Below are 115343 nucleotides of genomic sequence, written 5' to 3'. Positions count from 1 at the left end.
GCGTGTGCCGGTTGCCGTGGAGTAGAACGCGATCTCCGAAACCTGTGGCGTCACGCCGGTGAAAGCCGTATCCAGTTCGGCGCGAAGCGCTTCCACCTGCGGTGAGTGCCCGGCGAAATCGACGCCGGGCAGCTCCCAGGACATGATTCCGGCGTCGGCGAGCCGCTCGCTCAGCTCCCGCAGCGAGGTGGGATCCCCCGATACCGTCACCGAGCCGGGACCGTTCACCGCGGCCACCGATACCCGATCTGCCCACGGCTCCAGGTATTCGGTGATCGCGTCCGCCGGGACGGCCGCGAACAGCATCCCGCCCTGACCGATGAGGGGCAGCAGTGCCTTGCTGCGCAGGGCGACGATGCGCGCGCCGTCTGCCAGCGACAGCCCTCCGGCCACCACCGCGGCGGCGATCTCACCCTGCGAATGTCCTACCACCGCAGCAGGTTCCACGCCGAAGGACCGCCAGACCGCGGCGAGCGAGACCATCACCGAGAACAGCACCGGCTGAACGACATCCACCCGATCCAACGGATCCGACGAACGCAGCAGATCGATCAGAGACCACTCCACGAACGGCGCCAACGCCGCTGCGCACTCGGCCATCCGCTGGGCGAACACCGGAGACTCGTCCAGCAGTTCCCGGGCCATACCGGCCCATTGCGAGCCCTGTCCCGGGAACACGAAGACAGTCCGGCCCACGGGGGCGGCCGTGCCCTCGACGAGCAGATCGTCAGCGCGCCCTCCGGCCAACGCGGTCAGGCTCGCGAGCATGGCATCGCGATCGCTGCCGCCGATGACGGCCCGATATTCGAACGGTGTCCGATCGCGGATCAGCGAGTACCCGACATCCTCAGGAGAAAGTGTGGGCCGGGCCGAGAGGTGCGCGGCCAGTCGAGCCGCCTGAGCCCGCAAGGCCGGCTCGGTGCGACCCGAAAGGGGCCACAGCACAGGGCGATCCACCTGCGGCCCGCTGCCGTCCCGTATCAGCCGATCGGGCTGCGGGGCATCGATTTCCGACTCCGCTTCGGGCGCCTGCTCGATGATCACGTGCGCATTGGTGCCACTGAGACCGAAGGAGGAGACCCCCGCGCGGCGCGGTCGTCCGTTCCGCACCCACGGTTCGGACTCCACCAGCAACGAGACCGCGCCCGCGGTCCAGTCGACGTTCGGCGTGGGGTCGGCGGCGTACAGCGACTTCGGCAGCAGGTCGTGGCGCAACGCCTGCACCACTTTGATGATGCCCGCGGCGCCCGAAGCCGCCTGGGTGTGACCGATATTCGATTTCACCGAGCCCAGGCGCAGCGGCCGGTCCGCGGGCCGGTTGCGGCCGTAGGTGGCCAATAGTGCGTCGGCTTCGATCGGGTCGCCCAGTTTCGTGCCAGTGCCGTGCCCTTCGACCACGTCGACGTCGGCTGCCGTGAGCCCGGCGCCGGCGAGTGCCTCGCGGATGACCCGCTGCTGGGCGAGGCCGTTCGGGGCGGTGAGTCCGTTGCTGGCGCCGTCCTGGTTCATCGCGGAGCCACGGACCGTGGCCAGTACCGGATGGCCGTTGCGGCGGGCGTCCGAAAGTCGTTCCAGCAGTAGTACACCGACGCCTTCGGCGATGCCGAAGCCGTCCGCGGCGGCGGCGTAGGACTTGCAGCGCCCGTCGGCGGCCAGGCCGCGCTGGCGGCTGAAACCGGTGAGCGACAGCGTCGATCCGAGGACGGTGACGCCGCCGGCCAGGGCGAGCGTGCATTCGCCGCTACGCAGGGCCTGTGCGGCCAGATGCACGGCGACCAGCGAGGAGGAGCATGCGGTATCCACGGTGATGGCGGGGCCCTCGAGCCCGAGGCTGTAGGCGATCCGACCGGACAGCACGCTGGTGGATACGCCCGCGATGAGATGGCCTTCCACTTCCGCGGGCACATCGTGGTTGCCGTACCCCTGGTAGGCGGCGCCGGCGAAGACGCCGGTCCGGCTGCCACGCGCGGTGGCCGGATCGATGCCCGCGCGCTCGAGCGCCTCCCAGCAGGTCTCCAGCAGCAGTCGCTGCTGGGGATCCATGGCGAGCGCCTCGCGCGGCGAGATGCCGAAGAAGGCGTTGTCGAATTCCGCTGCGTCGCTGAGGAATCCGCCTTCGACCGCATAGGTCGAGCCGGGCCGGTCCGGGTCGGCGTCGTAGATCGCCTCCACGTTCCAGCCGCGGTCCGCCGGCAGTTCGGCGACGGCGTCACGGCCCTCGATCAGCAGGTCCCACAATCCGTCCGGATCCTGCACGCCACCCGGATAGCGGCAGGCCATGCCGACGATCACGATGGGGTCCTGGTCGTCGACGGCGACGACCGGCAGCGGCTCGGGCGCATCGGTTCCGGTACCGAGCGCCAGTTCACCGAGATGCCGGGCGAGCGCGGTGGCCGACGAGTAGTCGAAGATGACCGTCACGGGCAGCCGCAGCCCGGTGGCGGTATTGAGCCGATTACGCATCTCGACGGCGGTCAGCGAGTCGAAACCCAGGTCGCGGAAGGCTCTTTCGGATTCGACCGCGGAGGCGGAGTCGTGGCCGAGAACCCGTGCCGCATGAGTGCGCACCAGGTCGATCAAGAGGCGGTCGCGATCGGCCGGGGCGGCCTCGCGTAGTCGGCGGCGCAGGGCCGCGCCCGCACCGTCGTCAGCGGCGGGCTCCTCGTCGGCGGCCAGGACGCGGCTCACCTCCGGCAGGCTTCCGATGAGCGGGCTCGGCCGCACCGAGGTGAACACCGGCGCGAAGCGGTCCCAATCGACGGCGGCCACCAGGACGACGGTGTCGTCGTTGTCCAGCACCCGCCCGAAGGCGTCGAGCGCGACGGCCGGCGGCATGAAAGGGATACCGCGGCCACGCAATTGCGCCTCGGCGAGGTTGGCCGCCATCCCGCCGCCCTCGGCCGGATCCCAGATGCCCCAGACGATCGAGGTGGCGGTCAGGCCACGGGATCGGCGGTTCTCGGCCAGGCCGTCGAGGTAGGCGTTGGCGGCGGCGTACGCGCCGTGCTCATCGCTGCCCCAGACCGCGGAGATGGAGGAGAACAGGACGAACGCGTCCAACGTGTCCGCACCGAAGACGGCGTCGAGATTCTCGGCACCGCGGACCTTGGCATCCAGCGTTTCGGCAAAGTGATCGGGATCGGTATCGGCGAGCGGGATCAGCACACCCGCGCCGGCCGCGTGGACCACAGTGCCGATATCGGCTCCGCCGCTGCGCAATCCGTCGACGAGCTCCGCCAGCGCCGCCCGGTCCGCGACATCACAGGCGGCAATGGTCAACCGCGTGCCACGCGCGAGCAGCTGCTCGGTCAGCTCGGTCAATCCCGCCACACCGACCGGGCCACGGCGACCGATCAGCACGATGTGCTCCGCGCCGCGGTCAGCGAACCAGCGAGCCAAGTGCTTGCCGACGCCGCCGGTACCGCCGGTGATCAGAACCGTGCCGCGCGGCTGCCAGGGACGTGCCGCCACAGCGTCACCGAGCTCGGCGCGAACCAATCGCCTGCCGTGCATCCCCGCTGCACGAATCGCCACCTGGTCCTCGTCATCCAGGCGGGCGAACACCTGACGCAGTCGCGTCGTGGCCTGCTCGTCGAGGGTCGCGGGGAGGTCGACGAGGCCACCCCAGCGAGCCGAATGCTCCAGCGCCGCAACGCGACCGAGGCCCCACAGCAGAGTCTGCGCCGGGCTCGTGAGCACGTCGGCGTCATCGACGGCCACAGCGCCGCGAGTGGCCCACCACATCGGGGCCGCGCAGCCGCTGTCGCCGAGCGCCTGCAGCAGCACCAGACTCAGTGCGGCGCCGTCGGTCATCTGAGGATTGCGCCGGTGCGGGGATTCGTCGAGGCCGAGCAGGGACAGCACACCGGCCACCGGCTCCGGCAGTCCGGCAAGCACATCGGTCAGCAAGGCGGACAACGCTTCCCGATCGTCGGCGGACGAATCCAGCACGATCGGCACCACAGTCGCGCCACCGGCCGCGAGTACCCGCGCACACGCAGCGGCCGGCGGATCGGTGTGTTCGGAGTCCGCGCTGGTGGTTGCGGAGGTGACGAGCAGCCAAGTGCCGGTGAGTGATGCGCTCGGGCGGTCGGTGAGTGGCTCCCAGTCGACGCGGTAGCGCCAGGAGTCGGCGGTGGCGCGATCCTCGAGGCCGCGTCGCCAGGTCGCGAGGGCGGGTAGTACGTCGCTCACCGTATCGGTGGAGTCGATGCCGAGGGTGGCGGTGAAGGCGGCGAGGTTCTTGTCGTCGACCGTCTGCCAGAAGGCGGTTTCCGCGGGGTGGGCGGCCGGCGGCGCGATGACGGCGTCCTCCGGGGTCTGCAGCCAGAACCAGCGGTGCTGGAAGGCGTAGGTCGGCAGTGGCACTGCGGTGCCGGGTGTTTCGGCGAAGAAAGCGGACCAGTCCGGGGACAGTCCGCGGACCTGCGCCGCGGCGAAGGAGCGCAGCGCGGTGTCGAGACCGCCCTGGTCGCGGCGTAGCGTGCCGACGGCTGTGGCCTCGAGACCGGCTGCCTCGGCGGTCTGGTTCACGCCGACCGTGAGGACGGGGTGGGTGCTCGGTTCGAGGAAGAAGGCGTAACCGTCGTCGAGCAGGGTGCGGGTGGCGTCGGCGAAGCGCACGGGTTGACGCAGGTTGCGATACCAGTACTCCGAGTCGAGGGTCCCGGTGTCGCGCCAGTCGGCGTCCACGGTGGAGAAGAACGGAATCTCCCCGCTGGTGGGCGCGATATCGGAGAGCGCTGCCAGCAGTTCGGCCCGGATCTCCTCGACCTGCGGCGAGTGCGAGGCGTAGTCGACGGGGATGACCCGGGCGCGGATCTCGCCGGCGACGAGGTCGGCGACGAATCGCTCGATGGCTTCGGAATCACCTGCGACCACGGTCGATGACGGACCGTTGACGGCCGCGATCGAGATCCGGTCCGTCCGGTCGCGCAGGCGATCTGTCACGTCCGCGACGGGCAGCGGTACCGAGGCCATGCCCCCGCGACCCGCGAGCGCCGCAATGGACTTGCTGCGCAATGCGACAACCTTCGCGCCGTCCGCCAGTGCCAGTCCACCCGCCACCACCGCGGCGGCGATCTCACCCTGCGAATGCCCCACCACCGCTGCGGGTTCCACCCCGAACGACCGCCACAGCGCGGCCAGCGACACCATCACCGAGAACAGCACCGGCTGAACGACATCCACCCGATCCCAGGCGTCGCCCTCGAAGATCCGCTCGCGCAGTGACCAGTCCACGAACGGGTCGAGGGCCGCCTCGCACTCGGCCATCCGCGCCGCGAACACCGGTGACTGCTCCCACAGCTCGCGGGCCATGCCCACCCACTGTGAGCCTTGGCCGGGGAACATGAAAACCACTCGGCCGGTGTGTGTTCCACCGCCGCGAATCAAGGCGGCCGTATCGTCGCCCGACTCGAGTGCACGCAACCCCGCCAGCAGGTCGTCGCGGCCGTCGGCGATCACGACCGCGCGATGCTCGAATGCGGTACGCGTGGTGGCCAATGCCCGCGCAATGGAGGCTGTGCCGGTCTCGCGGTCGCGCTCGACGACGGTAGACAGACCGCGGGCCTGCGCGGCGAGTGCCTCCTCGGTGCGCGCCGAGACGACGAACGGCAGCAGCCGCGCTCCTTCGCCTGGAGATGTTGCGGTGGTGCCGTCCGAACCGTTCCCGGCTGCGGGCGCTTGTTCCAGCACCACATGCGCATTGGTCCCGCTCACCCCGAACGAGGACACCGCCGAGCGTCGCGGTCGATCGACGTCCGGCCACGCCCGCTGCTCGGACAGCAGCCGCACCGCACCCGAGGTCCAATCCACCTGTGAGGACGGCTCATCCGCATGCAATGTCCGCGGCAGTACGCCGTGCCGCAGCGCCTGCACCATCTTGATGATCCCGCCCACGCCGGCGGCCGCGGAGGTGTGCCCGATGTTCGATTTCAGCGATCCCAGCCACAGTGGCGCGTCGGCGGGCCGGGCGCGGCCGTAGGTCGCCAGCAGGGCTTGGGCTTCGATCGGGTCGCCCAGCCGGGTGCCGGTGCCGTGCGCTTCCACGACATCGACATCGGCCGTGGACAATCGGGCGTCGGCCAGGGCGGCGCGGATGACCCGCTGTTGTGCGGGGCCGTTGGGTGCGGTGAGGCCGTTCGACGCACCGTCCTGGTTCACCGCCGAACCGGCCACGACCGCCAGCACCTGGTGCCCGTTGGCTACCGCGTCGGAAAGGCGTTCCAGCAGCAGCACTCCCACGCCTTCGGACCAGGCGGTGCCGTCGGCGGTCTCGGAGAATGCCTTGCAGCGGCCGTCGGGGGCGAGGGCGCGTTGCCGGCTGAAGGAGACGAAGGCGTCGAGTTCGGCGCCGACGGTCACGCCGCCGGCCAGTGCCATACCGCACTCCCCCGAACGCAGCGACCGCACGGCCAGATGCAGCGCGACCAGCGAGGACGAGCAGGCGGTGTCCACGGTGAAGGACGGTCCGGTCAGGCCGAGCACGTAGGACACTCGCCCGGAGACGACGCTGCCGGTGGTGCCGGTGTGCAGCAGGCCCTCGACCTCCGGGACGGTGGCGCAGCCCGCGCCGTACCCGTTGACCATCGCGCCGATGAAGACGCCGGTGGCCGTATTGCGCAGGGCGGCGGGCACGATGCCGGCGCGTTCCAGGGTCTCCCAGGCCACTTCCAGCAGCAGCCGCTGTTGCGGGTCCATGGCGAGCGCTTCGCGTGGTGAGATGCCGAAGAATCCCGGGTCGAATTCGCCTGCGTCGTTGAGGAATCCGCCGTTGCGGGTGTAGGAGGTGCCGGGGTTGTCCGGGTCCGGGTCGTAGCGGCCGTCGACGTCCCAGCCACGATTGCGTGGCCATTCGGTGATGGCGTCGGTGCCGGCGGTGACCAGGTCCCACAGTTGTTCCGGTGAATTCGCGCCGCCCGGATACCGGCAGCCCATCCCGACGATCGCGATCGGCTCGTGCCGGGCGTCCTCCGTCTCCCGCAGTTTGCGCCGTGCGTCACCCAGGTCGGCGGTGGCGCGCCGCAGGTATTCCAGGAGTTTCTCGTCGTTCGGCATCTTTGTGTCCGTCCTCAGGCCATGCCGTAGTTGTTGTCGGGTTCGGTGGAAAGCGGCGGGCGTCAGCCGCTTTCGGTCACCTTGACGCGGCGCGCGGTCGCGCGGATCTCGTCGACCAGCTCGGCGGTGCGCAGGGTGGCTGCGGCGTCCGGGGCCGCGGCGGGGGCACCGGTGCGGGCCGCGCGGATCGCCGCGGCGAATGCTGTTGCCGTGCGGGCATATTGATCGGCCGCGGGCAGCACCAGCTCTTCGGCGTGGTCCTGCTCGTCGATGCGCAGTACGGGCCGATGCTCGGGCGGTGGCGTGAAGGCACGCTCGACCGCGAGCCGGGCTTCGGCGCCCCACAGCTGATAGCGCGACGCATAGCTGTGTTCGAAACCGAATTCGGCGGTCACGATCACTCCGCCACCGGAGACCAGCAGAGCGCTGCCGGAGATATCGACGCCGGAGTCCGGATCGATGCGCAGCACAGCGCCGCTCAGCTCCAGCCGGTCCTCGTCGCCGAGCAGGAATTGGGCCAGACGCAGCGGATACACCCCCGCGTCCAGTAGTGCGCCCCCGCCCAGGTCCGCCTGGTAGCGCACATCGCCGCCGGGGAGTGGAGGGAAGCAGAACGAGCCGGTGAAGTGCCGCAAGGCGCCGAGCCGGCCGTCGGTGAGCAGGTCACGCACGACACCGTGCATGGGATGGTGTGCGGGCGTGAAGTTTTCGCGCAACACCAGGTTGCGCTGTGCGGCCAGCCTGATCAGATCGGCGGTGGCGGCCGCGTCGATGGTCAGCGGTTTCTCGCCGAGTACGTGCTTGCCGGCCCGCAGTGCGGCGCAAGCCCATTCGTGGTGCAGACCGTTGGGCAGGGCCAGGTAGATCGCGTCCACGTCCGGGCGCGCCAGCAGTTCGGCGTATCCGCCGACCGGGACGCCGCCGAAGCGGTCGGTGAATCGGGTCGCCTTGGCCGGATCCCGGCTCGCGACGGCCGTGATCTCGACACCGGCGGCCGTGGAGAAGGCCGGTAGCATCCGTCGCCACGCGACCGAGGCCGCGCCGAGTACGCCGATGCGCACGGGGTTTGTCGCCAGGTCTGCGTCGCTCACCGGCTCGACCTCGCCTCGATGCGGTCGTCCTCCGCGGCGATCAGGCTGTGCAGGCAGGCGATCAGGCTGCGGGCCTGCACGTTGACGTAGTGGCTGTAGCGCGTCAGTCCGACGAGCTGGCCGATGGTCATCCAGCGGTATCGCGACGGCCCGTTGCCGGGATCGGTGTCTTCGGGCAGCGGGTCGACCTCGATCACCAGGTATCGGTTGCGGGCGTGGAAGAACCGGCCGCCTTCCTCGGACAGGATGGTGTCGAACCGGATTCGGTCCGGCGCCGCGCCGAGCACATCGTCCAGGAACGGTGGCCGGGTCAACCGCGGCAGCTGATCGTAGGTTTCCGGGGTGCACTGCACGGTCGGCGCGAGTTCCACGAAATCCAGGAAGCCGGGCTCCGATCGGGCATTGACCAGTACGTGCAGGACGCCGCGCAATCTGGTGGCCAGGAAGGCGATGACGCCGAGACCGTGCGGGGCGATCATCGGCTGAGTCCAGCTGTTCACCTCGCGATTGCCACCATCGACCGCGACCGCCCGGATGTCGAAGAACGCACCGGAGTCGTGTTCGATCCGGTCGGCTCGCCGCGTCCAGTCACGGACCTCGGGCAGCGCGATCGGGGTCGCCACGACTTCGCGGCGGGCGCGCAGATCCGTTACCCAGCTGAGGATTTCCGCGCTGGTGTGCAGCGCGCCCTGGTCGGTGTCGAGCGAACGCACCAGGGCCGCACGGAAACTGCCTTGCACGCTGGGTAGTTCCTCGACGAGTCGCCCGCCGGAGAACGGCAGGCACGACAGCACCGTGCGGGTGTTCATGTTCAGCAGGTCGTCGTAGGCGAACAGTTCGTAGAGCTGGCCGAGCGACAGCCAGCGGAAGCCGTCGCGCACCTCGACCGGCCCGTCGGTCTCGACGACCATGTTGCGGTTGCGCTTGCAGTAGAACCAGGACCCTTGCTCGGACTGCAGCACATCGGCCAGCACCACCTCCGGGCGTGCGCCGGAGAAGTATTCCAGGTAGGGCACGGGCCGCCCGTGATGGACCGCCGTGTAGTTGCTGATGGTGGCCTGCACCGTCGGTGAGAGTTGGAGCGCATTGTGGTTGCCCGGCTCCATCTTCGCCTGCATCAGGCAGTGCAGTACGCCGTCGAACTGTTTGACGAGAATGCCGAGCACACCGGTTTCGGGCTGATCGATGATCGGCTGCGACCACTGCGTCACCGCGCCGAAGCTGGTGTGCACCCGCAGTCCCTCCACGGCGAAGAACTTGCCGCTGTCGTGTACGAGATTGCCGGTGTCCGGATGGAAGCGCCAGCTGATCAGGTCGGCGAAGTCGATGCCGGTGACGACGGTCGGATCGGCGGCGATCCGCGCGGTGAACCAGCGGTGGAAGTCGGCGCTCGAATCGATCGCGCCCGTGGTGGCTACTGCCGAGCGGGCCAGCTGGATCGGTCGGGTGCGGTCCTGGTGGCCTAGTGGTCCGGTCATCGGCTCACGCTGTCGGCGTAGGCCTCGACGACATCGGCGGCCGCCTCTACGCCCGGATCGCCGCGCACGGCATCCGCTAATTTCATTGCGCGCGCCGCGATTTCGGGGTCGGTGGTGGCGATCCGGACCGCAGCCGCCAGCTTCTCACCGGTCAGCCCGGCGTACGGCACCGGCGCGGGTGCGACGCCGAGGGTGTGCATCCGGCGTGCCCACAGCGGCTGATCGGCGTAGCAGGGCACGACGACCTGTGGGACGCCCGCGGACACCACCGCCGCGGTGGTGCCCTGGCCGGCGTGGTGCAGCACCGCCGCGGCCCGCGGGAGCAGCCAGGTGAAATCCGCTGTCTCACTGCGGAACACATCCAGGTCGTCCGGGATATCGGCCGCGGGGCCGCCGATGATCACCATCCGGTGCCCGGTCGCGCGGACCGCGTCCAGGGTCGCGCGCAGCAGGTCCGTCCCGCACGGGAGCCACGAGCTACCGAAGGTGGTAACCAACGGCGGCGCACCATGTTCCACGAACTCGGTCAATTCCGCCGACTGCTCCCAGCGGGTGTTGTCCGACCAATAGCCGGTGACATGACACTGCTCGGGCCAGTCCCGCGGCGGCGCGAAGATCTGCGGACTGAATTGGTAGAGGATCGGCCGTGTGCGCCCATCGTCGCGGAACGGCGACCGGAAACCCGCGCGGGGCAGGCCCGAGGCGCGGCGCGCCTGATTCACGCCGGCGCGGTACACCAGCCATTCCAGCGTGCCCATCGCCCGATGAGTGAACCGGTTGTAGGCCCCGCCGAGCGGCCACTCGGGCGCACCGAGCGCCGGCCAGGCCGCGGTCTCGGTGACCGGCCACGCCGAGACCGAGCACCACGGCACTCCCGGCTGGGCCAGGGCACCGATCCTGGTCAAGTTGGAGTTGATGATCAGATCCGCGCCCTCGGCCGAGGCCACCATCGCTTCGGTGAACGCCAACTGCTCGGCGGCGCTCGGCCGCGGCGCGGCCATCGCCATGCGATACATCGACGGGCCGCGCCGCAACGCCTCCTGCACCCTCGGGTGCGACATGATCTCTTCGACATACCCGGCGCCGAAACTTCCGAGTTGCCGGAACTCGAGCCCTGCTCCCTGCACCAGATTCTCGAATTCCGGTGTGGTAGCGAGCCATACATCGTGACCACGTGCGCGCAGCGCACTGCCCAGGAGTACGAACGGCTGCACATCGCCACGCGAGCCGATGGTCGACAAGGCTATGCGCATCGACGTTCCTCTCTGCGAAAACTACTGGTGGAGAAGGGAAATCCAGATAATTCGACCGTAATCGGCCCGGTTATCATCTCGATAGCGCCGCGTGTGCACGCACACGTCAGGGCGGCGATACGTAGCCCCGGGTATCCGGGGAATCTGTGGTCGTTCGGCATCGGTGGATCCGCCTTCAGTCCAGGCCGTAGTTATTGTCGAGGAGTTCGAAGAGCTCGTCCGCGGACGCGTCGCCGAGCAGATCCCGGTCCGGAGCGGGCGCCTCGGACTCGGTCCACCGGCGTACGAGCTGCTGCAGGCGGACTCCGATCTCCTGCCCACCCGGAATATCGGGGCCGAGACCGGCCAACGCCGATTCCAGACGCTCGAGCTCGGTCAACGCGCGAGTTCCTGCCGCACTGCCGGAGCACAGTTCGGCGTAGAGCACCTCGACCAGTGCACTCGGCGTCGGATGATCGAAGACCACGGTCGCAGGCAGCTGAACCCCTGTGGCAGCGCGCAATTGGTTCCGGAACTGCACAGCGAGCATGGAATCGAAGCCGCTGTCGGCGAAGGCCTGCTCGGCCCGGACAGCCGAGCGATCACTGTGACCGAGCACCGTCGCCGCGTGACCGGTGACGATATCGAGCAACATCCGCCGGCGGGCCGGTTCATCGAGCGGTTCCAGCCGTCCGGCAAGCGCGGTGGGCGCGGCCTCGGTGTCGGCTCGACCGCTGAGCGCCTGCGCGATATCGGGCAAGTCCCGAATCAGGCCCAGCGCACGAGGACTGGGCACCGACGCGACAATCCGGTCCATATCGATATCGGCGACAAAGCCCTCGGCTTCGTCCTGATCGAGCATCCGCTGCAGCACCGCGGTGACGGTCCCGACGGGCAGCGCCCGGTCGGTCGCCACAGACCGGGAATCCTGTCCCCCGAGTGCGACCACCAGAGTGTGCGCACCGCGGTCGCGGCGTTGTCGCAGCCGCGCCTGGACGGCCGCGCCGGCAGCGGTGGCCGCGCCGTGCCTGGCCGCACCCCAAGTTCCGCTCAACGCGGTCAGCACGAGGAACGTCGCGTCCCCGGATGTGCTCAGCGCCTCCAGGTTTCGTATCGCCGCCGCAGCCGTGCCCACGGTCCCGCCGAGCTCCCGCGCGGTGAGGGTGGCGACAGTCGCACCGGGCTCGGGCAGAGCCGAGTGCACGACGATACGGATCGGCGGCATGTTCGCCAGCTCGGTCGCCAGGTCGGGATCGTCAGCGGCACAGCCGATTACAGTCAGTTCCGCGCCGAGCTCAGCCAACTGCGCGGGCAGCGTCTCCGCCTCGCGAAGTACGTCTTCAACAGCCGCGCCGTTGCCGAGCGCCTCCGGGTCGGGCTTGTCGTTCCGGCTGCCTCCGGCGATCACAATGTGCGTAGCGCCTTGCGTGGCGAGCCATCGCGCCAACTCGGCCGTCAGCTCGCTGATCCCCGCCGTGATCAGCGCTGTGCCGCCCGTAGGCGACCAGTCTCGACGCGCCGGACCGTCATGAATATCGGTGCGCCGCAAGCGTCTTCCGTAGGTACCGGCACTCCGAATCGCGATCTGGTCCTCGCCGTGGCCGCCGGTCAGTACTGCGGCGACCCGGTCGGCGAGCGTGTCCCTGCGCGCGGCGACCGCGTCCGGGTCCACGGCGGGTAGGTCGAGCAGACCGCCGAAGCGTGTTTCCTGTTCCAGCAGCAGAACCTGGCCCAGTCCCCACAGGCAGGACTGGTCCGCGTGCTCGAGTTGTTCGTCGTCGACGGCGACGGCACCGGTTGTCACGCACCACAGCGGTGCGGTGATCTCTCGTGCGTCGAGTGCGCGCAGCATTTCCACGGTCGCGATCAGTCCGGCGGGTGTCGCGCCACGGTCCGGTGCCGGGTCATCGTCGAGGCCGAGCAGTGAGACGATGCCGGCCGGTTGTCCCGGCAGGGTGGGATCGGCCAGCGCATCGTCGATGGATGCGCCGGTGGCCACGATGACGGTCACGGGTCGCGCGCCGCCCTGTCGCAGTGCCCGCGCGCAGACTTCGACGGCTGGGTGTGCCCGCCGATCAGCCGGCACGAACAGCAGCCAGTCGCCGGACAATCGCGCGGAGGACAATCCGGTGACGGGCTGCCAGCCGATCCGGTAGGTCAGCGCCGCGTCGGCGACGGTCGCGGGCCCGCCACTCGATGTGGGAGCGTGTCTCCCCGGTGACGGCAGCCAGAACCGCTCGCGTTGAAACGCATACGTGGGCAGGGGTACCGCCGGGACGCCACGCGCATTGCGGGCAGCGTGCTCGCCGTTCGGTGCGGCCACCCGGTCCCATGACACGGTCGCACCGGCGCACCAGGCTTCACCCAGTGAGGTGAGCAGGCGCTGTCGGCCCCCGTCATCGCGGCGCAGCGAGCCGATGGCGGCGATGGTGCGGCCGGTCTCCTCGGCGGTGCCGTCGATTGCGGCGGTCAGGACGGGATGCGGGCTCATTTCGAGGAATCTGGTGATGCCGGCGTCGAGCAGACTTCCTGTCCCAGAGTCGAATTCGACGGTCTCGCGCAGATTGCGAAACCAATAGGCGGCGTCCAGGGACGCGCCGTCGATGCGTTCGCCGGTGACCGTCGAGTAGAGCGGGATCTCGCCGTCCCGCGGCCGGATATCGGCGAGCAGGTGCAGCATGTCGTCGCGGAGTCGCTCCACGTGAGTGGAATGCGCGGCATAGTCGACAGGGATGATGCGGGCACGGACACCTCGGCCTTCGCAGTCGGCCACCAAGTCGGCCAATGCCTCGGGCATTCCCGCGACGACCACCGCGCCTGGACCGTTGACAGCTGCGACGCAGATACTCTCGCCGTACGGGGCGATCAGCTCTTCGGCCCGCCGATGTCCGACGGCCATGGAGACCATGCCGCCCGCACCCGACAGGCTGCGCAACATCCGGCTGCGCAGTGCCACCACCTTGGCCGCGTCGGCGAGTGACAGCGCACCGGCGACGCAGGCGGCCGCGATCTCACCTTGGCTGTGCCCGATGACCGCGTCGGGATGCACACCGGCGGAGCGCCATTGGGCAGCCAGCGCCACCATCACGGCGAAGAGCGCGGGCTGCACGACGTCGACTCGTTCGAGCGAGGCCGCACCGGGTCGGGCTCGCAACACGTCGGTCAGTGACCAGTCCACCCAAGGCGTCAGCGCCGCTTCACACTCGGCGATCGCCGCGGCGAATTCGGGTGCGGTGTCGAGCAATTCGGCGGCCATCCCCGGCCACTGCGCACCCTGTCCGGGGAACACGAACGCCGTCCGGCCTGTCGTGGCCTCGCCCCGGACGATCCCGGGCGCGGCCGGATCCTCGGCCAGATCAGTGAGCGACCGCAGTAGCGCCTCCCGATCCGCGCCCACGACGACAGCACGCACGGGGAAGGCCGACCGCGTCGCCAATGCTCCTGCCACCTGCGCGATTTCGAGGTCCGCATGGACGATCAGGTGATCGCGCAGCCGGACTGCCTGCCCGCGCAACGCCGCCTCGCTCCGCGCGGACAGCACCCAGGACACCGGCTCGCCGACCGTTTCGAACGCGGCGGCAGCCCGTTCGTCGAGCATTGCGGCAGACGGCCCATCGGGCACTGATTCTTCGAGCAGGACATGGGCGTTGGTGCCGCTCATGCCGAAGGCCGACACTCCGGCGCGGCGCGGGTGGCCGTCGGTCTCCCAGGGCCTGGCCTCGGTGAGCAGTTCGATCTCGCCCGTGGACCAGTCGACGCGGGAGGTGGGTTCATCGAGGTGCAGGGTCCGGGGCAGTAGTCCGTGCCGTAGTGCTTGGACCGTTTTGATGATGCCCGCGACTCCGGCGGCGGCCTGAGTGTGGCCGATATTGGATTTCAGCGAACCGAGTCGCAGTGGTCCCCGGCCGCGGCGGTCGGCGCCATAAGTGGCGAGGAGCGCTTGTGCCTCGACCACGTCGCCGAGCACCGTGCCCGTGCCGTGTGCTTCCACGAGGTCGATATCCGCGGCGTCGAGTCCGGCATTGGCGAGTGCCTGGCGGATCACCCGTTGCTGGGCAAGGCCATTGGGCGCCGTGAGGCCGTTGGAGGTGCCGTCCTGGTTGACGGCACTGCCGCGGATGACGGCGAGTACGGGGTGGCCGTGTCGCTGTGCGTCGGACAGTCGCTCGACGAGCAGCATGCCGACGCCCTCGCCCCAGCCGGTGCCGTCGGCGGTTTCGGCGAAGGAGCGGCAGCGGCCGTCCGCGGAAAGTCCGCGCTGCCTGCTGAATTCGACGAAGACGTCCGGTACCGCCATGACGGCCGCGCCGCCGACGAGGGCGAAGGAGCATTCGCCGGAACGCAGCGCCTGACCGGCAAGATGCAGGGCGACCAGTCCGGAGGAGCAGGCGGTGTCCAGGGTGACGGCCGGTCCTTCGAGTCCGAATTGGTAGGCGATGCGGCCGGAGGCCACGCTCGTCACGGTGCCTGCGAGCAGGTGTCCCTCGACGTCGGCGGAGGCCGGTCCGGAGCCGTAGCCTTGCCCGGCGACGCCGACGAAGACGCCGCCGCTGTTGTCCTCGAGCCGCAGCGGGTCCATCCCGGCGCGCTCGAGTGCCTCCCACGCGGTCTCCAGCAGCAGTCGCTGCTGAGGGTCCATTGCCAGCGCCTCGCGCGGTGAGATGCCGAAGAATGCGGCATCGAAATCGGCTGCGCCGGTCAGGAATCCGCCGCCGGTGGCATAGCACGTCCCGAGGTTGTCCGGGTCCGGATGGTAGAGGGAGCCGAGGTTCCAGCCGCGGTCGGCGGGCATCGGCGAGAGGGCGTCGACCTCGCCGGTAACAAGGTCCCACAACTCTTCCGGGGTTCGCACGCCGCCGGGGAAGCGGCAGGCCATGGCGACCACGGCGAGCGGTTCGGCGGGATCGGCGGTAGTTCCGGCGACCGGTGCCGGCGTGGCCGTGACACCTCCGGCCAGCAGCTCGTGCAGATGCGCACTCAGTGCGGCGATGCTCGGATGGTCGAAAAGCAGCGCGGCGGGCAAAGTCAGACCGGTGACCGCAGCGAGCCGGTTGCGTACTTCGACGGTGGTCAGGGAGTCGAAACCGAGTTCACGCAGCGGTCGTTCGGCATCGAATGCGTGCCCGGCTTCGTGCCCGAGCGCCTTGGCGACTTCGGTGCTCACCAATTCCCGTAGTAGGTGGTGCTGTTCGGGCTCGGCCACGCCGATGAGCCGCTGCCGCCACCCGTGAGCGGAATCGTGCGGGGCGTGTTCTCCGGTCTCTGTCGGGGTGGTCTCGGGGATTCCGCGCAGTAGTGGGCTGGGCCGGCCCGAGGTGAAGGTGGGGGTGAACCGCTCCCAATCCACGTCGGCCACGACCACGTACGTATCGCCCGCGTCGACGGCCTGTCGCAGCGCCGCGACGGCCACGGCCGGTTCCAGTCCGATCAGGCCGTGTCGCAATAGGATTGTGCCCGCGTCGCCCTGCGCCATTCCGGTGCCGGCCCACGGTCCCCAGGCCACCGAGGTGGCGGGCAGTCCGCGGGCGTGCCGGCGCGCGGCCAGTGCATCCAGGTGCGCGTTGGCGGCCGCATAGCCGCTCTGCCCACCGCTGCCCCACGTTCCGGCGATCGAGGAGAAGAGGACGAACGCCTCCAGCGTCTCCGCGTCGAGTAGTTCGTCGAGGTGCGTCGCGCCTGCCGCCTTGGCGGCCAGTTCGTCGGCCAGCTCGTCGGCGGTGCGGTCCTGGATCGGCACGACGGACACCGAGCCAGCCGCATGGAAGACGGCGCGCGGCGAATCACCCGCTGCGCGTAGCCGTTCCAGCAATCCCGCGACAGCGGTGCGATCGGCGATATCGCACGCTTCCAGGGTGACGCGGCTCCCCATATGTTCCAGCTCGGCCACGAGCTCCGCCGCATCCGGTGCGGCAGCGCCGCGACGGCTCACCAGGACGAGATGCCCGGCGCCGTCGGCCGCCAGGTTGCGCGCGACCGCTGCGCCGATCCCACCCGTGCCACCCGTGATCAGGATGGTGCCGGCCGGTTTCCAGCGTGGCCGATCTGCCGCCGCGCTCGGGACAGCCCGGACGAGACGCCGCCCGAACAGCCCGGACGGACGGATCGCGACCTGGTCCTCCTCCCCCAGCCCGCCGCTGACCACCGCGGCGAGCAGTCGCCGGGCGGTGTCGTCCAGGACCTCCGGCAGGTCGACCAGCCCGCCCCACGCTCGCGGATGCTCCAGTGCGGCTACGCGCCCGAAGCCCCAGATCTGTGCCTGTTCCGGTATCGGCGGCACGTCCTGCGCCACACCCGATGTGACGCACCACAGCTCGAGATCGGCGTCGATATCGCCCGCGGCCTGGACCAGCCGGAGGGTGTGCCCGAGCGGATCCGCTCCCAGCGCGAGCAGTGACACCACTCCCGCCGGCGCCGCCTCTCGCAGCTGCTGCGAGAGTTCGGCACGGGTCCGTGCAGCGTCCACCTCGAGGATGCTCACCTCAGCGCCATGCGCGGCGAGCGCCTCTGTCACCGCAAGCACGACTTCCGGTGCAACCCGGCCGGGTTCTTCCACCGCCGGCATTCGTTCCGCCGATGCAGTTGCGGCCGTGTCCTTCTCGGGCGCCGGGACCACCAGCAACCACCCACCGCTCAGGCGGGGGTGAGCCGGCGTGGGCAGTGACTGCCACGAGACGCGGTAGCGCAGAGTCGTGGCGAGGGATTCCCGTTCGGTCCGTGCGCGCCATGCGGACAGCGCGGGCAGCGCATCGGCGAGCGGGGTATCGACCGCGATGTTCAGCAGGGCGGCCAGCGCCGGTGCGTCGTTGTCGCGCAACAGATTCCAGTCGGCGCCGGCGGTCGGGGCCGGGGCGGCGTTCTCAGGCCAGAACCGCTGATGCTCGAACGGATACGTGGGAAGGTCGATCTGCCTGCCCACCGCGGGCCAGGTGACCGGAATGCCGCGCACGTACAGCCCGGCGAGGGCTGCGGTGACCGATCGGGACTCGTTGCGCCCCTTGGGAAGCAGGGGCAAGGCCGTTCCGGCGGGGTTCGGGGGCAGGCAGTCGGCCAGCAGCGCCGCGAGTATGCCACCGGGACCGACCTCGAGGAAGACGGTCGCCCCCTCGGCAGCCAGCGCGTCGATGCCGTCGCGGAAGCGCACCGTGCCTCGAATGTGCCGGACCCAGTAGTCGGCGGAGCACAACTCGTCCGCCGCCGCGGGTGCACCGGTCAGATTGGAGATCACCGTCAGTTGCGGTGGCGCATAGGTGATCGATTCCGCGATGCTCCGGAACTCCTCGAGCATGGGTTCCATTCGGGCGGAATGGAATGCGTGGCTGACGGTGAGCCGCCGGGTGCGTCGCCCGAGCGCGCGCAGTTGTCCGGCGATGACCTCCACGGCCTCGCTGTCACCGCTCAGCACAATGGATGTCGGCCCGTTGACGGCCGCGATCGCGACGGCGTCTCCGGTGAGGAGTTCGCGGACCTCGTCCTCGGTGGCTTCGACCGCCACCATCGCGCCGCCCTCGGGCAGTTCGTCCATGAGCCGTCCGCGCGCGGCGACCAGCGCGCATGCGTCGGGCAGGGTCAGCACGCCCGCGATATGAGCGGCGGCGAGCTCGCCGACCGAGTGCCCGATGAGCAGATCCGGCCGGACTCCCCGCCGTTCCAGCAAGCGCGACAGGGCCACCGAGACGGCGAAGAGCGCGGGCTGGGTGTACCGGGTCCGATCCAGCCGGCGGGCCGCATCGGTGTCCTCGGCCGCGAACAGGATCTCCCGCAAGGAACGATCGAGGTGCGGCGTGAAGTGCGTAAGCACCTCGTCGAGCGCCTCGGCGAACACGGGCTCGACGCGGTACAGCTCGGCGCCCGCGGCGGCGAATTGACTGCCCTGCCCGGGGACCAGGAACGCCAGGCGTTCATTTCCTTGCGCGCTACCGGTGATCACCTCGTCGGCAGGGATGCCGGCGCCGAAGGCGGTGAGCGCCTGCCGCGCGTCCCTGTCGTCGTGTGGCAGGATCGCCGCTCGGTGGCGCAGGCCCGCACGAGTGGTGGCGAGGGTGTGCGCGATATCCGCCACGGCGATGTCCGGAACGGCGGCGATATGCTCGCCGATCCGGGATGCCAAGAGACGCAAGGCTTCCTGGGTAGCCGCGGACAGCACCAGGGGCAACGCGAAGGACTCGGCCGAGACCCCTCCCCCGATCCCGGTCGTCTCGTGATCCAGGGCCACCGGCGTTTCCCGGTCCTCGGCCTGCGACGGTTCTTGGAGGATCACATGCGCGTTCGTGCCGCTGATGCCGAACGCGGACACACCGGCCCGCAGCGGGCCTGCCGCTCGTGACCACGAGGTCGGCTCGGTGAGCAGCCGCAGACCCGAAGTGTCCCAGTCGATGTGCGAGGTGGGGACCTGCGCGTGCAGGGTCGGTGGGAGTTCGGCGTGCTGCAGGGCCAGGACCATCTTGATCACGCCGGCCACCCCGGCCGCGGCCTGTGTGTGCCCGATATTGGATTTGACCGATCCGAGCCACAGCGGCCCGGTTTCGCGGTTGCCGTAAACGGATTGCAGCGCTTGCGCTTCGATCGGATCGCCGAGGTTGGTGCCGGTGCCGTGCGCTTCCACGGCGCCCACATCGGTGGCGGAGATGCCGGCGTCGGCGAGGGCGGCGCGGATAACGCGTTGCTGCGCGAGGCCGTTGGGGGCGGTAAGACCGTTGCTGGCGCCGTCCTGGTTGATGGCGGTGCCGGTGACGAGGGCCAGCACACGGTGGCCGTGGCGGCGGGCGTCGGAAAGTCGTTCGAGCATCAGGACTCCGGCGCCCTCCGACCAGGCGGTGCCGTCGGCGTCGGCCGAGAAGGCTTTGCAGCGGCCGTCGCGAGCAAGGGCGCCCTGCCTGCTGAATTCGAGGAACAGGGTCGGCGAGCTCATGATGGTGACGCCGCCGGTCAGGGCTCGTTCGCATTCGCCGCGGCGCAGGGACTGTACGGCGAGGTGCAGGGCAACCAGGGAGGCGGAGCAGGCGGTGTCGACGGTGAGCGCGGGCCCTTCCAGGCCGAAAGTGTAGGACAGGCGACCCGAGAGCACGCTGGCGGTATTGCCGGTCAGGAAGTGGCCTTCGGTGTCGTCGGCCGATCCGGCGATGCGCGCCGAGTAGTCGCCGCCGTTGGTGCCGATGAAGACGCCGACCGCGTCGCCGCGCAGCGAGCCCGGCTCGATGCCTGCGTGTTCGATTGCTTCCCAGCAGGTTTCGAGCAGGATGCGCTGTTGCGGGTCCATGGCCAGGGCCTCGCGCGGGGAGATGCCGAAGAAGGCCGCGTCGAAACCCGCCGCGTCGGAGAGGAAGCCGCCGACTCGGCTGTAGGTGGTGCCCGGCCGCCGGCGCTGTGGATCGTAGAGTCGCGCGAGGTCCCAGCCGCGGTCCTCGGGCCAGTCGGCCATGATGTCGCGGCCTTCGGCGAGCAACTGCCAGAACGCGTCGGGTCCGTGTGCGCCGCCGGGGAATCGACAGCCGATGCCGACGATGGCGATCGGCTCATCCGTCGCAGCGGTTACGGCGGTGACCGATGGCGTCTCGGTGTCCGGCTCGCCGAGTTCGGCGGCCAGATGGGCGGCGAGCGCTTGTGGTGTGGCGTGATCGAACAGGACCGTGGTGGGCAGGCGCAGTCCGGTGGCGCGGGCGAGCCGGTTGCGCATGTCGACCGCGCTGAGCGAGTCGAAACCGAGTTCTGCGAAGGCTTTTCGAGTATCGAGGGCGTCCGGGCCGTCGTGTCCCAGCACCTGCGAGGCGAGTTCACCGATAAGCCCGGCGAGCCGGCGGGTCCGCTCGGCGATCGGCAGTGCGGCCAGTCCGGTACGCGGCGAGTCGCTGGGCTCGGCGGGTGTCGTCGCGACGCCGGGCAGCTGCCCGAACAGTGCGCGGCCACGGGTGCGGCCGGCGGTGGCGAAGCGGGACCAATCCACGTCGGCGACAATCGTTTCGGCGCCCTCATCGGCCAGGATTCGGCCCAGCGCGCGCAGTGCGGCGGCCGGGTCCATGGCGCGGACACCGAGGCTGTCGAGGCGGTCGGCATTGCGCTGGTCGACCATGCCGTCACCGGCCCACATGCCCCATGCGACGCAGGTGGTCGGCAGGCCCGCTGCCCGGCGACCGGCGGCGAACGCGTCCAGGGCGGCGTTGGCGGCGGCGTAGTTCGCCTGGCCGAGACCGCCGATCGTGCCCATGAGCGAGGAGAACAGGACGAATGCCGACAGGTCGTGTCCGGCGGTGAGTTCATGCAGATGTGTTGCGGCGGTGAGCTTGATCCGGAGCTGGCTGTCGAGGCGGGCCGCGGTCATGGTGTCGGCCATGCCGTCGTCGAGGATTCCGGCCGTGTGGAACACGGCGGTGAGTGGCAGGCCGGCGGGGATTGCGGCCAGTGCGGCGGCGAGCTGCTCGCGGTCGGTGACATCGCACGCGGTGAGGGTGACGGATGCACCCGCGGCGACGAGTTCCGCTCGAAGCTCTTCCGCGCCAGGGGCTGCTGGGCCGCGTCGGCTCAGCAGTAGCAGATGCGGAACCCCGCTCGCGGCGAGCTGCCGGGCGACATGGGCGCCGAGGCCACCCGTTCCACCGGTGACGAGCACGGTGCCCGTCCCCGGCCACTGTTCCCTCGTGTCCGGGCCTTCCATGACCGGTTGCAGTCGGCGGCCGTACAAGCCGGTCGCGCGGACCGCGACATGGTCTTCGTCGCGCACGCCGGCAAGGGCGGTACGCAGCCGGCCCGCGAGCCGGGCGTCGAACTCCGGTGGCAGATCGATGAGGCCGCCCCAGCGGTCCGGATGTTCCAGTGCGAGAACGCGACCCAGCCCCGCGACGGCGCCGTGCGCGGGTGTGCAAGGCTGTTCGCCGGAGCCGATCGCGGCGAGGCCGCGAGTGACGCACCACAGCGGGGCGGCGATACCGGCGTCGCCCAGGCCTTGTGCCAGGGCCAGTGTCAGCGCCACGCCGCCGGGTAGCTCCGGGTGATCCGGATGGGGACGCGACTCGTCGGCCAGCAGTGAGAGCACGGCGGTGACAGGCCGGTCCCCGATCGCCGCACTGACGAGTACGGCCAGCCTCGCCCGGTCCTGATCGAGACCCGACACGGCGACCCGGATCGGTTCCAGCCCCGCGGCGATCAGCGCGCTGGCGACCTCGCCGCCATCGGTTTCCGGTTCGACCAGCAGCACGGGTCCGGCAGGCGGTGCCGGCGGCAGTGAAAGCGGTTGCCAGACAATGCGATAACGCCACGAAGTGCCGCGATGGGTCCGCCAGGCGGACAAGGCCGGAATGACCCGTGCGAGCGCCTCGGCATCGACGTCCAGCGCGTGCGCCAGTTCCGGCACCGACCGGCTCTCCAGCTCGCGCCAGAGATCATCGGATTCCACTGACGCGGTGCGCGCTTCCGGATCGGCCCAGTACCGCCGATGCTGGAACGGATAGGTAGGCAGGGCGACCGGGCGCGCGGCAGCACCGTCGAGCGCCACGGTCCAGTCGACCGGCAGCCCGCGCACCCACGCCTCGCCCAGCGCGCACAGCAGGCGATGCCTGCCGCCCTCGCCACGTTCGAGGCTGTGCAGTGCGGCCACGGAGGCTTCGGCGGCCGTGGCGCTGTCCTCGATGCTCGCGGCGAGTACCGGGTGCGAGCTGATCTCCACGAATACGGTGTGGCCGAGCTCGATCAGGGCCCGGACCGCCGGCGCGAAGGCGACCGGCTGCCGCAGATTGCGGTACCAGTAGCCGGCGTCGAGCTCGGCGGTGTCCACCCAATCGCTGTCCACCGTGGAGTAGAAGGGGATATCGCCGGTGCCCGGACGGATGCCGTCCAGCGCGGCGTGCAACTCGGCGCTGATCTCCTCGACCTGCGCCGAGTGCGAGGCGTAGTCGACGTCGATGCGTCGCGCCCGGATTCCCTCGGCCGCACAGCGGTCCAGGAGTTCGATCAGCGCGCCGGGGTCACCCGACACCACGGTCGCGGCGGGGCCGTTGATCGCGGCGATCGAGATCCGGCCGGACCAGGGGGCGAGGAGATTCGCGGTGTCCTCGGCAGCACGGGCGATCGACACCATGCCGCCACGGCCCGCGAGCGCGGCAATGGCCCGGCTCCGCAACGCGACTACCTTCGCGCCGTCCGCCAGCGACAATCCGCCCGCCACCACCGCGGCGGCGATCTCACCCTGCGAATGCCCCACCACCGCAGCAGGTTCCACACCGAAAGACCGCCACACCGCGGCAAGCGACACCATCACCGAGAACAGCACCGGCTGAACGACATCCACCCGATCCAACGGATCCGACGAACGCAGCAGATCGATCAGAGACCACTCCACGAACGGCGCCAACGCCGCTGCGCACTCGGCCATCCGCTCGGCGAACACCGGAGACTCGCCCAACAGCTCCCGGGCCATCCCCGCCCATTGCGAGCCCTGACCGGGAAAAACGAAGACCACCGGTCCGGCGTCGGCTGCCGATCCCACCGCGATGCCCGGACCGATCTGCCCGGCAGCGAAGGCGGGGAAGCGTTCCGAGAGCTCCGCCCGGTCTCCGACGACGACCGCGCGGTGTTCGAAGGCGGCACGGGTGGTGGCCAAGGCGTGGGCCAGATCGTGCGGCATCACCGTGTCATCGCAGGCCAGCGGAAGCACCAGCCGCGCCTGGTCACGCAGTGCCTGTGGCGTGCGTGCCGACAGTACGAGCGGCGCCGGCCCCGCAGGCGGGCCGGGCCGGTCGGCGGGTTCGGCTTCGGTGGCCGGTTCCTCCAGCAGCACATGCGCGTTCGTTCCGCTGATGCCGAACGACGACACACCTACCCGCCGCGGACGCTCTGCCCGCGGCCAATCGACTGCCTCGGTCAACAAGGAGACAGCCCCGGATGCCCAGTCCACGAACGGCGAGGGCTGATCCACATGCAAAGTCCGCGGCAACATCTCGTGCCGCATGGCCTGCACCATCTTGATCACACCGGCCGCGCCCGCGGCCGCCTGCGTATGGCCGATATTCGACTTCAACGATCCCAATCGCAGCGGCTGCTCGGCGGACCGCGTGCGGCCGTATGTCGCCAGCAAGGCCTGCGCTTCGATGGGATCGCCCAGTCTGGTGCCGGTGCCGTGCGCCTCGACGGCGTCGACATCGGCGGTGGTCAATCCGGCGTCGGCCAGTGCGGCCCGGATGACCCGTTGCTGGGCAGGTCCGTTCGGCGCGGTGAGCCCGTTGCTGGTCCCGTCCTGGTTGACGGCCGAACCGCGGACGACCGCCAGCACCCGGTGACCGTTGGCCATCGCGTCCGACAAACGCTCGACCAGCAGCAGTGCCGCGCCCTCGCCCCAGCTGGTTCCATCCGCAGCGGCCGCGAACGCCTTGCAGCGTGCGTCCGGTGCCAGGGCGCGCTGGCGGCTGAAGCCGATGAATTCGGCGGGGCTGGACATGACCGTGACTCCGCCCGCCAGCGCGAGATCGCATTCGCCGCGACGCAGTGCTTGCGCCGCGAGGTGCAAGGCCACCAGCGACGACGAGCACGCTGTATCCAGCGTCAGCGCCGGGCCTTCCAGCCCGAGCACGAACGACAGCCGCCCCGAGACGACGCTCCCCGAACTGCCCACCAGTCGCTGCCCGTCGATCGAGGACAAGCCGCCGGGCAGTGTGAGTCCCTGGTCGTAGAACATGGCGCCGGCATAAACGCCGGTCCGCGAACCGCGCAGCGAGTGCGGATCGATTCCCGCGTATTCCACTGCTTCCCAGGCTGTTTCGAGCAGGAGTCGCTGTTGTGGGTCCATCGCCAGCGCTTCACGCGGCGAAATGCCGAAGAACTCGGCATCGAATTCCGCCGCGTCGTGCAGAAATCCACCCTCCCGCACGTACGACCGGCCCGCCCGGTCCGGATCGGAATCGAACAGACTCTCCAGATCCCAGCCCCGATCAACCGGAAAGCCCGATATCCCGTCCCCGCCGGAAGCCACCAGATCCCACAGACCTTCGGGTGAGCTCACCCCGCCCGGCAGCCGGCACGCCATTCCCACGATCGCGATCGGCTCCCGTGCGGCGGCTTCCAGTTCACGGTTCTGCTTGCGCAGCCGCACGGTCTCTTTCACCGCGTCCCGGAGAGCGCCGATCAGTTCGGCGGACCCGGTCTCGGAATCCTTCACGATTCAGCCCCTTCACGCGCCAGAGAAATCAGATCCGCCAGTGCCAGTCCGTCGATCGCGTCCTCGTCCACCTCGGAGGTGCCGGGCCGCGAATCGAGCACGGCGAGCAGCCCTTCCAGCAGCCCGGCCGCGCGGAGTCTGCTGATCGGCACCGCGGCGAACTCCCGGCGGAAGCGGGCCTCGTCGAATCCGTCGTCTTCGTCTTCCGGAGCCGCGGCGAACAGGTCCTCGCGCAACTTGCGGGCGAGTTCGCCCGGTGTGGGGTGGTCGAACAGGACGGTCGGTGGCAGCCGTAGTCCGGTCACCCGGGTGAGTCGGTTGCGTAGTTCGAGCGCGGTGAGCGAGTCCGTGCCCAGCTCGGTGAAGGTCCGCCCGTCCGGTACCCGGCCGACGCCGGAATAGTCCAGTACTGCAACCACTTCCGCGCGAATCACATCCAGCAGTGCCTGTTCCTGTCTCGCCGGAGTCAATGTGGTCAGGCGCCGCAGGAAATCGGGGTCACCGGATGTCTCACCGCGCCGCTGTGCACGACGAGTGCGAATCAGCCCGCGCAGCAACGGCGGTGTCTCGCCGGCGATCGAGCCGCGATCCAGCAGCATCGGTGCGAGGTACGCGACATCTTGTCGCAGCGCGATATCGAACAACCGCAACCCGTCGGCGTCGGTCAAGCCGCCGATCCCGGCCCGCGCGGTGCGAGCACGCTCGGCCTTGCCCAGCTCCGCCGCCATGCCACGTTCCGCCCAGGCACCCCAGCCGAGCGCGATACCGGCCAATCCCATTTCGCGCCGCTGCCTGGCGAGCGCGTCCAGAAATGCGTTGGCCGCCGCATAGTTCCCTTGCCCGGCTGTACCGAAAACGCCTGCGACTGAAGAGAACAACACAAACGCCGCAAGGTCGGCGTATCGCGTCAGCTCGTGCAGATTCCACGCGGCATCCACCTTCGGCCGCAGCACGCCGGCTATCCGCTCGGCGGTCAGCGCGCCGATAACGCCATCATCAATGACTCCGGCCGCATGGATCACAGCCGTCAGCGGGTGCTCGGCTGGAATGCTGTTCAGCGTCTGAGCGAGCGCCTCGCGATCCGCGACGTCGCAGGCCGCCACAACAACTTCGGCCCCCAGCCCAGCCAGCTCGGCACACATCTCCGCCATACCACCGGCCTGTTCTCCGCGCCGGCTGACGAGCAGCAGCCGTCTCACACCGTGTTCGAGCACGAGGTGACGAGTGATAAGTCGCCCCAACGCACCGGTCGCACCGGTGACCAGCACTGTGCCCGCCGCGGACCACTCCCCCCGCGGCAGCGCCGAATTGGTCACTTCCGCCGATGACGGAACCGAATCGGGCCGTGACGCGGGTGCCTCCCCTCCCGGAACAGCCGAATCAAGTTTCGGTGTAGGCGATTTCGACTCCGGCGGGATCGCCGTCCCGGCTGCTGCGAGGCGCGGCGCCAACAATTCGCCGGCCCGCAGCACGCTGTGGGGTTCATCGGCTTCCAGTACTGCGGCCAGCGCCCGGTGCGATGCCGGATCGGAGTCGAGGTCGACCGAGAGGAAACGGTGCGGATTCTCGGTGTGGGCGGACAGCATCAGTCCTCGCGCGCTCGCCGCCGCGAGGTCGGTGATGTTCTCGGCCGGGCGGGCCGCGACCGCCCCGCGCGTCATGAAGACCAGGCGTGCGGCTCCGAACCGGTTGTCGGACAGCCATGTCCGGGCCAGTCCCGCCGCGCGGTGGCACGCGGTGTGGACAGCAGCCGCCACGTCGACGGAGTCGTCCGCTCCACCGTGGAACGGGATCAGCACGACGTCCGGGGTAGCCGTACCCCCGTCGATGGCGGTGGCGAGAGCCTCGAGATCGGTGAAGACGTCGACAGCGTGCCCGGCGGCGATCAACTGCTCGGTCGATCCGAGGCCGTCACCGACCACGGTCCATGCTACGGGCGGCGCGACCGGCACTGCCGCAATGGGAATCCACCGCAGGTCGAACAACGAGTCGGAGACCGGGCCGAGCTGATCGGCCGTCACCGGTCGCACGGTCAGCGAGGCCACCGAGGCGACCAGCCGCCCGGCGGGGTCGGTCACGGTGAGGGCGACGGCCGCCGGACCGACCGGCGTGATGTGCACGCGCAGCGCCGACGGCCCGGTGGACCAGCGGCGTACGCCGGTCCAGGCGAACGGCACCTGAGCCTGTTCGGTGCGCGGCAGCGCGCCCAGTCCGAGGGCGTGCAATGTCGCGTCGAGCAGTATCGGGTGCAGACCGAACGAGTCCGCCTGCTTCGATTCCTCCTCGGCGAGAACGACTTCGGCGAAGACCTCCGCACCCTTGCGCCACGCCGCGCGCAGACCTTGGAATGCGGGACCGTATTCCAGTCCGCTCGCACCGAGGGTGTCGTACCAGCCGGTCAAGTCGACTGCCTCGGCATCCGCAGGAGGCCACCCGACCGGGAAGTCGGCAGTGACCTCCGCACCGCCCGTACTGCTTGCGACCGTGCCGCTGGCGAGCAGAGTCCAGTCCTCGGTCGCCTCGTCCTGTGCGGGCCGGGAGTGCACGGTCACCGACCGTCGCTCCTCGTCATCAGCCTCGGCGATGAAGACCTGGATATCGACCGCGCTCTCCTCCGGCAGTGCGAGTGCGGTGGTCGAGGTCAGGTCTTCGATGGTGTCCGCACCCACCCGTTCGGCTGCGGCCAGCGCCAGTTCGACCAGGCCGGCTCCGGGGAATACGACCCGGTCCCAGACCTTGTGGTCGTTCAGCCACGGGTGCGTGCCCAGCGCGAGCCGCCCGGTCAGCAATACCGAGTCGGTACCGGCCGGGTGGAGCGCGGCAGTGAGCAGTGGGTGATCGGTGGCATCGAGTCCCAGCCCGCGCGCGCCGTCGCCGGTCCCGGAGGTGGCGCTCGGCCAGTAGCGCTTGTGCTCGAAGGCGTAGGTGGGCAGGTCGACTCGGCGCGCTCCGGTATACAGGGCGGTCCAGTCCGGCTCGAAGCCGCGGACCTGCAGCCGGGCCACGGCGGTCCGGAACGAGAGTTCCTCGGGCTGGTTCCTGCGCAGTGCCGCAATGAATTCGGATGTCTGTGCTTCGTCGTCGGTGAGGCATTCCGGTGCCATGGCGGTGAGTACCGCGTCGGGTCCGATTTCGAGATAGGTGGTGACGCCGCGGTCGTGCAGGTGGCGGATGCCGTCCCCGAACCGCACTGCCTCGCGGACGTGGCGGACCCAGTAGGCGGGCGTGCAGATGTCTTGTCCCGCCGCCGTGCCGGTCAGATTGGACACCACCGGGATGGTGGGCGTTCGGTAGGTCAGAGTGCGTGCCACAGCGGCGAATTCGTCGAGCATGGGAGTCATGCGCGGGGAGTGGAAGGCGTGGGCGACCCGCAGTCTGTTCGTCTTGTGCCCGCGGGCGGCGAGCCGGTCCGCGATCGCAGTCACGACGTCGTCGCCGCCGGAGATCACCAGTGCGTGTGGCCCGTTCACAGCCGCGATTCCGGCGTGCGGCTCTTGCCCGGCCAGTAGTTCGGCCACATCGTCCTCGGTGGCGCGGACGGCGATCATCGCGCCGCCGGCGGGCAGGTCCTGCATGAGCCGGCCGCGCGCCGCGACGAGGGTGACCGCATCCTCGAGGGAGAAGACGCCGGCCGCGTGAGCCGCGGCGATCTCGCCGATCGAGTGCCCGGCCACGCGATTGGGCCGGATTCCGATGTGCTGCAGCAGCCGATACAGCGCGACCTCGACGGTGAACAGGGCTGCCTGTGTGAAGACCGTGCGGTCCAGCAACTCCGGTTCATCGGTGTCGAGTACCTCGCGCAGCGGACGGCCGAGGCGGTCGCCGAAGGCGGCGCAGATCTCGTCCACCGCGTGCGCGAAGACCGGGAACCGGGCGGCGAGACCGCGGCCCATCCCGGGTCGCTGCGCGCCCTGCCCGGTGAACAGGAAGGCGAGATCACCACCGGCGGGCGTACCGCGCACGACGCGCGTAGAAGCGACTGCCCCGGTCAGTCCGGCCAGCGCTGTGAGCAGGGATTCGCGGTCGTCACCGAGTACGACGGCACGATGCCGCAAGGGCGCTCGCGTAGTCGCGAGCGAGAAGGCGACATCGGCGGGCCGCCAGCCCGGCCGGTCCACCAGGCGCGCGTGCAGACGCTGCGCTTGATTGCGCAGGGCCGCTTCGGTGTTCGCAGAGATCGGCCACAATACGCCGCCGGTGAGCTCGGTTCCGGTGCGCCGAGTGGAGGTCTCGGCGTCGTCCTCGATGCCGGTGTCCGCGGTCGCCGGTTCCTCCAGCACCACATGCGCATTCGTCCCGCTGATCCCGAACGATGACACACCTACCCGTCGCGGACGCTCACCCCGCGGCCACGCGACCGCCTCCGTCAGCAATGTGACAGCGCCGGAATCCCAGTCGACGAACGGCGAGGGCTCATCGACATGCAAAGTCCGCGGCAATGTTTCGTGCTGCATGGCCTGCACCATCTTGATCACGCCGGCCACGCCTGCCGCTGCCTGCGCGTGGCCGATGTTCGACTTCAGCGAACCCAGCAGCAGCGGCCGATCGGCGGGCCGGTCCTGACCGTAGGTGGCCAGCAGGGCATGCGCTTCGATCGGATCGCCGAGCTTGGTGCCGGTGCCGTGCGCCTCGATGGCGTCCACATCGGCGGCGTTCAATCCCGCGTCGGCCAGTGCGGCCCGGATGACTCGTTGCTGCGCGGGCCCGTTCGGCGCGGTCAGGCCGTTCGATGCACCGTCCTGATTGACCGCCGAACCGCGCAGCACCGCCAGGACCCGATGACCATCGGCCAGCGCATCCGACAACCGCTCGACCAGCAGCACGCCGACGCCCTCGGACCAGCCGGTGCCGTCCGCGGCGGCGGCGAACGCTTTACAGCGGCCATCGGCAGCCAGCGCGCGCTGGCGACTGAAATCGACGAAGACCGCCGGCCGGGCCATGACGGTGGCGCCACCCGCCAGCGCGAGATCGCATTCGCCGCGGCGCAGGGCCTGCGCAGCCAGATGCAATGCCACCAGCGACGACGAGCACGCCGTATCCACCGTCACCGCGGGCCCTTCCAGCCCGAGCACGAACGACACCCGCCCCGACAGCACGCTCGTGGCGGCGGCTATGCGCTGGCCCTCGACGGCGGGTAGCCGTTCCAGCAGGGCCGGCTCGTAATCGTGGTACATGGCGCCGGCGTAGACACCGGTGCGGGTGCCTCGGAGCGAGGATGGATCGATCCCGGCGTATTCCACTGCTTCCCAGGCTGTTTCGAGCAGCTGGCGCTGTTGTGGGTCCATCGCCAATGCCTCGCGCGGCGAGATACCGAAGAACTCGGCATCGAATTCCGCCGCCTGGTGCAGAAACCCGCCCTCCCGCACATACGACCGGCCCGCCCGATCCGGATCCGAATCGAACAAGCCCTCCAGATCCCACCCGCGGTCGGTCGGAAATCCCGATACCCCGTCACCACCCGAGGCGACCAGATCCCACAGCCCCTCCGGCGAACTCACCCCACCGGGCAGTCGGCACGCCATTCCCACGATGGCGATCGGCTCCCGCGCCGCGGCGACTTGCTTGCGTAGTCGCACAGTCTCTTTCACCGCATCGCGCAGTGCGCCCACCAACTCTTCGACGGACCCACCCGGCACGCCACTTCCCATTTCGGAACCCTTCACTACTCAGCCCCTTCACGCGCCAGAGAAATCAGATCCGCTATCCCCAACCCATCGATCACGTCGTCGTCCGGAGCGGAGGGAGCCGAATATCGTTCCGCTGCAGTGGTTTCTGTGGCAGCGACGGCGTCTTCGGTGTCGATCAGCGCACCCAGCAGATACGAGACGATCGCGGTCGGGCGCGGATGGTCGAACACGAGCGTCGAGGGCAGTCTCGAACCGGTCGCCTGGATCAGGCGATTGCGCAGATCGAGGGCGATCAGCGAATCGAACCCGAGTTCCTTGAACGCCCGACGCAGGTCGATGGATTCGGGATCCGGCTGCCCGAGCACGGCCGCAACCTCTCCGCGCACGATGTCGGCCACCAGCCGTTCCCGGTCCTCGGCCACCGGCAGCGCGGCGAGCCGTCGACCCAGATCCAGCGGCGCAGCAGGCACGGCCACGACTCGGCGGGCAGGGCCGATCACGCCCCGCCACATCGGGGCCGGCTCCGCCGCGCCGCGACGCAGCGCGGTCAGGTCCACGCCCATCGGTACGACCGTCGCCCGTCCCGCACCGAGAGCGGCATCGAACAGGGCCAGCGCCCGATCATCCGGTATCGGGACCAGCCCGCTGCGCGCCATCCGCTGCCGGTCGGCCGCCGACAACCCGCCCGTCATGCCGCTCGCCGCGTCCCACAACCCCCATGCCATCGACACCGCGGGTAATCCCGAGGCGCGCCGCAACTCCGCCACCCCGTCGAGGAAGGCGTTCGCGGCCGCGTAATTGCCTTGTCCGGCACCGCCGAGCACACCCATCACCGACGAGAACAGCACGAACGCCGAGAGCCCGGCGCCAGCGGTCAACTCGTGTAAATGCCAGGCCGACAACGCCTTCGCCCGGAACACCTCGTCGACATCGTGCGCCGACATGCCGGTGAGCGTTACGTCCCGCAGCACACCCGCCGCATGCACCACCGCCGACAACGACGGCATCCCGGCCAATGCGCCCGCGAGCGCTTCGCGGTCGGACACGTCGCACGCCACCACCTCGACGCGCGCTCCCAGACCCTCCAACTCGGCCACCAGCTCGGGCACGCCCGGCGCCGCGGGTCCGCGCCGGGACATCAGCACCAGATGCCGGACACCGTTGTGCCGCACCATATGCCGCGCCAGCAGCCCACCCAGCGTCCCGGTGCCACCGGTGATCAGCACCGCACCGTCGCCCGGTCCGGCTTCGCTCGAATTCGCCGCTGTCGCAACGCGACCCAACCGCGGAATCGACACCTGGCCCGGACGCACCAGCAGTTGATCCTCGGAATCCGGCAACCGCAGCAACCCCTGCCCGTCCAGCAGAGCCGCCACTCCGGAGGACTCGGGGGCGCCGTCCACGTCGACCAGCACGAATCGCCCGGGAAACTCCACCTGCGCCGTACGCACCAGGCCCCACACGGCCGCGCCGACAACGTCCGTCGCCTCCGGCCCCATCGCACCGGCGGTCACCACGACGAGCCGGGAACGGTCGAAGCCGTCGGCATTCACCCACCGCTGCAAGGCATTCAGCACCTGCCCGACCGCGGCCTGCGCGACGTCAGCGGGCGTGCCGGCGGTCGCGACACCGGCGGGCCCCGCGGCGCGTTCACGCCCGAACCTGCGGGTGTCGAGCAGCACCGCGCCACTGGTCACCTTCGTCAGGGCGGTGTCACCGGCCCATTCCGTCCAGGCGACAGACGTGCTGGTGCCTGATTCCATTGGGATCCAGTGCACTTCGTACAGTTCATGCTCACCCTCGGCCGCCAACTGCCCGCGCGCGAGGGCGCGCATGGTCAAGGTGTCGATCGAAAGGACCGGTGCGCCGCGCTCGTCGGTGACGGTCACCGTCACGGCATCGGCGGCCACCGGCTTGATCCGGACCCGCAACACGGATCCGCCGACGGCGCATCGGCGGACCCCGGCCCAGGCGAAGGGCAGCATGGTGCCTTCGTCCGCGATGGGAGACAGCAGCACCGCTTGTACAGCGGCATCCAGCAGCGCCGGATGTACCCCGGTGTACTCCCCGGCCGCGGCGGCAGCGGGTAGCTGAACTTCGGCGAACAGTTCGTCCTCGTGCTGCCAGGCGGCTCGTAGTCCCTGGAATGCCGGACCGTAGTCGTAGCCGCGTTCGGCGAATGCCGCGTAGACATCGTCCATTACGACCACCGCGCCGCCGGCGGGTGGCCAGGGCGTCGAATCGGTGTCCGGGCGAGCCCGGTCCTCGGCGCTGAGGGTCCCGCTCGCGTGCCGAGTCCATTCGCTACCGGATCGATCCTCCACCGTACGGGAGAAGATGCTGAGCTCTCGCCGGTCTCCGGCGGCCTCACCGATCAAAACCTGCACGTCGACCGCACTCTCGGTGGGCAGGATCAGTGGTGCCCGCAGCACGAGTTCTTCGACTGCGCCCCAACCGATCTCCTGTCCGGCGCGCAGGGCGAGCTCGATCAGTGCGGCGCCCGGGATCAGTACGGTGCCGTCGATCGTGTGGTCGGCAAGCCACGGATGTGTCTGCTGCGACAGCCGCCCGGTCAGGACGACCGCAGTGCCACCGTCCGCGACCTCTACCGCTGTGGTCAGCAGCGGATGCGCCGCCGAGCGCAGTCCCGCATGCGGATCGACCGCGCGAGAGGCTGCTCCTGCGCCGGCATCGAGCCAATAGCGCTGCCGCTGAAAGGGATACGTGGGCAGACCGACGATGCGCGCTCCCGACCCGGCGAATGCGCCGGTCCAATCGACCGGTGCGCCATGCGCGTACGCGATCGCCAGGCTGGTGAGCAGGCGCTCGCGATCGTCGGCGCCGCGGGTCAGTGTCGGGACGGTCGCGATCGGCACGCGTAGTTCCTCGGCGGTCTCCTCGATCGCGGTGATCAATACCGGGTGCGGGCTGACTTCGATGAAGAGCTGATGTCCGCCGGCGAGCAGTGCGTGGACGGCGTCGTCGAATCGCACGGTATCGCGCAGATTTCGCCGCCAATAGTCCGCGTCCATGCCGTCGGCGTCGAGCACGGTGCCGGTCACGGTGGAGAACAAGGGCACGGCCGCCGCTGTGGGATGGACGGAGGCGACGGCCTCGGCGAGGTCGTCGGCCACGGTCTTCATCTGCGCGGAGTGGAAGGCGAAGTCCGAGGCGGTCTTCCGGGTACGGATGCCGTCGGCCTCGCAGGCGCGCGCGAATTCGGCGAGTTCGTCCGGATTACCCGCGACGACGACCGAGGCGGGTGCGTTCACCGCGGCGATGTCGAGCCCGTCGGTGAGCCGGTCGCTCACTTCTGCGGAACTCAGGGCTACCCAAACCATTGCACCCTGACCGGCCAGCCCGGACGCCGCCAGCAGGCGCCCGCGGGCGGCGATCAGGTGAGCCGCGTCGTGCAGTGAGAGCAGCCCCGCCACGCAGGCCGCGGCGATCTCGCCACGGGAGTGCCCGATCACGGCGGCAGGCTGGACGCCGTAGGACTGCCACATCGCTGCGAGCGACACGCTCACGGCGAAGAGTACGGGCTGACCGACGTCCACCCGATCCGGTGCGGGCGCACCGTCCTCGCCACGGATCACCGCGAGGAGCGACCAGTCCACGTGCGGTGCGAGCGCTTTCGCGCATTCCGACATCTTGTCGGCGAAGGCGGGTGCGATGTCGAGCAGTCGCGCGGCCATACCGGCCCATTGCGAGCCTTCACCGGAGAAGACGAACACCGCACCGTCGGACACGGCTCGCCCGTGGACCACACCGGCGCTCGATCGGCCTTCGGCTACCGCGCGCAGACCGTCGAGGAGTTCGTCCCGATCATGCCCGAGCACCACGCTGCGGTGGCTCAACGCGGCTCGCGTCGTCGCCAGCGACCAGCCGACGTCCATCGGATGCAATTCGGTGGCGGCCTCGGTCAGGTCCGCGGCCAGCACGGGCAGTGCCGACTCGGTGCCGGCCGACAGCACCCAGGGCATCGGCTCGTCGCCGATGGGCCGAGCCTCCGGCGGCGTTGTCTCGGTGTCGTTTCCGGGATGTTCGAGGATGACGTGCGCATTGGTCCCGCTGATGCCGAACGACGACACGCCCGCTCGCCGCGGGCGCCCGGAATCCGGCCACGCCCGCGACTCCGACAACAGCTGGACTGCCCCCGACGACCAGTCCACCTGCCGCGAGGGAACATCCGCGTGCAGCGTCCGCGGCAATACTCCGTGTCGCATGGCCTGCACCATCTTGATCACGCCCGCCACACCCGCGGCCGCCTGTGCGTGCCCGATATTCGATTTCAGCGACCCCAGCCACAGAGGTCGCTCGGCACGCCGGTCCTGGCCGTAGGTCGCCAGCAAGGCCTGCGCCTCGATCGGGTCACCGAGTCTGGTGCCTGTCCCGTGCGCCTCGACGGCATCGACGTCCGCCGCGGTCAATCGGGCATCGGCCAACGCCGCCTGGATGACTCGCTGTTGCGCCGCACCGTTCGGCGCGGTCAGTCCGTTCGACGCGCCGTCCTGGTTGATCGCCGAACCGCGCACCACCGCCAGCACCGGCCGACCCGCGCGGCGCGCCTCCGACAATCGTTGCAGTACAAGCAATCCCACTCCCTCCGACCAGCCTGTCCCGTCGGCGTCCTCGGAGAAGGATTTGCACCGCCCGTCCGGGGCCAGACCCCGCTGGCGCGCGAATTCGACGAACATGCCGGGGGTCGACATCACCGTGACGCCACCGGCCAGTGCCAGCGAGCACTCCCCGCCGCGCAGCGACCGCGCAGCCAGATGCAAGGCCACCAGCGACGACGAGCACGCCGTATCCACCGTCACCGCAGGACCTTCCAGCCCCAGCGCATACGAGATCCGGCCGGACATGACGCTGGCGGTCGTACCGGTCAATCGCAGACCCTCGGTGTTCCCGATCGGCTCGTGTAACCGCGGCCCGTACTCCATGGCGGTGCCGCCGACATACACGCCGACGCGGTCGCCGCGTAGCCCGTCGGGTCGAATTCCGGCGTGTTCCAATGCCTCCCAGGCTGTTTCGAGCAGAATCCGCTGCTGCGGGTCCATGGCGGTGGCTTCGCGCGGGCTGATGCCGAAGAATTCCGCGTCGAAATCCGCCGCACTGTCGAGGAATCCGCCACGGTTGACCGCATCGAGCCGGTCGGCCGCGTCCGGCGTCCCCAACTCCCAGCCACGGTCGGTGGGAAATGCGGAGATGGCGTCCGCACCCTCGGTGACCGCCTGCCACAACCGATCCGGTGAGGTGATCCCGGAGGGAAGCCGGCACGCCATACCGACGATGACTATCGGATCGTCCTCCTCGACCGCCGGGGACCCCGGCGCGGTGCCGGTCTGCGGAGCGGTCGCGCCGAGGACCCCGGCGGTCGAGGATTGTGGCGCGGTCACCGGCCGCGCCGCGGTGGCCCGGCGCAGTTTGCGGCGCAGGTGAGCGATCAGGGCCGCAGGCGTCGGATAGTCGAAAATCACGGTGCCCGAGAGGCGTACGCCCGTTCTGTGGAAGAGAATCTCGCTCAGCTCGGTGCCCATCCGGGAGTCGAGGCCGAGTTCCTTGAAGGTGCTTGCGGTCGAGACGGCGCCGACCTCATCGTGGCCGAGCACCTCCGCGACATGCGACCTGACCAGCGCCGCGACATCTCCGATCGGCTCCCGCGCCAGCTTCTCCGCCGGCGGTTCGGCCGTGGTCTCGGCCGCCACAGGCATCGACTCACCGACTCCGGCCGCTGCCGGGGTGAGCCAGTAGCGGCGGCGTTGGAAGGCATAGGTCGGCAGATCGACCGGGCGCGCGCCCGCGAAAACCGCCCGGGCGTCGATCGCGATGCCGTTCGTGTGCGCCGCCGCGAGCGCCATCAGGAATCCGTCGAGCCCGTCGCGATCATCGCCCGGAATGCCGGCCACACCACCGCTTCCACCTGCTCGCTGTACGGCCTCGCGTAGCCGTTCGGCCAGCACGGGTTCCAGGCCGATCTCGACGAATTCCGCGTGACCGTTGTGCAGCACGGTCGACACCGCGGCCGCGAACTCCACCGGCTCACGGACATTCCGGAACCAGTACTCGCCGTCCAGCACCGAGGCTTCGACGCGGCCGCCGGTGACCGTCGAATAGAACGGGGTCCGCGAACGCAGCGGTGTGATCCCGGCGAAGGCGTCCCGCAACTCGGCGCGCGCCTCTTCCACCTGTACGGAGTTGGCCGCGAACCCGACACCGGGCACCCGCCACGAGAGCACCCCGTCGCCGGTCAGCTCGGCGCCGAACTGATCCAGCGCTTCCGGATCACCCGAAACGATCAGCGCCCCTGGCGAATTGACCTCCGCGACCGAGAGCCGTCCCGCCCAGGACACGAGTCGCCGCGACGTCTCGCCGAGCGGTGCGGCCACACCCAGCATCGCGCCACGGCCGGTCAGCTGCCGCAAGGCCCGGCTGCCCAGCGCGACAATGCGCGCGCCGTCCGCGAGCGATATCGCGCCCGCCACCACCGCCGCGGCGATCTCGCCTTGACCGTGGCCGACGACAGCGCCGGGCTCGACACCGAAGGAGCGCCAGAGCGCGGCCAGCGACACCGTGACGGCGAACAGTACGGGCTGCGAGACATCGACTCGATCCGGCTGCGGCGCATCGGCATCACCACGGAGGACCGCGGTCAGTGACCAGTCGACGTAGGGGCTTATCGCGTTCTCGCACTCCGCTATTCGCGCTGCGAACGCGGGCGCCTGCTCGAGCAATCGCGCCGTTGCCCCGGTCCATCGCGGCAACCGGCCGGGGAAGGCGAAGACCGGTCGCGCAGCCGGTCCCGCGACACCTTCGACGAGACAGGTGTGGGTACGGCCCTCGGCCAAGGCCGCCAAGCCCTCGAGCAGCGTGTCACGGTCACACCCGGCGACTGCGGCGCGATATTCGAAGGCGGTACGTGCGGTGAGTAGTGACCAGCCGATATCGGCCGGTGTCAGCTCCGGATGTTCGGTCAGATACGCGTAAAGCCGTGCACCTTGGGCCCGCACCGCCTCGTCACTGCGCCCGGACAAGGCCCACAGCACCGGCTCGGCGGGTTCGCCGGAAACCGGTTTCGATTGTGCCGCAGTGGTTCCGGTCTCACGCGGTGCTTCCTCGATGATCAGGTGTGCATTGGTCCCGCCGAGCCCGAAGGCGCTGACTCCGGCCCGGCGGATGTCGCCGTGCGCCGGCCAGGGTTCCAGTGCCTGCTGCACGCGCAGGTTGAGCCGCTCCAATGGGATGCGCGGATTCGGCGTGCGGTAGTTGAGGCTGGCAGGCAGTGCCTGGTTCTCCAGCGAGAGCACGACTTTCAGTAGTCCGGCCACTCCGGCGGCACTTTCGAGGTGACCGATATTGGTCTTGACCGACCCGACCCGCAGCGGCCGATCCGCAGGGCGGAACACGCCGATCGCCGCACCGAGCCCGGCCGCCTCGACCGGGTCACCGACCGCGGTGCCGGTCCCGTGCAGTTCGACGTAGTGCACATCCGATGCGGTGATGCCGGCGCGCCGGTGTGCGAGTTCGATGACTTCGCACTGGATTTCGGCCTCCGGGATGGTAAGCGCGGCCGCGGCCGCGCCGTTGTTGACCGCCGAGCCCGAGATCACGCAGCGCACGCGATCCCCGTCGGCGCGCGCCTGATCGAGGGTCTTCAGCAGCACCACGGCCCCGCCCTCACCGCGCACGTACCCGTTGGCCCGTTCGTCGAAGGTGTAGCTGCGCCCGTCCGGGGACAGCGCACCCGCGGCGTCGAGGGCCAGCGTGGTCTCCCCCGCAAGATTGAGGTTGACGCCACCGGCAAGTGCCGCAACGCATTCGCCCGCGCGCAGGCTCTCGCAGGCCTGGTGGATCGCGACGAGCGCAGACGACTGCCCGGAGTCGACGATCTGGCTGGGCCCGCGCACACCGAGCAGGTAGGACAGCCGGTTCGCGATCATGCCGCGCAGGGTGCCGGTGGTGGTGTGGGTGGTGATGCCGGCCACACCCAGGCGCCCGCGCAGCACGGCGTAGTCGTCGAGTGCGGCACCGATGAACACTCCGGTCCGGCTGCCGGACACGGCGGCCGGGATGATCCCGGCGTGTTCCATTGCCTCCCAGCCCAATTCGAGGATGAGGCGTTGTTGCGGGTCCATGGCCGCGGCCTCGCGCGGTGAGATTCCGAAGAACCCGGCGTCGAACATGGCCGGGTCGTCGAGGAAGGCTCCCCAGCGCGTCGCCGCGGTGGCGACGGGGTCCCAGCGGTCGGCCGGGACCTCGGTGATCGCGTCGCGGCCGGCGGCCAGCAGCCGCCAGAACTCGGCCGGGCCATCGGCTCCCGGGAACCGGCACGAGTAGCCGACGACGGCGATGGGAACGATGGAATTCATGAAACCGGTGCCTCGAATTCCTCGGCAATGCCGAGATCGACTTCCTTTTACCTCTGACTAAGACAATCGACGCTTCAACTCCGCTGAAACATGATCATTCCTCATGGCGATATCGTCCCGATAGCGTCCACCGAGACCGCATGTCGCGGACTTGTAAACCAATCCGTCGCTAGGTACAAAGAGAAAATAGGACGGCCCCCTCGCCGACGTCCATTGCGGACGATGAATTCCACCAACAAATATGCAGCGGGAGAAATACAATGAGCCTCGGTTATCTATTCGGCGGCGGAGTCGGAAGCGAACCACGCGGCGTCGAGCTGTACCGCGCCTATCCCGGCGTGCAGGCGCTCTACCGTCAGGTCGCGGAGTGGACCGGCCTGACGGTCGGCCAGATCCTCGACGAGGACCTGCCCACCCCGCCCGAGTCACGACAGAGCGTGGGCACCATCCGAGAGTCGGTCCACGCCATCGCCGTACACGACACACTCGCCGAAAAGGGGCTACGGCCGGCAGTTTCGGGTGGCCTGAGCCTCGGCGGCATGTCGGCCGCCGCCCTGGCCGGCGCGATCGATCGCCGGGCACTGTTCGAGATGCTCGCCCACGCCCGCAACACCCCGGACCGGCCCGCCGACAGCCCCGAACAGGGACTCGCCCTAGCCTTCGAACCGATCGGCGACACCACCGGCCGCTACCGCGGCGCGGACCACCCCGGCGTGTATCTCGCCGGGCAGTTCGGTCCGACCACCGACGGCGCGACCCGCATCCTTATGCTCTCCGGCGAGCGTGCGGCCCTCGAACGGCTCGGCGCGGACCTCCCGCAAGACGCCGTGATCCAGCTCCCGGGCCGCTCGATGGCCATCCACTCCCCCTTGCGCGGCCACTTCCGCACCTTCATGGCGCCCTACATCGACGCCATGCCCTTCACCGATCCGGCCTTGCCGCTGATCTCCTGTCTGGACCGCAAGATCCTGGTGACCGCCGCCGATGTCCGAGACGCCTTCCAGCGCAACCCAACTGCCCCGATCAGCCTGCCCTACCTCTACGACGCCATGAAGGACGAAGGCGTGCGCCTGGCCCTGATCATGGGCGGATCCATCCCCGACGGCGTGCTGCGCTTCCCGTTCCCGGTCGTGCACGTCGACCGGCCCGAACACGTCGAGCAGGCCCTGACCACCGTCTTCGACCTCGGCATCGACATCTCCGCCCCGGGGGTGACGCGATGACCACCGCCTACGCGCCGCGCGCCGCCGAATGTGACGCCCTGATCCAGGGCTGGCTCGATACCGACCTCGACGACTGGACCCGCCGCATCATCCGCCGGACCTTCGACCCGCTGTCCGGCGCACCTTACTGGCTGCGCCGCGCGACCGAGCTGGATTTCGAACCCCGCGACATCACCCGCTACGAGCAGCTCACCGCGTTCGGCCCATTTCCCCTGGACACCCTGCGAACCCACGACCCGGCCGAACTCGTGCCGCTGGCGGTATCGCGCCCGCTCACCGGCCGGATGTGGGACACCGGTGGCACGACGGGCACTCCCTGCCGCGTCTACTACACCCCCGAGATGCTCGTGCATCGCGGCGCCTGGCGTCGATGGTCGTTCGTCACCGAGGGTTTCGAGGCGCATCGCACCTGGTTGCAGGCCACCCCCACCGGGCCGCACCTGATCGGCAACGGCTCCTGGGAGGCAGGTGAACTGCACTCCGGCCTGGTCTACGGCATCGATATGGACCCGCGCTGGGTGAAACGACTCATCCGCGAAGGTCGCCTGGTCGAGGCCAATGAATACAGCACCCACCTCGCCGAGCAGATCGCCGATGTCCTGCGGCACGGCCGCGTCGATTACATCAACACCACCCCCGCCCTGCTGCAGGTACTCGCACGCCGCTACCCGGATCTGGTGGCGGGCTTGAGCGGTGCCCGCCTCAGCGGCACCCAGGTCACCCCCGATCTCTACCGCGACCTCGTCACCGCGCTCGACGGTGGAATCTGTGGGCGCAGCTACGGCAATACCTTCGGCAACGGCGCCGGTCTGCCCGCCGAACGCGACGGCGAACTGCTCCCCTACGCCCCGAACTACCCCCAGGTCACCATGAACGTGGTCGAACGCGACAACTGGTCGGCGACAGTCCCTTACGGCGCGTCCGGGCAGGTCCGCCTGACGGTTCTGCACGAGGACCTGTTCCTGCCCAACGTCCTCGAGCGTGACCAGGCGCTGCGCTTCGACACCGGCCCGGATTGGCCCGCCGACGGTGTCGCCAATGTCCGGCCGCTGCAGATCACCAGCACCGCACCCGAAGGCCTTTACTGAAACGCAACATTCCGGCGCCCGGCAATTGCCGGGCCGCATATCGAAAGTGCCTGCGGCATAACGACCGCCGTCGATATCTGTAATCGACGGTAGTACATACCCCCTGGTACCGTCGGCCGCGCCGAGGACAACAGATTGAAGGAGATTTATCAGCAGTTGCCGCACGGTTGCACAGATTCAACCTATTCACTGATATTGCAACTGCAATGTCTCGGCAATGGCTCGGGACCGCAGAAATAAATTGTTCGTGTAAGGCGGTCCGGAACAGCGGGTGACTGTTCCACGCTGTCCTCGAAGGAGAGTTGTGGAGTTCCTGATGCTCGGCCCGTTGGTTGTTCGCTCGGGGGATCGTGAGGTGGCCGTCTCGGCCCCACGCCAACGGATCGTATTGACAACGCTTTTGCTCAACCCCAACAAGGTCGTATCCGTCGACCGCATCGCACAATTCGTCTGGGATGAACCCTTGCCGCCCAGCGCGGCGGCCACCGTCCGCACCTATGTCATGCGTTTGCGGCGCGTGCTCGGCGCATTCGGCGCCGAACGAATCCAGACGGTCGCGCCCGGTTATCGCATCCGGATCGAGGAGAGCGATACCGATCTGGGTAGGTTCCTCGCCCATCGGATCGAGGCCAAGCGACTCGCCGAATCCGGCGATACCGCCGCCGCGGTGCGCGAACTCGACCGCGGGCTCATGCTGTGGCGCAGTGATCCTTTCGTCGATGTGCCCTGCACACGGCTGCACGATTCCGAGGGAATGCACCTGGCCGAACTGCGATTACAGACCCTGGGCTGGCGCATGGACATGCAGCTCGCGCTGCATCGGCACGCGGAGATCCTGCCGGAACTACGCAGGGTCGTGCGCGAACAGCCGCTGCACGAGGCCTTCGTCGGGCGGCTCATGCTCGCACTCTCGCGCGTCGGCCGACAGCCCGAAGCGCTGGGCCTGTACCAGCGTGTCCGTGCCGATCTGATCGGTCAGTTCGGCATGGAACCCGGCCCGGAATTGCGTGAAGTGCAGCGACGCATCCTGCGCGGCGAGGACGAACCGGCCGCCATCGCGGCGCCCCCGCACATCGAGGTTCCGGCGATCGCCGACACCGTCGAGATACCGATGCCGGCCCAATTGCCGCCCGCGGTGCGGGATTTCACCGGCCGCAGCGCCGAAACCCGCGAGGTGCGTGACCTGCTCATCGACGGCGCCCGTGCCGAACGCCCGGTGTCGGCGGTCATCGTCACCGGTGCCGCCGGGGTCGGCAAGACCAGCCTGCTGCTGCGAGTGGCACACGCGGCCAGCGCCGATTTCCCCGATGGTCAGCTCTACGCCGGCCTCGAAGGCGCACCCGGCTCGCCGGTCGACCCCGCCTGCGTGGCGCTGCACTGCCTGATCGGGCTGGGGCTGTCGCGATCGGCCATTCCCGATGACGATGCCGACCGGCTGGCACTCTATCGTTCGGTCGTCGCGCGGCGGCGGATTCTGATCGTGCTCGATGACGTCTGCGACGCCGCGCAGGTGCGGCCCTTGCTGCCCGGCAGCGGCGAGAGCCGGATACTGGTCGGCAGCCGCAGACGCCTCGCCGGTCTCGAGGGGTCCAGCACGGTCGTGTTGCGCTCACTCGACGAGCACACCGCGGTGGACCTGCTGGCCGGCATCCTCGGCCGCGAACGGATCGAGGCCGAACCCGAGGCCGCCCGCGCGATCGTGCAGGCCTGCGCGGGCCTGCCGCTGGCGTTGCGGATCGCCGGTCTGCGGGCTTCGAGCCGCCCGAATCGCAGCCTGTGCGAGACCGCGCAGCGGCTTTCGAATCCGGCGCAGGTCCTCGACGAACTGCTGATCGGTGATCTCGCGGTCCGCGCGGCACTCGCGCGGGTGTACGACGCGCTCGGTCGCTGCTCGCGCAAGGGCAGCGATCTGTGCAAGGCCTTCCGCTGCCTCAGCATGATCCCCGACCACAACATCCAGGCACAGACCGTGGCCGTGCTGCTGGAGTGCTCGGTAGGCCACGCCGAGGAACTGCTGGACGATCTGGCCGATGCTCACCTGCTGCAAGCCGCAGGTGGGGGCCACTACACGATGGATCGTCTGACCGCGGCCTTCGCCTGTGAACGCATGTACCAGGAGGAGTTGTCCGGGTCCTATGTCGCGGCATTGCGCCGGCTCGGCCGCAGCGGCTACCCGGCCGACCTGCCCGTCGCGCCGCCGGGACCCCTGCCCATCTGACAGCAGTCCCGGCGACGCGGTGGGATCAGCGACCGGCCAACTGCGGGGTGCGGCGAGCTGCGGCGCCGCGATGAGTAGCGAGATTGCGTTCCAGCAGTGCCAGCGACGTACCGACGCCTACCTGGGAGGGGTCACTCTCGGGTAGGCGGCCATCGTTGGCGCGCAGCTCGGTCAGTGCGTCGGTGATTGCCGTGTGCGCCGCGAACAGGCACGGCGTGGAGTAGATCGCCACATTCACACCCAGATCCTCCAGCTCGGTCAGCGACAGTCGCGGCGACAGCCCACCGGCAATCTGGTTGAACAGCAACGGCTTATCCCCGATCACCGAGCGGATCCTGCGGATCCATTCCACACTGCGCACCCCGTCCACGAGCAGCACATCCGCGTCGGTATCCGACAGGGCAGCCGCGCGATAGAGGATCTCGGATTCCTCGGTGGCATCGGTACGTGCCACGACCACCATGTCGGTTCTGGTGTCCAACACCCGGTTCAACTTGTCGAGGTATTCATCGAAAGGCAGGATCTGCTTTCCGCTGACATGGCCGCATCGCCGCGGCCGCTGCTGATCCTCGAGAATGACTCCGGAGGCGCCGATTCGTTCCAGATGCGTCACGACATGGCAGGCGACTTCGGTATCGACATAGCCGTCGTCGATGTCGACCAGCAGATGCTGATCGGGGAATGCCACACGCAGCCGCTGCACGAAGTCCACCATGTCCGGCCAGGCGATGAATCCGATATCCGGCAGCCCGTAGTGCGAGGCGGCGAATCCGAACCCCGAAACGAACATTCCATCGTACTGCTGCGCCGCCAGCGAAGCGGAGTACATATCGAAAATACCTATGAGGGCGGTTATTTCATCACTCTGAATCTCGGTGCGAAGCGCTGTGCCGTGGTGCATGTGCTCTCCTGAGTTCGTTGGTAAAGATGCCCGACATCTGACACGAGATTACGGTCGAGAAAGTCAGGGCCAGGACAGCGCAAGGTAAAAACAACATTCACATTTCCCGGCCGCAGCGTTCGAAGCGGTAACCGCGACCGCGCACGGCGGTGATGTCGAACGGATCCTCGGCGTATTCGGCGAGCTTGCGGCGCAAGGCCGAGACGTGCACATCGAGTGTTCTGGTCGACCCGTACCAGTGTTCGTCCCAGACGCTGGCCATCAGCACGTCCCGGCTGATCACATCACCCGCGTGCTCGATGAGCAGCTGCAGTAGATCGAATTCCTTGGGCCGCAAAGACAATTCCGCATCGCCGACCCAGACGCGCCGAGCCGACGGGTCGATCCGGAGATTGCCCTCGGTGAGCATCTTCGGTCCGTCGTCGGCGAACCGGCGGCGGAAATGCGCGCGCAGCCGGGCCAGAAGTTCGGTGAGCCGGAACGGCTTCGTGAGGTAGTCGTCGGCGCCGGCGTCGAGCGCGACGACGACCTCGATTTCCTGTGTGCGGGCGGTCAATACGACGATGACCGTGGTGGGCAGTGCCTGCCGCAGTGACCGGCACAGCGCCACGCCATCGCGATCGGGCAGACCGAGGTCGAGCAGGATCAGATCCGGATGTTGTTGCGCCACTGCCACTTCGGCCGCAGCGGCGGTGCGGACCCAGTCGACGGCATAGCCGTGTCCGGCCAGTGCGTCACGGAGTTCGCCTCCGATATCCGGGTCATCCTCGACGACAAGCAATTGTGCTGATCCCATGATCCGATGATAGGCAGGAGGCCCGGGTGCGGAGCGCACTACCGTTGGGGCAACTGCGATTTCGCATGAAGGAGACAGTGATGATCGCGCAGGCGCAGGCTCGGGTACGGGTGCTGTCGTTGCGGGCGCGGGTCCGAGCGTCCATCATCGTGGTTGCGGCACTGTCCGTCCTGTTGTTCGCCGTTCCGCTGGCGGTCGTCATTCAGCGCATGAACCACACCGAGGCCGTCACCGAATTACAGCGTGACGCAGTCGGAGTCGCCGCCATGATCCCGGACGCCGAATCGCTCGACACGAGTCCGCTGCAGCTGCCGCTGGATCTGCCCGACGATCGCAGTGTCGGCGTGTACACCACGGAAGGGCGCCTGATCGACAACAGCGGCCCGGCGGACTCACCGCTGGCGGCGGCCGCTGCCGACGGTCGCACCCATATCGGGGCGGAGCACTCGGATTTGGCCGTCGCGGCGCCGGTTGTGGTGGGCGGCACGGTCGTTGCCATCGTGCGGGTGTCCACCCCGGCCGAGCTGGTCGCATATCGGACCCGCAAGGCCTGGGTCGCCATGGCGCTGCTCGGTGCGGTCGCGATGGCGACCGCCGCGCTGCTGGCCCGCTACGAAGGGCAGCGGATCGCCGAACCCCTGGAACGCCTGACGAATTCGGCTCGTGCCCTGGGTGACGGCGATTTCACCATCCACCCCGATCGTTCTCGCATCGCCGAGGTCGACACGCTCGGCGACGCACTCGAGGCGACGGCGAAACGGTTGGGGGCGCTCATCGAACGCGAACGTGCGTTCACCACGCAGGTCTCGCATCAGCTGCGTACACCGCTGACCGCGCTGCTGCTGGGCCTCGAGTCCGCGCTCGCCCGGCGCGGCGCCGACCTGCGGAAGGCCGCGGTGACCGCCCTGCGCCGGGGTGAGCAATTGGGTTCCACCATCGAGGATCTGCTGCGACTGGCACGCGATACCGAGACCCGGGACCGGCCGCCGCTGGCCGTGCCGCACCTCTTCGATGCTGTTCGCAATCAATGGCAGGCGGCGTTCGCCGAGCGCGACCGGCCGTTCCAGGTGCGGTGCGCCACTGATCTTCCCGAGGTGGATGCCTCGGCGACGGCGATCCGCCATGTCATCGAAGTCCTCGTCGACAACGCGTTCGTGCACGGCGCCGGCCGCACGCTCGTCGAGGCCCAGGCCGTTGCCGAAGGCCTATTGATTCAGGTCTCCGACCGGGGGCCCGGGCTCAGCGACCCCGACCGGGCCTTCGCTCCCCGCGATTCGCGCACCGACGGCACTCACCGTATCGGCTTGGCGCTCGCCCGCGCGCTCGCCGAAGCCGAAGGCGGACGGCTGGTAGTGCGGCAAGCAGCACCACATCCGACCTTCGGCCTGCTCCTGCCGAGCGTTCCCCGCTCCTACACGCCCGACGGCGCCAGGGCGAGCGTGCGGGTATGGAAGTGACCGACCGCTGCGACAATTCCCGTCAGACCGGCGGCGAGCGTGAGGCCCATCCATGTCCCGATGTGCAGGTGCAGGAGCGCTCCGACGCCGGCGCCCAGCAGGATCGCGACGATAGCCGCCACCCGGCGGTTGCCCAGTGCGGCCGCCACAGGTTTCGTAGGCAGATCGGCGGCGAAGAGCGTGAGGGTGGACGTCACGACCACCGTCGTCACGTCTTTGACGTCGACCTTGCGGGCAACGGTGGCCTGCCCGCCCATCACGCCCGCGACCGCCGCGGCGGCGAGCAGTTCGAACAGCTCCTTGCCCAGCGGCCGGTCGGCTGATGCCAGGACCGCGCAGATGGCGAGAACCGCCGCACCACAACCCAAGCAGTAGGTGATCCGCTGGTTCCAGCCGGGCTCCTGCCCGCGCAGCGCGGCCCCGGCGATCACCGCGCCGAGGATGAAAGCGAGGAGCGCTACCAGCGGGCCGGTCACCGGGAGTTCATCTGCCCCTGCCACACCCATACCGAGGATCACGATGTTCCCGGTCATGTTGCCGACGAACACCCTGCCCAGCCCCAGGAATCCGGCCGCGTCGACGACCCCCGTGCTGAATGTCAGCACGATCAGTAGCCATAGGTGGACTTTCCCCGCATGAACTTTCGCGAATGATCGGACCATGCCTGCGGATCGTACCGAAAGTCTCGGCCGCGGGCCGCGAACCCCGTTGCCGTGCTGGAGTTCTCGCAATCTCACTCACATCTCGGGCAGTGGCGGCGCGGGTGTGAAGGTGACGGGGAGTGCGTTCAGGGCGCGGTGGAATGGTCCTGGGCGCCAGGACAATTGGGCGGCCGGGACCGCCAGGCGGATTTCGGGTAGCGCGTCGAGCAGTTGGTCGACGGCTTCCTGGGCGATCAGGTAGGCCAGGGGGCTGGCGGGGCAGGCGTGCGGGCCCACGCCCCACGCGAGATGGGAGCGGTTGCCCGCGAACCCGCCGGCGCGGATCGCGGGATCGGTATTGCAGGCCGCCATGCTGATGACGACGGGTTGGTGTGCGGGCAGCCAGTAGTCGTCCATCAGTACGGGCTGGGGTGGAAAGCTGATGCAGAAGTTCGCCATGGGCGGATCGTCGAAGAGCACTTCGTCGAGCGCGTCGCGGGTGGACAGGCTCCCGCCGAGTGCACTGCCGCCGAACCGGTCGTCCACCAGGAGCAGCAGCAGTGTATTGACGATCAGGTTCTGCTGCGGCTCGATGCCCGCGCCGTAGAGGGTGGCCAATTGGTGCACCATCTCGGTATCGCTCAGCCCGGCGGGGTGGCCGAGTATGCGGGTGGTGACGTCGTCGCCGGGTTGTGTTCGTTTGTGCAGCGTCAGCCGGTGCAGGGCGTCCGCGAGCAGTTTATTGCCTTGTTCGGCGCCGACGCCTTCGAAGATGGCGCGGAATCCCTCCGCCGCTTGCCCCGCGATCTCGACCGGGCAGCCGAGCATCTGGTTGAGCACCTGGAAGGCCAGCGGAAAGGCGTAGTCGCGCACCAGATCTGCCGTCCCGTCGGCGCAGAACGAATTGATCAGCGTCACCGCGACCCGTTCCACCGCGGTCTGCAGACCGTACTGATCGACGCCCGCCAGCCCGGCGGTATTGGCCTGCCGGTAGCGCGCATGCTCGATCCCCGCACTGCGCAAGGCATTCGGCCGCCATTGCATCATCGGCAATACCGGGCAGTCGGTGGGCACTCCGGCCTGCCACTTCCGCGGATCGGCCGGGAAATGTTCCGGATCGTTGAGAATCCTTACCGCCGTGCGGTATCCGAGCACCAGCGTGGCCGGCACGCCCGGCGCCAATTCCACCGGGGCCATGGCCCCGTACTGCTCTCGCATCTCTCGATACGCCCGATGCGGATCGGCGGCGAACGCCGGGGTGTAGATGGGCACCCCGGGCACTGACTCTGACATCGACCCCACTCCACGCGGTGCGTAATACTCCACCGCCGCCGAAGACCGCACATCCCGAACGAGGTCACCCTACCGACGTCAATGCTCCCACCGGCGCGAATCCGGCCGATTTCGCGAAAACGTTGACAGCGATGAGCCCGAGTCGGCAGGCTTTACGAGGCGCAACTGCCGCCCCCCGGCAGATTGCCGCGAAATTCCGGCTGTCAGCGATCCCAGTGACGCAATGGTGACCGCCCGGCAGCGCTCGGAGATTCGAAGGACGCGTATACGGCGTCCCATTCTTGTAGTTCGGACTGGAACCTACCGACTCGGAGGTTTGGAATGTCTGATCGCAATAAGGGCCGAAAACCCGGCCAGATGGCAAACAAGGCCAAGCAGGGCATGAAGGACCAAGGCCAGCGCGTGGAACAGAACATGGACCGGATGGCCGAGGACGCCAAGCGCGAGATGGACCGTCTCGGCGGCGGCATGAGGCGTGAAGCGCAGCAGGCGCGGTCGGATATCAAGGACATGAACGACGAGATGAAGCAGAAACTGCAGCACCACTAAACCTGGAGGTGCGCGGATATGAAATCGGCCGGTCCATCGAAGGCCTTCGATGGACCGGCCGTTTCAGTGGCCGCCGGAGAGGGCTTCGGTATAGACCGCGAGAATTCGGTCGATGTGATTCGACTGGCGGGGTTCGTCGGCGTGTGCGGCGAGGGATTTGCGCATCAGGGGCAGGCGGGTGCGGTCACCGACCAGGGAGTTCAGTTCGGTGGCGAAGGATTGCACCGAAGGAGTGGCGGTGCGGACGCCGCCGTCCTCGGGAACGGTTTCGGAGAGTTCGGGGTCGCAATAGAGGACCGGCAGGCCCATGGCGACGGCTTCCAGCAGGACCATGCCCTGGGTGTCGCAGTCGGAGGTGAGGAGTAGGACATCGTGGGTGCGCATGGCGGTGAGGCACTCGGACTGCTCGACTTCGCCGTGCAGGTGCACCCGGTGGGAGAGGTTCGCCTCGGCGATCGCCGTGCGGGCGTTGCCGGCGAGTGGGCCGCTGCCGTAGATGTCCAGGGTGCAGTCCTCGACCAGGCGTGCCACGTCGATCGCTTCGAGTGGGCGCTTTTCCTGCGATAGGCGGCCGCACCACAAGGCGCGCAACGGCTCGCCCGGGTTCGGTGCGGGATCGCCTGCGCTACGGATGCGATCGAGCAGGGCGTCGTCGATTCCATTGGACACCACGTGAATCGGCCGATCGACGCCGCGGGCCGCGAGGCGGCGGGCGAAGTGATGGGTCGGCACGATCACGTGGTCGGTGGCCTGCGCGTGGGCGATCATCGGACGCCAGGCGAGGCGGGTCGTGCGATTGTCGCCGGCGAAGGGCGGTTGGTTGCGCAGGGGTACAAACCAGCCGTGCAGCAATCTCATGGTCAAAGCAGCCATGAACGGTGCGGGAGAATACTTTTCGATGACCGTGTCATCGCGGCTCTGCATGGTCTGGACGATCGGTATGCCGTGACGGCGGGCGGCGCGGATGCCGGAGATGCCGCAGCCGTAAGTGGTGAGGGAATGCACGAGATCGATCGGCCCGCGTTCGGTGAAGGCGGCGTCGATCAGCCGCTGATTGGCGCGCGTCGGCAACACCACCGGCAGGCCGTTCGACATCGAGAACGGCACCGAACGGAGAATCACCGTGTCGGAATCGGCGGGCACGGATCCCGGTGCGGGAGCACAGAAAACGGTGACGCGGTGACCTCGCTCGCGGAGAGCGTCGCACAGGGATCGCATCGCGGTCTGGACGCCGCCCAGGGTGGCCGGGTGGAAGTCGGTGAACAGTGCGATGTGCAGGGATTCGGTCATCGATCAGGCCGCGGTGGTGACGGAGAGCTTCTCCACCGCGTCCGCGGCGGCCCGGATGCCGTTCTCGGCGGACACCAGGCGGCCGAGTTCCGCTGCGCGACTGCGCGCTTCGGCTGTCAAGGTCCGGACGAGCGCGTCGTGCAGTCGTTCCTCGGTCAGTTTGGGATACGGGAAGTCGGCGCCGACGCCGAGCGCCGATATCCGCCAGCCGTAGAAGAATTGGTCGCTGTGCACGCCGATCACCACCGCGGGCAGACCGGCGCGCAGCACGTCGTGGGTGTTGCCGCTGCCGCCGTGATGGACGACCGCCCGGCATCGCGGCAGGATGCGGTCGTAGTCGAAGGAGTCCAGGACGAACAGCCGGCGGTCGTAGCCGATGCCGCGCGGGTAGCCCTCGCCCTTGACGGTCACCAGGGCGCGAGCGCCCAGCCTGCGGCAGACGGCGGCGATGAGATCGCAGGACGCGGTGGGGTCGAGGATCGGCATGCCGGTCAGGCAGAAGTAGATCGGCGGTTCGCCCTCGTCGAGCCAGTCGGTCAGTGCCGGATCGACCGCCGCTTCACCCCACGCCCCGCGCAGGTGCGCGGGCAGGATCGGCGCGCCGACGACGGTCGAGCGGTCCGGCCAGTCGGCGGGTTTCGGCAGCAGCACCGGACTCACCATGTGCACCAGCGGAATACCTTCCGCGCGGATCCGGCGGAACGGGTTCTGGGGTTTGCCGGGCAATCCCATCAGCTCGCGGACTCGCCGATCCATCTTGTGATATGCCACGCCGTAGGTGATTTCGAACGCGGTGTAGCTGGCCAGCCGCAGTCGCCGCGACGACACCATCTTCTTGACGGTGAACGAGGACGGGAACTCCGCGGTGCGCTCGAGCGGATACGGCAGCCCGCCGATCACTTGCTGTCCGGTCTTCTCCCGCCGCTCCATCGCCCACGGCAGCGTCGAGGCGCACGAGACGATCACATCCGCGGATTCGCACGCGCCGCTGAGTACTTCGTGCATCCGTTCACCGCGTTCACCCGCGATGATCTTCACCGTATCCAGCATGATCTGCAGGAACGGCAGCGGATTGCCGGACGACAGGCCGCGTTTGGCCGCCGGCGACTCCAGCAGTTCCGCGGAGTTGAACGGAATGACGTGTGGTTCGAAGCCCGAGCGCCGCACCACGTCCGCGTAGTTCTCGGTGGCGGTCATCTCGACATGGTGCCCGCGCGAGCGCAATTCATCGGCCAGGGCGAGATACGGTTGATGATCGCCCCGGGTTCCCGCGGTCAGCAATGCGATACGCATACTCTCGAATCCATTCGTGATCTCGTCAGTGTCTGATGTGGACCGGCCCGGCCGATATCTCGTCGAGGAAGTCGACGATGTACCCGAATACGTCCAGTGCCGCGCCGCGGCCGATGAACGTATCGAGGTGGCCGTAGGACGGAATTTCGGTGTAGCGCACGCCGACGCCCGGATTGCGCGCCGACAGCACCTCGTAACAGAGTTTGTTGGAATCGACCCACGCCTCATTGCGACTGCCGGACAGCAGCAGTATCGGGCAGTCGATGCGATCGGCCGCGTCTAGCGCGTTCTCCGGGAGTGCCCGATAGCGGTCGTCGTCGACATTCCATCGGACGACAGCGTGCGCCAATTCCATCTGCCGCAGATGCGGCAGCACCGACAGCGGCACCGCACCGAACAACTGCGCCAGCCGATCGTGGGTGCGCGTATCGAGGTGGTCGTGCTCGAACAGTTTGGCGCCCATCCCCCAGCCGTAATGGACCAGGCGGCAGGTCGGGTCGGGGCAGTCGCCCTTGCGGGACAACGCGGCATAGAGAAGGGTGCGCCGCGACCACAGCCCGACCTTGCGGAAATCGGATTCCAGGTGGGTGAAGCGCGAGCCGAGCAGTTCACTGCCCAGCAGCACGCGCATGCGCGCCGACGTACTGACCTTCGGGGTCAGGAAAACGCCCTGCGCGACCACCCCCGCCAGCCCCGGGAGCAGCCCGGCCGTCATGCTCAACGCCAGCGACAGCGCGCCGATGCAGTGCGCGACCACGAACAGTGGCTGCTCCCCGATCCGTTCCTTGATCTGCGCGACCGCGGCGGGCAGGTCGTAGAGCGCGACATCGTCGAAGGTGTACGGGCGGCCGGATTCGTTGTAGGGCAGCGCGCAGCTGCCTCGCCAGTCCAGCAGCCAGGATTGATAGCCCGCATCGGCCAGCACGTCGGTGACATTGCGAATCTCGGGCAGCGCGAACATCTCCGACGACACGCCGTGGCCGTGCACCAGCAGCACCGCGGGCGCGTCCGGTGGGCCGACGCGACGCAGCCGCAGGTCGACGCCGTCGGCGGTGCGGAAGGAGATGACTTCTCCGGCAATGGGTTCGGTGGCTCGAATATCCGTCATCGGCGGTGCTCCTTACGCATCGCCCGGCGGAGATCCAGCAGGTCGGTGCCGACCCGCAGTACCGGTTCCATGAGGCTCTTGCCGAGCTGACCACCGAACCAGCTGAGCCACAACAGCTTCGCCAGACGCTGCTGCCGTTCGGGTAGCCGGGGATCGATCTCGATGCCGTCGATCTGATCGGGGAGATAGGTGTGCATCGGCACCGCCACCTCGCCGGCGTGGGAGGCGGGCTCGCCGGTGCGCCCGATCTCGATCACCTGTGTCCCGAGCTGGCGCACCAGGCGGCGGCGGGCGGCGGCGAACTTGTATCCGTCGAGCCACCAGCTGCCGCCGGACGAATCATGCAGTGTCAGTTGGTAATGCATGATCGGATGCCGCATTTCGTGGCGCAACGGCGTGCCGTCGTGCGGCCGGATTGTCGCCGTCCCCGCGACGGTCAGCGGCTCATCGTGCAGCGCTGCGCACAGCAACTCGCCGCTCACGTCGAGCGTTCGCGCGCTGAACGCCTGCGCGCTGCTCGCGACGGACAGGGACAGCCGCAACTCGCAGGGGATATCGGCGGTCGCACCGACCGGTCCGATGGTCCCGGAGAGCGTTTCATTGAATCGCAGGTAGGGTTCGTCGCCCGGACGCGGTCCCAGGCCCGCGATGGTCTCGAGCATCTTCCCGCGCGCCGCCGCCCCCGAGGCGGGTGCGGGCAGCCCGTGGGCCGCTACGAAGGCATCGGTGCGCGCGGCCGTCGCGGGCGGTGCGGTCACCATGGCCGCGAGTTGCCGCCGGGCCACCGGACTCTGCAGCACCTGCGCGAGCGATTCCAGTTCCGGGACCGGTTCTTCCCGGATCGCCCGCACCACGTCCGCACACCACTGCTCCCAATGCAGCACCCGGACACCCAAGCCGCCCAGGGTGGTTTCGGCCATCACCTGTTCGAGGGAAGTGGGCGCGCCGGTGAGATGATAGGTGTGTCCCCAGGCACTCGGCGTCGCGACGATCTGCGCCGCCACCCGGCTGACCCAGTCCACCGGCGCCGCATTCAGATACCGGAATCCCGGCACGGTGCGAAATCGCATGAGCGCCGCGGAGATTCCGGCATTGAGGTCGCGCGGATTGTGCGCGCCCGTCTCCGGATGACCGCCGATCCCGCCCGGACGCAGCACGGTCACCACGAGCCCATGCCGCCCCGTCCGCTCGAGCAGCGCCTCCGCCGCCCATTTCGACCGGTCATACCCGATAGGCAGTTCGGCAACATTGGCCGTCGGCTCATCCTCACCGAGCGTGGCGGCCTCCGACCCATTGAACACCGCCAGCGACGAAATGTGATGCAACGGCTTCGGCCGCCCGGTACACGCCAGCTCCGCCAGCGTCAGCGGCCCGAGCACATTTGTCCGCCGCAACGACGGATACCCACGCAGAAAATCGACCGCCGCCCCCGCATTGACGATCGAATCAACCTCCGCGCCGAGACGTCCCCACCGCTCCTCCGACAATCCCAACCGCGGCAGCCGCAGATCCCCTGCCAGCGCCGTCACCCGCCGCATCACCTCACGCGAGGCCGGCAACGCGAACCCCCGCAGCGCCTCCCGCAGCCGTTCGGCAGCGGCGCCATCATCCTCCGCACGAACCAGACACACGACGTGAGCTTGACTGTGCCGCAACAGATCCAACAGCAAGTGACTCCCGAGAAACCCGGTAGCCCCGGTCAACAGAATGCACTGCGGCGCAACCCGCTCCGCCGCCGCCACCAGCGGAAGCCGATCAGCGCCCGCCAGATCGGCGAACAGTTGGGCGAGGTCGTCGGTATCGGCCTCCCGCGCCACCTCCCGAGCGTCGGGGTGGTCGGCCAGCCAGCGGTGCGCCAGCCTGCGCGGGCGCGCGTCGAAGAACACCGTGTCGAGATCGGGATCGATGCCCAGCTCACGGCCGAGTGCCGCAAGCAATTCCACCGCCGCGAGAGAAGTGCCGCCCGCGTCGAAGAAGTCGGTGTCGGCATCCATCGGCGTCACGGCGAACCGATTCGCCACCGTCGTGATCGCCGCGGCCAGTGTGTCGGGGTCCCACTGCCGCCGATCGCGCGACACTTCCACGTGCGATGGACGCGGCACCCCGGCTGGCGGTGAATGTATGTCGGTCCAGGCCGTGCCCGGCGAATTCGCCAGCGGCAAACGCTGTACGTCTGCCGGACTTGTGCCCGGTGAGTTGGTTTGCGGTGGTCGCTGTACGTCCGTCCGCGGTGCGGGTGCGGCCGAGGGCGCAGTGCTGGTGCGGGCGAGGAGGGCGGTGATATCCATTGCGCCGCTGCCACGTTCGAGGCTTTCACCGCGCGTGCGGCGGTCCACGGCCGAGTTCCGTACGGAGGTATGGTCGGCTGGATCGATCACCGCTGCTCCTCTGCATTGTTGGGCTGCGACTCCCAGGATCGGAACTCCCGCAGGCGTTCCGGGGATACCGACACGTCCAGCCGTTGCCCGTCGGCGGTTCCGCCGGGCAGGCGCGCGGCCAGTCGGCGGGCGGGTTCGTTGCGGGCGGTGTGCTCGACCGATATCCGTACCGTTGTGCAGCCGAGGGTGTCGGCGCGATCGGCCGCCCAGTTCAGCAGGCGTTCTTCGACGCCGCGGCCGAGGGCGCGGCAGCTCAGTTGCCAGCCGCTCAACCACAGGTCGTCCGCGTCCTTGCGCAGGGCCAGGACCGAGATCAGTCCGTAGTCGCCGAAGCGGTCGCGTGCGGTCGCGGTCCACACCTCGCCCGCCGCGCGCCACCGGTCGAGATCCTCGGTGGTGACGGCGCCGAGGGTGAACTGGTTGGTTCGGCGCACGAGTTGGCGGGCGCGCTCGAGTGTGGCGTCGGTCAGTGGTTCGATATCGACCTCGAGGTCCAGTCGTTGCAGGAATTCCGCGAATTCGGTTGCGGCGCGGACGGTGTCGCGATCGTGCTCCTGGCGGTAGAAGTCGGCTCGCAGCCGATCCTCCGCGGTCGCGGCGATCGGCGTCATCGGCCACAGTCGCGTGAGGAATGATTCCAGTTCCCCGGCGGGCGGGCAGGTCACCGACAGCACCTCGGGCAGTTGCGCTCGCATGCGCGCCACTTCGACCGGGTTGTCGTCGAGGTAGCAGAAGCTGTCGAGGCCCAGCCGCAGCGTGCGCGCAACCTCCTCGAGCCGCTCGGGCTTACCGCCCCAGCCCGCGGAGACGGCCGCGAAATCGTCGCGGCGCAGCGGGCTTTCGGGCCGCGCCAGGATGGCCTCGACGATATCGGCGTCATTGTTCGTCACCAGCACCAGCAGGGTTCCCGCCGCGCGCCATTGCGCCAGCCGCCGGGCCAGCGCAAGCCGTGGCGCATCGAACACCACTGCGGCGGCACCGTTCTCGCCTGCGGTACCGGTCCACAGGGTGTCGTCGCCGTCGACGGCGATCACCTTCGGCGCGGGCTCGGTCACGGCGTCGACGGTCGCGACCAGAGTGAGCGCCACGGCCGCTTGGAATTCGGGCGAGTAGGGTACGTGCGCCAGGACCTCGGTGCGTTCGTCGAACGGGTTGTCCACCGCATGGTTCCGCGTCCACTCTCCCGGCTCCAGCACCGCCACGCCCGCAATGTCGCGCAGCCGCTCGGCGACGAGCCGCTCCCATGCGAGCAATCGTTCCTCCGTCCGCGCCGACGGCAGAATACCGATGACAACCGGCTTACGCGTGCGTACGGCCAGCTCGCGCACCGCCGCCGGATATTCGGCGGCGAGCTCGGTGAGCAGGTCATCGGAGATCGCACCGAACCGCTCCAGATCGGCCGCCCGCAGCAGCACGATACCGAGCGTGGTCGAGGGCTGCGCAAAGACGCCCGACGGGTCACGCAAGCTGGACAGCACATGGTGATAAGGCGCCTCCACGACACTCACCCCCGCAGCCGAGGATGCCGCCACCACCAGCTCGGGCAGCCTGCCCAGTGCGAAGGTCGCGCCCAGCGCCGCCCGAACCCCGGAAACCGGTTGCTGCGCAGCGGATTCGGGCCGCGCGGGCGCGCCCGGGTCGGTGATCACCGCCTCGACCGTTGCCAGATACTGCGCCCCGAACTCGGCGCAGCTCTGCGCGTCGATGATGTCGCTGTTGTAGGTGAACCACACCTGCCCGGTATCCGGCAGCACCGCCACCATGAGGTCGAGATCCGAGTAACCGGTGCTGACCGGCACCACCTCGGTCGCGGCGACCGCGGAGTTGGCGCGCAGGTAGTTGAAGTACACCTCGATCAGCGGTGCATTGTCGCGATGCAAGCCCTCGGCGGCCAACGCGGTGAGCACCTCCGCGAAGCCCGCCCCGGGCGTGAGCAGAGTCCGCAACCGCTCCCCGGTCCGCCGCAGCACGTCGACCACCAGGTCGTCGGCCGGCACAGCCGCCGGGAACGGCACGGGCACACCGAAATACCCGACGGCATCGGTCGCATCGGCATGCATGCGAGTGTCCACCGGCACCGCCAGCGCGAACCGATCGACCTGCTGCCGACGTGCCAGCAGCACGCTCAGCGCACCGAGGAAGACCGCCGCGGGAGTGAGGCCGAGCTCGCGAGCCCGCTCGGCAACCCGCTCATGCAGCCCACCGGGCATCTCCAGCGCGATCGCGCCCGCACCATAACTACGCCGCGCCGGACGCGGATTCGCGAGCGTCAATTCGAGCCGCCGCACTCCGGCGAAGGCTTCGCGCCACCGGCCGCTCGCGCCATCGCCGCGATCACGCCCGTTCGCCTGCGCGGCCAGCAACTGATGCATGTCACGATTGGTCACCACCTCGCCGAACCGCGCACCGGTCGACTCGGCGTGACCTTGCCGCGCACCGGTCAGCTCCACGGCAAGCTCACCTGCTACCAGCAGCATCGACTGGACGTCGCTCATGCTGTGATGCGCGCCGAAAAGCAGTACCGGATCGGCGGATTCGGCGTCGAGCAGTTCGAAGCGCCAGAGCGGACCGGTCTCCAGGTCGAAGGGGCGGGCCATCAGCTGTCGGAAATGCTCCTGCACGACAGCGTCATCGAGGTGGTCGAGTTCGCGCCATGCCGCGAGGTCGCCCGGCTCGCGATGGATTTCGAGCTGTCGCCCGTGCTCGGCGCTGGGCCGGATGGTGGTGCGCAGCGCGGCATGCCGGCGGGCCAGTCGGGTCAGCGCCTCCGACAGCTGGGTCCGGGTGATGCGGGCGGGCAGTCGCACGGCGACACCGCCGGTTTGCGCGGCGCTGGGGATGCCGAGTTGCTCGGTGCGCAGCAGGCGCATCATGTCCCGGGTCACCGGCAGCATCTCGATCTCGGGCACCTCGGCGGATTCCGCCTCGGAAGCGCCGGAATCGGCCTGCCGCAACACTTCTCCGAGGAGATGGCCGGCGAGATCGGTGAGGTTCTGCTCGGCCAGGATGGCGCCGAGCGGCACCGAGATCCCGGTGTGCTCGCGCACCTTGTTGCGCAGTTCGATGGCCATCAACGAGTCCAGACCCAGACTCTGGAAGGTCTCCTCCGGCGACACCGTCTCGGCGCCGGTGTGGCCGAGCACCTGCCCGGTCCACTCGGCAATCGCGGCGACCGCGAGGGCGGTGGCCTCCGCGCGCGGGAGCGACCGAAGCTGTTCAGCGAAGCGCGAATCCGCGGCGATGTCGGCGGTCGAGTGGTCGGCGACGGCCCGGCGCGCCGCCCGGCGGACCAGTCCGCGCAGCAGCGGCGGGACGGCGGGAGAGCGCCGCAGCACATCGGTGTCGAGCAGCAGCGGCACCAGCAGCGGATCGCCGGCCCGCAGCGCGGCATCGAAACACGCCATCCCCTGCGCCACCGAGAACGCACGCACACCCGCGCGCTCGATCCGCCGAATATCGGCCCGCGCGTAATGGTCATGCATATCGACCTCCCACGCACCCCAGGCCAGCGATTGCGCGGGCAGCCCGAGTGCCCGCCGCCGCAGCGCCAGCGCGTCGAGATACGCGTTGGCCGCCGCATAGTTCGCCTGCCCGGGCGTGCCGAAAAGCCCGCCCGCCGCGGAGAACAGCACGAACATCGACAGTTCCCGATCCGCCGTCAACTCGTGCAGGTGGTGTGCCGCATCGACTTTCGGGCGCAGTACGCGGTCCAGCCGCTCGGGTGTCAGCGAGCCGAGCACGCCATCGTCAAGTACACATGCCGCGTGCACCACACCCGCGAGCGGCAGGCCGTCGAGCAATTCGGCCAGCGCCGATCGATCGCTGATATCGCAGGCCGCGAACCGCACCCGCGCCCCACGATTCTCCAGATCCTCCCGCAACTCACGACCACCCGGGCCATCGATGCCCCGGCGGCTCACCAGCACGAGATCTCGAACGCCGTACACGTCCACCAGATGACGGGTCAAGGCCGACCCGAGCCTCCCCGGCGCTCCGGTAACCAGCACGGCCCCGGCCCCGAGCTCTGGGCTGCTCTCCGGCACCCGGGCCGCAGACTCCGGCAGTCGGGCCAGCCGAGGCCGGAATACGGCACCGTCCCGCATTGCCGATTGCGCTTCGCCCGTGGCAAGGAGCGCGGCGATGTCCACTTCCGGATCGGCCGTATCGATCAGCACGATGCGGCCGGGCTGTTCCGACTGCGCCGAGCGCACCAGTCCCCAGGCGACCGCGCCCGCGGGATCCGGAACCTCCGAAGGGGTGACGGCCACGGCGCCGCGCGTCCGGACCACCAGAGTCGTGTGTTCGAATCGATTGTCGCCGAGGATCGTTTGCAGGGAGGCCAGGACATACTGGGCGGTTGCGTGCACCTGTTCGGGTGAATCTCCCCCGGGCACGGAGAGAATGATCGCGTCGGCGGACCCGGCCGCGGTGGAGTTCCACTCGCACACCGTGAGTCCTCGCTCCGGCGTCGGCAGTGCGAGCTCCGACCACTCCATACGGAACAGGCGGCGGTGTGCGGACGCGACCGACGCGGCATCCCACTGTGCGGCGGCGACCGGGCGCAGCAGCACCGAACCGGCCGACACGACCGGGCGTCCGCTCCGGTCGGTGGCGGACATGCTGATGGTGCCGGCGCCCGAGCGGCTCAGCCGGACGCGCAAGGTCGTTGCGCCCGAGGCCCACAGCGCCACATCGGTCCACACGAACGGCAGCAGGGCATGCGCGCTGTCGGCGGCGAACAGGGCGGTGGCGTGGAGTGCGGCGTCGAGCAGGGCCGGATGGATACCGAAGCGCGCGGCGTCGGCGTGCGCCGATTCCGCGAGTTCGACCTCGGCGAAGATTTCGTCGTCGCGCCGCCAGGCCGACCGCAGCGCCCGGAACTGCGGGCCATACTGGTGGCCGCGCGCGAACAGTTCGGCGTAGAGGGTCTCGACATCGACGCGCACCGCGTCGGCGGGCGGCCAGACCGGCGAATCCGCCTGCGGTGGAATCGTTTCGGCTGCCTCGGCCAGCGTGCCGTCGGCATGCAGCGTCCACCCGGCGTCGGGGTCGTTCTCGTCCCGGGCATAGATGCGCACCGTCCGATGCTCTTCGGTGCCGCCGACGATCGTCTGGATCCGTACGGCGCCGCGCTCGGGAACCAGCAGCGGGGCGCGCAGCACCAGCTCGCGCAGTACCGGACTGTCCACCTCGTCACCGGCCCGGATAGCCATTTCGACCAGGGCGGCGCCGGGCAGCAGCACCGCATTCGGTCCCGCGTGATCGGCGACCCAAGGCTGCAGTCGGCGCGAGAGCCGTCCGGTCAGGATGACGCCCTCCGAATCCGGTTGTGGCACCACGGCGCCCAGTACGGGGTGCGTGATCTCCTCGAGCCCGAGCGCGGCGGTATCGCGATTGCTGCGCTCGGTCCAGAATCGCCGCTCGTCGAAGGCGTAGGTGGGCAGGTCGACCCGGCCGTATTCGGGCACCGAACCGGTCCAGTCGAGTTCGTGACCGGCGACGTAGAGCGCGGCTTGCGCCCTGGCCAGGGCGGTCGGTCCGTCCTGGTCGCGTACCAGGGAACCCACCGCCACCACCTCGCGTGCGAGATTCTCCGACACCGATTGCACGGCCGCGGTCAGCGAGGGATGGACGCCGAGTTCGACGAAATACCGGTAGCCGTCGGCGATCATGCGCTCGATGGTCGGCATGAACAGCACGGTCTGGCGCGCGTTCCGATACCAGTAATCGGGCCCGATCGGCTCCCCCACGAGTTCGCCCGTCACCGTCGAATACCACTGCGTCGCAGGCGCATTCGTGGCGATATCGCCAAGTTCCGACAGCAGCGGCTCGCGGATGGCCTCGATCAGCCGGCTGTGCCCGCCGAAACCGATACCCGCAGCACCGAGCCTGGTGTAGACCCCCGCACGGTCGAGTTCGGCGAGCAGCTTCTCCACCGCAGCCTGCTCACCGGTCACGATCGTCGATCGCCGGACGTTCACGGCCGCGACCGATACTCGGCCGTCGAGGTCGGCCAGCCGGCCACGGACCTCGGCCTCGGACAGGCCGACGAGCGCCATGGCGCCCGGTTCGGGTACGGCGTGCATCAAGCGGCTGCGTGCGATGACGATCCGTGCGGCGTCACCCAATTCGAGCACCCCGGCGCAGTAGGCGGCGGCGACTTCACCCTGAGAATGGCCGATCACCGCATCCGGGGTCACGCCCGCCGCGCGCCAGACTTCTGCGAGCCCGGCCATGGTCGCGAACAACAGCGGCTGCACGACAGGCGATTCCAGCAGTTCCACGGCGGTCAGGTCGGCCAGCTTGTCCACCAGGGACCAGCCGAGCTGCGTGCCGAACACCTTGTCGCACTGCTGGAATTCGGCGCGGAACTCCTCGGACCGGGCGAGCATGTCACGCGCCATCCCGACCCACTGCGAACCCTGCCCGGGGAAGACGAACGCCGTCTTCGCATTGGTGAGCACCGCACCCGCGCCGACGACGACATTCGCCGACGATCCGCCGTCCACCAGCTCGCGCAGCCCGCCGATCAGCTCGTCCCGGTCGGCTGCCACCACGACGGCGCGACGCTCGAACTGCGTGCGCTGCAATGTCAGTGCCCGTGCCACCTGTCCGGGCGCCAGTCCCGGCTCGGCGACCACCAGGTCGAGCAGCCGCTCGGCCTGACCCCGCAGCGATGCCTCACTGCGCGCCGAAATCGGCAGCAGCGCAATAACACTCCTGCCACCGCTGGACGTCTCCGGCACTGTCACGGACTCGGCCGGCGCCTCTTCGAGGATCAGGTGCGCATTCGTACCGCTGAGCCCGAACGCGCTCACTCCGGCCCGGCGCGGCCGATCACCGCGCCGCCACGGCAGCGTCTCGGCGGCCACCGCCACCCCGCTGCGCTCCCAATCGACGTGCGCCGACGGCACACTCGCGTTCAAGGTGGCGGGGATTCGCTCATGCTGCAGTGCGAGTACCAGTTTGATGACGCTGCCCACGCCGGCCGCGGCCTGCGTATGTCCCACATTGGATTTCAGTGACCCGATGCCGAGCGGACGAGCCGGATCACGACCGGGCCCGAACACCCGCGCCAGCGCCCGCGCCTCGATCGGGTCCCCGAGCGCCGTGCCGGTGCCGTGCGCCTCGACGTAGTCGATCTCGTGCGGCGTCAGCCCCGAGACACGCAGCGCCGAACGCAGCACCTGTTCCTGCGCAGCGCCATTGGGGGCGCTGAGCCCCTGGCTGCGGCCGTCCTGATTGACGGCGGAACCACGAATGACCGCGAGCACCCGGTCCCCGTCACGCCGCGCGTCGCCGAGCCGTTTCAGCAGCACCAGCCCGGCGCCCTCGGCCCACACCGTGCCGTCCGCGTCGGCGGAGAAGGGCGCGCACCGGCCGGTCGGTGAGAGCACACCGAGTTTGCACAGCTCTATATGCGCGATCGGCGACATCAGCAGCGTGGCGCCGCCCGCCAGGGCGAGATCGCATTCACCCGTCCGCAGCGCCTGCATCGCCGCATGCATGGCGACGATCGATGAGGAGCAGGCGGTGTCCATGGTGACCGCCGGTCCGTGCAAGCCCAGCGTGTAGGAGATCCGGCCGGAGGCGACACTGGGCGAAAGTCCGGTTCCGACTTGACCATTGAGCTGTTCGGGCGCGGGATCGGCCAGATAGCCGGTGCTGTACACACCGAGGTACACGCCGGTCTGACTCCCGTGCAGGCTGCGCGGATCGCGACCGGATCGTTCGATCGCCTCCCATGCCAGCTGCAGCATGATGCGCTGCTGCGGATCCATGACCGCGGCCTCGCGCGGTCCGATGCCGAAGAAGGCGGCGTCGAAGCGATCGATGCCGTCGACATAGCCGCCGCGGAAGGTGTATGCCTTGCCGGTCGCGGTGGTGTCGGGGTCGTAGAGGCCCTCGATATCCCAACGGCCCACGGGCACTTCGCCGAGCGCGTCACCATTGCCGTCGAGCAGCCGCCACAGGGCCTCGGGCGAATCCGCGGCGCCGGGGAATCGGCAGGCCATCGACAGGATTGCGATCGCGTCGTCGTCCGCGTCGGCCTCGCGGATATCCGCGGGCTCGGCTGTCTCGTGGTCCGCAGACTCTGCTGCCCTGCCGTGCGCGGCCTCGATACCCGGCTCGATCGGTGCGACGGGCGCCAGCGCCATGGCCACACCGTCGATCGTGGGATGATCGAAGAACATATTGGTGTCGACGAAGCGCCCGACGAAATCGGACAGCTCGATCACGAGCTCCACTAGATCGTGTGAGCCCAAACCGAATTCGACGAGCGGCAGATGCACGTCGATGCGCTCGGGATCCAGCGCCGCCTGACGCGCGATCTCCAGCACCAGCCAGGATCGAATCGCCTCCGCGGACGGCCCCTCCGCGCCGGCCTCGCTCTCCGTTTTCGGCGCCTCCGGTTCGTAGTCGTACAACTCGTCTTCGGGCGAGCGCAGCGGACCCGCTGTCAGCGTGAGCAATTCACCGGACAGGTAGGCCGCCCGGCATGCCGACCGCTGGATCTTCCCGCTGCTGGTCTTGAAGATGGTGCCCGGCCGGATCAGCAGCACCGTCGCGAGCGTGAGCCCGTATTCGGCCGAGACCGCGCCGCGCACAGCGCCTTCGATCGCGGCCAGTTCGCCGGGGTCCTCGGTGCGGACCTCGGCCACCACGACCGGCTGCTCCCCCGCCGCCGCGAGCTCGACGGAGAAGGCCGCGACACAGCCCGGCCGGATGCCGCCGTGCGCGGCCTCGACGGTCGATTCGATGTCCTGCGGATAGTGATTGCGGCCGTCGATGATCAGCAGGTCCTTGCGCCTGCCGGTGACGAACAGCTCGCCGCCGGAGCGGATTCCGAGGTCGCCGGTTCGCAGGTAGCGGCGATCGTCGCCGGGCAGCGTCGCCCCGAACACCTGCTCGGTGGCTTCCGCGTCGCGAAAGTACCCGGCGGCGACGCTCTTTCCGGTGACCCAGATTTCGCCCTCGTGCCCGTCCGCGCGTTCGGTGCCGTGCTCGGGGTCGGCGATCGCGATCGACATGCCCTCGACCGGTCGCCCGGCACCGACCCACTCCCGGCGGGCATCGGTCCCGGTGATCGCCCGGACGGTCGGCGCCTCGGTGGTGGACGAGGCGGTCACGATCAAGGTGGCTTCGGCCAGCCCGTATACGGGCTGATGGGATTTCGCACGGAATCCGGCCCCGGCGAAGGCGTCGGTGAACCGCCGCATGGTCGCGGCCCGCACCGGTTCCGAGCCGTTGAACGCCACCCGCCACCGCGTCAGGTCCAGCCCGTCGAGCTGTTCCGGCGTGATCTTGCGCGCGCACAGTTCGTAGGCGAAGTTCGGGCCGCCGCTGGTGTGCGCGCGATAGGTGGAAATCGCCTGCAACCACCGCTCGGGCCGCTGTAGGAAATGCAGCGGCGACATCAGCACCGAATGCGCGCCGAGATAGATGGTGTGCAGCAGTGGCGCAATGAGTCCCATGTCGTGGTACATCGGCAGCCAGCTGGCGAACAGCGCGCCGTCCCACGAGTCGGCGATCGTGCGGTCGTGCCCGAGCCCGTCGGCCAGCGCGGCCTGATTGTGCAGCAGGTTCTCATGAGTGAGCAGGACACCGCGCGGCGCGCTGGTCGAGCCGGAGGTGTACTGGATGAACGCGACCGATTCCGGGCCGAGATCCGGCTCCCGCCAGCGCATTGCCTCGGCATCGGCGATCAGGTCGGTAGCCAGCCACGGGACGCCGGCCAGCTCGGGAATCTCGCCGTGCAATGCCGCCGCGTCCGCGACGACCCTTTGCGGCGCGAGCACCATATCGACTTCGGCGTGTGTCACCATGCGCCGCAGCCGCCGCAGTGAACGGTTGTCCCACTCGGGCAGTGGCGCGGGCACCGCGACCACTCCGGCCGCCAGACAGCCGAGAAACGCCTCGGCGAATTCCCGGCCCGCCGGGTAGAGCAGCAATGCCCGCGGCGCCGAATCCCGCCGCGGCGCCGATTCCTGCAGTGCGGCGCCGATCGCCCGCACCCGCAAACCCAGGTCGGCGTAGGAGATTTCGCGGACGATACCGTCGACGTCGCCACTGTCCAGGAACCGGTACACCAACTCGGTGGGCCGATTCTCGACCTGAGCGAACAGTGTTTCGACGAAAGTGCTGACCACGAACTACTTCCTCTAACCAGAAACCTGAGCCAAGACAGAGCTATCTTTACACCACCCGCCGGAACTCGGCGAGATCAGCAACCGCGCCCCGAGCCCCGAAAAATAGGGGCAGCAATGAAACGACACTCATTGTGGCCGAGCGAATTTCATGTTTGCGCCGGGCCGATCCAGCGGTGAGGATGACTGCGTGTCACAGACCGCGATTTCGCTGAACCAGCTGCCCCGACTACGTACCCGCCATTTCGGCCGGCTCGGCGGATTATTGCGGCCCGGCACGCATCGTTCCCCATTGCTGGACCTGGGAAAACGGTTCGTGGTCTCGGCGCCGGGATTTCCGACCATGTTGGTCACCCACGATATGGACGATGTGCGCGAGGTATTCGCGAACCATGACGACTTCTCGATCGGGCAACTGCTGAGCCGCCTGTCGAGCCATGACCGTATGTTCGGCAAACAGACGCTGATCTTCCTCGACGGCGACGCGCATCGGCGCGAACGACGGCTGTTCTCACCGCCGTTCCAGAGCAAGGCGCTGCGCTCCTACGAAGACCTCATGGTGGAGGTGGTCGAGCGCGAACTGCCGAATTGGCCGGTGGGAGAACCGATCGAGTTCCTGCGGGTCGGCTACGACCTGGCGATCGGCGTGCTGTTGGGCGTCGTTTTCGGGGATGTGGCTCCGGGCCGCCGGGAGCGGCTGCAGGAGGCGGTCAAGCAATGGTTCGGCGAAATCGAGAGCCGCGGTTTCCTCGCCGTCACCTTGCTCACCCCGCTGTTCGGCGGCTACACCCCGCCCTATCTCCCGCTGCAGCGCCGCGAGGCCGAGGTCGATGCCGTGATCATCGAGGAGATCACCGCGCGCCGATCCGCACCCGGGCACGCCGCCGACCGCCGAGACATGCTGGCGCGCTATATCGATACCGACCTGGATCAGCACGACGATGTCGCACTCGCCCGCAATATGCGCGGAGTCCTGCTGGGCGCCTACGAAACCACCGCGATCACCCTCGGCTGGATCGCCGCCATGCTGGCCGCGCACCCGGAAGCCATGGCCGAACTGGACGCGGCCGCCGACTCCGGCGACCAGGACCGCCTCGACGCCTACCTCGATGCCGTCGTCGCCGAAACCATGCGCCTGCGCCCGGTATCCCCCTTCACCGGCCGGCGCGCCCTACGCGACACCGTGATCAACGGTGTCGCAATTCCCAAGGGCGCCATGGTCATCGTCCCGGTCCTGCTCATCCACGAATCCGAACAGCACTACCCCGACCCGCTGACCTTCCGCCCCGAACGCTTCCTCGACGACCGCCCCGACGGCCACACCTGGCTCACCTTCGGCGCCGGCCCGCACCGCTGCCTGGGCGCCCAATTCGCCCTCGCCGAAGCCCGAATCCTGTTCCGCGTCATCCTCGGACACCGCCGCATCGAAACGACCCCCGGCTACCTCGAACCCCCACGCCGCTTCCACACCGGCCTCAGCCCCGCCGACAACGCCCGCATCACCCTCCTACCCCGCTGACGTCGGCGCGTCGACTGGGGTCCGGACCAGTCGATCGACTGATTCCTGCTCGCAGCTCTCGGCCATAGCGTGTGGAACAGATCGATCCCGTGGATCCTGTGCGCCGGGTCCGACTGAAAGGCGTTGCATCATGGCAATTCTCGGCATTCTCGATGTCGTCGGCATCACCTCCGAGCAATACGACGCGGTCGTCGACCGTATGGGCGTCGAGGGCCATGCGCTCGGCAGCATCTACCTGCACTTGGCCGGGCAGACCGAGGAGGGGATGCGGATCGTCGAAATCTGGGACGACGGAGACGAATTCGTGCGATTCCTCGACAGCACCCTGTTTCCTGCGATGACAGCGGTAGGGGTGGAGGAGAAGCACACCATCACCGTGTTGCCTCTCCACAACGTGTTCACCCCGAGGCTCAATGAACTGCCCGGCCTGAGCCGCCACGCCCACCCGGCCTGAACAGATAGACGAGAGGTCAGGAAGGGCACATGCGTTTCACTACATTCGCTCGACGGATGGTCCCACTCGTCGCGGTATTGGCCGCGGGCACGCTGCTCGCGACATCTTGCTCGTCGTCGCACGAGGCCGCACCGGCGAAGGCCGGTACGTTCCCCGGGTTCGAGGACGGGACCAGGCTTCGGCCGTCGCAGGCGACGTACACGCGGTGGCACAGAACCTGAATTTCGGCCGCTTCGACATCATCGGCCACGATTGGGCGGCGCGATCGGTCTGGCATATGCCGCCGAATACCGTTCCGACGTGGCGCATCTGGCGATTCTCGAGGCCCCGCCGACCGGTGACTACCTGAACCAGGTGCAGGCCAAGCCCGGGACCTTCTGGTGGGACTGGCTGGCCAACGGCCCGAAGGATGATCTGGCCGACCAGCTCATCGATGGCAAGGAGTCGACCTTCTACGGCGAGCACAGTATGGGCGCGAGCGTCGGCGCGCTGACCGGCCGTGTGGCCGAACATGTCACCACCGATGTCGTGCCCAACGCCAATCACTGGGTGCTGGAAGAAAATCCGGCCTATGTGCTCAACAGCGTGCGGAACTTCCTCGAGAGTTGAGATCTTCGCGCACCCGTCACGCTCTCGGGGTCAGCCGCAGAGTCGTCGCTGCGGCGGCATCTGCCACCATGGGCCCGACTGCCGGGATTCCATACCTCCCATACTTGGTGCGGTAGGCGGCATCGACACTTGCGCGTACCGGGTCCGAGTCTGCTGCGACGTTCTCGACGACGACATCTGCCTGTAGTCCCGGGACACGGATGCCGGCTCGACCGGACTTCAGCACATGACCGAACCAGCCGGAATCCCGTCGGTACCAGGTCCGCACATATACCTGGTCACCGACGCATACGACCCAGATCGGCGTCCAACGCCATCGGGTCCCGTCGCTGCGTTCGGCGGCGATCTGCAGTTCGTCGGCAGCGTCTATCCGCTGTATGTCGTCCGGAGTCCAGTTCGCATCCATGCCTATCACCAGAGCACATTCCCGGGTCATCGAACAGTCTCCCGCGCGGGCGGCAGGAGGTCAGAAGAACGTGGGTACGCGCGGGACGTAGGGCTGTTCGAGGGAGTCGATCTCCTCAGCGGTGAGTTCGATGTCCAGTGCGGCGACGGCGTCGGTGAGGTGCTGTGGTTTGGTCGCGCCCACGATCGGGGCGGAGACGACCGGGTTTCGCAGCACCCAGGCCATGGCCACCTGCGCCATGGGAACGCCGCGGGCTTGGGCGATGCGTTCGACCGCGTCGACGATGGCCCGGTCGCTGTCGAGGAATATCGGGCGACCGTACATGTCGACCCTTCGATCGGCCTCGGCGCGCTGGGTGGTTCGTTCGCCCCAGGGGCGGGTGACCAGTCCACCCGAAAGCGGGCTCCACGGAATGCTTCCCACGCCCTGGTCGGCGAGCAGACCGAACATTTCGCGTTCTTCTTCGCGATGGATCAGGCTGTACTGGTCCTGCATGGAGACGAATCGGGTCCACCCGTGGGCCTGCGCGGTGTACTGCATTTTGGCGAATTGCCAGGCCCACATCGACGAGGCGCCGATATAGCGGGCCTTGCCCGCCTTGACGACATCGTGCAGCGCCTCCATCGTCTCCTCGACCGGTGTCTGCGGGTCGAAGCGATGGATCTGATAGAGATCGACGTAGTCGGTGTCCAGGCGCCGCAGCGAGGCGTCGATCTGCTCCATGACGGCCTTGCGGGACAGCCCCGCCCCGCCGGGGCCCTCGTGCATCGGCGCGAACAACTTGGTGGCCAGGACGATGTCCTCGCGCCGGGTGTACTTGCGCAGCGCCCGCCCGACGATCTCCTCCGAGGTGCCGAAACCGTAGATGTTCGCGGTGTCCCAGAACGTGATACCGAGTTCGACGGCTCGACGGAAGATGGGCTCGGCCGCGTTGTCGTCGAGCACCCAGGTCAGGCGCTTGGCGGGATCGCCGAAGCTCATACAGCCCAAGGCGATTCGGCTGATCTTCAGCCCGGACGTTCCCAATCGCGTGTATTCCATGGCCTACTCCTGCTGAGTGAGGTGGGACTGGTGTGCTTGCCGCAGAAGGCGGCTGCCTTCGCTGCCCACCCTGCCACTCATGCCCTCTCATCAGGGAGTTTCTGCTGATGCAGGTACTGACAGAACCCCTCATGCCCGCAGCGGCGGACCTATCGTGGTGGATATGGATGCCCGCACCGAGTTCCGCGACTTCCTCACCTCGCGCCGCGCGAAACTCACGCCGGCGCAAGCCGGGCTACCCGCCAATGGCGGCAACCGCCGGGTGACGGGTTTGCGCCGTGAGGAGGTCGCGCTGCTGGCCGGTGTCAGTGCCGATTACTACATCAAGCTCGAACGCGGCAATGCCCGCGGCGTCTCCGACAGCGTCCTCGAGGCCCTCTGCCGCGCCTTACAGCTCGACGAGGCCGAACGCGCCCACCTGTTCGACCTGGCCGCCGCCGCCAATGCCGGCACCCGCACAGCCGCGCGCACCCCCAAACCCCGTGTGCGCCCGAGCATCCAGCGCATCCTCGATTCCATGTCCACCTCCCCGGCCTACGTGCGCAACCGCCGCTTGGACATCCTGGCCACCAACCAACTCGGCAGAGCCCTTCTCAGTCCGATCCTCGCGGGCCCGCGCCGCCCGCCGAACGTGGCCCGCTTCATGTTCCTGGACCCCGCGGCCATCGATTTCTACCCTGACTGGGAACGCATGGCCGCCGGCACCGTCGCGATCCTGCGCGCCGAAGCCGGACGCGACCCGCACGACAAGCCCCTGACAGATCTGGTCGGGGAACTCGCCACCCGAAGCGACCTGTTCCGCACCCGCTGGGCCACCCACAATGTCCACGTGCACCGCGGCGGCGCCAAACGCCTGCACCACCCGGTCGTCGGCGTGCTCACCCTCGACTACGACGCCCTGGAACTGCCCGCCGACCCCGGACTGACCATCATGGCCTACACCGCCGAACCCGCCTCACCCTCACTCGACGCCTTGAACCTGCTGGCCAGCTGGGCCGAGACGACAGACCGCAACGACCTCCCCGATCCGCAGACCCCTCCCTCTACACGGCCCGGCGGTATCGCGAACCATCAAGTCTCATAACCTGATTCGCTACGCCACCGCACCGCGTGCACCCCACCGACGCCGTGCCGCACCCGGCAGCGGCGCGGCCACCAGCAGAATCAGCAAGGACCACAGGCCGATATGCGGCAACGCGACGGCCACGACCAATGCCAGGACCGCAGCGCCGACGGTGATCCAGTGGCTGGCCAGATCCACGGGTGTCAGCACGGTAGCGTCGGTCAGCAGACCGCTCCGGTAGAGCAGCAGTTCTTCGATTCGTGCCATGGCCATCGCGAAAACGATGACGCCGACGTAGATTCCGATGGCGACCCGATCGCTACGGCGCGAATAGACGTCGAGCACGGTCGCCACCGGGATGGCGACCATCGCCAGCAGCCATAACATGTTCACCCGGATCAACAGCGCGGTATATCCGGTGGCGCGCTCGAACAGCCGATGATGGTCGCGCCAGAACGAACTGATGACCACGAAGCTGATCCCGGCGGCGGTCAGCGCATAGCTGTTGTTCGCCAGGAACTTCGAAGCCCCGGAGTCCCGCACGTCGCGCGCACTGTCGACCAGCGGCAATGCGATCAATGTGATCGCAATCGCCACCACCGCATCGCTGAAGAAAACCAACCGCTCCAACCCACGCTCGCTGTGCGCCGAACCTGACAAGGCGTGCTCCCGACCACTCACGACGCGACTGTAGAACATCCCGGCACGATGCGCGGATCGCAGATCCCGGCGCGGCCGAGTATCTATGGCGAGGTGGATGATTCGTCGATCGCAGCCATATGTTCCTCGGCCCAGGCACGTAGGGCCGAGAGCGGGACCTCGAGCGACAGACCCAGGTCGGTCAGCCGGTAGTGGACCTTGGGCGGGACGGTGGGTTCGACGCGCCGGGCGACCAGGCCGCCTACACCGGCACCGGCGCGTTGCGTGCGGCCTTCGCGCACTACCGCGCTATGCCCGACACCGCACGCCAGATCGAAACCGCGGCCGCCACAACACGATTACGGGTACCGACCCTCGCCATCGGCGCCCATCCGGTCGGCGACGCACTCGCCCGGCAACTCGAATCATGCACCGATGACCTGGTCAGCCACGTCATCCCCGACTGCGGCCACATCATTCCCGTCGACGGCCTGCCCGCACTACGGACGCTGATCGAGGAATTCCTCGCCGGCAACGCCGCATCATCCTCCGGTCCCGCCGGAACTGTGGGCTCGGGCGAATAGCCCGCACATGATCAAATGGTCCCATGAGCTTTTTCGTGCGAGTTCGTTTCGATGTGCGGGATGGCCGGCGGGCCGAGTTCGAGGAAGCCGCGCTCGCGCTGCGCGCGCAGGCGCTCGAGGAGCCCGAAACCCTCACGTATCGATGGTTTTCCACTACGCCCGGCAGTTATGTGGTGATCGAGGAGTATGTCGACTCGGATGCGGCCATGGCGCACAACGAGCGGGGCGAGAAGTTGCTGGCGCAGGTGAACGAGTCCGCGGAGATGGTTTCCGCGGAGCTCTACGGACCCATCGGGCCCTGGGTGCGTGAGTGGGCGAGTACCCGGCCGCAGGTGACGATCTACCCCGACTTCCCCGGCGACGTGAAGTAGTCGGTCACCGCACCCAGGGCATGCGGCAACGGGTCATCGGTCGATCAGTGACTGGTTGCCGAGAACGATTGCGAGCGCGAGGCGTTCGGCGTCCGCTGTCTCGGGTTCGACCGTATACATCATGACGCGGAGGTCGTCGGCGGCGACGAGGAGCGTGTCGCAGTCCAGCGTGATGCGACCGACGTCGGGGTGGTCGATGGTCTTGTGCCGCCCGTAGTCCTGGTGCACTTCGGCGACGCCGGATTCCCAGAGCTCGACGAAGCGCGGGCTCTGCGCGGCGAGGTCGCGGATCAGCTGTTTCAGCCGCTGATCGGCGGGGTAGCGCGCGGCCGTCAGCCGCAGGTCCGCGACCAATCGAGCCTCGAAGTCGGCTTGCTCCCCCGGGGTGTGGACCGCGCGGGTGCCCGGACCGATGAGGTTGCGCCAGACGCTGTTTCGTTCGATGCCGCGCCAGCTTGTCGTCTGGCCCATCAGCGCGTCATAGGGTGCATTTGCCACGACGAGCGTCCAGGTGGCGTCATAGACGGCGACCGGAGTGTTCGCCAGCCGGTCGAGCAGCCGTTGCACGCTCGGCGTGATGCGCGACGAGACGACGCCGGGTCCGGGGGTGACGTGGCCGGCCAGCCGGAAGAGCAGGTCGCGTTCGGCGTCGGAGACACGCAACGCGCGCGCGAGCGCCTCCACGACCTGCACCGAAGGCGAAGTGGCCCGGCCTTGTTCGAGTCTGGTCAGGTAGTCGACCGAGATCCCGGCCAGCCCGGCGAGCTCTTCGCGGCGCAGCCCGACCGCGCGGCGCCGTCCACCTGCCCCGATACCGACGTTGCTCGGCCGCACCCGGTCACGCCACCGGCGTACCGTCGTACCGAACTCCCATGAGTCCATTTCTCCACTGTGCCCGCCCCGGATGTGCTTGTCGTGGCCCTGGCAGTCCTACGAAAACCGGACGACTGCCTGACCGGCCGAGTCCGGCCGAGACTCGAACCACGAGGTCCGCCGGTCCTGACCGGCGGTGTCCAACGGCAGAACGACGAACGGAGAATCATGAACTCGATCGCTTCCGGAACCGTGTTGATCACCGGTCCGACCGGCGGATTGGGACGCGCCGCAACGCTGGCGATGGCCGATCGCCCTGCCCACGAACGCCCCGACCTGCTGCTCGTCGGCAGGGCCGGTCGAGCACTGACCGAGGTGGCCCAGGAGGCCCGTGCGGCAGGCGCGGTCGTGCGCGAGATCGGCTGTGACCTGGCCCGGCTGGCCGACGTCCGTACCGCGGCGCAGCAGGTCGAACAACTCCTGCATGACGGCGCGGTGCGCCCGCTGCGCGGTCTGGTGGCCAACGCCGGTCTCTCGTCCGCCGACACCCACAACGTGTCAGCGGACGGATACGAACTCACCTTCGCCGTCAACTACCTCGCACATGCGCAGCTCATCGGCGATCTCCTCGACTCGTTCGCCACCCCGGCCCGCATCGTCCTGCTGGGTTCGAACACCTACTACCAGAACATCTTTCGCCGGATACTGTCGGTCGCACCGGCCGCTTGGCGCGATCCGATCGAGCTGTCGCGCCCCACGGCCGCGGAGGTACCGGCGACACTAGAGCTCAGCGGCACCGCCTACTCCGACTCCAAACTCGCGATCCTCTACTACGCCCACGAGCTCCAGCGCCGAGCGCCGGCAGGGATCAATGTCGCGGTCTTCGAACCGGGTTTCATGCCGGGCACCGGTCTGATGAGAGAACACGGCGCAGCCGCCCAGCGAATCGGACGTGCAATAGGCCGAATCCCCGGCGTCTCGTCACCGGCCCGCTCCGGCCCGGCACTCGCATCGATCATGCTCGACGACCGCTGGGCGCACCTGCGCGACGGCGCATTCGTGGTCAAGGACCAAGAACGTGAGGTACAGCCGTTCGCGAAGGATCCGCACCGCGAGGCCCGATTGTGGGACGCCACAGCCGAACTCCTCAAATCCGCTGCCTAGTAGCGGCACTCCCACTACCACGGCGACCTACTTCGGATGCCAGGTCTTCCAGTGGAGGTCACCCTCGCCGTGTCCGGTGGAGACGTCGACATCGTCGGCTGTCTCGGCGTAGGTCCCGCTGCTCTGGGCGGCCAGTTGCCGTATCGCGGCGAGATTGGTCCTCGCCAGGTTCGCCTGCTGTGGGTGCCCGGAGTCGATCGCCGATTGGAAGGCGGCCTCGGCTCCCGCTGTGTCGTGCAGGTCGTTGAACAGGACGAAACCCAGGTTCACCATTGCCTTCGGGGCGATCTCGGGATGCCCCGACTCGATCGCGGACCGGTATGCCACCACGGCCTTCCGCGACGCGCGCTGCTGCTGGTACAGGGTCCCGAGATTGAACCAGGCATTCGGTGCGTGATCACGGTGCCCGGTGGCGATGACCGCACCGTAGGCCTGTTCGGCCCCGGCCGCATCGCCTCGTCCGGCGAGCGCCACCCCGAGCGCCAGCCCGGCGCTGGCCGACCACTCCGGATGACCCGCCTCGACCGCCCTGCGCAGGACCGGTTCGGCCTCGGCGAAGTCGTTGCGCTCCAGGAACAGTTCTCCCAGCAGGCCCGCGGCCCGGGACGACCATTCCGGATCATCGGCCAGCATGGAGGTGATCAACGCGCCGCGCGCGGACTCGAAATCGCCGCTCTGGGACAGGGAAAGCCCTACGACGAAAGCGTTTCGGGCAGACTCGGACATTCTGTCATTGTCGCAGCGGCGGATCACCGCTGCCATACAAGAACGGCCGCCCATCGAATCGCATTCGCCCTCTTCCCTTCCCGTGATCGGCCCGCTGCTCAGCTCGCTCGGTCTCTGAGCCGCGCAACGCCTTCCGGCGATTTCCCTGACGGAGGTCGCCGGATCAGGACACCGCCCGGACCTCCTCGTCCTGCGGTGTCACCGCCGATCCGGTCGATCGGAACCGCTGCTGGTACTTGCTCGGCGAGATGCCCAGGCGCGCAACGAAAGCCCGGCGCAAGGCTTCACTGTTACCGTATCCGGCGGCGATGGCCGCTTCGGTGACAGTGTGGCCGGCGTGCAGGAGGTCGCGGGCGGCGCAGAAGCGAACGAACCCAACGTATTCGGCGGGTGAGCGTTCCAGTTCCGAACGGAACAGCCGGGTGAGATGGCGCGGGCTGACTTGCGCGTGCGCGGCCAGTGTTTGCACGGTGTGCGGGTATGCGGGGTCCACGCAGATCAGGTCCACCACGCGCCGCACCAGCGCGCTGCGCGGGGCAGGCCCGTTCAGCGAGGCCGAGAATTGCGATTGCCCGCCCGGCCGCTGCATGTAGACGACCAGCGATTGCGCGACCCGGCGTGCGATATCGGGTCCGTGATCCTCCTCCACCAGCGCCAGTGCCACATCGACGCCGGCCACGACTCCGGCCGAGGTGTAGAGGTTTCCGTCGCGGACGAAGATGGCGTCGGGCTGTACGTCGGCCTTCGGATATCGGTGCGCGAGTTCGCGCGTGAACTTCCAGTGCGTGGTGGCCTGCCTGCCGTCCAGCAGTCCGAGTTCGGCCAGTACGAATGCGCCACTGCAGATCGATACCAGGCGCCGGGTTTTCGCCGAGAGGGCGCAGGCTGCGGCGAGGACCTCGGCGGTGACGAATCGCGTGGGCGGCAGTTCGCTGCCGGGGATCACGACGGTATCGAATCGTCCGGCATCGGCCGCCGCGCCGCTCACTTCGATCCGGCTGCCGAGCGAGGTCTGCACGCTGCGGCCGTCGGGCGAGATCAGCACCACCTCATAGTCGGATACCGACTGGTTCGCCTCCACGAATACCTCGGCCGGACCGACGAAGTCGAGCATTTTGACACCGTCGAAGACCAGGAACCCGATGCGCCGTCGAGACTTTCGCGCGAATGAGGAGGGCATGCCGACCAGTATTCTGGAGGCACGCCTCCAGAACAAGGTCTGTGAGCATCGACGCACGTCGATTGGTACGGTGACCGCATGGGACGGCCACGACAGTTCGATGAATCGGACCTGCTCGACGCCGCGACCGAGCTGTTCTGGTCCAAGGGATTCGACGACACGTCGGTGGAGGACGTCTCGCTCGTCGCCGGCGTCGGCAATGGCAGCATCTACGCCGCGTACGGCAACAAACGCGGCTTGTTCCTCGCCGCCTTCGCGCGCTACTGCGACCGCCGGGCCGCCTTCGTACGCGATACCGTGCTCGCCGCACCGGGTTCCGCGCGCGCCGCGGTGCTGGCGCTGCTGCATGCCGTCATCGCGGACTGCGCCGCACAGCCGGGCCGCCGCGGCTGCCTGATGATCAATAGCGTCGCCGCCCTGGGCGGCCGTATTCCGGAGGTCGCCGCGCTGGGTGCGCGCACCACGACCGCCATGGAGCAGGGCGTCGCCGAGCGGCTGCGCCGGGCCGCCCCCGACGATGACGACACCGCCGTAGCCGCGCTCAGCGCGCACGTCATCGTCGTCGCTCAGGGCTTGATCCAGTTGAGCCGCATGGATATTCCGGTGCGCCGCCTGCACGAGATCGCCGAGATCTCGCTCGCCGCCCTGCCGTCGACCTGGGCCGACCGGATCGACCCGACCGCGGGCGCCCGCGAGGTGCGCTCCCGCTAGCCGACTCACCGATGTCCCGTTTCCAGGGATTCCTGGCCCGCCGAGCGGGGTCGGCGACTGCCCGCGCCGCGCAGACTGGGTTGTGTGCTCGCCGATGCGCGCACGTCGACGCGACGAAAGGCAATAACCATGGCAGGCAATCCGCACGGCATCTCGCTCGAGCCCGCCGCCCAGGAATTCGTGGACGCGACCTCGGAACCGCCTTTCCTGTACCAGCTTTCGCCGGAGGAGGGCCGCAAGACGGTCGACGGGGTGCAGGATTCCCCCATCTTCAAACCGGAGATCGACGAGGAGTGGATCACCGTCGAGGGCGGCCCGACCGGCTCGGTGCGAGTCCGTATCGTCAAGCCGCGGGGCGCGACCGGTGTGCTGCCGGTCATCGTGTACACCCACGGCGCCGGCTGGGTGTTCGGCGACGCGCACACCCATGACCGCCTGGTCCGCGATCTGGCCGTCGGTGCCGGTGCGGCCGTCGTATTCCCCGAATACGACCGCTCCCCCGAGGTGCGCTACCCGGTCGCCAACGAGCAGTCCTACCGGGTGGTCCAGTGGGTCACCACCGACGGCGCGGCGAAGGGCCTGGACGGCACCCGGATCGCCATCGCGGGCGATTCGGTCGGCGGCAATATGGCCATTGCCCTGACCCTGATGGCCAAGGAGCGCGGCGACGTGTCCTTCCGCCGGCAGGTGCTGTTCTACCCCGTCACCGACGCCAACTTCGACACCGCCTCCTACCGGGAGTTCGCCACCGGCTACTTCCTGACTCGCGAAGGCATGCAATGGTTCTGGGACCAGTACACCACCAGTGAGACCGACCGCGCCCAGATCACCGCCTCTCCCCTGCGCGCCACCCCCGAGCAGCTGACCGGCCTCCCGCCCGCCCTCATCATCACCGCCCAGGCCGACGTCCTGCGCGACGAAGGCGAGGCCTACGCCACCAAACTCCGCACCGCGGGCGTCCCGGTGACCCAGGTCCGCTACGCCGCCATCACCCACGACTTCGTCATGCTCAACACCCTCCACGACACCAACGCCGCCAAAGCCGCCGTGGCCCAAGCGGTCAGCGTCCTGACCGCGGCCCTGCACGACTGACCGGCACCATGGTGGGCTGCTCACCCGGATTCTCCGAGGGAGCAGCCCACCGTGAAGCGTTGGCGCTCAGTCGAGTCCGAGGTAGACGGTCTTGTACTGCAGGTACTCTTCGAGGGCTTCGGGGCCGAGTTCACGACCGTAGCCGGAGGCCTTGTAGCCGCCGAAGGGCGTGTTGGACTGCAGGACTCCCCAGATGTTGACCCAGACGATTCCGGCGTGCAGCCGGGCTGCGACGCGGTGCACGCGGTGCAGGTCGCGGCTGTGCAGGCCGGCGGAGAGTCCGTAGGGGGTGCCGTTGGCGATGGCGATGGCCTCGTCTTCGGTGTCGAACGGGATCACGGTGAGCACAGGTCCGAAGATCTCTTCCTGGCTGATCCGCATCTGCGGGGTGGCGTCGGCGAAGATGGTCGGCTGGTGGAAGTAGCCGCGGCCGTTCCAGCCCTGGTATCCGGCTGCGCCGCCGGTGCGTAGTACCGCGCCTTCGGCTTTGCCGATCGCGACGTACTCGACGACCTTGTCGAACTGGGCCTTGTGTGCGAGTGGGCCGAGTTCGGTGCCGTGGTCGAACGGGTCGCCGATCACGGCATTCTCGACCCGGGTGACCAAACCGTCGACGATCTTGTCGTAGATGGACCGCTGCACCAGCAGGCGGCTGCCCGCCATGCAGAACTGGCCGGTATTGAAAAACGCTCCGCGGAAAGCGGATTCGATCGCTCGCTCGGGATCCGCGTCATCGAAGATGATCTGTGCTCCCTTGCCGCCCAGCTCGACCGTGACCCGTTTGAGAGTGTCGGCGCCGGCCGCGATGAGGTGCTTGCCGACGCTGGTGGAGCCGGTGAAGGCGATCTTGTCGATGCCGGGGTGGCTGATGATCGCATCGCCGACGGTGCGGCCGGGACCGGGGACCACGTTGTAGACGCCGCTGGGCAGGCCGGCGTCGTGCATGATCTCGGCGAGTTTGATCGCCGAGAGTGGTGTGGTGCCGGCGGGCTTCTGCACGATCGTGTTCCCGGCCGCCAGCGCGGGAGCGACCTTGTTCATGGTGAGCTTCAGCGGGAAGTTGAACGGGGTGATCGCACCCACCACGCCGAGGGGTTCGCGGCGGGTGTAGGCCAGCGAGTCCCCGCCCACCGGCCGTGCGGCTCCGTCGAGCTGCTCGACCAGCCCGGCGTAATAACGCAGCAGGTCGGCCGCATTGGCGACGTCGTCGCGTGCGGTGGTCGCGAACGGCTTTCCGACGTCGAGTGTTTCGCGCAGGGCCAGTTCGTCACCGCGCTCGTCGATCGCGGCGGCGATGCGAATCAGCAGTTTGCTGCGTTCCTTCGGGCTCAGCGCGGGCCACGGCCCGGATTCGAAGGCGCGGCGGGCGGCGGTGACCGCGGTATCGACATCCTCGGGCGTGGCCTGGGCGACCGTGCAGATGACGTCTTCGGTGGTGGGATCGATATCGTCGACGGTCTCACCGGTTGTGCCCGAACGGAATTCACCGTCGATGAACAACAGTGCGGGATCGAGCTTGGTGGAAGTATCGGTTGTCATTGACCTGTGCCTAAATGATTGTCGGGGTGGCAGTGCGCGGAGTGGGCAGCGCGGGTTCGGGCGGCCGGGCCAGTGCCCACCGGCGGGTGGTGACGGTGTGGCCTCGTCGCCGGCCGAGGAAGGCAACCGACCACGAGATCACCGTGATGAGCCGGTTGCTGTAGCCGACGAGGTAGTACAGGTGCACGGCGAGCCAGACCAGCCAGCCGAGCACGCCACCGAATTGCACACGGCCGATCTGGACAAGGGAATCGAAGCGCGAGACCGCCGCCATGCTGCCTTTGTCGAAGTACCGGAACGGTTTTCGCTGCGCGGGATCCTCACCTGCCAGCCCGGCCCGAATACGCTCGGCAGCGTAAATACCACTCTGGATGGCAGCCGGTGATAACCCCGGTACACCGGGCACCGACATCAGGTCGCCGATCACGAACACGTTGGGGAAGCCCTTGATGGTGAGGTCCGGTTCCACGATGACCCGGCCCGCGTGGTCCATCTCGGTGCCGTCGGCCTCCCCGACCAGCAGCTTGCCGAGCGGTCCGGCTTGTACACCGGCGGTCCACACCGTGTTCGCGGCCTCGATCCGGCGCAGGGTGCCGGCGGCGTCACGCACCGTGACGCCGTCGGCGTCCACGTCGGTGACCCGGGTGCTCAGCTGCACGTCGATTCCCATATGGGTGAGCCGGTGCAGCGCAGCGAGTCTCAGCTTCGCGGGCATGGCGGGCAACAACTCCGATTCGCCCTCGACCACGACCACATTCGCTTGTCTCGAATCGATGCGCCGGAAGGCGCCCTCGAGCGTGCGAGCGGCCAGTTCGCTGATCTGACCGGCCAATTCGACGCCGGTGGGCCCGCCGCCGACCAGCACGAAGGTCAGCAACCGCGCGCGTTCTTCCGCCGATTCGGTGAGTTCGGCCCGTTCGAACGCGGTGAGCAAGCGCGCCCGCAGGTCGAGGGCGTCCTCGATGGTCTTCATGCCCGGGGCGTGTTCGGCGAAGTGATCGTTTCCGAAGTAGGACTGCCGGGCGCCCGCGGCCACGATGAGACTGTCGAACGCGGTGATCGTTTCGAGCTCTCCGAGCTGCGAGGTGACCGTGCCCGCGTGCGCGTCGATGTCGACGACAGTGCCGAGCAATACCTGTGTGTTGCGGTGTTTGCGCAGTATCAGCCGTGTGGCCGGGGCGATATCGCCGGCCGAGAGTACGCCCGTGGCAACCTGATACAGCAATGGCTGAAACAGGTGTGAGGTGGTTTCGCTGATCAGCGTCACCTCGACGTCGGCGCGGCGCAGCTTCTTGGCGGCGGCGAGTCCGCCGAACCCGGAACCCACGATCACCACGCGATGCGGTGCAGTCGCCATCATCGGTACCCGTACTTCTGCCAGCGGGACAGGACTCGGTCCTGAATCTCAGGGGGCCAGCCGTTTTCGAAGCTGCCCTTGATCGGGCGCCCCTCGGGGTAGAGGTCGGCGAGCAGGCAGTTGTAGATGACCTTCCCGGTCCGGAAGCTGTGCTTCTCCTCCTCGGAGAGATAGATCGCGAGCGGGTCGGACAACGCGGGCGGGTAATGGAATTCCCCGCGCGACAGGTCCGGGTGGGATCGGGTCGCGAATGCCCACACCACCCCTTCGATCCGGGTGATGTCGACGTCGTCCTCGACGACCAGGATCTTGGGTGCGTGGACGCTGGGCTTGCCACGGAAGATGACCGCGGCGATCTCGTCGATCAGCTCGTGTGAGCCCATGCCGGTGGTCTCGTGCCAGTCCGAGGCGACGCTGAGGGTGAGCCAGTGCAGCGCGGCCTCGGTGTTGTACCAGGCCAGCGAGATCGGCAGACCGGCGCTGCGCAGCTCGTAGCAGATCTCGGCGGCGCTCGTGGTCCCGATGATGACGTGGTTCTCCTCGGTCGGCGGCCCGGCGGCCAACGCGGGCATGATGGCCTCGTCCCGGTAGGTGATCGCGGAGACGTGAAAGACCTTCTTGGGAGTGGCCTCGGTGGCGATGTAGCCGGGGAATTCGCTGTAGGGCCCTTCCAGCACGGTCTCATCGAGGGCGATGTGGCCCTCGATGACGATCTCCGCGGTCGCCGGCACCGGCAGATCCACCGTCTCGGCAGGCACGACTTCGATGCCTTCGCCGAATATCGCTCCCAGGTAATGGGATTCGTCCACACCCTGTGGCAGCGGCATCCCGCCGACCAACGGCAGTCCGGGCTCGACACCGATCGCCAGCACGATCGGCATCGGCTGACCGAGCACGGCCCACTGCGCCCGGATGATTCCCAGGTGCTGAGTGTCGGCGATCAGGCAAGCGAGTGTGTCCTTGTCCGAGATCATCATTCGATTGACCGACCAGTTCGTCCACGACCCGTCAGGCGTCCGGACGATGTTCATGCCGAAGGTCTGGATGTAGCGGCCACCGTCATGGCCGTGCAACCTCGGCGTCGGGAACCGATACAGATCAATATCGTTGCCCAGCATGATGCTCTGCTTGCAGGGCGCGTCGGCCCGCTGCACGGGCACCGGCGGAATGCCCGGCTGATTCCGCGCAGCGACCAGTGTCTCGATGATCTGGCGGCCGTGCGCGTCGGCAGGCAGGCCCAATGCCAGCGCGAACCGCGCCAGCGGATGCTGCGGGCCCGATAGCGCCCCCGGCGCACCGAGCACCCGGAACCCCGTCTCCTGATATCCCGTGATGTTGGTGAAAAGCGGTGCGGCGGCCCGCAAATCGTAGGAGTGGCGAATCACGGCGCCGATCTCCAGATCCCAATCGACCGCCGTGTCGATCCGCTGAATCTCCCCGATCTCATCCAGCGCGACAATGAACTCACGCAGACTCTTGAAATGCGTCATGGCTCAGACCGCATCCAATTCGATGGCCATGCTGCGCTGCTCCGACAGACAACGGAGCCGGAGCCCGTCCGCGGCCGTACGCAAGCCGATCTCACTGGCGAATGCCGCTCGCAGCGCGGCCATATCGTCCCAATCGAGCGCGGCGACCTGGTAATAGGGTTTGCCGATAATGGGAGCCGGATTACGCGACAGCGTGAAACGACGCAGACCGGGCAGCTGTTTGCACAGCGGGATATGTACTTCTCGATAGTGTTTGTCGAACTCTTCGGGATCGGTAGGGGTGTCCCAGAGCACGAGGAAACGCGCAACAAGTGCCACTTGCAATTCCTTTCGATCAGTCGGGGAATCCGATCTTCGCGATGGATCAGAAGACGGCCACGAAGAACAGCACCGTGGTCGCGAGGGCGGCGGTGAGGCGGCCGAGGTTGGAGGTGTGGAAGCGGCGGATCTGGGTGCGGACGTCGCCCGGGGTGGATTCGGCCAGGTTCCATTTGGCGACGGCCTTGTAGATCGGCAGGTTGAAGATGGCGGTCCAGAGGAAGAAGCCGAGCAGGAAGACTCCACCACCGGTCAGGGCGCATACCTTGGCCGTGGTGCTGGGCGCGTGCAGGAAGGCCATCCAGACGGCGCTGATGATGGGGATGATGGTGAGCGTGGACAGGATTCGGTTGGTGCCCGCGTGCTGCAGGAAGTCCTGGAAGTTGCGGGCCGCCTCGAGTTCGGGCTGCTGATTCCACAGCCCGCGCATGACGGTCAGCAAGGTGGTCATGAGGCCGACCAGCATTGCGGCGGAGAGGATCGCCAGAAAGTCCAGTGTGCGATACATTTTCGTGTTCCTATCGGTAGCCGTAGGCACGCCACTCGGCGAGCACGCGTTCTTGGATGTCTGTGGGCCAGCCGTTTTCGAAGCTGCCTTTCACGGGGCGTTTGCCGTCCGGGTAGAGGTCGGCGAGCAAGCAGTTGTAGATGACCTTGCCTGCCATGTAGGTGTGCTTTTCTTCCTCGTCGAGGTAGATGGGCAGGTCATCGCTGAGCCGGTGCGGGAAATGGAATTCGCCGCGTTCGGCATCGGGGTGGGAGCGAGTGGCGAAGGCCCACACCACCTCGTTCAGGTTGGTGATATCGACATCGTCTTCGACAAGCAGGATTTTGGGTGCGTTGACCGATGCCTTGCCGGTGAAAGCGACGTCGGCGACCCGCTGGACCAGTTCGGCCGAGGAGATGCCGAGGGTGGTATGCCAGTCCTGGCGCACCGAGAGCGTGAGCCAGTGCATGGCGGCCTCGGGGGTGTGCCAGGCCGAGGTGATCGGCAGCCCGGCCCGGCGCAGCTGGTAGAGCAGTTCCGCGCCGTGCATGGTGGCGGTGCAGGTGTGGTCTTCCTCCACCGGCGGGCCGGCGGCCACCACGGGCAGGATCGCGTTGTCGCGGTAGGTGATCGCGGTGACGGTGAACAGCTGTTTGGGTGAGGAGGCGGTGGCGTTGTAGCCCGGGAATTCGTTCATCGGGCCTTCCATGACCGTCTCGTCGAGGCTGATGTAGCCCTCGATGACGATTTCGGCGGTGGCCGGAACCATCAGGTCGACGGTTTCGGCCGGGACGACTTCGATGCCCTCGCCGAAATAGGCGCCGATGTAATCGCTTTCGGAGACGTGGTCCGGCAGCGGCATGCCGCCGACGAACGGCAGGCCCGGTTCGACACCGAGGGCCAGCACGATCGGCATGGGCTTGCCCAGATCGGCCCACGCGGTGCGGACCACGCCGAGGTGCTGCACCGGTGCGATCAGGCAGGCCAGGCTCTTGGCATCGTGGATCATCATGCGGTTGACCGACCAGCTCGTCCACGAACCGTCCGGTGTGCGGGCGATATTCAAGCCCCAGGTCTGGATGTAGCGGCCACCGTCATTGCCGTGGATCCAGGGTGTGGGGAACTTCAGCAGATCAATATCGGCACCGAGCATGATGTTCTGCTTGCACGGCGCATCAGCGCGATCCACCTCGACCGGCGGAATACCCGGCTTGTCGCGTGCGGCGACCAGCGCCTCCATCAGCGCCTGCCCGGTGGCGTCGGCGGGCAGGCCGAGTGCCAGTGTGATGCGAGCCAGCTGATGCTCGGGTGCGCTCAGGGCTCCGGGTGCGCCGAGGACCCGGAAGCCGCTGTCCTGGTAGTCGGTGATGTTGGTGAAAAGTGGTGCGGGCGCGCGTAAGTCGTAGGAGTGCCGGATCACCGCGCCGATCTCGAGCTGCCAATCGACCTCGTGGTCGATGGTTTGGATTTCGCCGATGGCTTCGAGTGCGGTAATGAATTCCCGCAGGCTTTTCAGGTGTGCCATATCAGTGTTTCCTGGTTCTTCGAGGTGTCCTTGCGCGGGGCCGGGTCTTCTCCCCAGCGCGGCAGGTCCGGCACGTCGATGCCGAGCAGGTCGAGGGCCCGCCCGGCGGTGTGATCGACGATGTCGTCGACGGATTCGGGCCCCAGATAGAACGCGGGCACCGGCGGCATGATGATTCCGCCGGATTCGGTAACGGCGGTCATCGCGCGCAGATGCGCCATGGTGAGCGGGGTTTCGCGCACCAGCAGCACGAGCCGGCGGCGTTCCTTGAGCGTGACGTCGGCGGCGCGGGTGAGCAGATTGTCGTTGTTCGCATAGGCGATGGCCGACAGCGTCCGGACCGAACAGGGCGCGACGATCATGCCCGCGGTGCGGAAAGACCCGGAGGCGATGGCCGCCCCGATATCGGCCGGACGGTAGGTGACATCGGCCATCGCCGCCAGATCGCCTGCGCTGATATCGGTTTCGTGCAGGCGGGTCAGCTGCGCGGCGGAAGTCACCACCAGGTGGGTTTCCACGTCGGCCTTGCGGGCCAGTTCCAGAATCCGCATGCCGTACGCGATCCCGGTGGCGCCGCTGATGCCGACCACCAGACGTTGAGCAGTCATGGTCAGGCCCGCAGCAGGTTGGTGGTGAGCGAATTCAGTTCCACGGCGCCGTCGGCTCCGACAACAACCGTGCCGCCGATGTTCGCGAGCTTCCCGTTGATCACACAGTTGGGTTCGAAGGCGAATACCATGCCCTCGGCCAGCGGCAGATCGGTGCCGATGGTCGGCACCTCGGCCAGCAGCGCGTACTCGGCGGCCTCCGGCAGCTCGCGCATCCCGTGCCCGAAACCGCAGACGGTGCCATACGGATTCATCCCGTGCACCAGCGGATGGATATTCCAGCCACCTGCCGCCTCGAGTGGCGCCTTCATGGCATCGACCACCTGGCCGAAGGTATTGCCCGGCCGCAGCGCGCCCAGCCCGGCTTCGTAGGAGGCGCGCGCCACCTGGGCCGCCGCTTCGATATCCGGATGTACCTCCCCCACGGCGATGGCGACCTGATGTTGGGTTTCGCGCATGCCGAACTGGCAGAACACTTCCGCCAGGATCACATCGCCGTCCTCGATGACGCGCGGGGCCTGCGGGCGGTAGGACCAGACCGGCGGCCCCCAGCAGGCGAAGCCGGGCCCGGACTGAATCAGCATGCCCGGTGCGACGGTGCCGAGCCGGAACGATTCGGCCATGCCCGCGGCATACACGTCGGCCTCGGTGACGCCGGCCGTGGTGGCCTTCAGCATGGCCGCGGCCATGGCCTCGCCGATCTCGGCCGAATGCCGCAGTACCGCAAGCTCTTCCGGCGACTGGGCCAGGGTGCGCAGCAGGAACGGGAACCACATCGGCTTGAAGTTCACCTGCGGCAGTTGTTGCTGGACCGCGGTCCACAGCGTGTAGGGCATGATCGGGTTGAAGTGGAACGGCGGGTACGGCTCGAGGCCGATCACGCCGACCGCCGACCGTTCCAGCCCATGCTCTTTCAGTACGTCGACGACGCCCTGGGCGTGCTTCGCCACGCGCATGTTCTGCGGTTCGGTCCAACAGCCCTCGCCGCGCCGGCGGGCCTCGATGTGGTCGGCGATATGCATGGGCGACCACACCAGCGAAATGGGGTCGGCGTCGCGGGGGAAGACCACTATCGCGCCCGGGCGCTCATTGGTGAAGTAGACATCGGGCGAGAACGATGCGGGGCCGCCGTTCTCGTGCTCGCCGTAGATCACCAGTGCGTCCACGCCCTGCTCGTCCATCAACTCGCGGGCCAGTGCCCAGCGTCGATCGCGTTCGCTCAGCGAGTAATTCGGTGGCATACCAGCTCCTGATTTCGGTGTGTATCGGCTGGTGAGAACGCTATTGGGGTGCAACGCGAAAGGATTCAGTCAATCGACCGGTCCGTGATCCGTCATGTTCCTTAGGTAGGGTCCGTCGAGTGCTATACGGGCGTGCAGAAGAATTGGCGCTGATCGATCGACTACTGGCGGATGCTGGTGCGGGCCGCAGCGGAGCGTTGGTCCTGACCGGACCTGCCGGGATCGGCAAGACCGCCCTGCTCGACTATGCCGCGGCGCAGGCCGGCGGCCTGCGCGTGATTCGCGTGGCCGGAATCGAACTCGAGGCGGAATTGCCCTTCGCCGGCCTGCATCTGCTGCTGCGCCCGGTACTCGATCGCCTCGACGCCCTGCCCGGACCACAGGCCGCCGCCCTGCGCGGCGCCTTCGGCCTGGCCGCGGCCGAGACCGGTGACCGCTTCCTGATCGGCCTCGCCGTACTGTCGATGCTGGCCGAACTGGCCGAGGACGGACCGGTACTGTGCCTCGTCGACGATGCCCAATGGCTGGACCGATCTTCTTCGGAGGCACTGACTTTCGCGGCCCGCCGGCTGCATCACGAGGGTGTGTTGCTGTTGTTCGCCGTGCGCGGCGGCGCCCACCCCGTGGCCGGACTCAGTGCCCACGAGCTGAGCGGACTCGACCGTACGGCCGCCGCGGCCCTGCTGGACCGGCAATACCCCGAACTCGCCCCGCAGGTGCGCGCCCGCATGCTCGCCGAAACCGAGGGCAACCCACTGGCCCTGGTCGAACTGCCGTCCGCGCTCAGCGCCGAACAGCGCACCGGCGTCGCCCCGGCCGTGCCCTATGACCTCGCCATGCTCCCGCTGTCCACCCGGGTACAGACCGCATTCGGCGCCCGCGCCGCCCGGCTCGACGAAGCCGCGGGCACCCTGCTGCTCATCGCGGCCGCCGAGCAGACCGGCGAAATCTCGACAGTGCTCGACACCGCCGCCGCATTCGGCGCGGGCCCCGCGGACCTCATGGCGGCCGAGCGCTCGGGATTGCTGGTGCGCCAAGGTGATCAGGTCAGCTTCCGCCATCCGCTGGTGCGGGCCGCCATCCTGCGCGATGCCCCGCTGCACCAGCGACTGGCCGCGCACCGCGCGCTCGCCGAAACACTGTGTCACAGCGGCGATCCCGAGGCTGCCGACCGGGCGGTCTGGCATCGTGCGGCGGCGTCGACGGGTGCGGACGACACCATCGCGGACGACCTGGAGGAGGCGGCCACTCGGGCATACGGGCGCGCGGATCATGCCGCCGCCTCCGCGACCATGGAACGCGCGGCCGAGTTGACCGGCACCGCGGGGACCGGCACCCGACGCTTGATCTGCGCGGCCAAAGCAGCCGCCGTCGCCGGAGATCTGCACCGCACCGATGCGCTCGTACGCAGGGCAGGCCGCAGAACGGTCAGCGACACCGACGCCCCGCGACTGGCCTCACTGCGCGCCGTGGTCGAAGCCGAATTCGGCTCCCGGCACACCGCCGCGCGCCTGCTTATCGACGCCGCCGACCGCGCGCCGGCCGCGGCGGCGGGCCCGATGCTGGTCGACGCCGTGCGCAATGGCTTCCTCGTCGGCGATGCCGAACTCACCACGCGCGCAGCCACCATGCTGCACCAGCGCTACGGCCCCAGCAGAGTGACCGAAGGACTGCTCGGGCTGGCCCGAATGCTCAGCGGTGACGACGAATTCGCACTGCCACGACTGCGCGCGTGCGCCGAATACGCCCACGCACACTCGGCCGAACTGACCCAGGACGAGCGGATGAACGGCGCCGCAATGGGTCTCATGACCGGTTTCGACCACGAGGCCCGCGACCTACTCGAAACTCTCGTGGCCGAGGCCCGCGAACAGTCGACACTGGGCACGCTGCCGCTGCGGCTGCACTACCTGGCCTCCGCCGAATACGCCACCGGCCACACTCGTGACGCCATCGTGCACGCGGAGGAGGCACTCGCGCTCGCGCAGTCCATCGGCTTGCACCACCAGATGGACGGCCCGCGTTGCGTGCTGGCATGGGGCGCCGCACTGTCCGGTGACGAGACCCGCTGCCGCGACCTCGCCGAGCCCGCCCTCGCCGCCGCGCTCAACCGCCGCGAGTCCGCCACCGCGGCACTCGCCACCACCACGCTCGCCATGCTCGATCTCGGCGCGGGCCGCTACGACCTGGTCTTCGATCGCCTCGAATCCGCCTCCCGCGAACCGATGTTCGTAGCCGCGGCCTTCACCGTGGCCGTATCCTTCACGCCCCTCCGCGTGGAAGCCGCCGTCCGCATCGGCCGCACCGACCACCTTACCGAACCCCTCGACCGATTCCGCCGCTGGGCAGCCGCCAGCGGATCCCCCTGTACGCAAGCGGTTTACGAGCGCACCCTGGCCTTGGCCGGCCCCGCCGACGAGACCGAGGAGCACTACAACGCAGCCGAGCGCCTCCACGAAAAAGGCGGCCGCCCCTTCGAACGCGCCCGCACCGCCCTCCTCTACGGCGAATGGCTCCGCCGCGACCAGCGCAAGGCCGAGGCCCGCACCCGCCTGCGCACCGCCGCGGAAACCTTCGACCGTCTCGGCGCCCATCTGTGGGCCGACCGCGCCCGCGCCGAACTCCGTGCCACCGGCGACACCACCGGCCGCCGCCCCACCACTTCGGTCCTGGATCTGCTCACGCCACAGGAACTTCAGGTCGTCCGCCTCGCCGCCCAGGGCCTGTCCAACCGCGACATCGGCGGCCAGCTCTTCCTGAGCCCCCGCACCGTCGGCTACCACTTGTACAAGGCCTACCCGAAACTCGGCGTGGCGACCCGCGCCGAACTGGCCACCCTCCTCCACGAATCACGCTGACTGCGCGCCTGATCTGTTCGCCCAGCGAGTAACGCAGCCGCCTCGACGACTCCGCATTTCATGCTGATTCTGCTGGTAGGAGCGCTATTTGGGCTGAGCGCCCGAGGGATTCAGGGCATCAAACCTGCTGGTACCGACCAGTTTGCTTAGGTAGGGTCTGCCCAGTGCTACACGGGCGTGCCGAGGAACTGGCGCTGATCGATCGACTCCTGGCCGGCATCCGTGCGGGCCACAGCGGGTGCCAGGTGCTGAGCGGTCCGGCCGGTATCGGTAAGACCGCTCTGCTCGACTATGCCGCGGCGAAAGCCCAGGGGTTGCGGGTGATTCGGGTGGCCGGTATCGAGTTGGAAGCCGAGCTTCCCTTCGCGGGTCTGCACCTGCTGTTGCATCCGGTGCTCGATCGCCTCGATGCCCTGCCCGCGCCGCAGGCCGCGGCCTTGCGCGGCGCCTTCGGACTCGTCCACGCCGAACCCAGCGATCGTTTCATGGTCGGCCTCGCCGTGCTGTCCATGCTCGCTGAGCTCGCCGAGGACGGGCCGGTGTTGTGCCTGGTCGACGATGCGCAGTGGTTGGACCGATCCTCCACGGAGGCGCTGACTTTCGCGGCCCGGCGCCTGCACCACGAAGGTGTGCTGCTGCTGTTCGCGGTGCGCGGTGAGGCGCACGACCCAGCTGGGCTCACCAGCCTTGCCACCCGGGAGCTGGGCGCGCTCGATGCTGCCGCCGCGGCCGCCCTGCTCGATGAGCGGTATCCGGAACTCGTGCCGGCGGTGCGCGCTCGCATGCTGGCCGAGACCGAGGGCAATCCGCTGGCCCTGGTCGAATTGCCGTCCGTGCTGAGCCTCGAGCAACGCACCGGCCGCGCGCCCGCCGGTTCCTACGATCTCGTCACGCTCCCGGTCTCGGCCCGGGTGCAGACGGCGTTCGGCAGGCGCGCAGCACAATTGGACGAGGCCGCCACCGCCTTACTGCTCATCGCGGCCGCCGAGGAGACCGGCCGCCTCGAGATCGTCCTGGCCGCGGCGGCCACCCACCACGCAGGCCACGCCGAGCTGGCCGCCGTGGAGGACTCGGGATTGATTGTGCGCCACGGAGATCAGATCGCCTTCCGGCATCCGCTGGCGCGCGCGGCGGTACTCGGCGCCGCCCCGATGCACCGCCGGCTCGAGGCGCATCGTGCGCTGGCCGCGACGCTCACGGCGTGCGGCTGTCCCGCGGCCGCCGACCGCGGGGCCTGGCATCGCGCCGCGGCCGCGTCCGGACCCGACGACGACATCGCCGCGGCCCTCGAAACCGCGGCGCGCCGGGCATCCGACCGCGCAGACCATGCGCTCGCAGCCGCCGCGATGGAACGCGCGGCCACGTTGACCGTCGATCCGGCCACCGCGACCCGCCGCCTCACCTGCGCCGCCAAGGCAGCAGCGACAGCCGGCGATCTGCAGCGCACCGCGGGTCTCGTACGCCGCGCGGCGCGCGGCACGGTCGACGAGTCCGACGCACCGCGCCTGGATTACCTGCGTGCCATCGTCGAATCCGAGTTCGGTTCCCGGCACCAGGCCGCCCGCATTCTCATCGACGCGGCCCGCCGGGCGCCGGAGCATCTGGTGGGCGAGATGCTCACCGACGCGATGCGCAACGGCGTATTGGTCGGTGCTGCCGAACTCGCCGAGCAGGCCGCGGACCTGCTGCGGCAGCGCCGCGGCCCGAGCCCCATCAGCGAGGGCATGATCGGCATGGCCCACATGCTGGGTGGCGACGACGAAGCCGCACTGCACCGGCTGCACGCCTGCGCGACGTACGCGCATTCCCACCCCGGCGAGCTGGGCCCGGACGAGCGGATGAACGCCGCCGCCATGGGCCTGATGGTCGGCCTCGACGACGAGGCCCGCAATCTGCTCACGGCCCTGGTCGCCGAGGACCGCGAGCAGTCCTCGCTGCGGCTGTTGCCGATGCGGCTGCACTATCTCGCCTCCGCCGAATACGCGACCGGCCATCACCGCGACGCCACCGTGCACGCCGAGGAAGCCCTCGAGCTGGCCGACTCCATCGGACAACATCACCAAATGGACGGCCTGCGTAGCATTCTCGCCTGGGGCGCCGCCCAGGCCGGCGACGAGCAGCGCTGCCGCGAATTCGCCGAACCCACCCTCGACGCCGCCCTCGATCGCGGGGAACTCGCCACCGCCCTGCTGTCCACCACCGCGCTCGCGCTGCTCGATCTGGGTGCAGGGCGCTACGACCGAGTACTGGACCGGATCGAATCCGCTTCCCGCGGTGCGATGGGCGGCCATTACATGGCCGTGTTCTTCACGCCGCTGCGCGTCGAGGCCGCGATGCGCAGCGGGCAGCCCGCACGCATCGGCGAATCCCTCGACCGCTTCCAGCGCTGGGCCGACGCCAGCCGATCACCGTGGATCCAAGGCGTTTACGCGCGGTGCCTGGCCCAGATGAGCTCCGGCGACGAGGCCGAGGCGCACTTCGCCGCGGCGGTACGGTTGCACGAGAAGAGCAGCCGCCCCTTCGAAGCCGCCCGCACCGACCTGCTGTACGGCGAATGGCTCCGGCGCGCCCGGCGCAAGACCGAGGCGCGCACGAGCCTGCGCGCGGCACTGGAGACCTTCGAGCGGATCGGCGCGAACGTCTGGGCCGAACGCGCCCGCGCCGAACTGCGCGCCACCGGCGACACCGGCCGGCAATCGACCGGTGCGTCGGTGCTGGATCTGCTCACACCACAAGAACTTCAAGTGGTCCGCCTGGCCGCGCAGGGATTGTCGAACCGCGAGATCGGCGGGCAACTGTTCCTCAGCCCCCGTACCGTCGGCTACCACCTCTACAAGGCCTATCCGAAACTCGGCGTCGCGGTACGGGCCGAACTGTCCGCCCTGCTCGATCAGCTGTAGCAGCGTTCGGCCGGGTCAGAACCGATAACGCAATATCCGCGCGCCCTGCCGCGACAGTGCGGTGCTGTGGGCCATGGCCCTGGTGAGTCCACGCAAGGGCTGCGGCCAATCATCGACTTCGGTTGCACGGGTGAGGAAATCCTCGTCGACCAGGGTGAGACCGGCCCCCCACGTCTCCGGCTCGCGAGGGTCGTCGAAACCCGCCGCGGCGGTGATGCCGAGCGCCTTGATGGTGGGGTGATACTTCATCGCCCAGGCCGCGAAGCGCGTATAGCCGTTCAAGGCGATCTCGCCGGTACCGAAATGCGTGGTGAGAGTCCGGGCCAGGACTTGGAACGCATCGCCGGGCAGGAAGGGGATCAATCCCTCGGCGACGATCATGGCCGGGCGATCACGCGGTATCCCCGCCAGCCAATCAGCGGTGGTGACGTCCGCGCCGACGAGATGGGAAGGCTCCGGCAGGAATTCCGGCCGCAAAGCGACGACATCCGGGAAGTCGACGTCATACCAATCGATTCCCGCCGTCGGCTGACACCGATCCATCCGGGGATCCAGCCCGCAGCCCAGATCCAGCACCACCGCATCGGGGTGCGCGGCGGTGAACGCCCGCACGGCATCGTCCAATTTCTTGCTGCGCAGCGCTGTTTCGTAGGTCAGGCTGTCCTTGATCTTCAAGGTGGCGAAGTCGTAGTCGATCCGATCCGCGATTTCCGCGGACCGGGTGTCGCCGAGCATGGGAATGGCGAACTTGCTGTCGAGGGCCTTGGCCCACAGCGTGATCAGCAAGGTTTCCTCGAGCTGATTCAGAGTCAAGCGGATGCGCGCCACGGTCACGACATGCTCCGGTAGGTCGCGAGCACATTGAGCCGGTGCAGATCCCGGCACAGCGTCAGCAGGCCCTGGGTGGCGAACTCGACCGGAACCGCGTAGTCACCCAGTGCGGCGATCAGACCCGGTGCGAGGGTCTCGGCCCACGGGTTGGTGACCTGCTCCTGAGTCTGTTCCAGCGTCCGTCCCGCGGCGACAGCTGCCGCGACTTCGTCGCGCAGCTGCTCCAGGTATCCGATCAACCAGTCGACCGCCTCGCGCGCATCGCCCATCGGCCCGTGCCCCGGTACCACGATCGCCATGTCCGGCAGCGTTTCCCGCAACTTGCGAAGGGATGCGAGATAAGGCTCGGGCCCACCCTGCAGCAGCATCGGCGCGACGCCCGCGTGGCAGATGTAGTTGCCGGTCCACACGGTCCGCGTATCCGGGACGTATACGACGGTATCGCCCGGGCCGTTGCCCGGCCCGAACTGCCACAGCTGCACGATGCGCCCGCCCAGATCGACCTCGGCGAAATCGTCGAACACCACATCCGGTGTGCGCCACCGGGTTACCGCATCGAATTCGGCCTCGGCACCGTACATGTTCCCGGTGCGCTGCCGCTTCTCGTTGTCCAGGTCGGACATGTTCTCTTTGTTCAGCCGCGACGAGATCACCACGACCTCGTCCGGAAAAGCGGCGTTGCCGAAGGTGTGATCACCGTGGTAGGTCGTGTTCACCAGGTACCGCACCGGCCGATCGGTCAGTTCGGCCGCGTGCGCCTGAATCTTGGCCGAAATGCCAGGCGTGATACCGGCATCCACGACCAGCGCCGCGTTCTCCCCCGCGATCACGCCATTGTTGTCCTTCGGCGGCAACGTCGCCATCAGCGCAAAAACCCCGTCGCCGAACCGATGCGCCCGGTGTTCCAGTCCCACCGGTGACAGGTTCGGTCCCTTATATCCCTCGGGCCGCTCGGCGAGCTCCTGGTCCGGTACAGCTTGGGCGGTCATGTCATTGCCTTTCATCGAACGCGGTGTACGCACCCGACGCTAGGAAACAACGACCCCAACGGAATCCGTCGAACGACTGGTGCCGTCAGCGGCGCAGCCGACCAGGTGACCTGATCCTTCACCCATCGCCCCAAATGTCTTGTCCCGTCCAGTTGTTTCAGTTCAGACTGCGATCCGGCCGAGCAATATGCGGGTCCTGACCGACGACGAAGAAACAAAACGAATGACCAAGCAACACGACACCGGCCGGCACGCGATCATCGCGGGCGGTGGCATCGGCGGACTCGCCGCGGCCATCGGCCTGCGCCGCGTCGGATGGTCGGTCACCGTCCTGGAGCGAGCGGGCGAATCGCGCGAGGTCGGCGCGGGCTGGTCCTTCGCGCCCAATGCCGTGCAGGCCATCGACGCCCTGGGCGTCGGCGCGGAATTCCGCGCCATCTCCCAGCCCTCCGAGGCGTCGGACCGCCGACGTCCTGATCGGCGCGGACGGAATTCACAGTGCGTTGCGGACTTCCGTCTGGCCCCACACGCGGACCCGGTCTTCCAGCGCATCCTCGTCTGGCGCGGGGTGACCGCGCCCGGTTCCGTCTGGCCGGTCGACGGCTTCCAGACCTGGGGACGCGGCGTACGCTTCGCCGCGAACCCGATCTCCCAGGAGCGCGTCTTCTGGTTCGTCGCCATCCGCCGGCTCGAACCTCACGTCCATGTGGAACTGGACCCCGCCGAGCCTCTCCGGACACATCGTGACGACCACAGCGGGGCAATAGCCGGGTGGTTTCCTAATATCCGGCCCTATCCGGCTCAGGAAATCGCGCTCCTGCAAGCGCGAAGGGACCCTGCATCGAAGACGCCGGGCCCCAACCTGATTCGATGATCACACCACCGAACACATGGGAAGCGCCGGAGGGCAGGGCTTCTGCGCGCTACCGGTGGGGGCACCGAAGATGGTCAGCAGATCGAGCAGCGCACTGCCTGTCGAGGTCGCGACAACGGGCTGAGCCTCGCTCTGCTGAGCACCCGGCGCCACGACCTCGACCGGAATACCGTTGGCCTGGTCGGACGCGGCCGCACCGGCGGTCGCGGCGCCGCTCGCCACCACCGCACCGGCGAGGACAGTCGCTGCGGCAACAGCGCGGAGGGCGGGAAGGAGATTGAGCATCGAGTGCAGTCCTTAGTTCGGGAGATAACTTCGATCGTGACGGTTTCAAAATCGAATCTCCGCTGCTAGACCAAGCTTCCGCTGACCCCGGAATCGGGGGCTGTCGCTCGACCGCCTGCCGCGACCTGCTCACCACTTACCTGCGCGGCATCCGGCGCACCCCTTGGCCGGTCGCCCTCACTTCGGATGTGAAGATTCACCCCGAATCCCGCCCGGCTCCACGGAACTCACCGGCGCGAGACGCTGACTGAGGCGCGCCACGGCCGCGGCGGTCCGCGCGTCGGCGGCCGCGCGGAAGGGCGAGATCGGCTGCGCGTCAGGCCCTATGACGATGCCGGTCCGGCCTTCGAGAGCGGCATCGGTGGCCGCGAAGATCGAGGGCCGGGCCGCCACCGATGCCGGACCCGAGGTCGAGCGGGCGAATTTCCGTTCGACGAGCGGCCACAGCAGACGCAGTCCCGGGGACACGATCTTCGGGTTGCGCATGGTGCCGTCGGTCATATCGGTGGCGGCGCCTCCGGGGTCCGCGGCGAAGACCGAGATTCCCGAACCATCCAGGCGTGCAGCCAGTTCCAAGGTGTAGGCGAGGTTGGCGAGCTTGGCGCGGCCGTACCAGTGGAAACCGTAGTAGCCGCCGGGCGGCTCGACATTGTCGAAGGAGCGCTTGGCCACCCGGACCGCACCCGAGGTCACGTTCACGATCCGGCTGGGCGCACCGGCCCGCAAGGCGGGCAGCAGCAGTTCGGTCAGCAGGTACGGAGAGAGGTGATTGACCGCGAAGCCGGCCTCGATACCGTCGACGGTGTCCTGACGCTCGGCGAACATGGCGCCGACATTGTTGACCAGGACGGTCAGCGGACCGAGGGCGGCGACCCGGTCGGCGAGCGCGCGCACCGCGCCGAGCGCGGCGAGGTCGGTGGCCAGGAAGCGCGCCGAATGTGCTGGGGCCGTGGCGTTTATGCGATCGATCGCCCGGGCGCCACGCTCGGCATCGCGCCCCACCACGGTGACCTCGAATCCGGCCGCGGCCAGTCCGATGGCGGTTTCCCACCCGATTCCGGCCGTTCCCCCGGTGACCAGCGCCGTCTGCTTCATGACCGATTCCTCCATACCAACTAAACGGATTATCTATCCGATTAGGTGACGATAGCATCAAACGGATAGACCATCCGATTGGATGAGCGATCCGCTTGGCTATGATCGGACGATGACCAGCAGAGCCGAGCCGCCCCGGTTACGCGCAGATGCCGCCCGCAACCGGGATCAGGTACTCGAAGCCGCGCGAGCAGCGGTCCGCGAGGGCGATATGTCCTTGATGCTCAATGAGATAGCGCGCCGCGCGGCCGTCGGCGTCGGCACCGTATACCGGCACTTCCCCACTCCGCGGCATCTTCTGGAGGCCATCGCCACCGACCGGCTCGCCCAACTCGTCGACGACGCCGAGCGCGCCGCCACCGAGCCGGACCCCTGGAACAGCCTCGAACAGCTGACGCGCAGCACGATCACCCACCTGCTCGCCGACCCGGCCTTGGCCGAAATACTGAGCGCGGCAACCGATGCAGACGCCCGCACCACCCAGCTCAAACACACACTCGCCGGCATCGCGGACGCGACGCTCGCCCGCGCCCGCGATCAGGGCCGCATTCGTGACGGTGTCGATGCCGACGACTTCCGGCGTCTGGTGTGCGGAGTCATCTACGCCGCCCGCCTCGGCGACGGCGACCCTCGCCCACGTGCGGACACCTACTTGTCGATCACACTCGACGGCTTGCGCACCGGCGACGGGGCAGCGAGGTCGGGTTGTTCCGGTCCGTGCGGGATGTCGAAGGACTCCTCACCGGTACGCAGCAGCCGCAGCACAAACCCGGCCACATAATCCGGGCTCTGCACCACCATGCCCGGACGGGGCGAAGCGCCGAGAGTGAAGAGGCCGTCGCCGAATTCGGTGGCCGTGATCGAGGGCAGCAACAGCGACACCGCAATACCGTCACCGGCCAGCTCCTGGGTCAGCACACTACTGAGCATGTTGACCGCAGCTTTGGTCGAAGCGTAAGCGCCCACGCCGACGGCGACGCGGCGGGTAGTGCCGGAGCTGATATTCACGATGCGCCCGAAACGCTGCGCACGCATGGTGGGCAGCACGGCTTGCGTCATCGTCAGCAGACCGACCACATTGAGTTGCAGGATCCGGGTGAACTCGACCGGGTCGACGCGGTCCAATGGCCCGTCGAAGCCGGCGCCGGCGTTGTTGACCAGCCCATCGATGCGCTGATGCCGATCGAGAGCGGCGGCCACCAGGTCGCGCACCTGCAGCGGGTCGGTCACGTCCGTTGGAACGGCCAGCGCGCCATCGAGTTCCTTACTCAGCGTGGCCAATCGGTCGGCGCGCCGCGCGGCCAGCACGGGATGCGCACCGGCAGCGTGCAATCGGCGCGCGGTGGCCGCGCCGATTCCGGAAGAGGCACCGGTGACGATGATCGTCCTACCGGCCAGATCGATGAGATCGCTCATACGCTCCACATGTACCACGTCCCGCACTCGCAGGCTCGATGCCTCCTCGATAGCGTTGCGGCTGTTACGGTTCGGCGTTGTTCATCATGGCGATCCAGCTGTGGGGCGCGTCGTCGCCGAGCATGAGGTCGTAGATGTCCTCGTCGCCCGCTGCAGCGGCGGTGCGCGCGAACATGGCTTGTTCGTATTCGGCGAGTGCGGCTTCGATGTCGCCGGGGTGCGCGGCGATGGCCCGGCCGAGTTCGGCGCCGTCCTGCATGGCGGTGTTGGCGCCCTCACCGTTCGGGGGCGCGAGGTGGGCGGCGTCGCCGAGCAGGGTCACTCCGGGCACCCGGGCCCAACGGTGCCCTACCGGCAGGGTGTAGAGGGGGCGCACGACAGGCGGGGTGTCGCTGTCGGTGATCAGCGCGGTCAATTCCGGTGCCCAGCCGTCGAATTCGGTGATGACCCGCCTCGATACCGCTGCACCGTCGGCTGTGTCGGTGCCGGCGAGCCAGTCCTGTGGTGCCGAGACCTGCGCGTAGGTGTGCAGAGTGCCGCCTCTCCCCCGGTAGGCCAGAAATCCCCGGCCCGGTGCGAGCGCGTACAGCGACCCGTCGCCGACCGCATCGGCGGTAGCGCGATGACGGGTGTCCGCGTCGAACATGAGGTACTCGACGGAGGTGACGCCCGCGTATTCCGGGGTGGCGGTGGACAGTACCGGCCGGACCCGCGACCATGCCCCGTCCGCGCCGACCAGCAGGTTCGTGACGAGGGTGTCGCCGTCGGCGAAGTTCAGTTCGTGGCGGCCCGCGCCGAGGGCCCGTACCTTGCCGACCTTACGTCCCCAGTGCACGATGCCGTCCGGGAGCGAATCCAGCAGCAACTGCCGCAGTTCGCCGCGCGAGACCTCCGGGCGCTCGCCGGTGCCGTCGTCGAGTCGGTCGAGCAGCACGGTCCCGGCTCGGTCCAGCACGCGATAGGACTCGCGGCCCGGCAGGACGAGGCGGCGGAACTGCTCGATCAATCCGGCCGCCGCGAGCGCCGGTTGACCGTTCCAGGGGTGGATGTCGAGCAGTCCGCCCTGGGTGCGCGCGGCCGCCGAGCCCTCCGCTTCGTAGACCGTGACCGGGAGGCCATTCATATGCAGGACGCGAGCCAGGACGAGACCGCCCAGACCGGCCCCGACGACGGTGATCGGTGTAGTCATCGCATTTCTCCGAGCGTTTGGATTGCCACTCCAAACACGCTAGCACAGTTTTGGAGCGACGATCCAAACGTGGTTGAATAGGGCTCATGGCGACCGAGCCGCAACGGGCACCCCGACGCAAGCAAGCGCTGTCCAGGGACGTGATCGTCAGCGCCGCAACCGAAATCCTCGACGCCGAGGGCGAGGACGCGCTGACCCTCAAGGCGCTCACCGTACGGCTGACCACCGGATACGGGGCGATATATCACCACGTCGCGGACCGCAACGACCTGCTCGCAGCGGCCACCGAACACGTCATCACTCGCATCGTGACCGGCCTCACCGACCACACCGAACCTCGGCAAACGTTGCGCGCCATCGCACTCGGCCTCTTCGACGCGATCGACGCTCACCCCTGGGTCGGTGCCCAACTCTCCCGAGAGCCTTGGCGCCCAGCACTATTGGACATCTATGAGAGCGTCAGCACGCAATTGCAAGCCCTCGGCGTCCCCCAGCAGGCGCTGTCCGACTCCGCGGGCGTGCTCGTGAACTACATTCTCGGCGTCGCCGGGCAGAACGCCGCCAACGCCCGTGCGCTCGCCAACAGCAAGCTGGACCGAGCAGCCTTCCTCGCCACCGTCGCCGCACAGTGGACGCAACTCGACCCCGCCAGATACCCGTCCATGCACAGAGCCGGAGCACAACTACGCGAACATGATGACCGCGCGCAGTTCCTCGCCGGCATCGATCTCATTCTCGCCGGCATCGAGACCGTGAACCGCACGAGCGAGGACAACGCCACTCGATAAGAACCACTGCGACCGGAGTTTTCAGTCGCAGAGCGTGTCGGTGAGCAGTTTGCGGATATCGACGCTGGAGGGTGTGCCGGTGTAGGAGAAGGTGACCGCACGCCCGCCCGTCACCATGCCGGAGATGGCGGAGAAACCCTGCACGCCACCGACATTGCCGATCCATTGTGTGCCGCACGACAATTGGGTGTAACCGAGCCCGAGCCCGTAGGACATGCCGTCGCCTTGACCCATATCGGATCCGTCGAGCATCTGCGCCAGCAGCGTCTGCGGTACCACGCGCCCCGCCTGCAGCGCGAGGAAGAACCGGTTGAGGTCGGCGCCGGTGCTGACCAGTGCGCCCGATGCCCATGGCAGCGAGGGCTCGATGCGCGTCTCGTCGGTGACAGTGCCGTCGACGATGCCGTAGCCGTCGAGATGTGGTTGGCGCAGAGCGGTTTCCCCGGTGGCCGGCAGGTAGGTGTCCGACAGGCCCAGCGGAGTGAGAATGCGGTCGCGCAGCTCATCCGTGTAGCGGTGCCCGGTCACCGCCTCGATCAGCATGCCCGCGACGATGTAATTAGTGTTGGTGTACTTGAACTGCGTGCCGGGAGCGAACTGCGCGGGGCGCCGCAAGGCAAGTGCGATCTCCTGTGCCGGGGTGTAAGTGCGGCCATCTCGTGCCGCAAGGTATTCATCGGTCTCCGGGGATTCGGCCGGTTCGGGAAGTCCGCTTCGATGGCCGAGAACCTGGCGGACGGTAATGGCACGCCCGTCCACACCATCACCGGCGAGCAGACCCGGCAGATACGTGTCGATCGACCGGTCGAGGTCGATGCGATGCTCGGCCACCAGCTGCAGCACGATCGCGGCGGTGAAGGACTTGGTGATGCTGCCGACCCGGACATGCTCGGCGGGACCGGCGGGGATCGGAGTTCCTGCGGCGATATCGGCGTGACCGGAGGTCACGACGGTGGAGGCGCCGTTCTCGGTGAGGGTGGCAATGGCCCCGACAGCACCCGAGCGAACCAACGCGTCGAGATCACCGCGCGCCCGGTCCGAGCGAGCGACGACAGCCGAAGGTCCGGCCGTGGGTTCGACCGAGCGTGCGCTGCAGGCAGCCGGCAGCAGTGCGGTGGTGCAGGTCAGGATGACGAAAACTCGTATGCGCATGATCCGACGCTAGGAACCCATGCCACACAGGCACATTGGACTGCGGTACCGCAACGCATCAGGACTGGAGTAGCAGAGTCGAATTCGCCTGGACTACCGACATGGACGCTCACTCGCCCTCGGTATTGTCGGTAGGCGAACGTCACCATCGAGTCGCGCGCGGGCGGATCGCGGGCAGGGAAGGTGCGGCATGGAGATCGGAGTCGGGCTCGATCAGGGCCTCGGGTTGTCTTGGGATCAGTACCGTGAGCTCGGCAGGTTCGCCGCTGACCTGGGATACCAGAGCATCTGGACCAACGCCGGCAATGGCCGCGATGCCACGCACATCTGTGCCCAATGGTCGGTCGCGACCGCGGAGGTGGTGCCCGGCGGCATCGGGACCGGCATCTCGGTTCTCCCGATCGGATACTGGTCGGCGCCCTCGCTGGCGTCCTGCGCGGCGACGGTCGGTGAGATCAGCGGCGGCAGGTTCGTACTCGGCGTGGGCTCCGGCTCACTGCACGCCCCGGCTTTCCGGCATGCGCTCGGATTGCCCAGCAATCTGCGGCCCGTCGGGACGATGCGTGAGTGGCTGGTGACATTGCGTGCCCTGCTGGCCGGGGAGACGGTGGAGCACGAGGGCAGAGCCCTCACCCTGCACGGCGTGCAACTCGGCATCAAGCCGCCGAAAGTGCCGGTGGTGCTGGGCGCCTTGGGCCCGAAGATGCTGGCACTGGCCGGGGAGGCGTCCGACGGCGCCAGCCTCAACTGGTGCACGCCGGAACAGGTGGCCGCCAGCCGCGCGATAGTGGCCGAAGGCGCGCGGGCGGCCGGCCGCGATCCGGGCGAGGTCACCATGACCGAATACATCCGGATCTGCGTCGACGACGACGTGGATGCCGCACGACGCGCCTTGGTCAAGGCGTTGATGGGTTACGCGCTGGTCTGGCCCGGGATGGACAAGGCCTTGGGATACCGCGGTCATTTCGGCCGAATGGGTTTCGATGAGGCCCTGACCGAGCTGGAAGAGCGCCGCGCCCGCGGCGCCTCCGACGACGAACTGATCGACGCATTCCCCACGGAATTGGCCCAGCAGGTGGGATATTTCGGCCCGGCCTCCGGCGCGGCCGCAGCCTTCCACCGCCTCGCCGAGGGCCTCGACACCGCAATCGTCCGAGTAGTAGCCGCCCGCCCGGAGCCGGAATCGATCACCGCGGTCATGGAAGCCTGCCGACCGGCTCAGCCGCCATCCCGGCCCTGAAACCGGAGATCGACTCAGACTCGACCATGATCACCTGTGTTGTCGAGTACGTCATCGATCCGGCGAAGATCGATACATTCGAGCAGTTCGGTCGCCGCTGGATGGAGCTGGTGGACCGCCACGGCGGAACTCACCACGGCTACTTCTTGCCGGCAGAGGGAGCCAGCGACAAGGCCTTGGCGCTGTTCAGTTTCCCCAGCCTCGCCGACTACGAGCAGTACCGCACTCTGTTCGGCGTCCACCCCGACTTCATCGACGCCGATCGGATCCGCGAAGAGAGCGGTTGCGTACTTCGCTACGAACGCACCTTCATGCGCCCGCTACTCCCCCGGCGGGATGCCTGATCGGATTCGGTTCGCTCGGGCCTGTAACTCACCTCAGTACACGCTGATCCCACCTCGCTATCAACAGCGTAGGACTACACCAAATACTTACAGCGATTCAACCGAGCGCGTAGGCCAGTGATTCCGGCCGCCAGCCGTCGGGCCGCCGCGCGATCAGATTGCGCTTGTCGCGATTGATCGCAAAAGCCCTGACCTCGACCAGGATTTCGTCGGCCGCAGGTATCGGCTCGGGCAGATCGTCGGCAAGCCGCAGTCCTGACGGGCCGGCCGGATCGGTAATGAAGCCTCGCATCCCACGCTTTCTGTTCGGAGACCCCACGCCGGGCGGCAGGTCGGCCGCCGGCACACGGGAGATCGCGAGAGAGATCGTAGTGGCGTCGGACGCCGCACAACCGATGGGATCATCGCCTCGTCAGTCGCTGTGCGGCGATCACCGCCCACGAGAACAGCGGTACATGGCAGCGAATATCGGCGAAGATACGGCACCCCTCCGGAGAACCCCAGCGCGGGACATCGACTCAAGATATCTCCAGGATGCGGTGTCTCTCGATGCGGCGTAGACCATTTCACCGTGCGGGATCCGGAAACGATCAGCCACTAGTGACGGAAAAAATGCGGTGGTGCCATTGGCCCGTGCGGTCGTAGTCTGCGCGGGTTATGAATCCTTACGAGATCCGTGGAGACTTCGACCGCGACACCATCGTCGTCTATCAAGCCTTCAACGACGATATCGCCGCCGCCGCTGTTGCGGCACAACAGTTCGTCGAGCCGTTCTCGCTCCATCGGATGACGTGGATCAAGCCGTCTTTCCGATGGCTCATGCATCGCAGCAACTGGGCCCGCAAGCCCGGTCAGGAACGCATTCTCGCAGTTCGGATCACCCGGGAGGGGTGGGAAGAAGCCCTCGTTCAGGCAGTGCTCACCAGTCCCGAGCGGCGCGTCTACAGCGGTGCCGCGCAGTGGCGGGCGATGTTCAAACATGCTGCGGTGCATGTCCAGTGGGATCCGGAATACTCGATCCAGGGCGCAAAGCTCGATCACCGCAGCATCCAGGTCGGCCTGTAGCCGAACATTGTCGACCGCTATGTCAATGACTGGACACGAGAGATCCGTGATCTCACCCCGCTCGCGCGGATGTAGCGTCGCGGCCGTCGGTATTCTCACCCTGATCGTCCCGTTCCAGTAACGACGGACCCTTCCGGTCCCCACGCGGCGGACGGCGTCGCCCAGCGCTCAGTCGATCGAGGCGACCATCGTCATCGCGATCGGCGGGTTTGCAGCCTTCGTAGCCATCGGCCGTGACCGTACCCCGGCATCGGTCGATGTGCAGCGATCCGCTCGCCTTCCTCGCCGTTGAGATACCGTCGCCGTTGACGGTGTTGCTCGCGATTCGCAGCTGTTCGTACGGAGTGTTCGATAAAAACCCTTGTCGGATATTCCTCTCATATCCGTCGTACCCTGCTTGCCGGTCCTCAATCTCGTTCTATTTCTTCGGCACGAGCACGCCGGTCAAGTCGGCATTCTTGATCGGCGTGGCGGCATTGGCCTGTGCTCGGCACATCAGGTTGATCGCGGCAATCGCGCCGTCGACGGTATTGTCGTCGGGCGTGCTGGTGGTGAGGTTCGTGTCGTTCTGCAGGTATTTGCGCACGGTCACATGCTGTTTGTCACTGTCCTGGGCGATGAATTCGTTGCAGGGCGTGTCGCCGCCCTTGTTCACCGCTTCCTTCGCCTGGTCACATCCCGAGGCGAGCAAGACGGTCAGCAGCACGGCCATCAGGGAGAAAGCACTGACGGCAGGGCCTGTTCGCAGGTGTCGCATGGCTCGTCCTCTCATGAGTTGTCCGGATTTCCGCAGTAGCGTCGATCGTGTGAGGTGCGCAGCCAACGAAATTCGACGAGGGTGGGAAATCCTGTGCCCGCGATACTGGCCGCCTCTTGATAGGTGTGCACCGCAACGGTCAGGGTTCGCACGATATCCCCGCTCAGGCTCTCCTCCGTCATGACGCCCCTGGAGGATTCGAGTGCGGTCATCTGAACGGTCATACCGTCGGCATCGTAGGCCAGATCGCAATCGAGCATCGAGCCCGGTTGCGCATTGCGGACCAGTTCCGTGGCCACTTCGTCGAGGGCGAGCCGAATATCGCCGACCTCGCCGATTCCGAAATCGGCCACCAATCCCACCGTTTCGGCGAGGGCACGCAACATCACCAGTTGGCCGGGCTCCGCCGACACTCGCAACCCGATCGTCGTCGGCGTCGAATTCTGCTGTGCAATCCCGTCATTCATGCCGTACTCCAATCTCGCACGCGGTAAGCGGACGATCGCCGAACCGGGAGGCCGGCTACATGCGCGCTCGCCTGCGAGGTACCTCAGACATCGCTGACGAAACAGGCGCATCCAGTCCAGTGCCGATCCGCGAAGTCAGTGCCGATCCAGGGACGGCAGCAGGGTTTCACGCAGGATCAACAAGCATGCTGCCGCGACCGGAATGGCCAGCAGCGCACCGATGATGCCGAGCAGTGCCCCGCCGAGCAGCACCGAGACGACGGTGACCATCGCCGGTACCTGGACTGTCCGGCCGATGATCCTGGGCACCAGCAGATAGTCCTCCAGTAGCCGCAGCACGATGAAGAAGACGATCGTCGCGATGGTGACCGGCAGCGAAACCGTCAGTGCGACAAGGGCAACGATGACCCCGGCAACGGTCGATCCGATGACGGGGATCAGATCGAGCAAGGCGACCAGCACCGCCAGCAGCAGCGGATACGGTACGCCGAAAATGAGCAGCCAAATGAACGTCAGCCCCGCGGTGATGGCCGAGATCAGCAGGTTTCCCAGGATGTATCCGCCGACCTTGGCGAAGATCTCATCGCCGATAAGGATCGCACGCGGGCGCCGATCATGCGGGAACAGACGGTATATCGACGAGCGGATCTGCGGAAAGTTGGCCATGAAGTAGGCGGTCAGCACCGCCACAATGACGATCCCGCTGATTATGCCGAAGACCATGCGACCGGCGTCGAGCGCACCGCTGACCAGATGCGACGAATCGGTTCCCAGTGACTGCTGGAGATGATCGTGCAGATGGAACCGCTCATCGAGCGACTTGACGAACGGGTAGCGCCTCGCGAGGTGGTTGACGTAGTCCGGGGCGTTGTGGACCAAGGCGCCGCCCTGGGTGACCAGCGGTGGAATCGCGGCCGCCAGAAAGCCCGCGAACAGCCCGATACCCACCAGAAACACGGTGGTGACCGCCGCCCAGCGCGGGAACCAGGGGCGTACCAGCCAGGAGACCGCCGGTTCCATACCGATGGCCAGAAACAGGGCGACGACGATCAGCAGCAGCACCTGACCGGCGGCCAGCAAGGCCTGAATTCCCGCGTAGGTCACCGCAACCCCGGCCGCGCCGGCGAGCCCGATCATGAACGGGGAACGCCGGTCGAAGCGCCGCCCGGGTCTGCCGAACGGATGCTCGTCGCTGCTGACCTGCGCGGCCCGGGCTTCCGCAGCGATGATGGGGCTACCTTCGGCGTCCGAATGCGGTTGCGCCACAACATCGCTGTGACCATGGTCGGCTGCCCGGAGACTCGCGTCGCCGTCGGGCGGCTGGGCGGTCCCGGAACCGCCATCTCGACTGTGCTCGGTAATAGCTGAACCCGTTCTCTCCGAGGTGCCACGACTCTCGGGCACCGCGCTGCTTCGCTCGGCATTCCACCGATTTCCCAGCTCACGGCGGATACCCGCACTCGATCAACTCAAACAGGGTCGGTAGCGGATCGCTCGCTGATGATTCCCCGCCGATCGCGATCGTGTGGATCGGCCGTCGCGGCGGACGGCTCATCGGCGAGCCCGTCCGGCGGCCCGCTCGCCCATCGAATATCCCGCGTGCGTTCAGCACGAAGCGCTGATCAACACCGCGTTATCCGGTCGCGAAGTCGCCATTTTCTCCGCCGACCCCCACGCACAAGCCGGAATTCGCTCTGCTCAAATCCGAGAGCGGCCACGCTCGCCGCGGACCCAGCGGAACTCGACGACCGTGGGATACCCGCCGACCGGCCGCGCATAGACGCCTCGGGTGGCATCGAGCGAATCGGTCAACGCCCGCACGATATTCCAGCTCAATCCCACGTCCTCGAGCACATTCTCCGACGAGGTGACCGCGGTGACCCGCACGGCGACCTCGGCGCCGCCGTAGGTGACCTCGCAGTCGAGCTTCGAACCGGACACGGCGTCACCGATCAAAATCGTGGCCACTTCGTCGAGGACGAGGCGAATGTCATTGACTTCCTCGACATCGAAATCGGCCAGCAGAGTGACGGTTTCGGCGAGGGCGCGCAACATTGTCAGCTGTTCGGGTTCCGCGTTTACCCGCAGTCCTACCGTCGTACCCATGCCACGCTCCGTTTCCGCATGCTGCCCGATGGCCCGATGCGGGCAGACTAGCGGGTCCGTGGCCGTGGCCTTTCGACCGCACCCCATCGATGCCGGTCACGGCGTTCGCAAATTCATTGCGCCGGATTGCGTTCGAATAACGGGCACCCGGGTGGGTATCCCTGAGCCGCCCAGCTACCGGCTGCTCGAAGACGCGCTGTCGGTGCGGCGGTTGCCGACTGCGCTGCCCTGGGCCCGGACGAGCAGGCCCGGACCGCCTCACCCACTCGGAATCAGCGTGTTCCGAGCACTCCTCACGCGACCCCTGCCAGCGCAGGCGAGGACAGCGCCTGCCCGCGCAGTCGGGTCAGGGTTTGCGACAGCAGCCGCGAGACCTGCATCTGCGACACACCGATCGCGTCGGCGATCTCGGTCTGCGTCTTGCCATCTCCGTAACGCATGATCAGGATGCTGCGCTCGCGTTCGGACAGCGCCTCCAGTAAGGGCGCCGCGGTGAGTGTCTCGTCGACCAGGTTGTAGCCGGGGTCCTCGGCGGCGAGGCGGTCCAGCGGTGAGGCGGAGTGCTCGTCGTCCGTGGACGACCGACTCGCATCCAGAGAGTCGGCGCTGTAGCAGTTACTGGCTATCAGGGCCTGAGTGATCTCGGCCAGATCTGCGTCGAGGTGGGTGGCGAGTTCCCGCGCGGTGGGCGGATGCCCCAGCCGCTGGGACAGTTCCGGCACCGCGGTGGCCAGGCGTTGCTGAATCTCCTTGAGCCGCCGGGGTACTCGCACGGCCCAGGTGCTGTCGCGGAAGTACCGTTTGACCTCGCCCATGATGGTCGGCACCGCGAAGGACAAGAAGGTGGCGCCATTACTCGGGTCGAAGCGATCCACGGACAAGATGACCCCGACCGCGGCAATCTGGGCCAGATCATCGAACTCGACGCCGCGCCCGCTGTAGCGGCGCGCGATGTGCTCTCCCAGCGGCAGGCACTTGCCGACGATCTCGTCACGCAGTCGATCGTGTTCAGCGGACCCCGCGGGCAGGGTGGCCAGCTTCTGCAGCCAAGGCTCGATATTGTCGTATGAATCGCCCCGGCTCTCGTCCTCGAACGACGTTCCTGACCGAGCCACGTATTCAGCTGACATGTCCAGGTCCTCACTGTGGATGCGAAGCTTCCGGCGTAGTCGTGCGGTTACCCGCTCCGGAGTCCGCGAAACACCGCCGAGGCCGGCAACGCCTTCGGTGCCGAGCCCGCTCTGGCAGCCTTCCGATCCAGACCCGTCAGTTGTTGATGCCGGATACCTCGTGCGCGATCGTCGAGAGCCGGGTCTGCGCCGCTGAGACGACGCCCTGCCGGTCCTTGTTGGTTTCCTCGTAGGCGAGGATCGCGCGCACGTCGGAGGGCTTGGTGAGTTCCTTGATCGCGGCGACTACCTGGCTGACGTTCAAATCGTCGAAGTCAGTGATGGGAAGTTCGCGCGATTGCAGGACACCGGCCTTGGTGCGCACCGAGTGCAGGCCGTCCGCTGCGCCGGTGCCGCCTTCGCGGCGGGTGACGTCCTCGGCCGACTCGAGCGCGGCATCGCGGGAAGCGGTGAGCGCTTTGACCGCGACATCGCCGGCGTGCGCGCCCCGGGCGAGCACATCTCCGAGTGCGGACGGGACAGTACGCACGACGTCCAGCGCGCGGTCGAGGCCGCGCGCGGTCCAGGTGAGTGGAACGTTGACCAGTTGCACCGCGGTGCCGGTGACCGCTTGCATCGGGGTGCGGCGCAAGGCGGCCGGGCCACCGAGCGCTTCCTCGGCCAGCACCGTGGTCAGCCAATCCGCGGTCGCCGAGTGTGCGGTGATCAACCGGTCCGCCAGATCGGCGAGCTCGGTCCGGCCGGCCGCGGTCGCGAGCGCTTTGATGTAGCGAGCACGGCCCAGCAGCTGATTCTCCAGGCCGAGATCGGCAAGCAAGGCCTCGTCGAAAGGCCTGGCCTGCTCGCCGATGGTTCGCACCGTCGCGACCGCGCGTCCCAGGAACGGTCCGATCAACTCCGGCACTCCGCCCAGTTCACGGATGGCGGCATCGAGGCTCGCGGCGCGATCGCGGGCATTGTCGGCGGTCTCCGACAATTCGTTGCGGACCGCCTCGGTGCGTGCCTGCGCGGTGCGGGTGTCGGCGGTCTGGATCTCGGTGTGGGTCAGACCGCTCACCGCGCGTAGCTGCGCCAGCAAGGTAGCGGTATCGCGTGTGTTCATGGGAAATCCCATCTTTCGATATCGGCATCAGGTCGGCGCACAGTGGCACCGTTACAGCGACTACCCGACACCACGATCCGAAACATTGCGCCCCAACCGATTCCGCTCCTACGGTCGGCGGCAGCAGGAAGGTTCAAGCAGGACAGCGGGTCTCGGACTCGGGTACCCGCAGGTAGACGTAGGCCAGCGCCACAACGGTCAGGGACCCGAACAGAAAGAATGTGCCCGCGTTGCCGACCACCCCCAGCAGGGTGAGGAAGGACACCGTGACGACGAAGTTCACGCCCCAATTGGCGACAGTGGCCACGCTCATCGCCCGGCCACGAATCATCACCGGATAGATCTCGCGGATCAGCAGCCAGAACACCGGCCCCAGCCCGACCGCGAACGCACCGGTGTAGATCAACAGCCCGCCGACCGCGACATAGGCGCCGACACCGTGCAGATGACTGCCGCAGGCCAGGAAGGTCACCCCGACCACCAGCATCCCGACCGCCATGCCGGCAGTTCCGGTCAACAGCAGTGGACGCCGCCCGGTGCGGTCGAGCAGCCGGATCGCGATCAGGGTCAGACCGAGATTGACCGCCCCGCTGACGACGTTGGCCAGCAACGCCGTCACCTGGCCGAACCCGGCCTCGGACAGTAGCGTCGGCGCATAGTAGACGACCGTGTCGATGCCGGTGATCTGCTGGAACGCCGCCAACGCGATCCCGATGCCCACCGCGTAGCGGACCTTCGGATTCAGCAGTCCCTGGGCGATGGGCCACTGTGGGCCCTCGCGCCGAAACAGCATGCCTACGAACATGAGTAACGCCGGAACCACTGCCAGCCCGAACATCAGCCGCCAGTTCTGGCTGGAAGACAGCCCGAAGTCGACCAGATACGACGCCAGAATGCCGAAGGTGATGGCCAGTTGACTACAGCTGACCAACGTCCCGCGGTCGCGAGGCGGGACACACTCTCCGATATACAGCGGCACCACCATCGACGCCGATCCGATCACGAAGCGTGCCACCAGCAGCCCCACATAGCCCGGGCAGAATGCGGCCAGCAGCACCCCGACGATGAACACCAGTGCGGTGCTCAGGACCGTGCGCCGCCGCCCGATCCGATCCGCGATCTTGCCCGCAACCACCGCCCCGACCACCGCGCCCAGCAGCAGGATGCCCACCAGCAGCTCCCTGTTCGCAGAGGACAACCCGTGAAAGTCCTTGCCGATGAACAACAATGCACCGGAGATCACCCCGGTGTCGGATCCGAACAGCAGCCCGCCGAAGGCGGTGATAGCGGCGCCCCACAGCACAGTCCGGCGGATACCGGTCGGTGCCGAGGTGAGCAGCGAGGCAAGCGAGGGCTGATCAGTGACGAGGGTCATGAGCTTCCTACGAACGGCTGTACATCTGGGCATTTCCCCAGGCCGGCGATTTCAACCCCGTCCGACGGGCTATGTGCTGCACATGACCTACACCCTCGGTTTGCCCGATATCACGCGTGAAGGCGCCGGCGCGGTCGAGCAGCAATTGCGCGGTCGCAACGAAATCGACTATGTGGACGTCGATCAGTCCACCGAAACAGCCACGGTGACAACCAATCTCAGCTACGGCGAAGTGCGCGACCTGATCCAGCAACTCGGTGTCGCAGCCAACTGAACCGAACGGCAGCCCGCCCGGCCTCGGGCGCACCGAAAACACGGACCGGGAGCACCCATGGGTGCTCCCGGTCCGGCTGAGAACAGCGCAGACTCAGTGACGGAAGGCGTCCTTGACCTTCTCGCCGGCGTCCTTGAGGTTCGCCTTGGCCTGATCGAGCTTGCCTTCGTTTTCCTTGTCCTCGTCACCGGTCGCCTGACCGAACTTCTCCTTGGCCTGCCCGGTGAGGTCGTCGAGCTTGTTCTTGGCCTTGTCGGTGGCACTCATACGAATTTCCCTTCCATGGCTGACGCGCCTGCTCGATCCAGCCCGCCGACCCGGCTATAGCCGGAACAGCGTATTTCAAACACTTTCACTCCGGTCGCTACGCCACCGTTCGGGTCAAGGGCCTCAACCCATTCGGACGAGCCTTCGTCGCTCGGCGAATCAGGTTCGGAAATCGGCGAATTCGGTGTCGCCGTCTCGGATCTCGAACGGCAGCGAGCGTAAAATCGGTGCTGCTGCACAGTTTCGGATATGTCACCCGTGTCCCCAATGACGCGAGCATGGGGCGTCACGGCCGTGCAGCGCGGCTGCGAGCCCCGTCTTGGCTTGCCGGGTGCCTCCCGAGGACTGTCTGAAGGAGGCACCCGTCAACAAGAGCCGGCCATCAGGCCGATCGACGACCCGTTACCAGGCCGACCAGGAACAACAGAATGACGGCACCGATCAGGCAGGTGACGAAACTGAAGATCAGTCCGCCGCCCGAGACGTCGACACCGAACAGCCGCAACAAGAACCCGCCGATCAGGCCGCCCACCACACCCACGACGATGTTCAGCAGCACGCCCTGCTGAGCGTCCGTACCCATGAACTTGCTGGCGATCCAGCCCGCCAGCCCACCGATCACGATCCAGCCGATGATTCCCAATCCGAGCACGGGGTCCTCCTCAGGATGCGGGGCACCAAGATCAGGTGCCGTCACCCGGCGATACCCCGCCGGCGCGCAAGTATGCCCCCTGCACGGGAGTGCGCCGCTTCCCCGGCAGCGTCTAACCTCCGGCGTGGGCGACCAGCAATCCGGGGTCGAATTCGAGTGATTCCCAGACGCGTCGCACGATGGGCTGAGCATTGACCATCCGCAGTTGCCGCACGCCCGGTGAATCGTCGGCGGTTCGCGCGAGGGCGGCCGCGCCCCGGGCGCTGAGATAGGAAAGTTCACTCACATCGAGGTCGATGCTGCCTTGCGGCAGCGTGGCGAGTACCTCGGTCAAGGTCTGCGCAGCGAACACATCGACCTCGCCGGCGAGCACTCGGCCCGACGACCCCCAGTAGAGGCCGAAAGGCGATACCGCGTGCTGCGGCCCGCGACGCAGGGGGTGCACGGCCATCACCGGCTGCGGATCCTCGCCCAGCACGCCGATGTCGTAGGCGCACAAGGGAGCCAATGGATTACCGGCGGCCATCCATGCGTCCGCGATGTGTTCCCACCGGGCGTGCCCGGCACGGCGAGCGGGATCGGCGATCAGTGCGGTGATGTCGGCGAACACACGCAGTCCGTTGAAACCGTCGGCGATGGCCTGGGCGACCATGCCGGAGTAGAGCGCGAGTTGAGCCCCGGCGTCAATCGGTCCCGACAGGTCGTAGGCATCCTCGATGGCGACATTGACGATTCCTCGGACCGTCGCCGTATCGGAGGCGCTCACGACTGCCTCGAGCAGACCTGCCGCGGCATCCTCGTCGGCGGTGACCACGAACAGTCGTTGTCCGAGCGCGGCGCCGGCGAGCAGCCACTCGACAGCGGCCGCGTCACGCTCGGAACGAGTGGTGTAGGCCCAGCAGGCGTGGTCATTGCAGCCCACCGCTCGCCCATCGGCCATGAGCCCGGAAGATCGCGAAGAGCGCCCGGCTTCCATCGCTAGTCCTCCTCCTGCTCGGCCGCGAAGGAAATCTCACTCCAGATGCTTTTGCCCTGCGCCCCGGCCTCGGCCCCCCACCGGCTGCTGAGTGCGTTGATCAGCAGCATTCCCCGGCCGCCGGGAGAAGTCCGATCGCGCGAGCCCAGCACCGGCTGGGCCGCGCTCAGATCCTCGGTAGTGATCTTCACCGTGGAATCGGATTGTGCGAGCGACACCCGAAACACGGTGTGGGCGTGGACGACTGCGTTGGCTGCGAGCTCCGATACCACGAGCGCCGCGTCATCGATCACCCGAGCCGACCGTCCCCACGAGCGCAGGCGGTCCGTCACGAAACGACGCGCAGCCGAAACCGCCACCGGCACGGGTAGATATGTCTCGGCGTCCACCTCACTCTCCGGAAGATCGCCCGGATCAGCTTCCGCCACATAGCTTCTGGGAGGCACGACGGCGGAATGATGGGTGCACACCTGTTGCACGAAGGCGAGATCGTCAACACCGGTGAGAATCTCGGCCGGGTACGCACAGTACAGCGAGAACCGATGGTGGTGAGCCAGCTCATTCCACAGGGCCTCGAGCTCGATGGCCTCGGGCACCTGCCCCTCGGCCCACAGCAAGGCCACCATCTCACCGAAAGCGCGCACCGGGCGATCACCCGCACCCGCGACGGCGAGCACTCCGCCGATCACCTCGAAGAACCGGTCGCGGTTCAGCATTCCATCCACCGTGAAGCTTGCCAGCGTTTCGACGGCGTCCAAGGAGTGGTACCGGCCGCCCACGACAGCGTCGTGCAGATCGATGCCACGTTCGACCAGACCTCGGGCCAGCGCGTCTCGATGAGGCGCGGTGGCGATCACCACCACCGCCCCATCGGCGGCCAATCCCTCGGCAAGGAAGCTGCTCACATCCTCCACGAGATCCCGCTCGGCGTCGTACACGTTCACCACGTGATCATGCGGCTCGACAGCGGGTTCGGCGACCTCCATAGCGCGACAGTACCCGTTACCGCAGGAGGCCAATCGTCGATGTCGCGATCGAGTTACGAGATCGGTTCGGAGGCACCGTGAGATAGCCGAACACGTCCGGAATCGGGCAGTTTCGGGCGGCGCATCCGGGCAGGTACCGAATCCCGGGCCCGGAGAAGTGGCGGCGGGAGATCAGCCGGGGCTCGGCAGATCCGGGCCCGGGCCCACCTGGATACCCACCACGCAGGTGTCGTCGTCGGTATTGGAGTCGCTGCCGTCGAGCAGTACATCCAGGCGGTCTTCCAGGCTGCCGGTGAACCGGGCCGACACCTGCAGGAGTTGTTTCTCGCAGTCCTCCAGATTCCGGTCCCGGCGTTCGATCAGGCCGTCGGTGTAGAGCAGGAGGATGTCCTCGGGTTCCATCTGCAATTCGGCTTCCTCGTAGCTGGTCTCCGCCAGTGCTCCGAGAATCATGCCGGTGGGCAGCGGCAGTGCGGAGGCCCGCCCGCCGCGGACCAGCACCGGCGGCAGGTGTCCGGCGCGCGCCCAGCGCAGGACGCGTGTCTGCGGATTGTAGAGACCGCAGATGGCGGTGGCGTAGATGTTCTCGGTCAGATGATGGGCCACCAGATTCAACCAGGTCAGCAGCTGGGCGGGGCCGGCACCGGTGGCGGCGAGGCCGCGTAAGGCGTTGCGCAGCACCACCATTCCGGTGGCAGCGGTGATGCCGTGGCCGGTGATGTCGCCGACCGAGACCAGAATCTCCTTCGACGGCAGCACGATCGCGTCGTACCAGTCGCCGCCGACGAGATGTTCGTGCTCGCTGGGCCGGTAGCGCACCGCGATGCGCAGCCCGAACGCGTCGATGGAGGGCCGCACTGCCGGCATGATCGCTTGCTGCAGCTGCCGTGCGAGCCGGCTCTGCTCGGCGGCATGCTGCTCACTGTCCGCGAGGCGGTCCCGCGTCGCGGACAGTGCCACTTCGGTCCAGTGCTGCGCCGAAATATCTTGGTAGGCACCCCGAATGGCGAGAATATGTCCCGCCGCATCCAGTACCGGTTCGGCGATGACCCGGATGTGCCGGGTCACTCCGTCCGGCCGGATCAGGCGAAATGCCGCGGCCGCGGGGCGGCCGTAGCGCACCAGGGCACGCAGGAACCGATGCACTGCTTCGATATCGTCGCCATGGACGTGTTTCGGCAAGTGCCCCAGCGGGATCGGGTCCGCAGCCGGGGCCAGCCCGTACAGATCGAAAAGCTGGCTGCTCCAAGTGATTTCGCCGGTATACGGTATCTCCTCGAACCCGCCGACGCGGCCGAGCCGCTGCGCGTGCTGCAGCACGGCCGCCAGTCGCATCGTCTCGTCCTCGACCCGCCACACCATGAGCACGGCATCACCGTGGCGGCTGATGCTGAGTGCCGACGAGACGGTCAACGGCACCTGATCGACCAGCTCGGTCAGCACCACCCGCTCGGCGCGGAAGGTCTCGCCGGTGGCGAAGACATGCTCGGTGCGCTCGAACAGCCGTCCTTCGGCCGCGGCCACCGGGTAGACCTCGAGCAGCAGTGCGCCGCTGATCAGGCTGCGCGGCCGGCCGGCCGGGTCGACGAAGCAGGAGTTGATGTGGTGGATGCGGAAATCGACCAGCTCGCCGTTGTCGTCCAGGGCGGGCAACAGCACCAAGGCCGGGTCGAACAAGCCTTCCGCGAGCCGCACGAGGTCGGCGACCTCCTCGCGTTCGGGTGACTGGGCGACAGCCAGATCCGACTCCAGGATGTGTGCGCACAGTTCGGCCAGCGCCTCCAATTGCCGATGCACCTGAGATGATTGCGGCCCGATCGGCTGCGGCCAGCACACCTCCAGCACACCGAGCAGTTTGCCGCCGGCTCCGGCTGGAACAGCCGCCCGCCCGCCCGCACGATCGCCGATC

At 68.1% G+C, this 115343-nt stretch carries 73 protein-coding genes and 1 pseudogene (2 of these 74 only partly in view); 23 read left to right on the top strand and 51 right to left on the bottom strand.

Annotation, left to right across the window (positions count from 1 at the left end; all coding sequences use genetic code 11):
- The 7 genes from ACIP5Y_RS19100 to ACIP5Y_RS19070 all read right to left on the bottom strand — a co-directional run.
- Window positions 1-7059, bottom strand: partial view of a type I polyketide synthase gene (locus tag ACIP5Y_RS19100; protein WP_400351576.1) — the beginning only. Its footprint begins 7911 nt before the window's first position; 7059 of the gene's 14970 nt are visible here — the first part of the coding sequence; its start codon is at window positions 7057-7059; its stop codon lies beyond the left edge, outside the window.
- 62 nt (window positions 7060-7121) lie between these two features.
- Window positions 7122-8150, bottom strand: coding sequence for a Gfo/Idh/MocA family protein (locus ACIP5Y_RS19095; protein ID WP_400351575.1), 1029 nt, complete (start codon window positions 8148-8150; stop codon window positions 7122-7124).
- The gene (locus ACIP5Y_RS19090; RefSeq protein WP_400351574.1) at window positions 8147-9628 is read right to left on the bottom strand and encodes an NDP-hexose 2,3-dehydratase family protein; all 1482 of its coding nucleotides are present in this window, start codon (window positions 9626-9628) and stop codon (window positions 8147-8149) included. The genes ACIP5Y_RS19095 and ACIP5Y_RS19090 overlap by 4 nt, the downstream gene beginning before the upstream one ends.
- Window positions 9625-10881, bottom strand: coding sequence for a glycosyltransferase (locus ACIP5Y_RS19085; protein WP_400351573.1), 1257 nt, complete (start codon window positions 10879-10881; stop codon window positions 9625-9627). The genes ACIP5Y_RS19090 and ACIP5Y_RS19085 overlap by 4 nt, the downstream gene beginning before the upstream one ends.
- A gap of 175 nt (window positions 10882-11056) precedes the next feature.
- Window positions 11057-25000: a type I polyketide synthase gene (locus tag ACIP5Y_RS19080; protein WP_400351572.1), complete on the bottom strand. Its 13944-nt coding sequence runs from the start codon at window positions 24998-25000 to the stop codon at window positions 11057-11059.
- On the bottom strand, window positions 24997-30648 hold the full coding sequence (locus ACIP5Y_RS19075; protein ID WP_400351571.1) for a type I polyketide synthase: 5652 nt from the start codon (window positions 30646-30648) through the stop codon (window positions 24997-24999). Before ACIP5Y_RS19075 ends, ACIP5Y_RS19080 begins: the two co-directional genes overlap by 4 nt.
- Before the next feature lie 14 nt (window positions 30649-30662).
- Window positions 30663-38996, bottom strand: a complete 8334-nt coding sequence (locus ACIP5Y_RS19070) for a type I polyketide synthase (protein ID WP_400351570.1) — start codon at window positions 38994-38996, stop codon at window positions 30663-30665.
- A 260-nt stretch (window positions 38997-39256) separates the two neighbouring features.
- On the opposite strand from ACIP5Y_RS19070, the gene ACIP5Y_RS19065 reads away from it, so the two are divergent.
- The 3 genes from ACIP5Y_RS19065 (at window position 39257) to ACIP5Y_RS19055 (ending at window position 43525) form a co-directional block, all read left to right on the top strand.
- Window positions 39257-40219 (top strand): hypothetical protein, encoded by a 963-nt coding sequence (locus ACIP5Y_RS19065; RefSeq protein WP_400351569.1) that lies wholly within the window; start codon window positions 39257-39259, stop codon window positions 40217-40219.
- Window positions 40216-41307, top strand: a complete 1092-nt coding sequence (locus ACIP5Y_RS19060; RefSeq protein ID WP_400351568.1) for a hypothetical protein — start codon at window positions 40216-40218, stop codon at window positions 41305-41307. Before ACIP5Y_RS19065 ends, ACIP5Y_RS19060 begins: the two co-directional genes overlap by 4 nt.
- Before the next feature lie 316 nt (window positions 41308-41623).
- Window positions 41624-43525, top strand: coding sequence for a BTAD domain-containing putative transcriptional regulator (locus tag ACIP5Y_RS19055; protein ID WP_400353796.1), 1902 nt, complete (start codon window positions 41624-41626; stop codon window positions 43523-43525).
- A gap of 25 nt (window positions 43526-43550) precedes the next feature.
- On the opposite strand, the gene ACIP5Y_RS19050 is transcribed toward ACIP5Y_RS19055, so the two are convergent.
- Complete coding sequence (locus tag ACIP5Y_RS19050; RefSeq protein ID WP_400351567.1) at window positions 43551-44426, bottom strand: oxaloacetate decarboxylase; 876 nt, start codon at window positions 44424-44426, stop codon at window positions 43551-43553.
- Between the two features lie 97 nt (window positions 44427-44523).
- Complete coding sequence (locus ACIP5Y_RS19045; protein ID WP_400351566.1) at window positions 44524-45222, bottom strand: response regulator transcription factor; 699 nt, start codon at window positions 45220-45222, stop codon at window positions 44524-44526.
- Window positions 45223-45287: 65 nt separating this feature from the next.
- Here ACIP5Y_RS19045 and ACIP5Y_RS19040 point away from each other — a divergent pair, with 65 nt between their 5' ends.
- Window positions 45288-46679 carry a histidine kinase dimerization/phospho-acceptor domain-containing protein gene (locus tag ACIP5Y_RS19040; RefSeq protein ID WP_400351565.1) on the top strand — a complete coding sequence of 464 codons (1392 nt, stop codon included), beginning with the start codon at window positions 45288-45290 and terminating at the stop codon, window positions 46677-46679.
- Here the strand turns inward: ACIP5Y_RS19040 and ACIP5Y_RS19035 are convergent.
- Window positions 46634-47341, bottom strand: coding sequence for a YoaK family protein (locus tag ACIP5Y_RS19035; protein ID WP_400351564.1), 708 nt, complete (start codon window positions 47339-47341; stop codon window positions 46634-46636). The two genes, ACIP5Y_RS19040 and ACIP5Y_RS19035, sit on opposite strands and share 46 nt — an antisense overlap.
- Before the next feature lie 75 nt (window positions 47342-47416).
- Window positions 47417-48613 (bottom strand): cytochrome P450, encoded by a 1197-nt coding sequence (locus tag ACIP5Y_RS19030; protein ID WP_400351563.1) that lies wholly within the window; start codon window positions 48611-48613, stop codon window positions 47417-47419.
- A 321-nt stretch (window positions 48614-48934) separates the two neighbouring features.
- On the opposite strand from ACIP5Y_RS19030, the gene ACIP5Y_RS19025 reads away from it, so the two are divergent.
- The gene (locus tag ACIP5Y_RS19025) at window positions 48935-49162 is read left to right on the top strand and encodes a hypothetical protein (protein ID WP_400351562.1); all 228 of its coding nucleotides are present in this window, start codon (window positions 48935-48937) and stop codon (window positions 49160-49162) included.
- 63 nt (window positions 49163-49225) lie between these two features.
- Here the strand turns inward: ACIP5Y_RS19025 and ACIP5Y_RS19020 are convergent, their stop codons facing one another.
- The 5 genes from ACIP5Y_RS19020 to ACIP5Y_RS19000 are packed head-to-tail and all read right to left on the bottom strand — an operon-like array spanning window position 49226 to window position 65382.
- The gene (locus ACIP5Y_RS19020; RefSeq protein ID WP_400351561.1) at window positions 49226-50452 is read right to left on the bottom strand and encodes a glycosyltransferase; all 1227 of its coding nucleotides are present in this window, start codon (window positions 50450-50452) and stop codon (window positions 49226-49228) included.
- A gap of 3 nt (window positions 50453-50455) precedes the next feature.
- Window positions 50456-51745 carry a glycosyltransferase gene (locus tag ACIP5Y_RS19015; RefSeq protein WP_400351560.1) on the bottom strand — a complete coding sequence of 430 codons (1290 nt, stop codon included), beginning with the start codon at window positions 51743-51745 and terminating at the stop codon, window positions 50456-50458.
- 25 nt (window positions 51746-51770) lie between these two features.
- A complete protein-coding gene (locus ACIP5Y_RS19010; protein WP_400351559.1) occupies window positions 51771-52853 on the bottom strand; it encodes an alpha/beta hydrolase in 1083 nt (360 codons plus the stop codon).
- Window positions 52850-55231: a thioester reductase domain-containing protein gene (locus ACIP5Y_RS19005; RefSeq protein ID WP_400351558.1), complete on the bottom strand. Its 2382-nt coding sequence runs from the start codon at window positions 55229-55231 to the stop codon at window positions 52850-52852. The genes ACIP5Y_RS19010 and ACIP5Y_RS19005 overlap by 4 nt, the downstream gene beginning before the upstream one ends.
- Window positions 55228-65382: an HAD-IIIC family phosphatase gene (locus ACIP5Y_RS19000; RefSeq protein ID WP_400351557.1), complete on the bottom strand. Its 10155-nt coding sequence runs from the start codon at window positions 65380-65382 to the stop codon at window positions 55228-55230. The genes ACIP5Y_RS19005 and ACIP5Y_RS19000 overlap by 4 nt, the downstream gene beginning before the upstream one ends.
- Before the next feature lie 187 nt (window positions 65383-65569).
- Here ACIP5Y_RS19000 and ACIP5Y_RS18995 point away from each other — a divergent pair, with 187 nt between their 5' ends.
- The 3 genes from ACIP5Y_RS18995 to ACIP5Y_RS18985 all read left to right on the top strand — a co-directional run bounded on the left by ACIP5Y_RS18995 (window position 65570) and on the right by ACIP5Y_RS18985 (window position 67961).
- Window positions 65570-66898 (top strand): cytochrome P450, encoded by a 1329-nt coding sequence (locus tag ACIP5Y_RS18995; protein WP_400351556.1) that lies wholly within the window; start codon window positions 65570-65572, stop codon window positions 66896-66898.
- A 130-nt stretch (window positions 66899-67028) separates the two neighbouring features.
- The gene (locus tag ACIP5Y_RS18990) at window positions 67029-67352 is read left to right on the top strand and encodes a hypothetical protein (RefSeq protein ID WP_400351555.1); all 324 of its coding nucleotides are present in this window, start codon (window positions 67029-67031) and stop codon (window positions 67350-67352) included.
- Between the two features lie 300 nt (window positions 67353-67652).
- A complete protein-coding gene (locus tag ACIP5Y_RS18985; protein ID WP_400351554.1) occupies window positions 67653-67961 on the top strand; it encodes a hypothetical protein in 309 nt (102 codons plus the stop codon).
- A 16-nt stretch (window positions 67962-67977) separates the two neighbouring features.
- Here ACIP5Y_RS18985 and ACIP5Y_RS18980 read toward each other — a convergent pair whose 3' ends face one another.
- Together ACIP5Y_RS18980 and ACIP5Y_RS18975 are read right to left on the bottom strand one after the other, a co-directional pair.
- Entirely contained in the window at window positions 67978-68367 is a 390-nt protein-coding gene (locus ACIP5Y_RS18980) for a DUF2255 family protein (protein ID WP_400351553.1), read from the bottom strand.
- A 60-nt stretch (window positions 68368-68427) separates the two neighbouring features.
- A complete protein-coding gene (locus tag ACIP5Y_RS18975) occupies window positions 68428-69408 on the bottom strand; it encodes an aldo/keto reductase (RefSeq protein ID WP_400351552.1) in 981 nt (326 codons plus the stop codon).
- A 163-nt stretch (window positions 69409-69571) separates the two neighbouring features.
- Here ACIP5Y_RS18975 and ACIP5Y_RS18970 point away from each other — a divergent pair, with 163 nt between their 5' ends.
- Window positions 69572-70492 (top strand): helix-turn-helix transcriptional regulator, encoded by a 921-nt coding sequence (locus tag ACIP5Y_RS18970; protein WP_400351551.1) that lies wholly within the window; start codon window positions 69572-69574, stop codon window positions 70490-70492.
- Window positions 70493-70501: 9 nt separating this feature from the next.
- Here ACIP5Y_RS18970 and ACIP5Y_RS18965 read toward each other — a convergent pair whose 3' ends face one another.
- Window positions 70502-71152 (bottom strand): TMEM175 family protein, encoded by a 651-nt coding sequence (locus ACIP5Y_RS18965; RefSeq protein WP_400351550.1) that lies wholly within the window; start codon window positions 71150-71152, stop codon window positions 70502-70504.
- A 62-nt stretch (window positions 71153-71214) separates the two neighbouring features.
- The gene (locus ACIP5Y_RS18960; protein WP_400351549.1) at window positions 71215-71412 is read right to left on the bottom strand and encodes a winged helix-turn-helix transcriptional regulator; all 198 of its coding nucleotides are present in this window, start codon (window positions 71410-71412) and stop codon (window positions 71215-71217) included.
- Here ACIP5Y_RS18960 and ACIP5Y_RS18955 point away from each other — a divergent pair.
- Both ACIP5Y_RS18955 and ACIP5Y_RS18950 read left to right on the top strand, forming a co-directional pair.
- Window positions 71323-71694, top strand: coding sequence for an alpha/beta fold hydrolase (locus ACIP5Y_RS18955; protein ID WP_400353908.1), 372 nt, complete (start codon window positions 71323-71325; stop codon window positions 71692-71694). The genes ACIP5Y_RS18960 and ACIP5Y_RS18955 overlap by 90 nt on opposite strands.
- Window positions 71695-71717: 23 nt before the next feature.
- Window positions 71718-72065 carry a putative quinol monooxygenase gene (locus tag ACIP5Y_RS18950; RefSeq protein ID WP_400351548.1) on the top strand — a complete coding sequence of 116 codons (348 nt, stop codon included), beginning with the start codon at window positions 71718-71720 and terminating at the stop codon, window positions 72063-72065.
- Window positions 72066-72098: 33 nt separating this feature from the next.
- Here ACIP5Y_RS18950 and ACIP5Y_RS18945 read toward each other — a convergent pair whose 3' ends face one another.
- Window positions 72099-72947, bottom strand: coding sequence for a helix-turn-helix transcriptional regulator (locus ACIP5Y_RS18945; protein ID WP_400351547.1), 849 nt, complete (start codon window positions 72945-72947; stop codon window positions 72099-72101).
- Window positions 72948-73106: 159 nt separating this feature from the next.
- Here ACIP5Y_RS18945 and ACIP5Y_RS18940 point away from each other — a divergent pair, with 159 nt between their 5' ends.
- Window positions 73107-74042 (top strand): SDR family NAD(P)-dependent oxidoreductase, encoded by a 936-nt coding sequence (locus ACIP5Y_RS18940; protein WP_400351546.1) that lies wholly within the window; start codon window positions 73107-73109, stop codon window positions 74040-74042.
- Between the two features lie 27 nt (window positions 74043-74069).
- On the opposite strand, the gene ACIP5Y_RS18935 is transcribed toward ACIP5Y_RS18940, so the two are convergent.
- On the bottom strand, window positions 74070-74768 hold the full coding sequence (locus tag ACIP5Y_RS18935) for a tetratricopeptide repeat protein (protein ID WP_400351545.1): 699 nt from the start codon (window positions 74766-74768) through the stop codon (window positions 74070-74072).
- A gap of 163 nt (window positions 74769-74931) precedes the next feature.
- Window positions 74932-75948, bottom strand: a complete 1017-nt coding sequence (locus ACIP5Y_RS18930; RefSeq protein WP_400351544.1) for a GlxA family transcriptional regulator — start codon at window positions 75946-75948, stop codon at window positions 74932-74934.
- Window positions 75949-76026: 78 nt separating this feature from the next.
- Between ACIP5Y_RS18930 and ACIP5Y_RS18925 the strand changes: the two genes are divergently transcribed.
- Window positions 76027-76659: a TetR/AcrR family transcriptional regulator gene (locus ACIP5Y_RS18925; RefSeq protein WP_400351543.1), complete on the top strand. Its 633-nt coding sequence runs from the start codon at window positions 76027-76029 to the stop codon at window positions 76657-76659.
- Window positions 76660-76788: 129 nt separating this feature from the next.
- Window positions 76789-77751, top strand: coding sequence for an alpha/beta hydrolase (locus ACIP5Y_RS18920; protein WP_400351542.1), 963 nt, complete (start codon window positions 76789-76791; stop codon window positions 77749-77751).
- A 66-nt stretch (window positions 77752-77817) separates the two neighbouring features.
- On the opposite strand, the gene ACIP5Y_RS18915 is transcribed toward ACIP5Y_RS18920, so the two are convergent.
- From ACIP5Y_RS18915 to ACIP5Y_RS18880, 8 genes are read right to left on the bottom strand one after another with little or no spacing between them, the layout of a single operon-like run.
- Window positions 77818-79290: an aldehyde dehydrogenase family protein gene (locus ACIP5Y_RS18915; protein ID WP_400351541.1), complete on the bottom strand. Its 1473-nt coding sequence runs from the start codon at window positions 79288-79290 to the stop codon at window positions 77818-77820.
- A gap of 10 nt (window positions 79291-79300) precedes the next feature.
- On the bottom strand, window positions 79301-80650 hold the full coding sequence (locus tag ACIP5Y_RS18910; protein ID WP_400351540.1) for an NAD(P)/FAD-dependent oxidoreductase: 1350 nt from the start codon (window positions 80648-80650) through the stop codon (window positions 79301-79303).
- Window positions 80647-82137 carry a UbiD family decarboxylase gene (locus ACIP5Y_RS18905; protein ID WP_400351539.1) on the bottom strand — a complete coding sequence of 497 codons (1491 nt, stop codon included), beginning with the start codon at window positions 82135-82137 and terminating at the stop codon, window positions 80647-80649. Before ACIP5Y_RS18905 ends, ACIP5Y_RS18910 begins: the two co-directional genes overlap by 4 nt.
- A gap of 3 nt (window positions 82138-82140) precedes the next feature.
- Window positions 82141-82455, bottom strand: coding sequence for an EthD family reductase (locus tag ACIP5Y_RS18900; RefSeq protein ID WP_400351538.1), 315 nt, complete (start codon window positions 82453-82455; stop codon window positions 82141-82143).
- Window positions 82456-82501: 46 nt separating this feature from the next.
- Window positions 82502-82963 (bottom strand): anthrone oxygenase family protein, encoded by a 462-nt coding sequence (locus ACIP5Y_RS18895; RefSeq protein ID WP_400351537.1) that lies wholly within the window; start codon window positions 82961-82963, stop codon window positions 82502-82504.
- 10 nt (window positions 82964-82973) lie between these two features.
- Entirely contained in the window at window positions 82974-84467 is a 1494-nt protein-coding gene (locus ACIP5Y_RS18890; RefSeq protein WP_400351536.1) for a UbiD family decarboxylase, read from the bottom strand.
- Window positions 84455-85075 carry a UbiX family flavin prenyltransferase gene (locus ACIP5Y_RS18885; RefSeq protein ID WP_400351535.1) on the bottom strand — a complete coding sequence of 207 codons (621 nt, stop codon included), beginning with the start codon at window positions 85073-85075 and terminating at the stop codon, window positions 84455-84457. The genes ACIP5Y_RS18890 and ACIP5Y_RS18885 overlap by 13 nt, the downstream gene beginning before the upstream one ends.
- Window positions 85076-85077: 2 nt before the next feature.
- Window positions 85078-86316: a M24 family metallopeptidase gene (locus ACIP5Y_RS18880; RefSeq protein WP_400351534.1), complete on the bottom strand. Its 1239-nt coding sequence runs from the start codon at window positions 86314-86316 to the stop codon at window positions 85078-85080.
- Window positions 86317-86435: 119 nt separating this feature from the next.
- Here ACIP5Y_RS18880 and ACIP5Y_RS18875 point away from each other — a divergent pair, with 119 nt between their 5' ends.
- On the top strand, window positions 86436-89174 hold the full coding sequence (locus tag ACIP5Y_RS18875; RefSeq protein ID WP_400351533.1) for an AAA family ATPase: 2739 nt from the start codon (window positions 86436-86438) through the stop codon (window positions 89172-89174).
- A 164-nt stretch (window positions 89175-89338) separates the two neighbouring features.
- Window positions 89339-92074, top strand: coding sequence for an AAA family ATPase (locus tag ACIP5Y_RS18870; protein ID WP_400351532.1), 2736 nt, complete (start codon window positions 89339-89341; stop codon window positions 92072-92074).
- A 15-nt stretch (window positions 92075-92089) separates the two neighbouring features.
- Here ACIP5Y_RS18870 and ACIP5Y_RS18865 read toward each other — a convergent pair whose 3' ends face one another.
- Window positions 92090-92908, bottom strand: coding sequence for a class I SAM-dependent methyltransferase (locus ACIP5Y_RS18865; RefSeq protein ID WP_400351531.1), 819 nt, complete (start codon window positions 92906-92908; stop codon window positions 92090-92092).
- Window positions 92905-93909: an MBL fold metallo-hydrolase gene (locus tag ACIP5Y_RS18860; protein ID WP_400351530.1), complete on the bottom strand. Its 1005-nt coding sequence runs from the start codon at window positions 93907-93909 to the stop codon at window positions 92905-92907. Before ACIP5Y_RS18860 ends, ACIP5Y_RS18865 begins: the two co-directional genes overlap by 4 nt.
- 208 nt (window positions 93910-94117) lie before the next feature.
- Between ACIP5Y_RS18860 and ACIP5Y_RS18855 the strand changes: the two genes are divergently transcribed.
- Entirely contained in the window at window positions 94118-94768 is a 651-nt protein-coding gene (locus ACIP5Y_RS18855) for an FAD-dependent monooxygenase (protein WP_400351529.1), read from the top strand.
- Here the strand turns inward: ACIP5Y_RS18855 and ACIP5Y_RS18850 are convergent, their stop codons facing one another.
- Both ACIP5Y_RS18850 and ACIP5Y_RS18845 read right to left on the bottom strand, forming a co-directional pair.
- Window positions 94769-95053, bottom strand: coding sequence for a hypothetical protein (locus tag ACIP5Y_RS18850; protein WP_400351528.1), 285 nt, complete (start codon window positions 95051-95053; stop codon window positions 94769-94771).
- Between the two features lie 177 nt (window positions 95054-95230).
- The gene (locus tag ACIP5Y_RS18845) at window positions 95231-96148 is read right to left on the bottom strand and encodes an SDR family NAD(P)-dependent oxidoreductase (RefSeq protein WP_400351527.1); all 918 of its coding nucleotides are present in this window, start codon (window positions 96146-96148) and stop codon (window positions 95231-95233) included.
- 82 nt (window positions 96149-96230) lie between these two features.
- Between ACIP5Y_RS18845 and ACIP5Y_RS18840 the strand changes: the two are divergent.
- Window positions 96231-96767 (top strand): annotated as a pseudogene (locus ACIP5Y_RS18840) (TetR/AcrR family transcriptional regulator); the annotation flags it as partial.
- Between the two features lie 29 nt (window positions 96768-96796).
- Here the strand turns inward: ACIP5Y_RS18840 and ACIP5Y_RS18835 are convergent.
- Together ACIP5Y_RS18835 and ACIP5Y_RS18830 are read right to left on the bottom strand one after the other, a co-directional pair.
- Complete coding sequence (locus tag ACIP5Y_RS18835; RefSeq protein ID WP_400351526.1) at window positions 96797-97564, bottom strand: SDR family oxidoreductase; 768 nt, start codon at window positions 97562-97564, stop codon at window positions 96797-96799.
- A gap of 64 nt (window positions 97565-97628) precedes the next feature.
- On the bottom strand, window positions 97629-98753 hold the full coding sequence (locus ACIP5Y_RS18830; RefSeq protein WP_400351525.1) for an FAD-dependent oxidoreductase: 1125 nt from the start codon (window positions 98751-98753) through the stop codon (window positions 97629-97631).
- Between the two features lie 86 nt (window positions 98754-98839).
- On the opposite strand from ACIP5Y_RS18830, the gene ACIP5Y_RS18825 reads away from it, so the two are divergent.
- Window positions 98840-99541, top strand: a complete 702-nt coding sequence (locus ACIP5Y_RS18825; protein WP_400351524.1) for a TetR/AcrR family transcriptional regulator — start codon at window positions 98840-98842, stop codon at window positions 99539-99541.
- A gap of 21 nt (window positions 99542-99562) precedes the next feature.
- Here ACIP5Y_RS18825 and ACIP5Y_RS18820 read toward each other — a convergent pair whose 3' ends face one another.
- Window positions 99563-100693 (bottom strand): serine hydrolase domain-containing protein, encoded by a 1131-nt coding sequence (locus ACIP5Y_RS18820; RefSeq protein WP_400351523.1) that lies wholly within the window; start codon window positions 100691-100693, stop codon window positions 99563-99565.
- A 190-nt stretch (window positions 100694-100883) separates the two neighbouring features.
- On the opposite strand from ACIP5Y_RS18820, the gene ACIP5Y_RS18815 reads away from it, so the two are divergent.
- The gene (locus tag ACIP5Y_RS18815; RefSeq protein ID WP_400351522.1) at window positions 100884-101933 is read left to right on the top strand and encodes an LLM class flavin-dependent oxidoreductase; all 1050 of its coding nucleotides are present in this window, start codon (window positions 100884-100886) and stop codon (window positions 101931-101933) included.
- A gap of 26 nt (window positions 101934-101959) precedes the next feature.
- A complete protein-coding gene (locus ACIP5Y_RS18810; RefSeq protein ID WP_400351521.1) occupies window positions 101960-102277 on the top strand; it encodes an NIPSNAP family protein in 318 nt (105 codons plus the stop codon).
- Between the two features lie 97 nt (window positions 102278-102374).
- Here the strand turns inward: ACIP5Y_RS18810 and ACIP5Y_RS18805 are convergent, their stop codons facing one another.
- On the bottom strand, window positions 102375-102569 hold the full coding sequence (locus tag ACIP5Y_RS18805; RefSeq protein ID WP_400351520.1) for a hypothetical protein: 195 nt from the start codon (window positions 102567-102569) through the stop codon (window positions 102375-102377).
- Window positions 102570-102934: 365 nt separating this feature from the next.
- Between ACIP5Y_RS18805 and ACIP5Y_RS18800 the strand changes: the two genes are divergently transcribed.
- Window positions 102935-103342 (top strand): DUF4291 family protein, encoded by a 408-nt coding sequence (locus tag ACIP5Y_RS18800; protein ID WP_400351519.1) that lies wholly within the window; start codon window positions 102935-102937, stop codon window positions 103340-103342.
- A 418-nt stretch (window positions 103343-103760) separates the two neighbouring features.
- On the opposite strand, the gene ACIP5Y_RS18795 is transcribed toward ACIP5Y_RS18800, so the two are convergent.
- From ACIP5Y_RS18795 to ACIP5Y_RS18765, 7 genes are all read right to left on the bottom strand, one after another.
- Window positions 103761-104054: a hypothetical protein gene (locus ACIP5Y_RS18795; RefSeq protein WP_400351518.1), complete on the bottom strand. Its 294-nt coding sequence runs from the start codon at window positions 104052-104054 to the stop codon at window positions 103761-103763.
- A gap of 56 nt (window positions 104055-104110) precedes the next feature.
- Window positions 104111-104566: an anti-sigma factor gene (locus ACIP5Y_RS18790; protein ID WP_400351517.1), complete on the bottom strand. Its 456-nt coding sequence runs from the start codon at window positions 104564-104566 to the stop codon at window positions 104111-104113.
- A gap of 135 nt (window positions 104567-104701) precedes the next feature.
- Window positions 104702-105832 carry an AI-2E family transporter gene (locus ACIP5Y_RS18785; protein WP_400351516.1) on the bottom strand — a complete coding sequence of 377 codons (1131 nt, stop codon included), beginning with the start codon at window positions 105830-105832 and terminating at the stop codon, window positions 104702-104704.
- Between the two features lie 432 nt (window positions 105833-106264).
- Window positions 106265-106672: an anti-sigma factor gene (locus ACIP5Y_RS18780; RefSeq protein ID WP_400351515.1), complete on the bottom strand. Its 408-nt coding sequence runs from the start codon at window positions 106670-106672 to the stop codon at window positions 106265-106267.
- 293 nt (window positions 106673-106965) lie between these two features.
- Window positions 106966-107802, bottom strand: a complete 837-nt coding sequence (locus tag ACIP5Y_RS18775; RefSeq protein WP_400351514.1) for a SigB/SigF/SigG family RNA polymerase sigma factor — start codon at window positions 107800-107802, stop codon at window positions 106966-106968.
- A 136-nt stretch (window positions 107803-107938) separates the two neighbouring features.
- Window positions 107939-108904 (bottom strand): ferritin-like domain-containing protein, encoded by a 966-nt coding sequence (locus tag ACIP5Y_RS18770; RefSeq protein ID WP_400351513.1) that lies wholly within the window; start codon window positions 108902-108904, stop codon window positions 107939-107941.
- 133 nt (window positions 108905-109037) lie between these two features.
- Window positions 109038-110279 carry an MFS transporter gene (locus ACIP5Y_RS18765; RefSeq protein WP_400351512.1) on the bottom strand — a complete coding sequence of 414 codons (1242 nt, stop codon included), beginning with the start codon at window positions 110277-110279 and terminating at the stop codon, window positions 109038-109040.
- Window positions 110280-110361: 82 nt separating this feature from the next.
- On the opposite strand from ACIP5Y_RS18765, the gene ACIP5Y_RS18760 reads away from it, so the two are divergent.
- Entirely contained in the window at window positions 110362-110553 is a 192-nt protein-coding gene (locus tag ACIP5Y_RS18760; protein WP_400351511.1) for a hypothetical protein, read from the top strand.
- Between the two features lie 93 nt (window positions 110554-110646).
- On the opposite strand, the gene ACIP5Y_RS18755 is transcribed toward ACIP5Y_RS18760, so the two are convergent.
- The 5 genes from ACIP5Y_RS18755 to ACIP5Y_RS18735 all read right to left on the bottom strand — a co-directional run.
- Window positions 110647-110820 (bottom strand): CsbD family protein, encoded by a 174-nt coding sequence (locus ACIP5Y_RS18755; RefSeq protein WP_400351510.1) that lies wholly within the window; start codon window positions 110818-110820, stop codon window positions 110647-110649.
- 382 nt (window positions 110821-111202) lie between these two features.
- A complete protein-coding gene (locus tag ACIP5Y_RS18750) occupies window positions 111203-111472 on the bottom strand; it encodes a GlsB/YeaQ/YmgE family stress response membrane protein (protein ID WP_400351509.1) in 270 nt (89 codons plus the stop codon).
- A gap of 112 nt (window positions 111473-111584) precedes the next feature.
- The gene (locus ACIP5Y_RS18745; protein WP_400351508.1) at window positions 111585-112412 is read right to left on the bottom strand and encodes an MEDS domain-containing protein; all 828 of its coding nucleotides are present in this window, start codon (window positions 112410-112412) and stop codon (window positions 111585-111587) included.
- A 38-nt stretch (window positions 112413-112450) separates the two neighbouring features.
- Window positions 112451-113434, bottom strand: a complete 984-nt coding sequence (locus ACIP5Y_RS18740) for an MEDS domain-containing protein (RefSeq protein ID WP_400351507.1) — start codon at window positions 113432-113434, stop codon at window positions 112451-112453.
- Window positions 113435-113605: 171 nt separating this feature from the next.
- Window positions 113606-115343: the 3' portion of a SpoIIE family protein phosphatase gene (locus tag ACIP5Y_RS18735; RefSeq protein WP_400351506.1), read on the bottom strand. Its footprint extends 650 nt past the window's final position; only the last 1738 of its 2388 coding nucleotides appear in the window; its start codon lies off the right edge, out of view — the gene reads right to left on this strand; the stop codon is at window positions 113606-113608.

The sequence above is a fragment of the Nocardia sp. NPDC088792 genome, from assembly GCF_044750615.1.
Lineage (GTDB): Bacteria > Actinomycetota > Actinomycetes > Mycobacteriales > Mycobacteriaceae > Nocardia.
This window is presented reverse-complemented; position numbering and strand designations above follow the sequence as displayed.

Bases quoted from the DNA above. Each gene is read 5' to 3' on its own strand.
- ACIP5Y_RS18915 (WP_400351541.1), bottom strand. From the start codon at position 79,290: ATGACAACCGATACTTCCACCAAGCTCGATCCCGCACTGTTGTTCATC.
- ACIP5Y_RS18885 (WP_400351535.1), bottom strand. From the start codon at position 85,075: ATGACTGCTCAACGTCTGGTGGTCGGCATCAGCGGCGCCACCGGGATC.
- ACIP5Y_RS18975 (WP_400351552.1), bottom strand. From the start codon at position 69,408: ATGGAATACACGCGATTGGGAACGTCCGGGCTGAAGATCAGCCGAATC.
- ACIP5Y_RS18920 (WP_400351542.1), top strand. From the start codon at position 76,789: ATGGCAGGCAATCCGCACGGCATCTCGCTCGAGCCCGCCGCCCAGGAA.
- ACIP5Y_RS18805 (WP_400351520.1), bottom strand. From the start codon at position 102,569: ATGCGAGGCTTCATTACCGATCCGGCCGGCCCGTCAGGACTGCGGCTT.
- ACIP5Y_RS19065 (WP_400351569.1), top strand. From the start codon at position 39,257: ATGAGCCTCGGTTATCTATTCGGCGGCGGAGTCGGAAGCGAACCACGC.
- ACIP5Y_RS19045 (WP_400351566.1), bottom strand. From the start codon at position 45,222: ATGGGATCAGCACAATTGCTTGTCGTCGAGGATGACCCGGATATCGGA.
- ACIP5Y_RS18790 (WP_400351517.1), bottom strand. From the start codon at position 104,566: ATGAATGACGGGATTGCACAGCAGAATTCGACGCCGACGACGATCGGG.
- ACIP5Y_RS18775 (WP_400351514.1), bottom strand. From the start codon at position 107,802: ATGTCAGCTGAATACGTGGCTCGGTCAGGAACGTCGTTCGAGGACGAG.
- ACIP5Y_RS18950 (WP_400351548.1), top strand. From the start codon at position 71,718: ATGAGCTTTTTCGTGCGAGTTCGTTTCGATGTGCGGGATGGCCGGCGG.
- ACIP5Y_RS18745 (WP_400351508.1), bottom strand. From the start codon at position 112,412: ATGGCCGATGGGCGAGCGGTGGGCTGCAATGACCACGCCTGCTGGGCC.
- ACIP5Y_RS19010 (WP_400351559.1), bottom strand. From the start codon at position 52,853: ATGACGGATATTCGAGCCACCGAACCCATTGCCGGAGAAGTCATCTCC.
- ACIP5Y_RS18830 (WP_400351525.1), bottom strand. From the start codon at position 98,753: ATGACTACACCGATCACCGTCGTCGGGGCCGGTCTGGGCGGTCTCGTC.
- ACIP5Y_RS18820 (WP_400351523.1), bottom strand. From the start codon at position 100,693: ATGCGCATACGAGTTTTCGTCATCCTGACCTGCACCACCGCACTGCTG.
- ACIP5Y_RS19015 (WP_400351560.1), bottom strand. From the start codon at position 51,745: ATGCGTATCGCATTGCTGACCGCGGGAACCCGGGGCGATCATCAACCG.
- ACIP5Y_RS18825 (WP_400351524.1), top strand. From the start codon at position 98,840: ATGGCGACCGAGCCGCAACGGGCACCCCGACGCAAGCAAGCGCTGTCC.
- ACIP5Y_RS19050 (WP_400351567.1), bottom strand. From the start codon at position 44,426: ATGCACCACGGCACAGCGCTTCGCACCGAGATTCAGAGTGATGAAATA.
- ACIP5Y_RS19040 (WP_400351565.1), top strand. From the start codon at position 45,288: ATGAAGGAGACAGTGATGATCGCGCAGGCGCAGGCTCGGGTACGGGTG.
- ACIP5Y_RS18780 (WP_400351515.1), bottom strand. From the start codon at position 106,672: ATGGGTACGACGGTAGGACTGCGGGTAAACGCGGAACCCGAACAGCTG.
- ACIP5Y_RS18740 (WP_400351507.1), bottom strand. From the start codon at position 113,434: ATGGAGGTCGCCGAACCCGCTGTCGAGCCGCATGATCACGTGGTGAAC.
- ACIP5Y_RS18760 (WP_400351511.1), top strand. From the start codon at position 110,362: ATGACCTACACCCTCGGTTTGCCCGATATCACGCGTGAAGGCGCCGGC.
- ACIP5Y_RS18765 (WP_400351512.1), bottom strand. From the start codon at position 110,279: ATGACCCTCGTCACTGATCAGCCCTCGCTTGCCTCGCTGCTCACCTCG.
- ACIP5Y_RS19085 (WP_400351573.1), bottom strand. From the start codon at position 10,881: ATGCGCATAGCCTTGTCGACCATCGGCTCGCGTGGCGATGTGCAGCCG.
- ACIP5Y_RS18850 (WP_400351528.1), bottom strand. From the start codon at position 95,053: ATGCTCAATCTCCTTCCCGCCCTCCGCGCTGTTGCCGCAGCGACTGTC.
- ACIP5Y_RS18880 (WP_400351534.1), bottom strand. From the start codon at position 86,316: ATGCCACCGAATTACTCGCTGAGCGAACGCGATCGACGCTGGGCACTG.
- ACIP5Y_RS19075 (WP_400351571.1), bottom strand. From the start codon at position 30,648: ATGGGAAGTGGCGTGCCGGGTGGGTCCGTCGAAGAGTTGGTGGGCGCA.
- ACIP5Y_RS19020 (WP_400351561.1), bottom strand. From the start codon at position 50,452: ATGACCGAATCCCTGCACATCGCACTGTTCACCGACTTCCACCCGGCC.
- ACIP5Y_RS18990 (WP_400351555.1), top strand. From the start codon at position 67,029: ATGGCAATTCTCGGCATTCTCGATGTCGTCGGCATCACCTCCGAGCAA.
- ACIP5Y_RS18905 (WP_400351539.1), bottom strand. From the start codon at position 82,137: ATGACGCATTTCAAGAGTCTGCGTGAGTTCATTGTCGCGCTGGATGAG.
- ACIP5Y_RS18860 (WP_400351530.1), bottom strand. From the start codon at position 93,909: ATGAAAGGCAATGACATGACCGCCCAAGCTGTACCGGACCAGGAGCTC.
- ACIP5Y_RS18980 (WP_400351553.1), bottom strand. From the start codon at position 68,367: ATGGATGCGAACTGGACTCCGGACGACATACAGCGGATAGACGCTGCC.
- ACIP5Y_RS19070 (WP_400351570.1), bottom strand. From the start codon at position 38,996: ATGAATTCCATCGTTCCCATCGCCGTCGTCGGCTACTCGTGCCGGTTC.
- ACIP5Y_RS18795 (WP_400351518.1), bottom strand. From the start codon at position 104,054: ATGGCCGTGCTGCTGACCGTCTTGCTCGCCTCGGGATGTGACCAGGCG.
- ACIP5Y_RS18770 (WP_400351513.1), bottom strand. From the start codon at position 108,904: ATGAACACACGCGATACCGCTACCTTGCTGGCGCAGCTACGCGCGGTG.
- ACIP5Y_RS18755 (WP_400351510.1), bottom strand. From the start codon at position 110,820: ATGAGTGCCACCGACAAGGCCAAGAACAAGCTCGACGACCTCACCGGG.
- ACIP5Y_RS18895 (WP_400351537.1), bottom strand. From the start codon at position 82,963: ATGTATCGCACACTGGACTTTCTGGCGATCCTCTCCGCCGCAATGCTG.
- ACIP5Y_RS18815 (WP_400351522.1), top strand. From the start codon at position 100,884: ATGGAGATCGGAGTCGGGCTCGATCAGGGCCTCGGGTTGTCTTGGGAT.
- ACIP5Y_RS18810 (WP_400351521.1), top strand. From the start codon at position 101,960: ATGATCACCTGTGTTGTCGAGTACGTCATCGATCCGGCGAAGATCGAT.
- ACIP5Y_RS19060 (WP_400351568.1), top strand. From the start codon at position 40,216: ATGACCACCGCCTACGCGCCGCGCGCCGCCGAATGTGACGCCCTGATC.
- ACIP5Y_RS18940 (WP_400351546.1), top strand. From the start codon at position 73,107: ATGAACTCGATCGCTTCCGGAACCGTGTTGATCACCGGTCCGACCGGC.
- ACIP5Y_RS19090 (WP_400351574.1), bottom strand. From the start codon at position 9,628: ATGACCGGACCACTAGGCCACCAGGACCGCACCCGACCGATCCAGCTG.
- ACIP5Y_RS18855 (WP_400351529.1), top strand. From the start codon at position 94,118: ATGACCAAGCAACACGACACCGGCCGGCACGCGATCATCGCGGGCGGT.
- ACIP5Y_RS18970 (WP_400351551.1), top strand. From the start codon at position 69,572: ATGGATGCCCGCACCGAGTTCCGCGACTTCCTCACCTCGCGCCGCGCG.
- ACIP5Y_RS18930 (WP_400351544.1), bottom strand. From the start codon at position 75,948: ATGCCCTCCTCATTCGCGCGAAAGTCTCGACGGCGCATCGGGTTCCTG.
- ACIP5Y_RS18910 (WP_400351540.1), bottom strand. From the start codon at position 80,650: ATGATGGCGACTGCACCGCATCGCGTGGTGATCGTGGGTTCCGGGTTC.
- ACIP5Y_RS18800 (WP_400351519.1), top strand. From the start codon at position 102,935: ATGAATCCTTACGAGATCCGTGGAGACTTCGACCGCGACACCATCGTC.
- ACIP5Y_RS18835 (WP_400351526.1), bottom strand. From the start codon at position 97,564: ATGAGCGATCTCATCGATCTGGCCGGTAGGACGATCATCGTCACCGGT.
- ACIP5Y_RS18925 (WP_400351543.1), top strand. From the start codon at position 76,027: ATGGGACGGCCACGACAGTTCGATGAATCGGACCTGCTCGACGCCGCG.
- ACIP5Y_RS18890 (WP_400351536.1), bottom strand. From the start codon at position 84,467: ATGGCACACCTGAAAAGCCTGCGGGAATTCATTACCGCACTCGAAGCC.
- ACIP5Y_RS19030 (WP_400351563.1), bottom strand. From the start codon at position 48,613: ATGTCAGAGTCAGTGCCCGGGGTGCCCATCTACACCCCGGCGTTCGCC.
- ACIP5Y_RS18935 (WP_400351545.1), bottom strand. From the start codon at position 74,768: ATGTCCGAGTCTGCCCGAAACGCTTTCGTCGTAGGGCTTTCCCTGTCC.
- ACIP5Y_RS19035 (WP_400351564.1), bottom strand. From the start codon at position 47,341: ATGGTCCGATCATTCGCGAAAGTTCATGCGGGGAAAGTCCACCTATGG.
- ACIP5Y_RS19055 (WP_400353796.1), top strand. From the start codon at position 41,624: ATGCTCGGCCCGTTGGTTGTTCGCTCGGGGGATCGTGAGGTGGCCGTC.
- ACIP5Y_RS19025 (WP_400351562.1), top strand. From the start codon at position 48,935: ATGTCTGATCGCAATAAGGGCCGAAAACCCGGCCAGATGGCAAACAAG.
- ACIP5Y_RS18945 (WP_400351547.1), bottom strand. From the start codon at position 72,947: ATGGACTCATGGGAGTTCGGTACGACGGTACGCCGGTGGCGTGACCGG.
- ACIP5Y_RS18845 (WP_400351527.1), bottom strand. From the start codon at position 96,148: ATGAAGCAGACGGCGCTGGTCACCGGGGGAACGGCCGGAATCGGGTGG.